General features: G+C 61.4%; 110 protein-coding genes, 5 pseudogenes and 1 riboswitch (1 of these 116 cut by a window edge). Of the genes and pseudogenes, 59 read left to right on the forward strand and 56 right to left on the reverse strand.

What is annotated here, in order from left to right:
* A protein-coding gene (locus tag ACZ9BX_RS05815) for a pseudouridine-5'-phosphate glycosidase (protein WP_476216349.1) crosses the window boundary here: on the forward strand, positions 1 to 92 show its 3' portion. Its footprint begins 835 nt before the window's first position; the window shows 92 of its 927 coding nt (coding positions 836–927); its start codon lies beyond the left edge, outside the window; its stop codon occupies positions 90 to 92.
* 28 nt (positions 93 to 120) lie between these two features.
* Here the strand turns inward: ACZ9BX_RS05815 and cckA are convergent, their stop codons facing one another.
* The gene (cckA, locus tag ACZ9BX_RS05820) at positions 121 to 2,730 is read right to left on the reverse strand and encodes a cell cycle histidine kinase CckA (protein WP_476216351.1); all 2,610 of its coding nucleotides are present in this window, start codon (positions 2,728 to 2,730) and stop codon (positions 121 to 123) included.
* 268 nt (positions 2,731 to 2,998) lie between these two features.
* On the opposite strand from cckA, the gene ACZ9BX_RS05825 reads away from it, so the two are divergent.
* On the forward strand, positions 2,999 to 4,027 hold the full coding sequence (locus ACZ9BX_RS05825; RefSeq protein ID WP_476216353.1) for a flagellar biosynthetic protein FliO: 1,029 nt from the start codon (positions 2,999 to 3,001) through the stop codon (positions 4,025 to 4,027).
* A 60-nt stretch (positions 4,028 to 4,087) separates the two neighbouring features.
* Here ACZ9BX_RS05825 and dksA read toward each other — a convergent pair whose 3' ends face one another.
* Positions 4,088 to 4,507 carry an RNA polymerase-binding protein DksA gene (gene dksA / locus ACZ9BX_RS05830; protein WP_027511805.1) on the reverse strand — a complete coding sequence of 140 codons (420 nt, stop codon included), beginning with the start codon at positions 4,505 to 4,507 and terminating at the stop codon, positions 4,088 to 4,090.
* A 275-nt stretch (positions 4,508 to 4,782) separates the two neighbouring features.
* On the opposite strand from dksA, the gene ACZ9BX_RS05835 reads away from it, so the two are divergent.
* From ACZ9BX_RS05835 to ACZ9BX_RS05850, 4 genes are all read left to right on the forward strand, one after another.
* A complete protein-coding gene (locus ACZ9BX_RS05835) occupies positions 4,783 to 5,277 on the forward strand; it encodes a SixA phosphatase family protein (protein ID WP_087003789.1) in 495 nt (164 codons plus the stop codon).
* Between the two features lie 75 nt (positions 5,278 to 5,352).
* A complete protein-coding gene (locus ACZ9BX_RS05840) occupies positions 5,353 to 6,828 on the forward strand; it encodes a YcjX family GTP-binding protein (RefSeq protein ID WP_476216356.1) in 1,476 nt (491 codons plus the stop codon).
* Complete coding sequence (locus tag ACZ9BX_RS05845) at positions 6,825 to 7,907, forward strand: YcjF family protein (protein WP_476216358.1); 1,083 nt, start codon at positions 6,825 to 6,827, stop codon at positions 7,905 to 7,907. The genes ACZ9BX_RS05840 and ACZ9BX_RS05845 overlap by 4 nt, the downstream gene beginning before the upstream one ends.
* 214 nt (positions 7,908 to 8,121) lie before the next feature.
* Positions 8,122 to 8,673 carry a hypothetical protein gene (locus tag ACZ9BX_RS05850; RefSeq protein WP_027511809.1) on the forward strand — a complete coding sequence of 184 codons (552 nt, stop codon included), beginning with the start codon at positions 8,122 to 8,124 and terminating at the stop codon, positions 8,671 to 8,673.
* A gap of 56 nt (positions 8,674 to 8,729) precedes the next feature.
* Here ACZ9BX_RS05850 and folK read toward each other — a convergent pair whose 3' ends face one another.
* From folK to folP, 3 genes are read right to left on the reverse strand one after another with little or no spacing between them, the layout of a single operon-like run.
* Positions 8,730 to 9,257, reverse strand: a complete 528-nt coding sequence (gene folK / locus ACZ9BX_RS05855; RefSeq protein WP_476216361.1) for a 2-amino-4-hydroxy-6-hydroxymethyldihydropteridine diphosphokinase — start codon at positions 9,255 to 9,257, stop codon at positions 8,730 to 8,732.
* Positions 9,238 to 9,609 (reverse strand): dihydroneopterin aldolase, encoded by a 372-nt coding sequence (gene folB / locus ACZ9BX_RS05860; RefSeq protein ID WP_476216362.1) that lies wholly within the window; start codon positions 9,607 to 9,609, stop codon positions 9,238 to 9,240. The genes folK and folB overlap by 20 nt, the downstream gene beginning before the upstream one ends.
* Positions 9,610 to 9,614: 5 nt before the next feature.
* Positions 9,615 to 10,475 (reverse strand): dihydropteroate synthase, encoded by an 861-nt coding sequence (folP, locus tag ACZ9BX_RS05865; RefSeq protein ID WP_476216363.1) that lies wholly within the window; start codon positions 10,473 to 10,475, stop codon positions 9,615 to 9,617.
* A gap of 104 nt (positions 10,476 to 10,579) precedes the next feature.
* Here folP and ACZ9BX_RS05870 point away from each other — a divergent pair, with 104 nt between their 5' ends.
* On the forward strand, positions 10,580 to 11,206 hold the full coding sequence (locus ACZ9BX_RS05870; protein ID WP_476216365.1) for a DUF922 domain-containing Zn-dependent protease: 627 nt from the start codon (positions 10,580 to 10,582) through the stop codon (positions 11,204 to 11,206).
* 283 nt (positions 11,207 to 11,489) lie between these two features.
* Here ACZ9BX_RS05870 and ACZ9BX_RS05875 read toward each other — a convergent pair whose 3' ends face one another.
* Both ACZ9BX_RS05875 and ACZ9BX_RS05880 read right to left on the reverse strand, forming a co-directional pair.
* A complete protein-coding gene (locus ACZ9BX_RS05875) occupies positions 11,490 to 11,810 on the reverse strand; it encodes a 2Fe-2S iron-sulfur cluster-binding protein (RefSeq protein WP_027511814.1) in 321 nt (106 codons plus the stop codon).
* Positions 11,811 to 12,011: 201 nt separating this feature from the next.
* Positions 12,012 to 12,380, reverse strand: coding sequence for an Hpt domain-containing protein (locus ACZ9BX_RS05880; RefSeq protein WP_476216367.1), 369 nt, complete (start codon positions 12,378 to 12,380; stop codon positions 12,012 to 12,014).
* 466 nt (positions 12,381 to 12,846) lie between these two features.
* Between ACZ9BX_RS05880 and ACZ9BX_RS05885 the strand changes: the two genes are divergently transcribed.
* The 3 genes from ACZ9BX_RS05885 to ACZ9BX_RS05895 all read left to right on the forward strand — a co-directional run bounded on the left by ACZ9BX_RS05885 (position 12,847) and on the right by ACZ9BX_RS05895 (position 21,566).
* Positions 12,847 to 19,152 (forward strand): apolipoprotein A-IV repeat region-like domain-containing protein, encoded by a 6,306-nt coding sequence (locus ACZ9BX_RS05885; RefSeq protein ID WP_476216369.1) that lies wholly within the window; start codon positions 12,847 to 12,849, stop codon positions 19,150 to 19,152.
* Positions 19,153 to 19,512: 360 nt separating this feature from the next.
* Positions 19,513 to 20,907 carry a selenium-binding family protein gene (locus tag ACZ9BX_RS05890; RefSeq protein WP_476216371.1) on the forward strand — a complete coding sequence of 465 codons (1,395 nt, stop codon included), beginning with the start codon at positions 19,513 to 19,515 and terminating at the stop codon, positions 20,905 to 20,907.
* Positions 20,908 to 20,936: 29 nt separating this feature from the next.
* A complete protein-coding gene (locus tag ACZ9BX_RS05895) occupies positions 20,937 to 21,566 on the forward strand; it encodes a hypothetical protein (RefSeq protein WP_476216373.1) in 630 nt (209 codons plus the stop codon).
* A gap of 61 nt (positions 21,567 to 21,627) precedes the next feature.
* Here ACZ9BX_RS05895 and ACZ9BX_RS05900 read toward each other — a convergent pair whose 3' ends face one another.
* From ACZ9BX_RS05900 to ACZ9BX_RS05915, 4 genes are read right to left on the reverse strand one after another with little or no spacing between them, the layout of a single operon-like run.
* On the reverse strand, positions 21,628 to 22,242 hold the full coding sequence (locus tag ACZ9BX_RS05900) for an ABC-type transport auxiliary lipoprotein family protein (RefSeq protein ID WP_476216375.1): 615 nt from the start codon (positions 22,240 to 22,242) through the stop codon (positions 21,628 to 21,630).
* A gap of 31 nt (positions 22,243 to 22,273) precedes the next feature.
* A complete protein-coding gene (locus ACZ9BX_RS05905; RefSeq protein WP_476216377.1) occupies positions 22,274 to 23,644 on the reverse strand; it encodes an MlaD family protein in 1,371 nt (456 codons plus the stop codon).
* A gap of 9 nt (positions 23,645 to 23,653) precedes the next feature.
* On the reverse strand, positions 23,654 to 24,502 hold the full coding sequence (locus ACZ9BX_RS05910) for an ABC transporter ATP-binding protein (protein WP_476216379.1): 849 nt from the start codon (positions 24,500 to 24,502) through the stop codon (positions 23,654 to 23,656).
* A gap of 9 nt (positions 24,503 to 24,511) precedes the next feature.
* A complete protein-coding gene (locus tag ACZ9BX_RS05915) occupies positions 24,512 to 25,678 on the reverse strand; it encodes an MlaE family lipid ABC transporter permease subunit (RefSeq protein ID WP_476219905.1) in 1,167 nt (388 codons plus the stop codon).
* Between the two features lie 100 nt (positions 25,679 to 25,778).
* On the opposite strand from ACZ9BX_RS05915, the gene dgcA reads away from it, so the two are divergent.
* Positions 25,779 to 26,762 (forward strand): N-acetyl-D-Glu racemase DgcA, encoded by a 984-nt coding sequence (dgcA, locus tag ACZ9BX_RS05920; protein ID WP_476216381.1) that lies wholly within the window; start codon positions 25,779 to 25,781, stop codon positions 26,760 to 26,762.
* Here dgcA and ACZ9BX_RS05925 read toward each other — a convergent pair.
* Positions 26,714 to 27,934 (reverse strand): MFS transporter, encoded by a 1,221-nt coding sequence (locus tag ACZ9BX_RS05925; RefSeq protein ID WP_476216382.1) that lies wholly within the window; start codon positions 27,932 to 27,934, stop codon positions 26,714 to 26,716. The two genes, dgcA and ACZ9BX_RS05925, sit on opposite strands and share 49 nt — an antisense overlap.
* Positions 27,935 to 28,170: 236 nt before the next feature.
* Between ACZ9BX_RS05925 and ACZ9BX_RS05930 the strand changes: the two genes are divergently transcribed.
* Complete coding sequence (locus ACZ9BX_RS05930; protein ID WP_476216383.1) at positions 28,171 to 28,677, forward strand: N-acetyltransferase family protein; 507 nt, start codon at positions 28,171 to 28,173, stop codon at positions 28,675 to 28,677.
* Between the two features lie 64 nt (positions 28,678 to 28,741).
* Here the strand turns inward: ACZ9BX_RS05930 and ACZ9BX_RS05935 are convergent, their stop codons facing one another.
* Positions 28,742 to 29,548 carry a UDP-2,3-diacylglucosamine diphosphatase gene (locus tag ACZ9BX_RS05935; RefSeq protein WP_132567016.1) on the reverse strand — a complete coding sequence of 269 codons (807 nt, stop codon included), beginning with the start codon at positions 29,546 to 29,548 and terminating at the stop codon, positions 28,742 to 28,744.
* 211 nt (positions 29,549 to 29,759) lie between these two features.
* Here ACZ9BX_RS05935 and ACZ9BX_RS05940 point away from each other — a divergent pair, with 211 nt between their 5' ends.
* Together ACZ9BX_RS05940 and ACZ9BX_RS05945 are read left to right on the forward strand one after the other, a co-directional pair.
* The gene (locus ACZ9BX_RS05940; RefSeq protein ID WP_476216385.1) at positions 29,760 to 32,072 is read left to right on the forward strand and encodes an NADP-dependent malic enzyme; all 2,313 of its coding nucleotides are present in this window, start codon (positions 29,760 to 29,762) and stop codon (positions 32,070 to 32,072) included.
* A 124-nt stretch (positions 32,073 to 32,196) separates the two neighbouring features.
* Positions 32,197 to 33,282 (forward strand): DUF2865 domain-containing protein, encoded by a 1,086-nt coding sequence (locus ACZ9BX_RS05945; protein ID WP_476216387.1) that lies wholly within the window; start codon positions 32,197 to 32,199, stop codon positions 33,280 to 33,282.
* Positions 33,283 to 33,289: 7 nt separating this feature from the next.
* On the opposite strand, the gene bluB is transcribed toward ACZ9BX_RS05945, so the two are convergent.
* The 4 genes from bluB to ACZ9BX_RS05965 form a co-directional block, all read right to left on the reverse strand.
* On the reverse strand, positions 33,290 to 33,976 hold the full coding sequence (gene bluB / locus ACZ9BX_RS05950) for a 5,6-dimethylbenzimidazole synthase (protein WP_476216389.1): 687 nt from the start codon (positions 33,974 to 33,976) through the stop codon (positions 33,290 to 33,292).
* A 77-nt stretch (positions 33,977 to 34,053) separates the two neighbouring features.
* A riboswitch (cobalamin riboswitch) is annotated at positions 34,054 to 34,237 on the reverse strand.
* A gap of 18 nt (positions 34,238 to 34,255) precedes the next feature.
* Positions 34,256 to 35,086, reverse strand: a complete 831-nt coding sequence (locus ACZ9BX_RS05955; RefSeq protein WP_476216391.1) for a TolB family protein — start codon at positions 35,084 to 35,086, stop codon at positions 34,256 to 34,258.
* Between the two features lie 21 nt (positions 35,087 to 35,107).
* Positions 35,108 to 36,787, reverse strand: coding sequence for an NAD+ synthase (locus ACZ9BX_RS05960; protein WP_476216393.1), 1,680 nt, complete (start codon positions 36,785 to 36,787; stop codon positions 35,108 to 35,110).
* Entirely contained in the window at positions 36,784 to 37,041 is a 258-nt protein-coding gene (locus tag ACZ9BX_RS05965; protein ID WP_476220083.1) for a hypothetical protein, read from the reverse strand. Before ACZ9BX_RS05965 ends, ACZ9BX_RS05960 begins: the two co-directional genes overlap by 4 nt.
* Between ACZ9BX_RS05965 and ACZ9BX_RS05970 the strand changes: the two genes are divergently transcribed.
* The gene (locus tag ACZ9BX_RS05970) at positions 36,962 to 38,893 is read left to right on the forward strand and encodes an LTA synthase family protein (protein ID WP_476216395.1); all 1,932 of its coding nucleotides are present in this window, start codon (positions 36,962 to 36,964) and stop codon (positions 38,891 to 38,893) included. The two genes, ACZ9BX_RS05965 and ACZ9BX_RS05970, sit on opposite strands and share 80 nt — an antisense overlap.
* Positions 38,894 to 38,966: 73 nt before the next feature.
* Positions 38,967 to 39,500, forward strand: coding sequence for a DUF1003 domain-containing protein (locus tag ACZ9BX_RS05975; protein WP_132567002.1), 534 nt, complete (start codon positions 38,967 to 38,969; stop codon positions 39,498 to 39,500).
* Here ACZ9BX_RS05975 and ACZ9BX_RS05980 read toward each other — a convergent pair.
* A complete protein-coding gene (locus ACZ9BX_RS05980) occupies positions 39,497 to 39,892 on the reverse strand; it encodes a GFA family protein (protein ID WP_476216398.1) in 396 nt (131 codons plus the stop codon). The genes ACZ9BX_RS05975 and ACZ9BX_RS05980 overlap by 4 nt on opposite strands.
* A gap of 107 nt (positions 39,893 to 39,999) precedes the next feature.
* Between ACZ9BX_RS05980 and ACZ9BX_RS05985 the strand changes: the two are divergent.
* Positions 40,000 to 40,482, forward strand: a pseudogene (locus tag ACZ9BX_RS05985) (hypothetical protein); the annotation flags it as partial.
* Between the two features lie 47 nt (positions 40,483 to 40,529).
* Here the strand turns inward: ACZ9BX_RS05985 and ACZ9BX_RS05990 are convergent.
* Positions 40,530 to 41,903, reverse strand: coding sequence for a class II 3-deoxy-7-phosphoheptulonate synthase (locus ACZ9BX_RS05990; protein ID WP_132566998.1), 1,374 nt, complete (start codon positions 41,901 to 41,903; stop codon positions 40,530 to 40,532).
* Between the two features lie 306 nt (positions 41,904 to 42,209).
* Between ACZ9BX_RS05990 and ACZ9BX_RS05995 the strand changes: the two genes are divergently transcribed.
* Positions 42,210 to 43,550 carry a TadE/TadG family type IV pilus assembly protein gene (locus ACZ9BX_RS05995; RefSeq protein WP_132566996.1) on the forward strand — a complete coding sequence of 447 codons (1,341 nt, stop codon included), beginning with the start codon at positions 42,210 to 42,212 and terminating at the stop codon, positions 43,548 to 43,550.
* A 9-nt stretch (positions 43,551 to 43,559) separates the two neighbouring features.
* Here ACZ9BX_RS05995 and gor read toward each other — a convergent pair whose 3' ends face one another.
* From gor to rpiA, 3 genes and pseudogenes are all read right to left on the reverse strand, one after another.
* Positions 43,560 to 44,945, reverse strand: coding sequence for a glutathione-disulfide reductase (gor, locus tag ACZ9BX_RS06000; RefSeq protein WP_476216401.1), 1,386 nt, complete (start codon positions 44,943 to 44,945; stop codon positions 43,560 to 43,562).
* 112 nt (positions 44,946 to 45,057) lie between these two features.
* A pseudogene (locus ACZ9BX_RS06005) lies at positions 45,058 to 45,637 on the reverse strand (DUF2059 domain-containing protein).
* A gap of 17 nt (positions 45,638 to 45,654) precedes the next feature.
* Entirely contained in the window at positions 45,655 to 46,353 is a 699-nt protein-coding gene (gene rpiA / locus ACZ9BX_RS06010; protein ID WP_027511840.1) for a ribose-5-phosphate isomerase RpiA, read from the reverse strand.
* Positions 46,354 to 46,496: 143 nt separating this feature from the next.
* On the opposite strand from rpiA, the gene ACZ9BX_RS06015 reads away from it, so the two are divergent.
* On the forward strand, positions 46,497 to 47,255 hold the full coding sequence (locus ACZ9BX_RS06015; protein WP_476216403.1) for an HAD family hydrolase: 759 nt from the start codon (positions 46,497 to 46,499) through the stop codon (positions 47,253 to 47,255).
* A gap of 159 nt (positions 47,256 to 47,414) precedes the next feature.
* Here ACZ9BX_RS06015 and ACZ9BX_RS06020 read toward each other — a convergent pair whose 3' ends face one another.
* A complete protein-coding gene (locus ACZ9BX_RS06020; protein ID WP_476216405.1) occupies positions 47,415 to 47,903 on the reverse strand; it encodes a RidA family protein in 489 nt (162 codons plus the stop codon).
* A 187-nt stretch (positions 47,904 to 48,090) separates the two neighbouring features.
* On the opposite strand from ACZ9BX_RS06020, the gene ACZ9BX_RS06025 reads away from it, so the two are divergent.
* Positions 48,091 to 48,789, forward strand: coding sequence for a TetR/AcrR family transcriptional regulator (locus tag ACZ9BX_RS06025; protein ID WP_476216407.1), 699 nt, complete (start codon positions 48,091 to 48,093; stop codon positions 48,787 to 48,789).
* Positions 48,790 to 49,046: 257 nt separating this feature from the next.
* Here the strand turns inward: ACZ9BX_RS06025 and ACZ9BX_RS06030 are convergent, their stop codons facing one another.
* Positions 49,047 to 50,909, reverse strand: coding sequence for a L,D-transpeptidase family protein (locus tag ACZ9BX_RS06030; RefSeq protein WP_476216409.1), 1,863 nt, complete (start codon positions 50,907 to 50,909; stop codon positions 49,047 to 49,049).
* Between the two features lie 412 nt (positions 50,910 to 51,321).
* On the opposite strand from ACZ9BX_RS06030, the gene fumC reads away from it, so the two are divergent.
* The 3 genes from fumC (at position 51,322) to ACZ9BX_RS06045 (ending at position 56,159) form a co-directional block, all read left to right on the forward strand.
* Positions 51,322 to 52,713: a class II fumarate hydratase gene (fumC, locus tag ACZ9BX_RS06035; RefSeq protein WP_027511845.1), complete on the forward strand. Its 1,392-nt coding sequence runs from the start codon at positions 51,322 to 51,324 to the stop codon at positions 52,711 to 52,713.
* A 375-nt stretch (positions 52,714 to 53,088) separates the two neighbouring features.
* Positions 53,089 to 54,696, forward strand: a complete 1,608-nt coding sequence (locus ACZ9BX_RS06040) for a fumarate hydratase (RefSeq protein WP_476216412.1) — start codon at positions 53,089 to 53,091, stop codon at positions 54,694 to 54,696.
* Between the two features lie 395 nt (positions 54,697 to 55,091).
* Complete coding sequence (locus tag ACZ9BX_RS06045; protein WP_476216414.1) at positions 55,092 to 56,159, forward strand: GGDEF domain-containing protein; 1,068 nt, start codon at positions 55,092 to 55,094, stop codon at positions 56,157 to 56,159.
* Between the two features lie 24 nt (positions 56,160 to 56,183).
* On the opposite strand, the gene ACZ9BX_RS06050 is transcribed toward ACZ9BX_RS06045, so the two are convergent.
* Complete coding sequence (locus ACZ9BX_RS06050) at positions 56,184 to 56,795, reverse strand: pyridoxamine 5'-phosphate oxidase family protein (protein ID WP_476216416.1); 612 nt, start codon at positions 56,793 to 56,795, stop codon at positions 56,184 to 56,186.
* Positions 56,796 to 56,846: 51 nt separating this feature from the next.
* Positions 56,847 to 57,800 (reverse strand): alpha/beta hydrolase, encoded by a 954-nt coding sequence (locus ACZ9BX_RS06055; protein ID WP_476216418.1) that lies wholly within the window; start codon positions 57,798 to 57,800, stop codon positions 56,847 to 56,849.
* Positions 57,801 to 57,845: 45 nt separating this feature from the next.
* Between ACZ9BX_RS06055 and ACZ9BX_RS06060 the strand changes: the two genes are divergently transcribed.
* Positions 57,846 to 58,313 (forward strand): MarR family winged helix-turn-helix transcriptional regulator, encoded by a 468-nt coding sequence (locus tag ACZ9BX_RS06060; protein WP_476216420.1) that lies wholly within the window; start codon positions 57,846 to 57,848, stop codon positions 58,311 to 58,313.
* Between the two features lie 2 nt (positions 58,314 to 58,315).
* On the opposite strand, the gene ACZ9BX_RS06065 is transcribed toward ACZ9BX_RS06060, so the two are convergent.
* Together ACZ9BX_RS06065 and ACZ9BX_RS06070 are read right to left on the reverse strand one after the other, a co-directional pair.
* Positions 58,316 to 59,506 carry a low temperature requirement protein A gene (locus tag ACZ9BX_RS06065; RefSeq protein WP_476216422.1) on the reverse strand — a complete coding sequence of 397 codons (1,191 nt, stop codon included), beginning with the start codon at positions 59,504 to 59,506 and terminating at the stop codon, positions 58,316 to 58,318.
* Positions 59,507 to 59,531: 25 nt separating this feature from the next.
* Positions 59,532 to 59,906 (reverse strand): gamma-butyrobetaine hydroxylase family protein, encoded by a 375-nt coding sequence (locus ACZ9BX_RS06070; RefSeq protein ID WP_476216424.1) that lies wholly within the window; start codon positions 59,904 to 59,906, stop codon positions 59,532 to 59,534.
* A gap of 115 nt (positions 59,907 to 60,021) precedes the next feature.
* Between ACZ9BX_RS06070 and moaA the strand changes: the two genes are divergently transcribed.
* The gene (gene moaA / locus ACZ9BX_RS06075; RefSeq protein ID WP_476216426.1) at positions 60,022 to 61,086 is read left to right on the forward strand and encodes a GTP 3',8-cyclase MoaA; all 1,065 of its coding nucleotides are present in this window, start codon (positions 60,022 to 60,024) and stop codon (positions 61,084 to 61,086) included.
* A gap of 12 nt (positions 61,087 to 61,098) precedes the next feature.
* Here moaA and ACZ9BX_RS06080 read toward each other — a convergent pair whose 3' ends face one another.
* Together ACZ9BX_RS06080 and ACZ9BX_RS06085 are read right to left on the reverse strand one after the other, a co-directional pair.
* Positions 61,099 to 61,869, reverse strand: coding sequence for an SDR family oxidoreductase (locus ACZ9BX_RS06080; RefSeq protein ID WP_476216428.1), 771 nt, complete (start codon positions 61,867 to 61,869; stop codon positions 61,099 to 61,101).
* A 149-nt stretch (positions 61,870 to 62,018) separates the two neighbouring features.
* A pseudogene (locus tag ACZ9BX_RS06085) lies at positions 62,019 to 62,254 on the reverse strand (hypothetical protein); the annotation flags it as partial.
* Positions 62,255 to 62,634: 380 nt separating this feature from the next.
* On the opposite strand from ACZ9BX_RS06085, the gene ACZ9BX_RS06090 reads away from it, so the two are divergent.
* From ACZ9BX_RS06090 to mobB, 3 genes and pseudogenes are all read left to right on the forward strand, one after another.
* Positions 62,635 to 63,543, forward strand: coding sequence for a DMT family transporter (locus ACZ9BX_RS06090; protein WP_476216430.1), 909 nt, complete (start codon positions 62,635 to 62,637; stop codon positions 63,541 to 63,543).
* Between the two features lie 8 nt (positions 63,544 to 63,551).
* Positions 63,552 to 64,182: pseudogene (gene mobA / locus ACZ9BX_RS06095) on the forward strand (molybdenum cofactor guanylyltransferase MobA).
* On the forward strand, positions 64,179 to 64,733 hold the full coding sequence (gene mobB, locus ACZ9BX_RS06100) for a molybdopterin-guanine dinucleotide biosynthesis protein B (RefSeq protein WP_476216431.1): 555 nt from the start codon (positions 64,179 to 64,181) through the stop codon (positions 64,731 to 64,733). Before mobA ends, mobB begins: the two are co-directional and overlap by 4 nt.
* Positions 64,734 to 64,862: 129 nt before the next feature.
* Here mobB and ACZ9BX_RS06105 read toward each other — a convergent pair whose 3' ends face one another.
* Positions 64,863 to 67,043 (reverse strand): OmpA family protein, encoded by a 2,181-nt coding sequence (locus tag ACZ9BX_RS06105; protein ID WP_476216433.1) that lies wholly within the window; start codon positions 67,041 to 67,043, stop codon positions 64,863 to 64,865.
* A 329-nt stretch (positions 67,044 to 67,372) separates the two neighbouring features.
* Here ACZ9BX_RS06105 and ACZ9BX_RS06110 point away from each other — a divergent pair, with 329 nt between their 5' ends.
* The 4 genes from ACZ9BX_RS06110 (at position 67,373) to ACZ9BX_RS06125 (ending at position 70,303) form a co-directional block, all read left to right on the forward strand.
* On the forward strand, positions 67,373 to 68,146 hold the full coding sequence (locus tag ACZ9BX_RS06110; protein WP_132566449.1) for an ABC transporter substrate-binding protein: 774 nt from the start codon (positions 67,373 to 67,375) through the stop codon (positions 68,144 to 68,146).
* A gap of 113 nt (positions 68,147 to 68,259) precedes the next feature.
* A complete protein-coding gene (locus ACZ9BX_RS06115; protein WP_132566452.1) occupies positions 68,260 to 69,063 on the forward strand; it encodes an ABC transporter permease in 804 nt (267 codons plus the stop codon).
* Positions 69,060 to 69,890 (forward strand): ABC transporter permease, encoded by an 831-nt coding sequence (locus tag ACZ9BX_RS06120; protein WP_476216436.1) that lies wholly within the window; start codon positions 69,060 to 69,062, stop codon positions 69,888 to 69,890. Before ACZ9BX_RS06115 ends, ACZ9BX_RS06120 begins: the two co-directional genes overlap by 4 nt.
* A 146-nt stretch (positions 69,891 to 70,036) precedes the next feature.
* On the forward strand, positions 70,037 to 70,303 hold the full coding sequence (locus tag ACZ9BX_RS06125) for an usg protein (protein ID WP_027511864.1): 267 nt from the start codon (positions 70,037 to 70,039) through the stop codon (positions 70,301 to 70,303).
* 9 nt (positions 70,304 to 70,312) lie between these two features.
* On the opposite strand, the gene ACZ9BX_RS06130 is transcribed toward ACZ9BX_RS06125, so the two are convergent.
* Positions 70,313 to 71,038 (reverse strand): DUF2270 domain-containing protein, encoded by a 726-nt coding sequence (locus tag ACZ9BX_RS06130; RefSeq protein ID WP_476216439.1) that lies wholly within the window; start codon positions 71,036 to 71,038, stop codon positions 70,313 to 70,315.
* Positions 71,039 to 71,163: 125 nt separating this feature from the next.
* On the opposite strand from ACZ9BX_RS06130, the gene ACZ9BX_RS06135 reads away from it, so the two are divergent.
* From ACZ9BX_RS06135 to ACZ9BX_RS06150, 4 genes are all read left to right on the forward strand, one after another.
* Positions 71,164 to 71,979: a class I SAM-dependent methyltransferase gene (locus ACZ9BX_RS06135; RefSeq protein WP_476216441.1), complete on the forward strand. Its 816-nt coding sequence runs from the start codon at positions 71,164 to 71,166 to the stop codon at positions 71,977 to 71,979.
* A gap of 294 nt (positions 71,980 to 72,273) precedes the next feature.
* The gene (locus ACZ9BX_RS06140) at positions 72,274 to 72,966 is read left to right on the forward strand and encodes a glutathione S-transferase family protein (protein WP_132566461.1); all 693 of its coding nucleotides are present in this window, start codon (positions 72,274 to 72,276) and stop codon (positions 72,964 to 72,966) included.
* Positions 72,963 to 73,298 (forward strand): ArsR/SmtB family transcription factor, encoded by a 336-nt coding sequence (locus ACZ9BX_RS06145; protein WP_476216443.1) that lies wholly within the window; start codon positions 72,963 to 72,965, stop codon positions 73,296 to 73,298. The genes ACZ9BX_RS06140 and ACZ9BX_RS06145 overlap by 4 nt, the downstream gene beginning before the upstream one ends.
* Positions 73,295 to 73,771 (forward strand): SRPBCC family protein, encoded by a 477-nt coding sequence (locus ACZ9BX_RS06150; protein ID WP_476216444.1) that lies wholly within the window; start codon positions 73,295 to 73,297, stop codon positions 73,769 to 73,771. Before ACZ9BX_RS06145 ends, ACZ9BX_RS06150 begins: the two co-directional genes overlap by 4 nt.
* Here ACZ9BX_RS06150 and ACZ9BX_RS06155 read toward each other — a convergent pair.
* Genes ACZ9BX_RS06155 through ACZ9BX_RS06170 form a run of 4 tightly spaced genes read right to left on the reverse strand, consistent with a single transcriptional unit; the run spans position 73,768 to position 77,632 of the window.
* Entirely contained in the window at positions 73,768 to 74,586 is an 819-nt protein-coding gene (locus ACZ9BX_RS06155) for an ATP-binding cassette domain-containing protein (RefSeq protein WP_476216446.1), read from the reverse strand. The genes ACZ9BX_RS06150 and ACZ9BX_RS06155 overlap by 4 nt on opposite strands.
* Before the next feature lie 10 nt (positions 74,587 to 74,596).
* A complete protein-coding gene (locus ACZ9BX_RS06160) occupies positions 74,597 to 75,433 on the reverse strand; it encodes an ABC transporter permease subunit (RefSeq protein WP_476216448.1) in 837 nt (278 codons plus the stop codon).
* Positions 75,434 to 75,458: 25 nt separating this feature from the next.
* Positions 75,459 to 76,634, reverse strand: coding sequence for an FMNH2-dependent alkanesulfonate monooxygenase (ssuD, locus tag ACZ9BX_RS06165; RefSeq protein ID WP_132566476.1), 1,176 nt, complete (start codon positions 76,632 to 76,634; stop codon positions 75,459 to 75,461).
* A 32-nt stretch (positions 76,635 to 76,666) separates the two neighbouring features.
* Positions 76,667 to 77,632 (reverse strand): aliphatic sulfonate ABC transporter substrate-binding protein, encoded by a 966-nt coding sequence (locus ACZ9BX_RS06170; RefSeq protein WP_476216451.1) that lies wholly within the window; start codon positions 77,630 to 77,632, stop codon positions 76,667 to 76,669.
* A gap of 274 nt (positions 77,633 to 77,906) precedes the next feature.
* Here ACZ9BX_RS06170 and ACZ9BX_RS06175 point away from each other — a divergent pair, with 274 nt between their 5' ends.
* Together ACZ9BX_RS06175 and ACZ9BX_RS06180 are read left to right on the forward strand one after the other, a co-directional pair.
* Positions 77,907 to 78,776, forward strand: coding sequence for an NAD(P)-dependent oxidoreductase (locus tag ACZ9BX_RS06175; protein WP_476216453.1), 870 nt, complete (start codon positions 77,907 to 77,909; stop codon positions 78,774 to 78,776).
* The gene (locus ACZ9BX_RS06180) at positions 78,773 to 79,456 is read left to right on the forward strand and encodes a DNA alkylation repair protein (RefSeq protein ID WP_476216455.1); all 684 of its coding nucleotides are present in this window, start codon (positions 78,773 to 78,775) and stop codon (positions 79,454 to 79,456) included. The genes ACZ9BX_RS06175 and ACZ9BX_RS06180 overlap by 4 nt, the downstream gene beginning before the upstream one ends.
* Positions 79,457 to 79,641: 185 nt before the next feature.
* Here the strand turns inward: ACZ9BX_RS06180 and ACZ9BX_RS06185 are convergent, their stop codons facing one another.
* The 3 genes from ACZ9BX_RS06185 to ACZ9BX_RS06195 all read right to left on the reverse strand — a co-directional run bounded on the left by ACZ9BX_RS06185 (position 79,642) and on the right by ACZ9BX_RS06195 (position 81,379).
* A complete protein-coding gene (locus ACZ9BX_RS06185) occupies positions 79,642 to 80,130 on the reverse strand; it encodes an Lrp/AsnC family transcriptional regulator (protein ID WP_027511876.1) in 489 nt (162 codons plus the stop codon).
* Between the two features lie 68 nt (positions 80,131 to 80,198).
* A complete protein-coding gene (locus tag ACZ9BX_RS06190; RefSeq protein WP_476216457.1) occupies positions 80,199 to 80,816 on the reverse strand; it encodes a uracil-DNA glycosylase family protein in 618 nt (205 codons plus the stop codon).
* A gap of 8 nt (positions 80,817 to 80,824) precedes the next feature.
* Positions 80,825 to 81,379: a thermonuclease family protein gene (locus ACZ9BX_RS06195; protein ID WP_476216459.1), complete on the reverse strand. Its 555-nt coding sequence runs from the start codon at positions 81,377 to 81,379 to the stop codon at positions 80,825 to 80,827.
* Between the two features lie 105 nt (positions 81,380 to 81,484).
* Between ACZ9BX_RS06195 and ACZ9BX_RS06200 the strand changes: the two genes are divergently transcribed.
* Positions 81,485 to 83,020, forward strand: a complete 1,536-nt coding sequence (locus tag ACZ9BX_RS06200) for a sensor histidine kinase (protein WP_476216460.1) — start codon at positions 81,485 to 81,487, stop codon at positions 83,018 to 83,020.
* 212 nt (positions 83,021 to 83,232) lie between these two features.
* On the forward strand, positions 83,233 to 83,499 hold the full coding sequence (locus ACZ9BX_RS06205) for a hypothetical protein (RefSeq protein ID WP_476216462.1): 267 nt from the start codon (positions 83,233 to 83,235) through the stop codon (positions 83,497 to 83,499).
* A gap of 55 nt (positions 83,500 to 83,554) precedes the next feature.
* Here the strand turns inward: ACZ9BX_RS06205 and ACZ9BX_RS06210 are convergent, their stop codons facing one another.
* Together ACZ9BX_RS06210 and ACZ9BX_RS06215 are read right to left on the reverse strand one after the other, a co-directional pair.
* Positions 83,555 to 84,910, reverse strand: a complete 1,356-nt coding sequence (locus tag ACZ9BX_RS06210; RefSeq protein ID WP_476216463.1) for an ATP-binding protein — start codon at positions 84,908 to 84,910, stop codon at positions 83,555 to 83,557.
* Entirely contained in the window at positions 84,907 to 85,566 is a 660-nt protein-coding gene (locus ACZ9BX_RS06215; RefSeq protein ID WP_476216464.1) for a response regulator, read from the reverse strand. Before ACZ9BX_RS06215 ends, ACZ9BX_RS06210 begins: the two co-directional genes overlap by 4 nt.
* Positions 85,567 to 85,794: 228 nt before the next feature.
* Here ACZ9BX_RS06215 and ACZ9BX_RS06220 point away from each other — a divergent pair, with 228 nt between their 5' ends.
* Entirely contained in the window at positions 85,795 to 86,424 is a 630-nt protein-coding gene (locus tag ACZ9BX_RS06220; RefSeq protein WP_476216465.1) for a class I SAM-dependent methyltransferase, read from the forward strand.
* A gap of 246 nt (positions 86,425 to 86,670) precedes the next feature.
* Positions 86,671 to 87,396 carry a methyltransferase family protein gene (locus ACZ9BX_RS06225; protein ID WP_476216466.1) on the forward strand — a complete coding sequence of 242 codons (726 nt, stop codon included), beginning with the start codon at positions 86,671 to 86,673 and terminating at the stop codon, positions 87,394 to 87,396.
* Positions 87,397 to 87,473: 77 nt separating this feature from the next.
* On the opposite strand, the gene ACZ9BX_RS06230 is transcribed toward ACZ9BX_RS06225, so the two are convergent.
* The 3 genes from ACZ9BX_RS06230 to cobT all read right to left on the reverse strand — a co-directional run bounded on the left by ACZ9BX_RS06230 (position 87,474) and on the right by cobT (position 89,722).
* Positions 87,474 to 88,064: a cation efflux transmembrane domain-containing protein gene (locus tag ACZ9BX_RS06230; RefSeq protein ID WP_476216467.1), complete on the reverse strand. Its 591-nt coding sequence runs from the start codon at positions 88,062 to 88,064 to the stop codon at positions 87,474 to 87,476.
* A gap of 127 nt (positions 88,065 to 88,191) precedes the next feature.
* Entirely contained in the window at positions 88,192 to 88,584 is a 393-nt protein-coding gene (locus tag ACZ9BX_RS06235) for a diacylglycerol kinase (RefSeq protein ID WP_476216468.1), read from the reverse strand.
* A gap of 121 nt (positions 88,585 to 88,705) precedes the next feature.
* Entirely contained in the window at positions 88,706 to 89,722 is a 1,017-nt protein-coding gene (gene cobT, locus ACZ9BX_RS06240) for a nicotinate-nucleotide--dimethylbenzimidazole phosphoribosyltransferase (protein ID WP_476216469.1), read from the reverse strand.
* 159 nt (positions 89,723 to 89,881) lie between these two features.
* Between cobT and ACZ9BX_RS06245 the strand changes: the two genes are divergently transcribed.
* The 11 genes from ACZ9BX_RS06245 (at position 89,882) to ACZ9BX_RS06295 (ending at position 95,260) form a co-directional block, all read left to right on the forward strand.
* Complete coding sequence (locus ACZ9BX_RS06245) at positions 89,882 to 90,664, forward strand: adenosylcobinamide-GDP ribazoletransferase (RefSeq protein WP_476216470.1); 783 nt, start codon at positions 89,882 to 89,884, stop codon at positions 90,662 to 90,664.
* 18 nt (positions 90,665 to 90,682) lie between these two features.
* Entirely contained in the window at positions 90,683 to 90,892 is a 210-nt protein-coding gene (locus ACZ9BX_RS06250; RefSeq protein ID WP_132566521.1) for a DUF1289 domain-containing protein, read from the forward strand.
* Entirely contained in the window at positions 90,889 to 91,590 is a 702-nt protein-coding gene (locus ACZ9BX_RS06255; RefSeq protein WP_027511889.1) for a TIGR02281 family clan AA aspartic protease, read from the forward strand. The genes ACZ9BX_RS06250 and ACZ9BX_RS06255 overlap by 4 nt, the downstream gene beginning before the upstream one ends.
* A gap of 190 nt (positions 91,591 to 91,780) precedes the next feature.
* Entirely contained in the window at positions 91,781 to 92,104 is a 324-nt protein-coding gene (locus ACZ9BX_RS06260) for an ArsR/SmtB family transcription factor (protein WP_087001547.1), read from the forward strand.
* Positions 92,101 to 92,532 (forward strand): SRPBCC family protein, encoded by a 432-nt coding sequence (locus ACZ9BX_RS06265; RefSeq protein WP_027511891.1) that lies wholly within the window; start codon positions 92,101 to 92,103, stop codon positions 92,530 to 92,532. Before ACZ9BX_RS06260 ends, ACZ9BX_RS06265 begins: the two co-directional genes overlap by 4 nt.
* Positions 92,533 to 92,541: 9 nt before the next feature.
* Positions 92,542 to 92,988: an SRPBCC family protein gene (locus ACZ9BX_RS06270; protein ID WP_476216471.1), complete on the forward strand. Its 447-nt coding sequence runs from the start codon at positions 92,542 to 92,544 to the stop codon at positions 92,986 to 92,988.
* Entirely contained in the window at positions 92,985 to 93,212 is a 228-nt protein-coding gene (locus tag ACZ9BX_RS06275; RefSeq protein ID WP_476216473.1) for a hypothetical protein, read from the forward strand. Before ACZ9BX_RS06270 ends, ACZ9BX_RS06275 begins: the two co-directional genes overlap by 4 nt.
* Before the next feature lie 5 nt (positions 93,213 to 93,217).
* On the forward strand, positions 93,218 to 93,694 hold the full coding sequence (locus ACZ9BX_RS06280) for a DUF1801 domain-containing protein (RefSeq protein ID WP_476216475.1): 477 nt from the start codon (positions 93,218 to 93,220) through the stop codon (positions 93,692 to 93,694).
* A gap of 339 nt (positions 93,695 to 94,033) precedes the next feature.
* Positions 94,034 to 94,462, forward strand: coding sequence for a DUF1801 domain-containing protein (locus ACZ9BX_RS06285; RefSeq protein WP_476216477.1), 429 nt, complete (start codon positions 94,034 to 94,036; stop codon positions 94,460 to 94,462).
* Positions 94,463 to 94,561: 99 nt separating this feature from the next.
* The gene (locus ACZ9BX_RS06290; protein ID WP_037142889.1) at positions 94,562 to 94,771 is read left to right on the forward strand and encodes a hypothetical protein; all 210 of its coding nucleotides are present in this window, start codon (positions 94,562 to 94,564) and stop codon (positions 94,769 to 94,771) included.
* Positions 94,772 to 94,807: 36 nt separating this feature from the next.
* Complete coding sequence (locus ACZ9BX_RS06295; RefSeq protein WP_132566539.1) at positions 94,808 to 95,260, forward strand: hypothetical protein; 453 nt, start codon at positions 94,808 to 94,810, stop codon at positions 95,258 to 95,260.
* Positions 95,261 to 95,370: 110 nt separating this feature from the next.
* Here the strand turns inward: ACZ9BX_RS06295 and ACZ9BX_RS06300 are convergent, their stop codons facing one another.
* The 6 genes from ACZ9BX_RS06300 to ACZ9BX_RS06325 form a co-directional block, all read right to left on the reverse strand.
* Entirely contained in the window at positions 95,371 to 95,868 is a 498-nt protein-coding gene (locus tag ACZ9BX_RS06300; RefSeq protein WP_476216480.1) for an isochorismatase family protein, read from the reverse strand.
* Between the two features lie 4 nt (positions 95,869 to 95,872).
* Entirely contained in the window at positions 95,873 to 96,634 is a 762-nt protein-coding gene (locus ACZ9BX_RS06305; protein ID WP_476216481.1) for an ABC transporter permease, read from the reverse strand.
* Positions 96,631 to 97,557, reverse strand: a complete 927-nt coding sequence (locus ACZ9BX_RS06310; RefSeq protein ID WP_476216482.1) for an ABC transporter ATP-binding protein — start codon at positions 97,555 to 97,557, stop codon at positions 96,631 to 96,633. The genes ACZ9BX_RS06305 and ACZ9BX_RS06310 overlap by 4 nt, the downstream gene beginning before the upstream one ends.
* Before the next feature lie 104 nt (positions 97,558 to 97,661).
* Positions 97,662 to 98,483, reverse strand: a complete 822-nt coding sequence (locus ACZ9BX_RS06315; protein WP_476216484.1) for a sulfite exporter TauE/SafE family protein — start codon at positions 98,481 to 98,483, stop codon at positions 97,662 to 97,664.
* Between the two features lie 343 nt (positions 98,484 to 98,826).
* Entirely contained in the window at positions 98,827 to 99,177 is a 351-nt protein-coding gene (locus ACZ9BX_RS06320; RefSeq protein ID WP_476216485.1) for a VOC family protein, read from the reverse strand.
* Between the two features lie 111 nt (positions 99,178 to 99,288).
* The gene (locus ACZ9BX_RS06325) at positions 99,289 to 99,681 is read right to left on the reverse strand and encodes a VOC family protein (protein WP_476216487.1); all 393 of its coding nucleotides are present in this window, start codon (positions 99,679 to 99,681) and stop codon (positions 99,289 to 99,291) included.
* Positions 99,682 to 100,065: 384 nt separating this feature from the next.
* Between ACZ9BX_RS06325 and ACZ9BX_RS06330 the strand changes: the two genes are divergently transcribed.
* The 3 genes from ACZ9BX_RS06330 to ACZ9BX_RS06340 all read left to right on the forward strand — a co-directional run bounded on the left by ACZ9BX_RS06330 (position 100,066) and on the right by ACZ9BX_RS06340 (position 101,596).
* Positions 100,066 to 100,548, forward strand: coding sequence for a methyltransferase family protein (locus ACZ9BX_RS06330; protein ID WP_476216489.1), 483 nt, complete (start codon positions 100,066 to 100,068; stop codon positions 100,546 to 100,548).
* 134 nt (positions 100,549 to 100,682) lie between these two features.
* A complete protein-coding gene (locus tag ACZ9BX_RS06335) occupies positions 100,683 to 101,126 on the forward strand; it encodes an SRPBCC family protein (RefSeq protein WP_027511905.1) in 444 nt (147 codons plus the stop codon).
* Positions 101,127 to 101,335: 209 nt separating this feature from the next.
* The gene (locus ACZ9BX_RS06340) at positions 101,336 to 101,596 is read left to right on the forward strand and encodes a hypothetical protein (RefSeq protein ID WP_476216491.1); all 261 of its coding nucleotides are present in this window, start codon (positions 101,336 to 101,338) and stop codon (positions 101,594 to 101,596) included.
* Between the two features lie 117 nt (positions 101,597 to 101,713).
* Here the strand turns inward: ACZ9BX_RS06340 and ACZ9BX_RS06345 are convergent, their stop codons facing one another.
* Together ACZ9BX_RS06345 and ACZ9BX_RS06350 are read right to left on the reverse strand one after the other, a co-directional pair.
* Positions 101,714 to 102,988, reverse strand: coding sequence for an extensin-like domain-containing protein (locus ACZ9BX_RS06345; protein WP_476216493.1), 1,275 nt, complete (start codon positions 102,986 to 102,988; stop codon positions 101,714 to 101,716).
* 122 nt (positions 102,989 to 103,110) lie between these two features.
* Positions 103,111 to 104,925: a methyl-accepting chemotaxis protein gene (locus tag ACZ9BX_RS06350; protein ID WP_476216495.1), complete on the reverse strand. Its 1,815-nt coding sequence runs from the start codon at positions 104,923 to 104,925 to the stop codon at positions 103,111 to 103,113.
* Between the two features lie 294 nt (positions 104,926 to 105,219).
* Here ACZ9BX_RS06350 and ACZ9BX_RS06355 point away from each other — a divergent pair, with 294 nt between their 5' ends.
* Both ACZ9BX_RS06355 and ACZ9BX_RS06360 read left to right on the forward strand, forming a co-directional pair.
* Entirely contained in the window at positions 105,220 to 105,606 is a 387-nt protein-coding gene (locus ACZ9BX_RS06355) for an acyl-CoA thioesterase (protein WP_132566557.1), read from the forward strand.
* A gap of 4 nt (positions 105,607 to 105,610) precedes the next feature.
* On the forward strand, positions 105,611 to 106,198 hold the full coding sequence (locus ACZ9BX_RS06360) for a hypothetical protein (protein ID WP_476216498.1): 588 nt from the start codon (positions 105,611 to 105,613) through the stop codon (positions 106,196 to 106,198).
* A 315-nt stretch (positions 106,199 to 106,513) separates the two neighbouring features.
* Here the strand turns inward: ACZ9BX_RS06360 and ACZ9BX_RS06365 are convergent.
* A pseudogene (locus ACZ9BX_RS06365) lies at positions 106,514 to 106,621 on the reverse strand (DUF1330 domain-containing protein); the annotation flags it as partial.
* Positions 106,622 to 106,829: 208 nt separating this feature from the next.
* On the opposite strand from ACZ9BX_RS06365, the gene ACZ9BX_RS06370 reads away from it, so the two are divergent.
* Complete coding sequence (locus ACZ9BX_RS06370; RefSeq protein WP_476216500.1) at positions 106,830 to 107,303, forward strand: VOC family protein; 474 nt, start codon at positions 106,830 to 106,832, stop codon at positions 107,301 to 107,303.
* A gap of 169 nt (positions 107,304 to 107,472) precedes the next feature.
* On the opposite strand, the gene ACZ9BX_RS06375 is transcribed toward ACZ9BX_RS06370, so the two are convergent.
* The 3 genes from ACZ9BX_RS06375 to ACZ9BX_RS06385 form a co-directional block, all read right to left on the reverse strand.
* A complete protein-coding gene (locus tag ACZ9BX_RS06375; protein ID WP_476216502.1) occupies positions 107,473 to 108,645 on the reverse strand; it encodes a DUF1501 domain-containing protein in 1,173 nt (390 codons plus the stop codon).
* Positions 108,646 to 108,654: 9 nt separating this feature from the next.
* Positions 108,655 to 110,178 (reverse strand): DUF1800 domain-containing protein, encoded by a 1,524-nt coding sequence (locus tag ACZ9BX_RS06380; RefSeq protein WP_476216504.1) that lies wholly within the window; start codon positions 110,176 to 110,178, stop codon positions 108,655 to 108,657.
* A gap of 130 nt (positions 110,179 to 110,308) precedes the next feature.
* Positions 110,309 to 110,662 (reverse strand): DMT family protein, encoded by a 354-nt coding sequence (locus ACZ9BX_RS06385; protein WP_476216506.1) that lies wholly within the window; start codon positions 110,660 to 110,662, stop codon positions 110,309 to 110,311.
* Between the last annotated feature and the right edge of the window lie 55 nt (positions 110,663 to 110,717).

Consider the following 110,717-nt stretch of genomic DNA (forward strand, 5'->3'; position numbering starts at 1 on the left):
TGACGGACGGACGGAGCCTCCAGACGAATATCGCGCTCGTCGAGAACAACGCCCGCCTGGCGGCTGAAATTGCCGTGGCGCTCGACGATTGAAATCGGACGGGCGGCGGTTACCGCCTCCCTATTCGCCTTCCAGCGTTTCCTTGACGACGACGGCGAGCTGCTTCAGCGAGAAGGGCTTCGGCAGGAAGCCGAACTTGGCGTCCGGCGGCAGGTTGCGGGCGAAAGCGTCTTCAGCATAGCCGGAAACGAAGATGAACTTCATGTCCGGATATTTCTTGCGCAGCTCGCGCAGCAGCGACGGCCCGTCCATCTCCGGCATGACGACGTCCGAAACGACGATGTCCACCTTGCCGTCCAGTTCCTCCAGAATGTCGAGCGCCTCGACGCCCGAGCCGGCCTCGTGGACGGTGTAGCCGCGTGTTTCCAGCATGCGCTTGCCGCCGCGGCGCACCGCCTCCTCGTCTTCGACGAGCAGAATGACGGCGTTGCCCGTCAGGTCTTCCGGCTGTTCCGGCTGGCCTGCGGCCGACTTCTGTGCAGCCGCCCCGGCTTCGGCTGCCGCAATGGCGTCCGACTCGGCGGCGACGGCCGGATCGATGACATGGCGCGGCAGGAAGACCCGGAAAGTCGTTCCCTTGCCGACTTCGGATTCCGGCTGAATATAGCCGCCGGATTGCTTGACGATGCCGTAGACCATCGCCAGCCCGAGACCCGTCCCCTTGCCCACTTCCTTGGTTGTGAAGAAGGGTTCGAAGATCTTGTCCATGATGTCGGGCGCAATCCCGGTGCCGGTATCGGCCACCTCGATCAGCACCATGTCCTCATGCGGCATGTAGGAATAATTGAAACCGGCCACTTCCGCCGCCGTCACGTTGCGGGTGCGCAGCGTCAGCTTGCCACCCTCCGGCATCGCGTCGCGCGCATTGACGCAAAGATTGATCAGCACCTGCTCGAACTGCGACAGGTCCGTCTTCACGGGCCAGAGATCGCGGCCGTATTCGACATCGAGCTTGACATTGGTGCCGGACAGCAGCCGGTCGACAAGCATGCGCAGGTCGCCGACAACGTCGGTGAGGTTCAACACCGTCGGCCGCATCGTCTGCTTGCGCGAAAAGGCCAACAGCTGGCGCACGAGAACCGCGGCGCGGTTCGCATTGCGCTTGATTTCCATCAGGTCGGCAAAACTTGCATCCGACGGCCGCGCCTGCAGCAGCAGATGGTCGGACGACAAGAGGATCGCCGTTAGCACGTTGTTGAAGTCGTGCGCGATGCCGCCCGCAAGCGTGCCGACCGCATTCATTTTCTGCGTCTGCGCCATCTGTGCTTCCAGCGCCTTCTGCTCCGTCATCTCGACGGCATAGACGATCGCGGCCTCTTCCGGCGCCTCGTCGCTCTGGTCGATGACGGCGTTGACGTAGAAGCGGAAATGGCGCGCCTCGTCGCTCGGCATGCGCGAATCGATCGGCGGGATATCGCCCTGGCGGTCCTTCGCCGCCGCCAGGGCGTCCTTCAGCCTCTGCCGGTCGGTTTCCTGAAGGATGACTTCGAGCGCTGCGCCATTTTCGACGTCATCGCGCGAAACGATGCCGGAGAAGAGTTTCAGGAACGGGGCATTCGTGCGCAGGATTCGCCCGTCGCCGTCAACCGAGGCGATTGCCATCGGCGTGTTGTTGAAGAAGCGCGTAAAGCGCATCGCGGCGGCGGAAGCGGACTGCTCGTTCTCGGTGCCTGGCTGTCTTCTCAGCACGATCGTCCGGCTCTCGCCCGGCGCGCCGTCGCGCATGGAGGTCACGCTGTGGATGAGCTGCACCGGCAGGCTCTGCCCGTTCGCCTTCTTGAGGTCGAGGTCGAGCGTATCGGTTTTCTTGAGGCCGGGCTCGGCCTGAACCGACTGGATGAGCGCCAGCCCGCCGCCCGCCACGAGATCCCCGATCGTCATCGAGCCCGGCACGAACTTCGTGAGATCGAGCCCGAGCCATTCGGCGAGCGTTGCGTTCAGGTAGAAGATCTCGCCCTTGCGCCCTGCAGAGAAGAAACCTGCCGGCGCATGGTCGAGGTAATCGATCGCGTTCTGCAACTCCTTGAAGAAGCGCTCCTGGTCGTCGCGCTCGGCGCTGATGTCGCTGATCTGCCAGATATGCAGCGGCTTGCCGGCACCTTCCTCGGTTCGCAGCGTCCGCGCCTTGAGACGGTACCAGTGAGCGCCGGAATTGTTCGTTGCCGGGCCAAGAGCACGCAGCAGGCGGAATTCCTCCTGCCCCTCCCTGCCCTCGCGCAGCCCGTTCGACAGACGGTAAAGCGCTTCGTTCGATTCCCGGTGGCGCGAAAGCAGCGCTTCGAGCGTCTGCACCTCGGTCGGTTTGCGGGCGCCGGTCAGCTTTCCGTAGGCGGCGTTGGCATAGATGATCCGCCCTTTCTCGTCGGTGATCAGCGAACCGTCCGGGTGGCTGTTGAGAAACGACCGCGCAAGGCTATCCGATTGCCGCTGCGGCATGACCTCGATGAAGCCGATAACCGACGAAACGAGGAAGAAGATGCCGACCATGGCCAGCACGCCGAGGACGCCAAGAACCATCTCGTTTTCAAGCGAATCCTTGAAGTAGACGAAGGCGGCTGCGGCTGCGACAAGCACAAGCGCCAGAAGAATGATGCGAACAGCCGTTCCCGAACGTCCTCCGCGATCCACGATCGGGGCATTGTAGTCGTCAGCCTGACGTGGTGTCGTCATCTATTCCTCGCATGAGCCTGTTCAGCATTCGCTTATATTCTCAAGAGAAAGCAGGAATCAGGCGTTCGTTCCTTCTTAGCAAGTTGCTGCGTCCGCCAAAACAGTATGAAGAGCCAAGAATGCTTGAATTCACAACGAACGGCGCCACTTTCGACAACGAGAAACAGGTCCTTGTGTTCGGCCGTGACTGGACAAGCAGGCAGCCTATTGCCTAAGGAGCTGAAAAGCCGTCATGTTATGGCGAATGCCGCAACCGGAGTAGAAGACCATGTTCGACGAAGTAATGGGCGCCTATGGCAGCCGTTTCCTCCTCGCAGCGGGCGGCGTCGGCATCGCGCTGCTGCTCCTGATCGGCATCATGTGGATCCTCCGCAGCCGGGCGCCTTCGCCCTTCGTGCGCGGCGGCAAGAACCGGCAGCCACGTCTGCAGGTGCTGGATGCTGCAGCCGTCGATACGCGCCGCCGGCTGGTGCTCGTGCGCCGTGACGACGTCGAGCATCTTGTCATGATCGGCGGCCCGACTGACATCGTTATCGAAAGCCGCATCCTGCAGGATACCGACGACGGCTCGGAGCGCGCATTCATAGCCCCGCCCGCGCCCCAGCCTCAGCCTCAGCCTCAGCCTGAACCGGTCGTCGCGATGCCCCAAGAGCCGCGTGCCGAGCCTGCAAGGCCCGTCGCGGCCTTCGAGCGCGAACCGGAAGCTGCTGAACCCTACGCTCCGGCACCCGCGCCTGCCGTCGAGCCGCGTCTGCATCCCGCAGTGGCCGCTCCTGCCGCGGCGCCTGCTGAACCGGAGCCGGCAGCAACATCGACCGTGGCGGCAAACATCGCGCGGGAGCCTGCCAGCCCCACTGCTCCGCCACCGATCATTCCGAGGCCACCTGAGCGACCCGCCTCCCCGGTGATCGAGGCAGCCAGCGCCGCCGACATCCTCGACGCGGCCCGCCAGCGCGTTCTGCCGCAGCAGCGGGTGGAGCCGCAGGTCTCGACGCCGCCGGCGCAGAGCCTTCCGACCGTTGCCGAAGGCGTGCCGGTTGTTACCGGCGACGCAGCCGCAGCTCCGAAGGAATCGCCCAGCGATTTCGAACGCATTCTTCAGGAAGAGATGAACAATACGCTTGCTGCGCAGCGCATCGTTCCCACACCGAACGCGCCCACCCGCCCGGTTCCGCCGCAATCCGGCAGCCTGCCGCGCCGCGATCCGGAAATGGCGCCGATCACCGGCGCCGATGCCGACCTTCAAAAGGAAGTGGCCCGCATCTTCGGCGAAATGAGCGTCAATCGCGAAAAGTGAGCAAGAAAAAAGGCACCGCAAACCGCGGTGCCTTCGATATTCTGCAACGAGGCCGAAAGCCTATTCGTCGCGATATACTTTCTCGCGGCGCTCATGACGCTCCTGCGCTTCGATCGACAGCGTTGCGATCGGACGTGCGTCGAGGCGCTTGATGCCGATCGGCTCGCCGGTTTCCTCGCAGTAGCCGTAGGTACCGTCTTCGATACGCTGCAATGCTGCATCGATCTTGGAGATCAGCTTTCTCTGGCGGTCGCGGGCGCGAAGTTCGATCGCCCGGTCTGTTTCGGAAGAGGCCCGGTCCGCGAGGTCCGGGTGGTTGGCGCTTTCTTCTGCGAGATGATCGAGCGTCTCGCGCGCTTCTCTAAGGATATCGTTCCTCCAGGCTACGAGTTTGGCTCTGAAGTAAGCCCGCTGGCTTGCGTTCATGAATTCCTCGTCTTCCGAGGGAACGTAACTGCTAAGATCGATCTTCTCACTCAACGCGATTCTCCTGAAGAACATCTCATATGGCGGGGTGTATATCCCAAGCGCTATCGCGGATTCAAGCCAAATACGACAGGTAAACAGATTTTTAAATCTGTCATATTTTGAAGCTAACAATTTATTTTTGCATCACTATTAGGATTGTTGGTTTTTGCTTCCCGTTCAAGAAGGTGTGTTGGGCTTGCTGTTTTGCGCCGTCGCTGTGCCGATGCGGTTGACGCCGGTGATCCGCGGACGCTACTGAAAAGGCTCCTTCGCTCGTGGATTCTTCTATGGCCGCAACCTTGCCTCCACCCTCACGAATCTATCTGTTGCGGCACGCAGAAGCCGCCTGGGCGCAGCCCGGCGAACGGGATTTCGACCGGCCCCTGAACGATAGGGGCTATGACGACGCCGAGCTGGTGGCAGACCGCGCGGCTGACAAGGGCTACCGGCCGGATCTTTTGATCAGTTCCACGGCAAGGCGCTGCCGCGAGACCGCGGACGCCGTGCACCGCGCCATGGGCCTGTCGCTCGACATCCTCTACGTCGACGAACTCTACAACGCCACCCCCGATGTCTATCTCGAGATCATCAATACCCAAAACGTCGGCTCCGTCATGCTGGTCGGCCACAACCCGACGACCGAGCAGGCGCTCGAAGCGCTCATCGGTTACGATGCCCTGCTGCGTGCATTGCCGAATGGCTTTCCCACGGCCGGCCTTGCGGTCGTCGATTTCGACGACGCAGCCGCAGAGTGGAAGCTCACGGACTTTCTGCACGACTGACGTCTTTCGCGTCGCTTCTTTTTCGGGCAGCATCCGCATCCTATATGCTTGAGCACTGACAACCGGAAACCCGCCTTGCCGCCAAGCTTGACATCACTTACCGACGACGCGCGCATTGCGCTCGATAACCTCGCAGACCGCGCCTCGAGCCTTGTCAATCCGGCTATCCGCCTTGGCGTCACCGGGCTTTCCCGCTCCGGCAAGACCGTCTTCATCTCGTCACTTGTGCACAATCTGCTGCACGGCGGACGTCTGCCGCTTTTCGAGCCGGTTCAGTCCGGCCGGGTGTCGGCCGTGCGGCTGGAACAGCAGCCGGACGACGCCGTGCCGCGCTTCCAGTACGAGGACCATATCCGGGCGCTGGTGAAAGACCGTGTCTGGCCGGATTCGACCCGCGCCATATCCGAACTGCGCATCACGCTGGATTATCAGAGCGCCAGCGGCTGGAACCGGCTGTTCTCGCCCGGCCGCCTGTCGATCGATATCGTCGATTACCCCGGGGAGTGGCTCCTTGATCTGCCGCTGCTGACAAAGGACTATCGGACCTACAGCGAGGAGACGCTGGCGCTTGCCCGCAGCGGCATCCGCGCTGAACTCTCCCGCAGCTGGCTCGCACCGACCATAGCCACCGACGTCAAAGCCGCCGCCGATGAGATGCAGGCGCGCGATCTCGCGATGGCCTTCACCGATTACCTGAAAGCCTGCAAGGCCGACGAGCGCTCGCTGTCGACATTGCCGCCCGGCCGTTTCCTGCTTCCCGGCGACCTTGAAGGCTCGCCCGCGCTTACTTTTGCGCCGCTCGCCTTGCCTTCCGAAGGCAAACCGCCCAAGGGCTCGCTCTGGGCGATGATGGAGCGCCGCTACGAGGCCTACAAATCGGTCGTCGTCAAACCCTTCTTCCGCGAACATTTTGCCCGGCTCGACCGCCAGATCGTTCTCGTCGACGCGCTTCAGGCGATGAACCGCGGCCCGGAGGCGATCCAGGACCTGGAGCGGTCGCTGACGGATGTGCTAGCCTGCTTCCGTCCCGGCACGAACTCGCTGCTCTCGTCGCTCCTCGGCCGACGGATCGACCGCGTTCTCGTGGCAGCCACCAAAGCGGATCATCTGCACCATGAGAGCCACGATCGACTCGATGCGCTGACGCGCCGCCTCGTCGAGCGCGCCATCCAGCGGATCGGTATGGCGGGTGCCGGCATCGACGTCATGGCGCTTGCCTCGGTGCGCGCCACGCGGGAGGCGACCGTCAGGCGCGACGGCCACGACTTGCCGGTGATCGTCGGCACGCCGATCGATGGCGAGACGATCGCCGGCGAACGCTTCGACGGCATCAGGAAGACGGCGATCTTCCCCGGCGACCTTCCAGAAAACCCCGAAAGCCTGTTCGACGGCATTGAATCTGCAAGCCGCAATGTCCAATTGCCGGATGTGAATATCGTACGCTTCCGGCCGCCGCAGCTTGAGGAAACCGGCAGCGGCATCAAGCTTTCGGTGCCGCATATCCGGCTCGACCGGGCCATGCAGTTTCTGTTTGGAGACCGCCTCGCATGAGCAAACCCGCTTCTGGAGATTCGGATCGACCGCGCCGCACACCGGCGGCCTTTGCATACGACGACGATCCGCGCCCGATCGAGACGGACAGGAAGCAGGAACACCGCAGGCCCGCAAGCTTCGGTGGCGAAGTCGTCCTCACATCGGACGAAGACGACCCCTTCATTAACCCGGACAAGGATATCGCCCCTTTGCCGGTCGCCGTGCCGCGCAAACGGCGCACGTCCTTTGTCAAGATCGCGCTCACTGCCTTCGGCGTGCTGTTGTCGCTCGCGTTCGGCCTCTGGACCGACAGCCTGATCCGCGACCTCTTTTCCCGCGCCGACTGGCTGGGCTACACGGCGCTCGCGGCACTCGCGATCGGCATCCTTGCCGTTATCGCCATGGTCATCCGCGAAACAGCAGGCATGATGCGCCTGGCAGCGGTTCAGACGATCAAGGCCGAGGCGGAAGCGGCCATCCTGGAAACAAGGCCCGCCAAGGCACGCGCCCTGGTGAAGAATCTTTCAAACCTGCTTGCCGGAAAGCCCGAAACCGCCAAGGGCCGCGCCACTTTGAAAGCCGCCGAAGGCGACATCATCGACGCGCCGCATCTCGTGGCCCTTGCCGAACGCGAATTGCTGGCCCCGCTGGACCGCCAGGCGAGAGCGCTGATCGTCAATTCGTCGAAGCGTGTTTCGATCGTCACTGCCGTCAGCCCGCGCGCGATCGTCGATCTGCTCTACGTGCTTTTCGAAGCCTCGCGCCTGATCCGCGCCATGGCCGAGCTTTATGGCGGCAGGCCGGGCACGCTCGGCATGATCCGCCTGATGCGGGACGTTCTGGCGCATCTTGCCGTCACCGGCTCGATCGCCGTTGGCGACAGCCTTGTGCAACAGGTCCTGGGCCACGGCCTTGCTTCCAGGCTCTCGGCCAGGCTCGGCGAAGGCGTCATCAACGGCTTGATGACGGCTCGCATCGGCATAGCCGCGATGGATCTTTGCCGTCCGCTTGCCTTTCGCGCCTTGAAACGGCCGGGAATCGGCGACTTCATCGGCGATCTAGCGCCCTCCGTGGTGCCGCGCGCCAGTAGCAAATAAGCAGCAGATAACATTTTCGCGCTTCCTCGCCTTCCGTTACGGAAAGGGCCGAAAAAAGCAGAAAGTTCATGATTCTAGCGGCCTGAATTGACGGTGTTGAGCGCTCCGAAAGCCCGTGATTTTCACTGTGCTTCGCCGCCGGAAACCAACCGTTAACCATTATTCGGCAAAACTCCGGGTCAGTAACGGGTGGTGTTTGGGTCAGGAAAAATCCATGTCTTCGCGCAAGTTTCTCTTCGTCTGCGGCCTCGCCGCTGCGGCATTGTCTCCGGTGGCGGATGTTGCCCCTGTTGCGACTGCTGCAACACGCGACAAGGCCTTCTTCGAATCTGTCGCGGGCTCATGGAGAGGTCCGGGCGAGATCGTCGCCGGCAAATACAAAGGCACGAAATTCAGCTGCAATCTCATCGGTTCTGCCACGAGCGACGGCGGTGCCGGCATCAAGCTCGACGGCTCCTGCCGCGTCGGCGTCTTCAAGCAGCCGATGTCCGCCCTCATCACCCAGTCGAGCAGCGGCTATAAAGGCAAATTCCTCGATGGCGCCGCCGGCAAAGGTCTCGACGTCGTCTCGGGCACCGTCACACGGGACACCGTGGTCGTCGGCTTGAACCGCGCCAAGCTGAACGGCGCGATGATCGCCCGCGTCCGCGACGACAAGACGATGAACGTCACTGTCTCGGTCAAGGTGGAAGACCGCATGATCCCGGTGATCGGCCTGACGCTGACCCGTCAGATCGATGAAATGACGGTCGGCTCGGTCGAATAGCGACGGCAGGTAGAGATGGACACATCAAGCGGCGGGCTCTTCGCCGCTTTTTCATTTCACGCGCTGCGCCACCAATCGCGATTGACATCCGCGATTTCGATGCCCTGGGTATCCGCCTCGCAAAGCCAGTCTGCAACGGTCCGGCCCTTGACGATGAGGTCCGAGGCAAAATCTGCAAGCGGCATCAGAACGAAGCCCCGGTCGGTCATGCGCGGATGCGGCAGTTCCAGCCTCGGCGCTTCCTGTTCGACATCGTCGTATGTCAGCAGATCGATGTCGAGCGTTCGCGGTCCCCAGCGCTCGATGCGCTCACGCTTCATATTGCGCTCGATGCCGAGACAGACGTCGAGAAGCGCTTCCGGTTCGAGCAATGTGTCGAGTGCCGCGCATGCGTTGAAGAAGTAGGACTGGTCGGTCTTGCCCCAAGGCGGCGTGCGATAAAGCCGCGACACCGCAGTCACCCGGCAATCATCACGCCTGTCGAGTAGCCGCAGCGCCGCAGCCATCGACTTGACGGGATCGCCGAGATTGCCGCCGAGACCGAGTATCGCGGGCCTGAATCGGTCAGCCGGCAAAGTGTTCAATGCTCACCTGTACGAAATCGAGAACGCCGGGTACCGGCGCATTCGGCTTGCGCACCGTGATCTTGGCGCGCGTGATCTGATGAAATTTCTCGCAGAGGCCCTTGGCGATATCGAGCGCCAGCGCTTCGATCAAATAGCGGCGCTTGCCCGTGACGATCTCCTCGATCACCGTAAAGGCAATCCCGTAGTTCACGGTATCGTCGATCGAGTCGCTTTCGAGCGCGCCCGCCGCCACGACGTCGAGCTCGGCATCGACGAAGAACCGCTGGCCGAGGAACTCCTCCTCGTCGTGAACCCCGTGACGCGCAAAGAAGGCGCAATTCTGCAGCGTGATTGTATATTTCGTGCCCATCAGCCCTATCTCCGCTCGAAATCCAGACGCGCGGCCAGCATAGCATCCGCCATCGCCAGCGCATCCCTGTTGATTGCGACATTGTGCACCCGAAAAACCGCAGCCCCCTGCAGCCTGAGCAATGCACTGCTCGCCGCCGTCGCAACATCACGTTCAGCCGCATCCCGCCCCGTGACCGCCCCGACGAAGCGCTTGCGCGACGTGCCGGCCAGCAGCGGTAATCCGAAACGCTGCAATTCGGCAAACCTCGCCATTAGCTCCAGGTTCTCGTCGGCGTCCTTGGCAAAGCCGAAGCCCGGATCGAGCACGATCCGCTCGCGCATGACGCCTGCTTCCGCCGCGATCTCCAGGGAGCGAACCAAGAAATGATACTGGTCCGCTATCACGTCCGGAAGCTTTTCGCGGCCCCGGCCCGTATGCATGAGACAGAGCCCGGCGCCGGTGTCGGCCGAAACCTTGGCGATCGCCTCCTCCTCCTTCTGCAATCCGTAGACGTCGTTGACGATATGCGCACCGGCCCCGACGGCGAGCCGCGCCGTCTCCGCCCGGTAGGTATCGATCGAAATCAGCGCGTCGCTCCTGCCACGCAGCGCCTCGATCACTGGCAGTACGCGCGACTGCTCTTGCGCAGGGCTGACTTCGGCCGCTCCGGGACGTGTCGATTCCCCGCCGATGTCGATGATCGACGCCCCCTCGCTGACGGATTGAAGTGCGTGCTCCACGGCGGCATCGACGCTTGCGTAGCGTCCGCCATCCGAAAAGGAATCCGGCGTCACATTGATAATCGCCATGATTACGCCGCGCGGCCCGAGTTCTATCTCGCGGCCGTGCGCCACGCGCCAGAAACTGCTTTGAAGCTGTAGCATCGGGGGTTATCCCATTGATTATAAAAAAAGCCGACGCCCCTATATTGCGCTCGCGGTGGCTATGCCCCAAGCTCCGCCAAACTTCAACACGGGTAGCGTCAAGAATGCCTTCCGCATCGCGTTATATGCGTTTCGTCCTCGCTTTTTCCATGACTGTTGCCCTCTGCATTCCCGCCTCGGCTCAAGTCGTTGCGACCAAGAGTTACTCCTATTTCGACATCCGCGGAAAGAGCGCCGGCGAGCTCGACGAGGAGCTGAGCCGCCGCGGGCCGACGGCGAGCGGCTCGTCCGCGCGCCACCCCGGCGCGACGAAAATCCGCTTCGGCGGCGAGGCGACCTACCTGCAGAAGAACGGCCGCTGCCGCGTCACCAGCGCGAAAGTAACCGTTCACACGCAGATCATCCTGCCGCGCTGGCGAAACCGCAACGGCGCAAGCAAGCAACTGTCGATGATCTGGGATACGCTCTCGAGCGACATCAAGAGACATGAGGAGCGGCATGCGGAAATCGCCCGCACACAGGCGCGTGTCATGGAACGGAATATCCTCGCACTGCGGGCTCAGCGCACCTGCGAAGCAATGCAGGAGCTTGTCACGGAAGAATCGAACCGGGGAATAGAAGAACACGATAGGTTGCAGGCGCGTTTCGACCGCGTCGAGGCCGTCAACTTCCAGAACCGGATGATGCGCTTGCTCAACAAGCGAATCAGTTCATCCGGTGGCGAAAGATAGCCCAATTTCTGAAAAAAAACACGCAAGATCGTTAGCTGGGCAACGAAACTTGTGCGAAGCTTTCCTCCTCCCCAGCCTGTGAATGATGAAAATTAGCGATATGCGACTCAACCCGCACGCGCTAATATGAACACATTCGGAAGTTCAGGTGGGATTGACCTGATCTTCTGTCGCTGGGTTCTCCTGGCGCGTTCTAAGCCGCGGGCGGTCCTCCCTCGCCCGATGGTTATGCGCCCGCCTTGCCTCGCACGTCATCCGGCGCGCGAGGCTTTTTTTGCACGGATCAGGCCTGCCGCTCGGGCACATGTACGATGAGTCCGTCCAGCACCGCCTTCATTCTGATCTGACAGGAAAGCCGCGAAGTCGGGCGAACATCGAAGGCGAAGTCGAGCATGTCTTCCTCCATCGCTTCCGGCGGGCCGACACGCTCCGTCCATTCATCGTCGACATAGACGTGACAGGTCGCACATGCGCATGCGCCGCCGCACTCTGCTTCGATACCCGGCACCGAGTTGCGCACGGCATTCTCCATCACCGTCGACCCCTGGTCGACATCCAGATCGAAGCGCGTGCCGTCGAAGGCAACAATAGTCAGTTTGGGCATGATATTTTCCGGTAATCATAGAGGGGAGGATCAGAATTTGTCTTCCAACAAATCTGATGAGCAGTCAACATCGACCGCCTTCACGGTTTCATTCCATATTTAAAAGCGACAGGCTTTTCCGTTTGCGTCATACCGCTGGCCACAAAAAGACCCGCTGTTCCTGAATGGAGCAGCGGGTCGAGCGGCTTAAAATGCCCAGCTCTAGCGGCTGAGCTTGAGAATGAAATTCTCGGCCTCGACGACGGCGGCCCCGACGGCGGCCATATTCGCCGCATCGCTGCAATTGTTCTCGATCGCCTCTGCTGCTTCGGATACGCCGAAAGCCCCGACGGCGCTCGCCGCGCCCTTAAGCCGGTGGGCCGCGGCTTGGATTCTCTTTGCGTCGCCTGATGAAATTTCGTTCAGGCAGCCGCGTGCCTGGCGCGCGAAGATCTGCAGCACCTCGACTTCCAGCGCCTTGTCGCCCATTGTCTGCTTTGCCAGATGAACAAGGTCGATCGGACGAGCCTTCGAGGGGCATGGCCCCTTGGAATTATCCGGCGCCTCGAATGCAATACTGACTGCTGCCATGTGCCCAATACTCCCGTCTTTACCCCGCACTTGGATTCACACTGCGGTTGGAGAGTGGCGATCGCGTTAAATTCTGGCACATTGAGGGCGGAATTCTCGCGCTATGGTTAACAGCCGCTAAACGCCCTTAAATTGTTGGTTTTTCGACATCCGTCCGCGTTAAATTATGTTAACAACAGATTAATGGATGGTGATTAGCAAGGCTTCATTAATTGTCTCGGAAGCCCGGATGTGTCACTACGATACTAGTAGAGTAGGTTTATGGTACGCGCCTTTGCGGGCCAAGTGGATAGTGGTAATGTTTTGATACCGTCTGTTTGAAAAAGCGGCTATCTACTCTGAAATGACATACTTATCCGTCCGCCGGCTTGGATGGGAAGGTCAGAGGCAAGGGTTGAAAACCTGGACGCGGCGTTGTCTGGGAAAATGCGGCTGAACCGGCTGGGATGTAACGAGGCGTAACCGAATGGCGAACAACAAGTACAGCGAGTCGATCGAGGACAAGGCGTTCAAAGCATTAGACGAAGCTCTCCAGATCGACTTCAGCCAGCAGAAGGCGCCGTCTCGTGGCGCTAAAACGCCCGACGCCCCGGAGGCCAAAGTGTCCGACACGCCATCTGCACGCAGCAATCACCAGGATCAGGACGAGAGCCAGCGCCGTGGCGGCCGCAGCTCCAGAGCGGCCGAGCAGCAGACGCCCCGTTCCCCGGCCTTGGCCGCGGCGAACGACGCCAACCGCATGACGGCGGCCTCCATTCTGAAATCGCTGGACGGCGGCTCGACGCGTTCGGCCGTCCGTAACGCCACGCTCTTCTCGCTGCTGTGGATCGTCGGCGGCGCCGGCCTGATGGCCCTGCTTTATTCGCCACAGATTTGGCAGATCCGCTCCGTCGCCGATCTCGTGGCCCTCCCCGGCGTCATTGCCGGCATCATCGGCGTCATCGTGCCGGTCCTTCTGTTCTACGCGTTTGGGATCATGATCTCGCGTGCTCAGGACATGCGCAATGCCGCCCGCTCGATGGCGGAAGTGGCGCTGCGTCTCGCCGAGCCGGAAACGATCGCGTCCGAACGCATCATGACCGTCGGCCAAGCCGTTCGCCGCGAGGTCTCGGCCATGAACGAAGGTATCGAGCGAACGATCGCGCGCGCTTCCGAGCTCGAAACGCTGGTTCACTCCGAAGTCAACGCGCTTGAGCGCAGCTACGCCGATAACGAACTGCGCGTGCGCGGCCTGGTTCATGAGCTCGGTTCAGAGCGCGAAGCGATCGTCAATCATGCCGAGCGAATCCGCAGCTCGATCGTCGGCGTCCACGACCAGTTGAAGGAAGACCTCTCGCTTGCGACGGAAGAAATCGCCGTGCGCCTTGCAACGTCCGGCGAAGCCTTCGCATCGATGATCGACACCCGCGCCGCAACGCTGACGGAAAAGTCGGAAACCGCGATCCAGTCGCTCGGTTCGCTTCTTGCCGCCAAGACCGACTCGCTGCTGCAAACGCTGACCTCCTCCGGTTTTGCGCTGGCGCACGAATTCGACACGCGTCTGGAATCGCTCACCTCCAACCTCAACGATCGCGGCGAGCAACTGCTCAGCCAGTTCGAAACGCGCGCCTCCACGATGGACAGCAGCGCAGAGAAGCTGAATGCGGCGCTGAACGACCGCGCCCGCCAGTTAAACGAAATCCTGATCGCCCGCACGCGCGAAATCAACGAAAGCCTGACCGGCGGCGAACGCGAAATCACCGGCACGCTCGATGACGTGCTTTCCAAGCTCAATGCGTCGCTCGACGAGAAGAGCGCAAGCTTCCGTCAGAGCCTGCAGTCCAGCGCCGACGACGCCATCATGGACCTCGACCTGCGCTCCGGCTTCTTCGACGAGCGCCTGCAGGCAACCGTCGCCCAGATGTCGACCGCGTTCGACGAACGCGTGGCGGAATTCGCGAATGCCTTCGACAAGCGCGCCGGTTCGCTCGACACCAAGCTGATGGAAAGCCTCGCGCGCATCAACGAGACGCTGGCCGGCGGCTCGGAATCGATCGACGGCATCCTCAATTCCAGCATCGAGCGCCTTGGCGCCTCGATGACCGACCAGTCCTTCGCGCTGGCGACTGCGCTCAGCACCGGTCAGGAGGTTCTCGAAAGCTCTCTCGGCAGCAAGGTCGACGAAATCTCCAGCGCCCTTTCGGTCCGCACCAACGAGATCACCTCTGCGCTGCAGTCTGCGAGCGGCGAGATTTCTGAGGCGCTCGCTTCGGGCGTTTCCGAGCTGCATGGCAGCCTGTCGGGCCGCACGAGCGAGATCACCTCTGCCTTGCAGTCCGCAAGCGGCGAGATTTCTCAGGTGCTCGCTTCGGGCGTTTCCGAACTGCATGGTAGCCTTTCAGGCCGCACGAGCGAGCTCACCTTCGCACTGCAGAGCGCAAAGGATGAAATTTCTGAGACCCTGGCGTCCGGCACCACCGATCTGCGGGAGAACCTTTCGAGCCATACCGGTAAGCTGACCTCGGCGCTGAAAAATGCCAAGGGCGAGCTCTCCGAGGCTCTCACGTCCGGCACTTCCGAGCTGCAGGCGAATCTTTCGGGCCGTACCAGCGAATTGGCATCCGCCCTGCAGAACGCCACCGGTGAAATTTCGCTGGCGCTCGCAACCGGCACCTCCGAACTTCACAACAACCTGGCGGCGCGTTCGACGGAATTCCGCGAGACCCTGCTGTCGACCACGTCCGACCTCACCGCAGCCGTCTCCGCCGGCACCGAGCAGATCACCTCCGCCTTCGGCCGCGCCGACGAGCTCAACAACGTCATCTCCCAGCGCGCCGACGCGATCACGCAGGCCCTCGATTCCGCCCATGAACGCATCGACGACGTCATGGCGGAACGCAGTAGCGCGCTCGTCAGCGCGCTCTCCAGCAATCACGACCGCCTCGCCGACGCCCTAGACGAAAAGACGATGGCGCTCGCCATCTCGCTCGACGACAGCCAGAGTCGCTTCGACAGCGCGCTCGAGGCCCGCACCAACGCACTCCTCGACACCGTTGCGGGTGCTGAGGCCCGGGTTGCCGGCGCCTTCGCCGACAAGGCTGAGGCGATCCGCAGCGCTTACACCGACAACCAGGAACGGCTCGAACTATCGCTCGGCGAACACGCCGCAGCGCTCTCCTCGACGCTCTCCAGCAGCAACAATCGCCTCGAGACACTGACGGGCGAAGCAGCCGCACGCATGGAAGCGCTCACCAGCGAAGCAACCGCGCGCATCGACGGCGGCCTCGCCTCGGCCCATGACCGCATCCGCGCAACGCTGGACGACCGTGCGAACGCGATCAGCCTTTCGCTCAGCAACGCGCATGCGCAGCTCAGCGATACGCTGTCGGAGCAGGCGACGACCATCGGCGCGTCGGTCGCCGCAAGCGCCAGCATGCTCGAAATGTCGCTGGAAGATCACGAAGCCTCCATTCGCCAGACGATCGACAACAGCGCCAGGTCGCTCGAAGAGCGTCTGCGCGAGGGCGCCGGCCAGATCGCCGGCCGCTTCCAAGATGCAGCAAGCGAAATCTCGCGTTCGGCAGAAACCTTCTCCACGCACCTCGATCAGTCGATCGACGGCATGACCGGCCGGTTTGCCGAAACCGGTTCGCGCGTCGAAGCAGGCCTTGCTGCTCTCGAAAACCGGATCCGCGACGGCGTCGGTGGTGTCGCAACGCAGGTGGATGCCGCAGGCAGCCGCCTTGCGGAAACACTTAACGACAGCATTTCGCAACTGCGCGAACTCGGCGACGATGCCGCCCTGCGCGTTACGACCGTCCTGGAAAGCACAAGCGACACGCTTTCCAGCGCCATCGATGAGCGCACGGCAAGCCTTGCCTCCGCCATTGATGAGCGGGCGACAGCCCTCACCTCTGTGGTGGACGAGCGAGCGAGCGTGCTTGCCGCAGTCGTGGACGACCGTGCCGTAAATCTTGCAACGTCCATCGACGACCGCACAGCGAACCTTGCACAGGCGATGCACCGCGGCAGCGAACATATCGACGAACGCCTGTCCACCATGGACCGGGCGCTCACGCTTGGCCTCAATGCCGTCAACCAGACGATCGAAGGCAAGGCAGCCGGTCTCGCCTCGACGCTGCGCAGCGCCGTTGCCGATGCCGCCCAGGGCATGGATGCCGAAGCTGCGCGCACGGCCGAACTGATGGCCCGCACCGGCCAGCAGTTCACCGAAGGTCTCGACCAGAAGAGCAGCGAGTTCGCACGTGCCATGGACGAGCGCTCCGAACAGATCGTCGGCCGCGTGTCCGAGGCGCAGAACCGTCTTGCGAGCCAGGCCGCCGCCGTCGCCCAGACCTTCTCCGAAGCCGGCAATGCGATCGTTAACAAGGTCGCCGAGGCCGAAACGCTTGTCAGCGGCCAGGTCAATGCCATTTCGCAGGCCCTCTCCGAGGCCCAGTCCTCGCTGGAAAGCCGCGGCGACGCGATCCGCTCGACAATCGCCAGCGCCAGCGAAGGTATTGCCGCCACAATGTCGGATGTCGACAAGGCTCTCGAAGCCCGCGGCGACGCGATCCGCTCAGGCCTGACAGACCAGGCCCGTGAAATCGATGCGACCTTGACGGGTGTCGAAAAAACGCTCGAGGCCCGGGGTCACACAATCCGCTCGACAATCGCCAGCGCCAGCGAAGGCATTGCCGCCACAATGTCGGACGTCGACAAGGCTCTCGAAGCCCGCAGCAGCGCGATCCGCTCAGGCCTGACAGACCAGGCCCGTGAAATCGATGCGACCTTGACGGATGTCGAAAAAGCGCTCGAGGCCCGGGGTCACACAATCCGCTCGACGCTCGACGAACGCACCCGCGAGCTCAATTCCATGCTCGCCGGTCGTTCTTCCGAGCTGTCGCGGCTGATCGATGAAACCGCACGCCCGATGATCGAGCGCTATGCGGAAACCGGCAAGGAGGCTGCGGCCCGCATCGCCGCCGCCGCCGAGCAGAGTGCCGACCGCCTTCGCGCCGAAAACGCGGCGCTGGCCAATGCGATCGCGGCCCGCACAGAGAGCGCCGCCACCGCGGTCAATACGATCGAAACGAGCCTGCTTGGCAACGTCAACGCGCTGATCGAGCGCCTGTCCGAAAACAGCGCCTCGATGGCGACGATGATGAGCCGTGCGGCGGAAAATCTGACGGACGTCGATGGCCGCCTCGGCGAGACCACCTCGCGCTTCACCGACTCGGCCTCCAAGGCGGCGGAAATGGTGTCGGCGTCGACCCGCCTGCTCGAAGGCAAGGTCGATCGCCTCTCCGACATCTCCGGCCAGACGCTGGCGCAGGTCGGCGGCATCATCGGCCGCTTCGACGAGCACTCGAAGGTTCTGAGCCAGGCATCGAACCTGCTTGCGGCTGCACAGTCGAACCTCGTGTCGACGCTCGAGGAACGTGAAGACGCTCTTCAGAACCTCTCCGTCGGCCTCGTCCAGCGTTCCGAAGAGATCGAAACGACCATGCGCGCGCTTTCCAGCATGGTCGAGAACGCCTTCGAGCGCGCCGAACAGCGCTCCAACCAGGTCACCGGCAATCTGCGCCAGGGCGTACAGTCCTCCTTCGCCGATATCGGCCGCGTGCTCTCGGAGACCGAGAAGCGTACCGAGGAAGCCGCCGAGGCGATGCGCAACTCGATCGTCAAGGCCGGCGAAGAAGCGAATGCAACGATCGACGGCACCTTCGGCAATGCCGAACGCCGTGCGAACGATCTCTCGAACCGCCTTCGCGGCGGGCTGACGGCGTCGCTTTCGGATGTCGAGCGCATGCTCGGCGAGGCCGGCCGTGCGTCGGACGGCGCTGCCCAGCAGCTGCGGGAATCGCTTCGCGAAGCCGTCGAGGAAGCGGTCTCCCGCTTCTCCGGCGCTACCGACGAAATCCGCCGCTCGGCGGGCGATATCCGCAAGGAACTCGACATGACGCGCAGCGAATTGAAGCGCGGCGCATTCGACCTTCCGGAAGAAGCCAAGGAAAGTGCGGCCGCGATGCGCCGCGCCGTTGCCGAGCAAATCAAGGCGCTGCAGGACATTTCGCAGATCGTCGGCCGCTCCACGCAGCAGCTCGAAATCTCCGAGCCGGTTGCCCGCGCAGCCGCACATGCCCAGCCCGCGCCGCGCCCGGCACCTGCGGCGGCCCAGCAGCCTGCCCCGGCGCCCGCCCGCCCGCCCGTCGTTGAAGACGGCCTTGCGCTCCGCGGCACGATCGCTCCGCCGGCAGCCGCAGCCCCGCAGCGTCCCGTCCCCGCTCCAGCCACGCCTGCCCGCCAGGAAACCGGGGGCTGGATCAGCGACCTGCTGCGTGGTGCCTCGCGCGACGAAGCCGCCGAGGAAGCTCCCGCACGCGCGGCAGCCCCGAGCGCCCAGCCTGCGCCAGCACAGCGCAGCGCCGATAGCCGCAATCCGCGCCACGTCGTCGAATCGCTGAATTCGCTCTCGGTCGATATCGCCCGCGCGATCGATCACGACGCCTCGGTCGATCTGTGGCGCCGTTACCAGCGCGGTGAGCGCGACGTCTTCACCCGCCGCCTCTACACGCTGAAGGGCCAGCAGACCTTCGATGAGATCAAGCGCAAATACGACCGCGAACCGGAATTCCGCACCGCCGTCGACCGCTACATCGCCGATTTCGAGAAGCTGCTTGCCGACGTCGCCCGCTCTGACCGCGACCAGACGATTACGCAGTCCTACCTGACATCGGACACCGGCAAGGTCTACACGATGCTGGCCCACGCCGCAGGGCGTTTGAGCTAAGGGAAGCGAAGCTGAAGATCACTACACGAAGGGCCGCCCGCAAGCGGCCCTTTCACATGCATACTTGCGAAACCATGTAGGCAGCATTGCCCTAGAAGCCGCCCGGTGCATCCACTCCGCTGTTGATTGCCAACCGGATTGAGCCGCAGCGAAAAAGGGACTGCCCAAACCCACCTTTATCTGAGACAATTGCCTGGGGAGGATTGTCTCTGCGGCTCGCAGCCGTAGGGAACGATCTCGAATCTGTATCCCGTTGAAGCATCCACTATCCTGCCCCGTCCGCAGCGATGAGTCAGCTGTCGGCAAGCATATAGCGAACATCTCTCATTGTTCAGCAAACGCGAGCCAGGAGCACTTCATATGGTAACGTGGAAACCCGATCCAAGCTTTTATCCGTCCCCGCGAATGGCCATGAAGGCCGCGCCGGAGACGCTTGCCTACGTCGCCGCCTTCGATCCGGCGCGAGCGGTTCCCGACGAACTCGCGGTCGTCGATGTCGATCCCAAATCAGCCTCCTATGGTCAGATCGTCACATCCCTCGCAATGCCCAATGTCGGTGACGAGCTGCATCATTTCGGCTGGAACGCCTGCTCATCCTGCCTTTGCCCGAATGCGCCGCACCCACATGCGGAGCGCCGCTATCTGGTCGTACCCGGGTTGAAATCCTCGCGCATCCATATCATCGACACCAAGCCCGACGGCCGGAAACCATCGATCGTCAAGGTCATCGAACCGGGCGAAGTCGCCGACCGGGCCGGATACTCGAGGCCTCATACCGTTCACTGCGGACCGGAAGGGATCTATATCGCAGCACTTGGCAATGCGGAGGGCAAGGGACCGGGCGGCGTGTTCCTTATGGATCATGAGACATTCGAGGTGCGCGGCCAATGGGAAATGGATCGCGGGCCGCAGCAGCTTTCCTACGACGTCTGGTGGCATCTTGGCCACGACACGCTCGTCACCAGCGAGTGGGGCACGCCGGATACTTTTGAAAACGGACTGATCCCGGAAATCCTGCTCGGCGCGAAATACGGCCGCCGTCTGCACTTCTGGGACCTGCACAAGCGCAAGCACCTACAGACGATCGATTTCGGTGACAAGTATCAGCTCGTATTCGAACTCAGGCCCGCGCATGATCCGACCAAAGCCTATGGTTTTGTGAACTGCGTTCTCAGTCTTGAGGACCTCTCGTCCTCGATATGGGTCTGGCACCGCGACGGCGCGAAGTGGGCGGTGACAAAGGTGATTGACATTCCGGCGGAGCCCGCCGATCCGGACCTGTTGCCGCCGATGCTCAAGGGTTTCAATGCCGTGCCACCGCTTGTCACCGATATCGACCTTTCGATGGATGACAGATTTCTCTACGTGTCCTGCTGGGGAACTGGCGATCTGCATCAGTACGATGTCTCCGATCCATTCAAGCCGAAGCTGACAGGAAAGGTCCGGATCGGCGGCATCGTTTCGCGCGCTTCGCATCCGGGAGCGAAGAATGGCGCGCTGAATGGCGGCCCGCAGATGGTCGAGATCAGCCGTGACGGTCGCCGCATCTATTTCACCAACTCGCTCTATGGCGCGATCGACGAGCAGTTCTATCCCGACGGCATCTCCGGCTGGATGGTGAAGCTTGACGCGGAGCCGGACGGCGGCATTGCTTTCGACGAGAAATTCTTCGTCGAATGGCCAAAGTCGCATCGCCCGCATCAGGTCCGCCTGCAGGGTGGGGATTGCTCGTCGGATTCCTATTGCTATCCGTAAGGAGCGAAGGCCAGCCCGATGAGGCGCTCATGAATGAACTCTGGCCCTGGATGCTACTGGCGGGACTGGGAGCCTTCCATGGTCTCAACCCGGCGATGGGATGGTTGTTTGCCGTGGCGCTCGGCGTTCACCGGCAAAGTTCCGCCGCCGTGGTTCAGGCGGTGCCTGCTATCGCGCTGGGGCACGCAGTATCCATCGCACTGGTGGCGGGCACCCTGCTCGCGGCCGGTCTTTTCGTAAATCAAGATGCTTTGCGGACGGCGGCCGGAGGAGGCCTCATTGCATGGGCTATCTGGCATCATTTCTTCGGACACCAGCGCCGCGTTCGCATCGGCATGCGCACAGGGCTTGCCGGCCTGGCGTTCTGGTCGTTCCTGATGACAACAGCCCATGGAGCCGGACTCATGATCCTACCGGCCTTGATGCCCCTCTGTCTTACGGAGTCGCCATTACGTGAAGTCGATGGTGATGGGTCCGCGGCGATGGCGATCGCTGCCGTCGGCGTCCATACCCTTGCAATGTTGGCGGCCACAAGTCTCGTTGCCCTGGCAGTCTATCGTTGGGTCGGGCTCGGGATATTGCGCAGTGCCTGGATCAACACGGATCTCGTATGGACGCTGGTTCTGCTCGGCACCGGTGCCGTGCTGCTGATCGTCTAGCGAAGGCGGGATTGGTCCATCCCAAGTTCTTCGGGTTCGGCCGCAACCATTTCCTCCGCCGTCAAATCGACCGCAGCGTCCAATCGACGATCTCTGCCGTCACCGCAGAGAACGCGCGGTCGAGCGCCTTGACGTAGCCTACGTTCGAGCCGCTGCCTGCAGGAACGGCCGCACGGAAAACCTTCTGGGCGCGGACCGTGCCGTTGCGGTCGTTGAGGATATTCGCCGAGATTTCGACGACGGCCTGGCTGGTGGTGCTGTTGTCGATCTCGAAGGCGCGGATGTCGGTAACGACCTGATAGTCGATCGCAAGGCCCTGTCCCGGCTTGCCGACGCCGCCGAGCTTGCCGGAGTTCTCGTAGGCTTCGACTAGCTTCGATTGCACTATGCGCGGCAGGCTGTCGCTCCATTGCGAGCGCGACAGATACTGGATCTCGGAGGGCGAAACGCGGACGACGATCTGGCTGCTGTCGAGCGCCTTCAAGGCCGTCGGCGCCGGCACGAGGATCTGGCTGCGCTTGGCGGGCCGTCCGTCGACGGTGACGGTGGCGGAGAGATCAAAGGTATCGTTCTTGGCCGCCGTGCCGCAACCGGTCACTGCCAGCGCCATAAGCGGCAAAAGGAGCGTCGTTCTTACCAGCAATGAACGGCGCGCCAACACATGCGATACGGCCATATTTCGCTACCCTTGCTTTCAAATATCCATGTCAACGGCGCGTCCGGCCGTCATATTGCTTTACCGTATCGCCGCCAAAAATCAGCCGCTGCGGATTTTGGTCGAAATTGCTGATCGCACTGTTGAGATTCTGCATCGTATGGCGGGTATCGTCGACGAGCGTCTGCACGTCGCGCAAGCCGCCGCTCGAAAACCGCTGCAGGTTGTCCGCGATCGGACCGATGCGGGCGTTGAGATTGTCCGCCATCTTCTTGAAGGAATCGAGCGTTGCGCGCGCCTCCGTAAAGAGCGACTGCGAATTGTCCGTGCCGAACAGCGCGTCGAGCTTGATCAGGATGCCGTCGACGCGCGTCGAGGCCGAGTTCAGCTTGTTCGCCATCTGCGAGACGTCCTGGATCGTCTGGTCGATATCCTTCTGGCGCGCCGAGACGGTATTGGCGACGTCCCGTATGGAGGCGACCGCGACGCGTGCATCCTTCGTCGCCTGCGCGATATCGTCGACCGACCCCTTCACCTTGGCGGGATCGATCTGCGCCACCAGCGTATCGACGCGGTCGAGCGTGGTCTGCGCCTTCTTGCCGAAATCGTTGAAGGTCGTCGCCGTCTCGTTGAATCTCTGGATCGCACCCTTCAGGTCGCCGGACGCATTGGCGATATCGCGGCTCACCTTCTCGGCATTGCTGAGGATCGTATCGATCTTCTTCGCGTCGACGGCCTTTACCAGCGCTTCGACGGCCTCAAGCGTGGAATCGACTCGGCCGGAGACTTTGCGCACGATTTCGGAAAGCTGGCCGACGCTCTGCAGGAAGGAATCGATATTGCCGGAATTCTTCGCCAGCGCACCTGAGAAGGTCTCTGCATTCTGCAGCGTCTTGGTCAGCGGTCCGCGCGCGTCCTGGACGAATCCGTGAACCTCGCCCACCGCGTCATTCGCCCGGTCGAGAATCTTGTCGGCCGTCGCCAGAAGATTCGTCACGCTTGATTGATCCGCGACGATCACCGCGCGCTTGCCGGTCTCGACGGCCTTTTGCAGGATATTCTCTTCACCCACCTTGCCGCCCGAAAGCTCGATATAGGCCGCACCCGTCAGGCCCTGGATTTCAAGGATGGCCCTGGTGGAAGGATAGATCGGCGCGTCGACGCGCACCTCGGTGAAAGCCAGCGAATATTGCGGGTCGTCGGCATCGATCGAGAGCGACGTCACCGACCCCACCTGAATGCCATTGAAGCGCACCGGCGAGCCAACGCTGAGGCCGTTTGCCGAGCCCGGAATACGCACGACGAGTTCCGCCATGGGGCCGCTGCGTCCGTACTCGGCCATCCAGTAGACGAAGCCGAATGCGGCTGCGATCACCAGAACAGTGAAAAAGCCGACGATCGTGTAGTTCGCTTTGGTTTCCATCGTTTCCGGTCACTTCCCGCGGCTGTCGCCAGTGCTTTCGGCACGGCCGGCGGCTGTTTCTTCTTGCGGCACGATCGAGCGCGCACGCTTGCCCTTGAAATAGGCCTGAACCCAAGGATCATCATAGGCCAGCATGTCCTCGATCGTCCCCTCAACCATTACTCGCTTGTGTCCAAGCACGGCAATACGGTCGCAGACGGAAAACAGGCTGTCGAGGTCGTGGGTTACCATATAGACGGTCAGGCCGAGCGTGTCTCGCAGCCGGGCGATCAGTTCATCGAATTCTGCAGCACCGATCGGGTCGAGGCCCGAGGTCGGCTCGTCCAGGAATACCAGCTCCGGATCGAGCGCCAGGGCTCTCGCAAGGGCAGCGCGCTTGATCATACCGCCGGAAAGCTCGGAGGGATATTTGTCCGCCGCATCGGCAGCAAGACCCACGAGCCGGATCTTCAAGTGCGCCAGTTCGTCCATCAGCGATTTCGGCAGATCCAGATATTCACGCATCGGCACCTGGATGTTCTCCCTCACAGTCAGCGAGGAAAACAGCGCGCCCTGCTGGAAGAGCACGCCGAGCCGCATGTCGAGCGCGTTGCGCTGGCTCTCGTCCAGCTTGTCGAAATTCTGTCCCAGGATCTCGATCATGCCGGAGCGGCGCGGCAGAAGGCGCAAAATGGTTCGCATCAGCACGGATTTGCCGGTACCCGATGCGCCGACGAAACCCAGGATCTCGCCGCGGTAGATGTTCAGGTTGAGCTTGTCGAGCACGATCTTCGGGCCAAAGCCGACGGTCACGTCTCGTGCCGAAAGCACGATGTCCCGCTCATCCTTCCCGTTCGGCTCTGCTTGCTGCCCGTCCACGCTAAACCCTTAAAAATTGATGGCCGCATAGAACATGGCGAACAGCCCGTCCATGAGGATGACGACGAAAATCGACTTCACTACGGAAGCCGTCACGTGCTGGCCGAGCGATTCGGCGCTGCCTCCGACCTTAAGGCCTTCTACGGCCGCGACAATACCAATGACGAGCGCCATGAACGGCGCCTTGATCATGCCGGAGAGAACCGTCGACAGCGTAATCGCCTCGTGCAGGCGAGACAGGAAGGTCGCGAACGTGATGCCGGAATAGGCCCAGGCAACCGACGCGGCGCCGAACAGCGAGGCGAAGTTCGCAAGCACCGTCAGAAGCGGCAGCGCCACCGTCAGCGCCACAAGCCGCGGGAAGATCAGCACGCCCACCGGGTTCAGGCCCATGACCTTCAGCGCATCGACTTCCTCACGCATCTTCATCGAGCCGATTTCGGCGGTGATTGCGCTGCCGGAACGGCCGGCGATCATGATCGCTGTCAGAAGCACGCCGATTTCGCGCAGCTGCAGGATGCCGACGAGATCGACGACGAAGACTTCGGCGCCGAAATACCGAAGCTGGAAGGCGCCCTGTTGCGCGATGATGGCGCCGATCAGGAACGACATCAAAAGGATGATCGGAACGGCACGCACGCCCATATGGTCGATCTGGTTGACGATCGAGGCTGGAGAAACGCCGCTGCCGCGCCCGAACTTCATCTGCGCGCCACGCACGGCCGAGCCCAGGATATACATCGCGGCCGTGAGGTCGTTCCAGAGGTCCACGGTCACCCTGCCGACCGGCGCGAAGATGCGCTCGGCGAGACCGCTTTTCTTCGGAGCCTCGACGGCTTCCTCCTCCGGTTTCTGGGAGAATTCCTCTATCATTTCGTCGATATGCGGATTGGTGCCTTCGAAACGAACCGGCCGCCCGGCCGCCTCTTCCTGCAGCTTGAGCCGGCAAAGCAGCCAGACGCCGGCCGTGTCGATATCCGTGACGCCCGAGAGGTCCAGGGTCAGATCACCTTTACCACGGGCAATCTTCTCGATGTCGTGTAGGACGAGATGGATGTTGGCGCTGCGCCAATTGCCTTCGAGATGAACGCGGCGTCCCCCACCGTCGGCTTGGTCGTCCACGTGCAGTGAGGCGGCGTTGCGGGTGTCGGGCTTCAAAATGCTTGTGTCTTTCAAGGCTTGCGGCGACATTGCCGACTCGCGAACAAATCGCTCACGCCCGGCGCGTTAATATACCGAAGACACATAGAATTTCCATGCTCGCAGGATTGCAATTATGCCACGCTCGCTCGAAATCCAGATGAATTCCTTTCCCATTGCGGGCACGTTCACGATCTCGCGCGGCGCAAAGACCTCGGCGGACGTCATCACCTGCATTCTGGCGGAAAACGGCAAGCGAGGCTGGGGCGAATGCGTTCCCTACCGACGCTACGGCGAAACGATGGAAGGCGTCGCCGCACAGATCGAAGCCGCCCGGCCCCTGATCGAAGCGGGCATTTCCGGAGAAGACCTCCTCTCCGCCATGGTGCCGGGCGCAGCCAGGAACGCCGTCGATTGCGCGATATGGGATCTCGAAGCCAAGCGCGGCGGAAAAAGCGTTGCCGAACGCATCGGCCTTGCGTCGCCGAAGCCGCTCACGACGGCCTACACGATCTCGCTCGGCGAACCGGAGATTATGGCGGCGCAGGCGCGCGCACACTCCGCAAGAGCGCTGCTCAAGGTCAAGGTCGGCACCGGTGACGATGAGAGCCGCATGCGCGCCGTGCGCGAAGCCGCGCCTAACAGCATCATCATGCTTGATGCCAACGAGGGCTGGCCTGAGGACACGTTGGAACATCACTTGCGCATCGCCGCCGAGATGAAGATCGCGCTCGTCGAACAGCCGCTGCCCGCCGGCCGGGACGAAATGCTGGCCGAGATCGAGCGTCCAGTCCTGGTCTGCGCCGACGAGAGCGTCCACCATACTGGCGACCTAGCAAGCCTGCGCGACCGCTACGATGCGATCAACATCAAGCTCGACAAGACCGGCGGCCTGACGGAAGCGCTCGCGATGAAGCGCGAGGCGCAGCGCCTCGGCTTCCAGATCATGCTCGGCTGCATGGTCGGTACATCGCTTGCAATGGCGCCCGCCGTGCACTTAGCGCAGGACGCTGAATTCGTCGATCTCGACGGCCCGCTGCTTCTTGCCCGCGACCGGCAACCCGGCCTTCGCTATACCGATTCCCTTGTCTGGCCACCCGAACCCAGCCTTTGGGGCTGAAGGTAGTAGGCGACGAAGACCAGAGACATTCCCAGCGCTGCGACGAGTGCCATGACGTAGAAGCTCGCGAGGCCGAGCCAAGCATAGATGTAGCCGGAGGCGAGCGTCATCAGTCCCATGAACATGCCGTTATAGAAGAAATATGCGCCCTGAGCCGACGACTCCTGCGTCTCCTGCACCGTTGCCACGATGCGCCGCTGAACGCCGGTATGCACGAAGGCGAAGCTGCAGGAATGGAAACATTGCAGCACGAAGAAGCCGACGAAGCCCCAATGCACCGGGAACAGGATCCAGCGGCAAATGCAGACCGCGCAGCCGATGCGGATCAGCGTCCACGCACTGAAGCGGCGGTTCAGATGCTTCGAGACGAAGAACACAATCACCTCGGAGGCAACGGCAGCACTCCAGAGAATGCCGACCTCCGTTCCTGAAAAGCCAAGCTGATGCCAATAGATCGACGCGAAGACATAGAGAAGCGCGTGGCTCGACTGCTGGATCGCCACGCCCCACAGGAGCACCAGCAGATGTGGCTGCCGTAGCGAACTGCCGGTGGCCGCCGGTATGTCGACCGGCGTGCCGCGCCGGCGGGTCGGCCCAATCCGCGGACAATAGATCGCCATCAGCATCGTCATGACGAAGCCGAAAATCATGACCGGCAGCACCATCGAGCCGCCCCAATAGCCGATCATCTCGCCGCCGATCATGGTCGATGCAATGAAAGCGATAGAGCCCCAGACGCGCATGGAGCCGTAGTCGAGCCCCCAGCGGCGAACGCCGGAAATGACGATCGATTCGACGACCGGCAGATAGGGCGCGAAGGTCGCACCCTGCATGGCGAAGACGATCAGCACCGGCCAAAAGCTCGTCGTCCAGCAGAGCGCTACCGCCGTCAGCAAGGACAGCCCGCCGGACCAGAGCAGCACGTCGGCGCGCTCCTTCATGCGGTCAGCATACATGGCGACGATCGGCGCCACGAGAACGCGCACCACCATCGGCACTGCCAGGATGATGCCGATTTCATGATCGGTGAATTCGTGGACCGCTAGCCAGACGGGAAAGAAGGGAAGAACGACACCGTTGACAATCAGCGGAGCGCAATAGGACAGGGCGCTGAGCAGCCGGAAGCGCGGCGGCGCTCCCTCGCCTGTCGGGGCTTTCTGGGCGGGAATCATCGGTGGACCTGCAGGAAACTGGACGTTGCCTAGCACATCAACCCAAGGGCGACTATGGCCAGAAATAACCTTTCTGAAACGTTTTAAGAAAAAGCTTGTCCCCTTCGCTCACAACCCATCGTAATTAAAGCCACCCGCATTCCCCTTAAATTCTAGGTCGTAGATTTTTAGCCAGCGTCATAGAACCGTTACCGTTAGGTGGTTCGGTCGCGCTTCAAAAAGACAAAGGACATACTGTGCGCCCCTACAAGCTTCGCCGCCTCGACAGGAATGATGCGTCGTCTTTCAGAGAAATTCGCCTTGAGGCTCTCGCGAACCATCCAGAGGCATTTGGCGCGTCATGGGAAGAAGAGCAGAGCCTATCTGAGGCGCGCTTCGCCGGTAGGCTTGAGAACGGCCTTGTGATCGGTGGGTTATCCGATGACGGAATCCTTGCCGGAACTATCGGCGTGTCAAAGTCCAAAGCCATCAAGACGCAACATATTGGATCGGTTTGGGGGATGTATGTCCGCCAGGAGGCGCGGGGCACTGGTCTTTCGCGCTTGCTGCTGAGTGCTGCGATTGACGAAGTTGGCACGACGCTACGTTCGCTCCGGCTTAGCGTCGTGTCATCCAACGTTCCGGCTATCCGGCTTTACAAATCCATGGGCTTTGAAGAATGGGCCGTCGAAGTCGAAGCTTTAAAGGTGGGCGATACTTATTATGATGAAATACTCATGCGGCTGGAAGTAGGTCCGCGATGACAGACGCCACGAGTCTAACGCCCATCACCACAACTAAATTGCTTCCGTGTTCACAACAAGAAAATCAGGCAGCCTGCGGCTCGAGCTGGCCGTCGCGATGCTCGATCGCCAGCGGGATGGCTTGAGCGTCGGCTATGGTGCTCCAGGTGATGAGCTCGAACGTGCCGTCCTCATGCTCGGCGATCGCCGTACAGCTCTCCACCCAGTCGCCGGTGTTGATGTAGCGCACGCCGTCCATGTCCTCGATCACGGCATGGTGGATATGGCCGCAGATGACGCCGTCGGCGCCATGCTTGCGGGCTTCGTCGGCCACGACGCGCTGGAACTCGCCGATGAAATTGACCGCGTGCTTCACCTGCAGCTTCGCCCAGGCGGAGAAGGACCAGTAGGGCATGCCCATCCGGCGGCGGATCGCGGCCAGCACGACGTTGATCTTGATCGCCGTGTCGTAAGCCCAGTCCCCGAGATAGGCGAGCAGGCGGGCGTTGCGGACGACGACGTCGAACTCGTCGCCATGCAGCACGAGATACTTTTTGCCGTCCGCGCCGTCATGCATCATCCGCTCGGCGACTTCGATGCCGCCGAAATGCATGCCCGGAAAGTCTCGCAGGAACTCGTCGTGATTGCCGGGGATGTAGACGACCCGCGTGCCCTTGCGCGCCTTGCGCAGCAGCTTCTGCACCACGTCGTTGCAGACCTGCGGCCAGTACCAACTGCGCTTCAGCCGCCAGCCGTCGACGATATCGCCGACGAGGAAGATCGTATCGGCGTCGTGATAGCGGAGAAAGTCGAGGAGGAAGTCCGCCTTCGCCGCCTTCGAGCCGAGATGCACATCGGAAATGAAGAGAGTACGGAAGTGTCGGGTATCCATATTGTCTTTCACAAGCGCTCCGCCTGCGTCCCATCGTTTCTGGTCTTCCAAAATCAGACTCGTGTTTCAGGAAGATGACAGATGCGCGAATTGGCACATGCGCAGCGCTCACGAGTTTTCCGCTTCGATCCCGAAATTCTGACTGTCCCTGCCAGCCGATTGATGTATGGAGAAGTCTTCAAAAGATGTGAGTGCGGCAGCGGAGACGGCAATGGATCATCAGGAAAAATCCAACACGGAGAAGAACGAGACCGGCGGAAACCTCGACGAACAGGCGCTTTTCTTCCATCGTTACCCCCGCCCCGGCAAACTTGAAATTCAGGCGATCAAGCCGCTCGGCAACCAGCGCGACCTGGCACTCGCCTATTCGCCCGGCGTTGCGGCGCCCTGCCTTGCGATCCGCGACAATCCGGAAACGGCTGCCGATTACACCTCGCGCGCCAATCTTGTTGCCGTCATCTCCAACGGCACGGCCGTTCTCGGCCTCGGCAATATCGGCCCGCTCGCCTCCAAGCCCGTCATGGAAGGCAAGGCCGTCCTCTTCAAGAAGTTCGCCGGCATCGACGTCTTCGACATCGAAATCGATGCCTTGACCGTCGATCAGATGGTCTCCACCATTGCCTCGCTCGAGCCGACCTTCGGCGGCATCAATCTCGAGGACATCAAGGCGCCCGAATGCTTTGAGGTCGAGCGCCAGCTCCGCGAGAAGATGAAGATCCCGGTCTTCCACGACGACCAACACGGCACGGCCATCATCGTCGCAGCCGCGATCCTGAACGGACTGGAACTCGCCGGCAAGAAGATCAAGGACGTGAAGATCGTCGCCTCCGGCGCGGGTGCCGCTGCGCTCGCCTGCCTCAATCTGCTGGTCGAGCTCGGCGCCAAGCGCAAAAATATCTGGGTCCACGATATCGAAGGCCTCGTCTATGAAGGCCGCACCGAACTGATGGACGAATGGAAGGCTGTCTACGCACAGAAGAGCGAGATGCGCACGCTCGCCGACAATATCGGCGGCGCCGATGTCTTCCTCGGTCTTTCGGCCGCGGGTGTCCTGAAGCCCGACCTGCTATCACAGATGGCGGACAAGCCGCTCATCATGGCGCTCGCCAATCCGACCCCTGAAATCATGCCGGACCTGGCGCGCGCCGCCCGCCCGGACGCAATGATCTGCACCGGCCGTTCGGACTTCCCGAACCAGGTGAACAACGTCCTCTGCTTCCCCTACATCTTCCGTGGCGCGCTCGATTGCGGCGCCACGGCCATCAACGAAGAAATGAAGCTTGCTGCCGTCAAGGCCATCGCGGGGCTTGCCCGCGAGGAAGTTTCGGACGTCGCGGCCCGCGCCTATTCCGGCGAGACGCCCATCTTTGGTCCGAATTACCTCATTCCCTCACCCTTCGATCCGCGTCTCATCCTGCGCATCGCCCCGGCTGTCGCCAAAGCCGCCGCCGAGACGGGCGTGGCATCCCGGCCGATTGCGGATTTCGACGCCTATCTCGATCAGTTGAACCGCTTCGTCTGGCGCTCGGGCTTCGTCATGAAGCCGATCTTCACCAGCGCCAAGCTTTCCGAGAAGAAACGCGTCATCTTCGCGGAAGGAGAAGACGAGCGCGTCCTGCGCGCGGCTCAGGTTCTGCTGGAGGAAAAGACCGGCGAGCCGATTCTGATCGGCCGGCCCTCGGTTATCGAGGCACGTCTGAAGCGCTTCGGCATCCGCATTCGCCCGAATGTCGATTTCGCCGTGGTGAACCCTGAAGACGATCCGCGTTACCGTGACTATGTCGACGACTACTTCGCTCTCGTCGGCCGCGCCGGCATCAACCCGGAGGCCGCCCGCACGATCGTGCGCACCAACAACACTGTTATCGGCGCCTTGTCGGTGAAGCGCGGCGAGGCCGATGCCCTCATCTGCGGCGTGGAGGGCCGCTTCGATCGCCACCTGAAGGACGTCGGCCAAATCATTGGCAAGCGAAAGAGTGTCTGCACCTTCGCCGGTCTCAGCCTGCTGATCACCCAGAAAGGCCCCGTTTTCTTCGCCGATACCTTCGTCAACTACAACCCGACGCATGAGGAAATCGCCGAGATCGCCGTTCTCGCGGCCGAGGAGATCCGCCGCTTCGGCATCACGCCGAAGGCCGCGTTGATCTGCCATTCGAATTTCGGCTCCCGGAACTCCGAGAGCGCCCGCAAGATGCGCGATGCCCTGCAGCTCGTGCGCAAACGCGCCCCGGAGCTGGAGGTCGATGGCGAAATGCAAGCCGGCTCGGCGCTGTCGGAATTGCTGCGCAAACGTGCCATGCCGGATAGCTCGCTTACCGGCGAAGCCAACCTTTTACTCTTCCCGAACCTCGATGCCGCCAACATTTCGCTCGGCCTCGTCCGCACGATGATGGACGCGCTCCATGTCGGCCCAATTCTGCTGGGAACCGCACAACCTGCGCATATCCTGTCAACTTCGGTCACCTCGCGCGGCGTAGTCAACATGGCGGCGCTTGCCGTCGCCGAGGCTTCGCAGCCGGCGTAAGTTGCCGCAAAATGGGAAAATGCGCTAGAATTCCGTCGCCAGCTTGTTAACGGAAGCAGGCTAGAAAGGCATGATGCGGTAACTGTCACGCCGCACTGGCCTCACTTTGCTCCGGGATGATGCCGTGAACCGCCGAAACCTGACCCTTGCGATCTTGCTTGCCCTGGCTGCACCCGCTGCCGCGCAGACGAATGCGATCTGCGACGACCTGCGCGGCCGCGTCGCCGATCTGCCGCATGTCATCGGCAATGGTCCCGAAGTCCGCCAGTATGCAAGCGCCATTGCCGAGCAGAATCTCGAGCTGCGCAAAGTCCGCAATGATCTGCGCGGCTACGGCTGCTCCGTGGACAGCATGGTGGTGATCGGCGGCGAGAATGCGGATTATTGCAGCGAGTTGCAGCAGTCCGAAGCACGCATGGTCGGCAACATCCGATACCTGCAGGAGCGGCGTAACGAACTGCGCAACCAGGGTGGTGCCGATTATCGCGTGCGCCGCGAGCTGATGGCGGCACTCGAAGACAACGGCTGCAACGAGGAGTTCGACTATGCGCCGGACCCGCAGGCCTATGCGCCGGCCCCAAGCCCCGAAGAACAGGCGATGCGCAGCGATACTTTCATCCCGCTTGGGGATGGCGAACAGGGCGGCATGCAATATGGCGTGCCGCGCGGCGAGCTCATGTCGCATGTCAGCACGATGTGCGTGCGTACCTGCGACGGCGGCTTTTTCCCGATCACCACGAATGCAACATCGATCGATTTCAACCGCGACGCAGCGACGTGTTCGAAGATGTGCCCCGGTATCGAGACAGAGCTCTTCTATCAAGACATCTCGAATACCGAAGCCGCAAACATGATCTCGGCTTCGACCGGCGCGCCCTACAGCGCCATGCCGAATGCCTTTGCCTACAAGAACCGCGCCCCCGGCGAAAAGTCCTCCTGCGCCTGCAATCTCTCGGCCTATTACGAGAACATGCGCAAGAACCAAGCAATCAGCGAACCGCCGCCGAAGGGCTCAATCACCGATATCAAGACGAAGCCGCCATCGAGCGCCACCTCCACGTCTGCCCCACAGCCGCAGGTGCCGGACCGCCCCTATGACCCGGCGAACAGCAAAGTCCGCCAGGTCGGTCCGCAGTTCCTCGCCGGCGATCAGGGCGCGATCGATCTCAAGAAACCCGCAACGCCCGGGCCGCAGCCGCAGCAGAACTGACGCGGCGTTACTGGCTTCCCCATCGGTCTGAGAAGACCAGTTCTTCGAGCGGCAAGCGCTGGCGCCAGCCTTTCACCGCCAGTTCCGGCGCGGTGTAGAGCTGGTCGACATAGCCGACACAAAGCCAGGCGACGATCTCGATCCGCTCCGGAATGCCAAGCAGATCGCGGATATCCGCATCATGGAAGATGCTGACCCAGCCGACGCCGATGCCTTCGGCGCGAGCGGCAAGCCACAGGTTCTGCACGGCGCAGACGGTCGAATAGACATCCGTACGCGGATTGTGGGTGCGGCCGATGACCACCGGCCCTGCCCTGTCCGGATCGCAGGTGACGCAGATGCTGAGCGGCGCCTTGCGGATGCCTTCGAGCTTCAGGCTGCGGTAGACATCCCGCCGCTCCTCTTCAAACATCTCGGCCGCCTCCTGATTGGCGCGCGAAAAAGCCTGCCACGCGGCCTGGCGTACCTCCGGATCGCGGATCACGACGAAATTCCAGGGCTGCATGAAACCGACCGACGGTGCGGCATGCGCCGCCCCCAGCAGCCGCGACACCAGATTGTCAGGCAGAGGATCGGGCAGGAACTGGTCGCGCACGTCACGGCGCGTTTCTATGGCTCTGTAGACTGCGGCCCGGTCGTGTTCGGAAAACTCGCCGGCCGGTACAAGGGCATGGGCGAAAGGATCAGGTTGCATCGTTAAATCCCCAACAATGCTTGAGCACCCGCGCCGCAGCGCAAGGAGCGTCAAAAACCTCGCCGCCGTCCGCGCGGTTCGGTCTATCTTGCCAGGCCGGTCTTCTGACTTGGCGTCACCCGCTTGCCACGGCCTTCCCGGCAAAAGCCAGTGGCCATTGTTGCGGCAAACGTCAGCCTCACAGCGTTGGGCACGTTCCGGTCTTTCACCGGATTCCCGATTCTCCTGCTTGATGCAGGCACCTGACGGCAATCTCTATGTCCTGAATTGCCGCTGCGTTCAAGCTGCCGGGAAATATCGCACATAGGCGAATTCGTCACCATCCGGTGACCAGCAAGGGACATTGATCGTGCCCTGCCCGCCGAAGAGCTCGAACAGCGTCGTCAGGTTGCCGCCGTCCATATCCATCAGCCGCAGCCGCACATCGAGATCGCGCGGATGATCGAAGACGTTCGGATCATAAGAAAGGAGCAGCACCTTGTCGTTCTTTGGCGAAGGATGCGCAAACCAGCTGCCGTAATTGTCATGCGTCACCTGCTCAAGACCCGTCCCATTCGGATGGATGCGCCAGATCTGCATGAGCCCGGTGCGGCTGGAGTTGAAGTAGATCCATTTCCCGTCAGCCGAATAGTCCGGCCCGTCGTTGCGCCCCTCGCCATGCGTCAGCCGCTTCTCGGGGCCGCCATCGACGGAGATTGTATAGATATCGAATTCATCGTTGCGGATGCCACAATAGGCTAGCTCCTTCCCGTCCGGCGACCAGCCGTGCCAATAGGAAGGCAAATTCTCGGTAATCAGCCGCAGCGCCCCGCCGGCCGCCGGCAGGATATAGATCGCCGACTTGCCGAATTCCGTCTTGTCGGAAATGACGATTTGCGCCCCGTCCGGCGAAATGCCGTGATCGTTGTTGCATGCGGTCGCAAAGTCCGTATCGACCTGCTCAAGCCCGCCGATCCCATCCGGCCGCAGCCGGTAAAGCAACCCGTCACCGTTCAACAGCAGATATCCGCCGTCCGGCGCGAAGTTCGGCGCCTCGATCAGTTTCTCCGTCTGAAAGACAATCCGGCTTTCGCCGGTACGGATATTGTAAGTCTCGACCGAACTGCGCATGCATCCTCCCGGATTCTCTCGTTACCGGTCGCGGAACCGGTTGGTAATCGGATAGCGGCGATCGCGCCCGAAGTTCTTCTTGGTGATCTTCACGCCCGGAGCCGATTGGCGGCGCTTGTATTCGGCGAGATAGAGCAGATGCTCGACGCGATGGACGGTCGCCACGTCATGCCCGCGCGCGACGATCTCCTCGACCGCCATCTCCTTCTCGACGAGGCATTCGAGGATGTCGTCCAGCACCGGATAAGGCGGCAATGAATCCTGGTCCGTCTGGTCCGGACGAAGCTCGGCCGACGGCGCCTTGTCGATGATGTTGTGCGGGATCACAATGCCGGATGGCCCCAGCGCATCCGGCGGCACATGGCTGTTGCGCCAGCGCGCCAGCGCATAGACCTGCATCTTGTAGAGGTCCTTGATTGGATTGAAGCCGCCGTTCATGTCGCCGTAGAGCGTCGCATAGCCGACCGACATTTCCGACTTATTGCCGGTCGTGACGACCATGGAGCCGAACTTGTTGGAAATCGCCATCAAGATCGTGCCGCGCGCCCGACTCTGCAGGTTCTCTTCGGTAATGCCGCTGTCGGTTCCTTCGAACAGCTGCGAAAGCGCCGAGGTGAAGCCTTTCACCGGCTCCTCGATCGGCACGATATCGTAGCGGCATCCGAGCGCCTTGGCGCATTCGGCCGCATCCTTCAGTGAATCGGAAGATGTATATCGGTACGGCAGCATTACGGTTCGCACGCGTTCCTCGCCGAGCGCATCGACGGCGATTGCCGCGCAGATCGCCGAGTCGATGCCACCGGAGAGACCGAGGACGACATTCTTGAAGCCGCTCTTGTTCACATAGTCGCGGAAGCCAAGCACGCAGGCGCGATAGTCGGCCTCGTCGAGTTCGGGAATACGCGACATCGGGCCTTCGGTGCAGCGCCAGCCGTCTTCGCCGCGCTTCCAAGTCGTCACGGCCAGCGCCGTTTCGAACTGGCTCATCTGGAAGGCGAGCGTCCTGTCGCCATTGAAGGCGAAGCTGGCGCCATCGAAGACGAGCTCGTCCTGGCCGCCGAGCTGATTGGCGAAGATCAGCGGCAAGCCGGTTTCGATCACCTGCTTCAACGCCACCTGATGGCGCACGTCGACCTTACCGCGATAATAAGGCGAGCCATTCGGAACGAGCAGGATTTCGGCACCACTTTCGGCGAGCGTCTCGCAGACGCCGAGATCGTTCCAGATCTCCTCGCAGATCGGCACGCCAAGACGCACGCCGCGGAAATTCACCGGCCCCGGCATCGATCCTTCGGAAAAGACGCGCTTCTCGTCGAACTCGCCGTAGTTCGGCAGGTCGATCTTGTCGCGCAGCACCAGGATCTTGCCGCCGTCAAGAACCGCGACGGAATTATGCCGCCCCGTCTTTCCTTGCCGCGGGAAGCCGACAATGACCCCGGGGCCGCCGTCCGCGGTATCGGCGGCGAGGTCCTCGACCGCTTTGAGGCAGGCCCTCAGGAACGCCGGTTTCAGCACGAGGTCTTCCGGCGGATAGCCGGAAATGAAGAGCTCCGTCAGAAGCAGCAGATGCGCGCCCTGGCGGGCCGCATCCGTGCGTGCCTCGCGGGCTTTTGCAAGGTTTCCGGCGACATCGCCGACGGTCGGGTTCAACTGGGCAACGGCAATCCGGAGCGTATTCAAAGGAGCGTTTTCCTGTGTCATGTCATCCATTTAGCGCGTGCGGCCCGCCGCTTCAATCGCCCGCGCCATGAAAAGCCGCGGGGTCTGCCGGGCGAAAAATTCAAACCACAGGGAAAAGCCGAGAAACCGGGAGGGTTCATCCAGCGTTCATGACAGGCGTGTGAAACTTCAGTGAAATTTTTATGACATCGGAGCATGCCGTTGATCGCGTTGATAATGAAGTCCGCACCGGCCAGAAAAGCAGCACTACTTTCCGCCGGTTCCGGGTCGAGCATTCAGTCCCCGGCAGCGCGCGCGGCACTCGGCATTCTTTTTTTGTTTTCTCTCGCTTTACTCAGCGTTGTCGCCGTCGAGTGGATCGCGCGCGGGACGCTCGCCGATGTCGGCGAGTTTCTCACATCGACGGTTAGGCCCGGCATGACGACGGTCACCATGCTCACGATCGTGATGCTGACCCTCGATGCCGTATTTGGACGGCGCTACCAGACGGCGTTCATCCTGATACCGCTTTTTCTGATCCCGGCCTTTGTCTCCAATCAGAAGCAGCGCTTTCTCTCCGACCCCTTCTATCCGTCCGACGTGCTCTATACTCGTCAGATCATGGAACTGCTGCCGGTCATGGTGCGCGACAGGCCGTGGACGGCCGCGGCCCTCCTTGTCGGCATCGTACTTTTCGCCATAGGCATCGTTTTCGCCTGGCGTTATGCCTGGCGGAACTTCCCGAAGCTCTCCCGCCAGGCGCGTTTGCGCCACCTCTGCCTCGGGCTTCCAGTGATTGCGGCCTTCGCCTCGCTGATGGACTATTCGCAATATTCCTACATCCGCGACCGGCTGCAGGTGGTGCCGATGATGTGGGACCAGAAGGAGAACTACCGCAGCAACGGCTTCATACTGGCCTTCCTCTTCAATATTCCGATGGCCGATGTCGCGGCACCCGCTGGTCTCAACGCCGATGCGCTCGACGCGATCCCCTCGCGCAACTACGGCTATCTGACAGGCCCTGAGGAAAAGCCGGACATCATCATGCTGATGAGCGAGTCCTTTTGGGATCCGACACGGCTGAAGAACCTCTCCTTCAGCGCCGATCCCATGCCGAATGTCCGCGCCGCGCAGTCCGGCTACGTCTTCTCGCCGGAATTCGGCGGCATGACCGCCAATGTCGAATTTGAGGCACTGACCGGCTTCTCGAACGCCTTCCTGCCTTACGGCAGCATTCCTTACCAGCAATATGTCCGCAGCAACGTGCCTTCGCTTGCCACCTTCTTCCGCGGCGAAGGCTATACCGCCCGCGCCCTGCACCCCTTCAGCGGCTGGTTCTGGAACCGCAATCAGGTCTACAAGGATTTCGGTTTCGAAGAGTTCCGGACCGAAGAAACGATGCCGCCGATGGAAAAGCGCGGCATGTTCGCCTCCGACGATTCCCTGATGAAGGAGATCATGCGCGAGGGCGACGGTCTCGATAATCCGTTTTTTTTCTTCGCCGTCACCTTGCAGGGACATGGGCCCTACGAGCCCTACCGCTATGCCAGGAATACGATCGGCATCCGCGGCAACCTCCCGGAAGCCGACCGCGCGACGCTTGCGACCTATACGCAGGGCATAAAGGAGGCCGACGACAGCCTGAAGAAGCTGATGGACTGGGCCTCGAAGCGCGAGCGCGAAACGATCATCGTCCTTTGGGGCGACCATCTGCCTCCGCTCGGCAATGTCTATATGAGCACAGGCTACATGCCGGACCAGGTCGCAACCCGCAGGGCACCGCTCGACGTGATGAAGCGCGAGCACGAAACGCCGCTTGTCATCTGGTCGAACCAGAAAGGCGTGAAGCAGAACGTCGGCACGATCAGCCCGTCGCTGATCTCCTACAATCTCCTCAAGTTCGCCGGTTTCGAGCATCCCTTCTACACCGGCTTCCTCGGCCGCGTGCAGAAGAAATACGACATCATCGACCGCTACCAGCTGGCAACGCGCGACAACAAGGCGACGGCGGACTGGGCGCGCGACCGGAAAAAGCTCGATCCTCTTGTGCGCGACTACGGCTACCTGCAGCACGATATCATGTTCGGCAAGGCACGCACTCTGGAGCGATTCTTCCCGCAGCACGACCTGCTCGGCAAAGGGTCCTAAGACATTAACCCGCATTGCAATTGGCGTTGGCGCGGAATATTGGCTCCGAAGCGGTCACCTATCGGAGCCAATCATGCATAGTATCTCGAACTTCGTTCACCTGCATTTCGACAAGCCGGCCGAGGAACTTGGCGACATTGAAAAGCGCGTCCTCAGGAGGACGCACGAACGCAAGGTCATCTCGACTGATGTTAACGCCGCCTTTTCTGCGAAGGCATCTTTCGGGGAGCGCGTCGCTGACGGCATCGCAAGGGTTGGTGGCTCCTGGTCCTTCATCATCGCTTTCCTCGTTTTTCTTGTAGTTTGGGCGGCGGTTAACACGATCGTCCTCGCGACGGGCGCCTTCGACCCCTACCCCTTCGTCTTCCTGAACCTGATTCTCTCCATGCTCGCCGCCATCCAGGCGCCAATCATCATGATGTCGCAGAACCGGCAGGCAGAGCGCGACCGCTTCGAAGCAGCCAAGGATTATGAAGTGAATCTCAAGGCCGAACTCGAGGTTCTGTCGCTGCACCAGAAAATCGACATGCACGTCGTGACCGAGCTCGCTGCACTGCGCGAGGAGGTCGGTCGCCTGAACGCTTCGCTGGCAGCGAAAGGGGCTTAAACGCCCTTCGCGTATTGCGGTGCGCCGTCCTTGATCTCATAGAAATCGCCCTTGTCGGCGCAGTAGATGTGGTAGCCGAAGGAAAGCCCGCTCGGTTGATCGAAAGCGCCAGCCATGATGGACACTCCCGGCGATCCCTTTCGCTGCCAGGAGAGCGCCGAGCCGCAATTTGCACAGAAGCCGCGTTCGGCCGCCTCACTTGACCGGTACCACCGGACCGAATTCTCGCCTTCGATCGTCAGGCCGTCCAGGGAGACATCCGAAGACGCAAAATAGAATCCTGTCTGCCGCCGGCACTCCGAACAATGACAGCCGACCACCGGACCCGGCTTGCTCGTGCTTCGAAACCTCACCGCTCCGCAAGCGCAGCCGCCCGTATATTCCTTCGTCATGCGATCTCCGTCCTTAATTTACGGAGAAATTGGAGGCTGTCCGAGGCTGCGTCAAATCCAATTCGTTGAACCAGAGCGTCAGGAATTTTGATCCGGAAGGCTCATTCGCCAGCATCGGCGTGGATGTGGTGCCAGGCGTCGCCGAAATCGCTCTCGGCGACGTCGACCCCTCGGCAATGGCGAATTTCGGCAGCAAACCGCGCGTGACGCGAGCCGCCATCATCGATGCCACCCTGCTCAAGGTGAGCGCCATGGCGGAAGTCAACCTGACCAATACGTCGAAGACACGCCTGACCTTCCAGAGTTCTGATATCGCCGCCAAAACGGTCAAGAACGTCTCGACGCACGACAGCCTGACCTCGGCCGTGCAATCGCTTTTGAAGAACACCGACATTCAAATCCAATTGCTCTTCCTCACGCTCGGCAGCAACGCAGCCGTTTAGTCTGCGATCGCCGACACACGTTCCTGCGTAACCGCTCCGATCGATGAGCTGCTCTATAACACGCCGCACATGCTCGGCATCAAGATCGGCGAGGCGGACGTCCGCTTTACCGATGCCGGCTGCCAGCAGTCCGTGCTCGCCCAATGAAAAAGCCCGGCGCTTGGCCGGGCTCCCAATTCAGCGTTCCGCGAAGATCAGGCGTTGACGGCCATCCGCTTCTCGTCCCGGCCGCCCTTCATGCGTTCGGCGAGCAGGAAGGCAAGCTCGAGCGCCTGGTCGGCATTGAGGCGCGGATCACAATGCGTGTGATAGCGATCCTGCAGATCCTCGGCGGAAACGGCGCGGGCGCCGCCCGTGCATTCCGTCACGTCCTTGCCGGTCATCTCGATATGGATGCCCCCCGGATGTGTGCCTTCGGCGCGGTGGATCTGGAAGAAGCTTTCAACTTCCGACAGGATGCGCTCGAAGGGCCGCGTCTTGTAATTGTTGAGCGTGATCGTGTTGCCGTGCATCGGATCGCAGGACCAGACGACCTTGCGGCCTTCGCGCTCGACCGCACGGATCAGGCGCGGCAGATGGTCGGCAACCTTTTCGTGGCCGAAACGGCAGATCAGCGTCAGGCGGCCGGCTTCGTTTGCCGGGTTCAGGATGTCGATCAGGTTCATGAGATCGTCAGCCTGGAGCGACGGGCCGCATTTCAGGCCGATCGGGTTCTTGATGCCGCGGCAGTATTCGACATGCGCATGATCGGCCTGGCGCGTGCGGTCGCCGATCCAGATCATGTGGCCGGAGGTCGCGTACCAGTCGCCGGAGGTGGAGTCGACGCGCGTCAGCGCTTCTTCATAGCCAAGCAGCAGCGCCTCATGGCTGGTGAAGAAATCCGTCTCGCGCAGGCTCGGATGGTTCTCGGAGGTGATGCCGATCGCCTTCATGAAGTCCATCGTTTCGCTGATGCGGTCGGCAAGCTTGCGGTAGCGCTCGCCCTGCGGGCTGTCCTTGACGAAGCCGAGCATCCACTGGTGCACGTTCTCGAGATTGGCGTAACCACCCATCGCGAAGGCGCGCAAAAGGTTCAGCGTCGCAGCCGACTGACGGTAGGCCATGGCCTGGCGTTCCGGATTCGGAATACGCGCTTCCTCGGTGAACTCGATGCCGTTGACGATGTCGCCGCGGTAGCTCGCCAGCGAGACGCCGTTCTGCGTTTCGATGCCCGACGAGCGCGGCTTGGCGAACTGGCCGGCAATACGGCCGACCTTGACCACCGGCAGCTGCGCGCCGAACGTCAGCACGACGGCCATCTGCAGGAAGGCGCGGAAGAAGTCGCGGATCGTGTCTGCGCCATGCTCGGCGAAGCTCTCGGCGCAGTCCCCGCCCTGCAGCAGGAAACCGTTGCCTTCGGAGACATTCGCGAGATGTTTCTTCAGACGGCGGGCCTCACCCGCAAAGACGAGCGGCGGATAGGTGGCGAGCTGGGCTTCCGTTGCCGCCAAAGCGGCCTGATCCGGATAATCCGGGACCTGCTGGATCGGCTTTTGCCTCCAACTATTCGGGGTCCAAGTCTCTGCCATTCTACTCACCTTTGTCTCGCCGGGATCGCTGCCCGGCGCCTGTCGTCCACAATAACGGCGGCTTATAAACCTTTAGCATACGCTTGCCTAGCGCCGTTCGACACGTTCTGAACGGGTCGCGGAGCCTGCCGCGCTCATAAGGGAAGCCCTTGTCGCACCTTCAATCCCGCCCTCCGATTTACATTAAATATACCATGAAAATTTGGGGGTAATTTAGCAATTTGTGTCAAACCCGATTTTGAAACTGCCCGCCATGAAGCGCGCGCTTTGTCTTCGCCGATGATCGGCCCGATCCTGGGGAATGGTATGAAGAAGCTGGCGCGCCGCCTTGCGGCCGATCGTTCGGGAAATTTTGGAATCATGACCGCATTGCTAGCCGTGCCGCTCCTCGGCTCCGCCGGCATGGCGATCGACTTCGCCCACGCGCTCAGCCTCAGGACGCAGCTTTATGCGGCAGCGGACGCAGCGGCCGTGGGTGCCATTTCAGAGAAATCGCCGGCGGTGGCCAAAGCCATGACCATGCAGGGTGATGGGACCATCACTGTTGGTTCCGAAGACGCACGAAAGCTTTTCATGGGCCAGATGGCCGGCGAAGCGAGCGAGCTAGCAGTTGACGTCGAGGTCAACGTTACGAAGACCGGCACCGTTATTGAATCTCGCGTGGCCTTCAGTGCGGCCATGTCGACCACCTTCATGCAGCTTCTGGGCCGCGAAAGTGTCACCGTTGGGGGCGCGGCGACGGCGCGATACCAGACACCGTCCTACATGGACTTCTACATGCTGCTGGACAACACGCCCTCCATGGGCGTCGCGGCCACAATAGAGGCCATCGAGAATATGAAAAATGCCACACGGTTTGGCAATGCCAAAGGCAAGGACGTCAAGTGCGCCTTTGCATGTCATATCGTTTCCGAACAAGGTGTCGAAGATAAAAACAGCTACTACAATGTCGCACTGAACAACAACATCCCGATCCGCATTGATGTGGTTGCCCAAGCGACGAAGGCACTAATGGAAACGGCCGAACAAACCCAGACCGTCAAGGGCCAGTTCCGCATGGCCGCTTACACCTTCGGCAAGACAGCCCAAGATGCGCAGCTTTTCAAGGTTGCTGAACTAGACGAAAACCTTTCGACGATCGCGTCTGCGACTGAAAAGATCAAGCTAATGAGCATTCCCTATCAGAACTACAACGAAGATCAGCAGACCAGCTTCGACGATGCGCTGACCAAAATCGAAAAAGAGATCAAGGAAATTCCCGGCCAAGGCACGAGTAGTGCTGACCGCCAGAAGATCGTCTTCTTCGTCTCAGATGGTGTTGGTGACAGCTACAAGCCGCACGGCTGCACCAGCCCAAAGGGAGCCAGGAATGGCACCCGCTGCATCGAGCCGATCGATACGAAGTTCTGCGAAGACCTGAAGAAAAAGAATATCAAGATAGCCGTTCTCTATACGACCTATCTGCCCCTGGAGGACAATAACTTCTGGAAAGATTGGGTCAAACCCTTCGACGGCAGCATCGCCGCCCGAATGCAAGAATGTGCAAGCCCCGGCTTCTTTTTTAAGGTATCCCTGACACAGGGCATCGAAACAGCGATGAAGGCGCTCTTCGAGAAGATCGTCAGCACGCCACGCCTCACAAGCTGACGGCAGGCGCTAAACGCGCTTCCCATCCCGAATGCGATAGCTCGGCACATACATCGTGACGAGCTCTTCGGCCGCCGTCGGGTGCACGGCCATGGTGCGGTCGAAATCTTCCTTGGTGCATCCGGCTTTCAGCGTGATGCCGAGGATCTGCGCCATCTCGCCTGCGTCGTGTCCGAGGATATGGGCGCCGACGACTTTGCGGCTTTCGGCATCGACGATCAGCTTCATAAGCATCTTTTCAGCCCGGCCGGAAAGCGTCGCCTTGAGCGGCCGGAACTGCGCGCGATAGACTTCGAGCTCCCTGTAGCGTTTTGCCGCCTCCTCTTCCGAAAGGCCGACCGTGCCGATCTCGGGTTGGGAAAAGACAGCCGTTGCGATCATCTCGTGATCCGGCTTCGTCGGATTGTTCTTGTATTCCGTCTCGATGAAGCACATCGCCTCGTGGATAGCGACCGGTGTCAGCTGTACCCTGTCGGTGACATCACCGAGCGCATAGATGTTTTCGGCGCTCGTCCGCGAATATTCGTCGACCACGATCGCACCGCGCTCGTTCGTCTTCACGCCGGCCGCCTCAAGCCCGAGGCCTTCGGTATTCGGATCGCGCCCGAGCGCCAGCAGCACGACGCCGGCATTCAGCATACCGTTGTTCAAGGTCTCGATGACAAGCCCGTCTGCGCCCTTCGACACCATTTCCAACGTGTCATGGCAGAGGATACGGATGCCCTTGGCGACCATCGCCTCATGCAGGCCGCGGCGCAGATCCTGGTCGAAGCGCGAGAGGATTTCCGCCCCGCGATAGACCAGCGTCGTCTCGACGCCCAGTCCATGGAAGATATTGGCGAATTCCACGGCGATATAGCCGCCGCCCGCAATCACGATCGCCTTCGGGAGCTCTTCGAGATGGAAGGCCTCGTTGGAGGAAATGCAAAGCTCGTGCCCTGGTAGCGCCGCATGCGGGTTCGGCCGGCCGCCGGTCGCAATCACGATCGTCTTCGCCGTCACAACCTTCCCGGTCTTCACCAGCCGGATCGTGTGCGCACCGACAAGTTCGGCGCGCGTCTCGAGAATTTCCGCATTGGCGCCGGAAAGCCCCTTCTTGTAGAGCCCCTCCAGCCGCGCGATTTCAACGTCCTTGGCGGCGATCAGCTTCTTCCAGTCGAAAGCGCTTTCTCCGACCGTCCAGCCGAACCCGGCAGCATCCTCGAAATGTTCGTGATACTGCGACGCATAGACGAACAGCTTCTTCGGCACGCAGCCGCGGATGACGCAGGTGCCGCCGTAGCGGTATTCCTCGGCGATCGCCACCTTCTTGCCGAGTGACGCGGCAACGCGCGCGCTTCTGACGCCCCCCGAGCCGCCGCCAATGACGAAGAGGTCGTAATCATAGGAAGACATGGACGGACGCTCCGGTAGGAATCGGCGGGAATGGTTCGATGGATATAGTATCTGTGCCTGCAAAAACAAAAGCCCGGACGATTGCCGGGCTCTTGCAATTATGTCGGCCGTATCAGGGCTTTGCAGCCGGAGCCGGCGTATTTGCAGGCGGCTGTTCGCCCGCGGGCGCGGGTTGCGGTGCCGGCTCGACCTTGATGACTTTGCTGAGCTCGGGTGCTGGCGTTCTTCTGGAGATCGCGGGCGATGCCCTGCGCCCAGATATCGGCCGCCCTATTCGTCTCGCGCGATGCGATGGGGCCGTCCGTCAGAAGCTTCTTGCCGACAGGCGAGCTGTAGAAGTCGGCGATGGCCTTCAGCTCTTCAAGCGTGAAAGCCTTCGCATAGTTCGTTGCCGCTTCCTTCTCGAGATCGGCGCGGCGCGGTGCAAGCGCAAGCGCCTGCGCGTCGACGGTGGCGCTGATCACGTCCTCGTAGTTCGGCGAATCCTGGATGAGGCCGGCCTTCAGGCGTTCGGCGAGGCCCGGCAAGATGTTGTCGAACTGCGCCGTTGCGCCGATCGCGGCCACGGCTGCGCGCGCGGCCTTCATCTGCTCGTCGGAAATTTCCTGCGCCTGCGCAGCCGAGCCGAAAGCGATGCCGGAGAGAATAACCGTCGCGGCGGCAAAACGGCCAAGACCTGCAAATTTCTTCATGAGTTTCAATGCTCCTGTTATCTGTTCGCCTGCAGCGTGCGCGCACCCGCTGGACCGGCGATGATCGCAAGTGACGCCATATTGAGAAAAAGCCCGTGCTCAACGACGCCGGGTATCGAATTCAGCTCGCCCGAAAGCGCCTCTGCATCAGGAATGCGGCCAAAAGATGCGTCGATGATGTAGTGGCCGCCGTCCGTCGTAAACTCGCCGTCACCGGATTGGCGCAGCGTCAGGCTGCCCGTAAGGCCGAGCTTCGCGGCCTTCCTTTCGATCGCGATCCGCGTGGAAACGAGGCCGAAGGGATTGACTTCGATCGGCAGCGGAAAGCGGCCGAGCGTCTCGACCAGCTTCGTTTCGTCGGCAATCACGATCACGCGGTCCGAAGCCGCCGCGACGATCTTTTCGCGCAGCAATGCCCCGCCGCCGCCCTTGACCAGGCGCAGCGCCGCATCGACTTCGTCGGCGCCGTCGACCGTTAGGTCGAGTTCGGGAAGTTCGTCGAGCGATTTCAGCGGCACGCCGAGCTCGACGCAAAGCCGCGCCGTGCGCTCCGACGTCGGAACTCCCTCGACCTTGAGGCCGCCCGCAACCTTCTCAGCAAGCAGGCGGACGAATTCCTCGGCCGTACTTCCCGTCCCGATCCCGAGGCGCATTCCGCTCTCGACATGGGCGAGTGCCGCCTCGGCAGCCTTGATCTTCATTTCGCGGGCGTCCATGCGCCGCCTTCTCCCATTGTTTCGTTGGATGTGCTGTTTACACGGCTCGTATGGCAAACGAAAGCCAAAATAATAGCAGGAAACCGAAATGCGAAAGCATCGCGCTGCGGCGTTGCGGCCATAGTCTTGGCGTTGCTTTTTCAATGCCCATCACCTACTGCGGGCAGACCGAATTTCATGAAGAGGCGATTTCCTTGACCCCTGCTCTTGTCGTATTCGATCTCGACGGCACGCTGCTCGATACCCATGCCGATCTCGTCGAAAGCCTGAATTTCACGATCGCCGCGCTCGATCTCGCGCCCGTGACCTATGCCGATCTGACCCACCTCGTCGGACACGGCGCCAAAGTGATGATCGAGCGCGCCTGCAAACTGCGCGGTCATCGGCTGTCTGAGACCGAACTGCCGCCGCTACTGGAACGCTTCATCGCCCATTATACCGACACGATGCCCGGTCATACGCAGCCCTATCCCGGCCTGGTTGCTGCAATGGATACCCTAAAAATCAAGGGGTATAAGCTCGCCGTCTGCACCAACAAGCTGGAATCGCTTGCGCTGACGCTTCTGCGAAAACTCCACCTCACCAGCTATTTCGACGCCATCACCGGCGGCGACACCTTCGCCGTCCGCAAGCCCGATGCGCAGCACCTGACAGGCACGATCGAACGCGCCGGCGGAACGCCGGCGCGCAGCATCATGATCGGCGACAGCCTCAACGACATCGCCGTCGCGAGAAACGCCAACGTCCCCTCGATCGCCGTCCCCTTCGGTTATTCCGACGTGCCGGTCGAAACGCTGGGGCCGGACCGGATCATCCTGCATTACGACGAACTGACGCCCGACCTCGTCGAAACGGTCATCCGCGACTATGCGCGGTCAAACGCGGCGGCTGTTTCTCGTTGAAGCTACCGACCACTCCAAAGTCACCGCCACCACCGCCGATCGTTAGAGGTAGCTTGGCGTCACGAGCGAACATTGTTGCATGTTTGCCCGACGACGTTCCCCTATGTACCCCATCGGAACCCGTTATCGCAGTTGGCAATCGCGCCTGATCCGACATCGCTAGTCCAGCACGACGACGGCTTCGACCTCGAAGAGCATGCCGTCGAGCGCCAGTCTGGGCACGGGGATCAATGTCTGTGCCGGCAGCGCCTCGCCGAACGTTTCCTTGACGTGCTTGGTCAGCACCCCGAGCTTGGATTGGTCATGATCTACCACCAAGACCGTGAGCTTGATGACCTGATTCGGTTTCGCACCGACCCCCTCAAGCGCGGTGCGCAGGTTCGCATATGCCTGTTCCACTTGGACCGCGAAATCGGGCGACAGCGTCCCGGTGCTGTCTTCTCCGCCTTGACCAGCGATGTAGGCAATCCGATTTCCGCCGGAAGCGATCACGGCGTGGCTGTAGCCGTTCGGGGCGGGATTATAGAGGCCTTTCGGATTGACGATGGTCAGCTTGAGATCATTCTCATTCGCGGTCGCCGCAGTTTGAACTCCCATGGTCATGATGATTAGCCCTCCGATAAGCAGATGCTTGATTGCGCGTGACATGATTTTCTCTTGGCTCTGCGGACTGCCCTCGCGGCCGGCAGGATTGAACTTTAACACATCGCCTATATGATTGACTCGTACGGCGTACGAATTCAATCGCATCGTACGCCGTACGAGTCAATCGGGCAGGATCGACATTCGCCGCATTGCCGGCTTAAATCGACGTTCTGATCAGCAGGGAAGACGGATGGCAGCCAAACATAGCGGCGCGCAGAGCAAACGGTCTCAACGGATAGGTGTGTCACTCCCGCCCGTGCAGGAGCCTGGCAGCGAACCGCCTCTGTCTCTGGAACGTATCGTGGCGACTGCGGTAGAACTGCTGGACGCCCAGGGAATCGACGGATTGAAGATGCGCCGGCTGGCCGATCACCTCGGCTCTGGCGTGATGAGCCTATATTGGCACGTCGACAACAAAGAGAAAGTCTTTGATCTGGCGCTCGACTCGGTTCTCGAATATCGCGGACCGCCGCAAATCGTTGAGTCTCCAGGCTGGCGCGGGGACGTCGTTCATATGCTCGAAGACTGGCGTGCCAGCATGCTGCGCCATCCTTGGTCGGCATCGCTGTTGCCGCGCCGGGCGCTCGGCCCGAACATCCTCAGTCGCCTGGAACTGCTGAGCAAGACCTTGTCCAGGGCCGGTGTAGCGGACGCAGATTTGAACGTCGCGATATGGTCGCTCTGGAACTATGTAATGGGTGCCACCATCACCCGGGCGAGCTTCGACCTCTCGGACGACGACAGGGCCGCCGCGCAGCAGCGCCTTACACGTCTCAGCGAACACTACCCGACAATCGAACGCTCTCGTCTGCTGTTGGATAACGATTGGGACGGCGCTTTCCGGAAAGGCCTCGACTTCCTGCTTGATGGCCTCGCTCCGAGGCAATGAATATTCGTCATTCCCTGGACGGGACGGTGCTGGTTTATCTCGACATCGCGCGCCCGAGCCGTGGGTATCGGGGTTACTGCCGCGACACGGGTCCCGTCACGCCTGACCCCAATACGCTACAATACAATGTCACAATGTCGCGTCGGGCGGCAATAAACCGCCGCTCGCGGCCATAACGCCGAACTTTCGAACCATCAAACCAAAAAGAAAAAGCGGCCTCAAAAAACCGCCCTCTCCTCATTCCGGAACGAAGCCGCTCAGATCTGAGCGTCGCGTGCCTTCGTCGTCGCCTCGAATGCCTTCTCGACATAGGCATCGCGGCCATAGACATCGTCGAAATACTCGACGGCGCCGTCCTTGTTCGGCCAGGCGGTGAAGTAGGACACGTAGACCGGCACCTTCTGCGGCACGGAGACGGCCTTGTTCTGGCCTGCGGCGATCTGCTTCGCCACATCAGCCACGCTCGTGTTGAGCACGGCGGCCGCCATCGCGCGCGGATCGGCAAGACGCACGCACCCGTGGCTCAGCGCCCGCATGTCGCGCTTGAAGAAGCTCTTCGACGGCGTGTCATGCATGTAGATCGCATGGCTGTTCGGGAACAAGATCTTCAGTTCGCCTAGCGCATTGTCGCCACTCGGCGGTTGGCGCACGGAGACATTGGACGTCGAGCCGTACCAGTCGACGCTGGAAGACGGAACCGCGTGGCCGTTGATCGCCACTTCATAGCCGAGGCGGTCGAGATAGTTCGGATCGGCGCGCAGCTTCGGCAGCATCTCGTTGATGATGATCGACTGCGGAACGCCCCAGAAGGGATTGAACTCGACGGTCTCGATCTCGTCCTGGAAGAAATAGGTCTGGTTGGACTTCTGGCCAACCACGACGCGCATCGACAACTGTTCCTTGTTGTCGTTGTGGTAATAGACCATGAAGGCCGGCTGGTTGATGAAGACGTAACGCGAGCCGAGATCTTCCGGCAGCCACCGCGCCTGCTCCATGGCGACGGTGAGCTTCTTAATCTTCGAAGTGTTGCTGTCGCCGCCGGTCATGATGCGAACGGTCGCCTGGCCGATCACGCCGTCTGGCTTCAGGTTATGTTCCTTCTGGAAATCCTCGACCAGCGAAACCAGCTCCGGTGAATAATCGAAACCACCGCTGTAAGCCGCCAATGTCGCCGCGTGCTCTGCCTTCAGTGCTTGTGAACCGTTCCTGCCGATCGCCTTGACGATATTGGCGACTTCCGGCGAACTGTCGCCCGGCCGCAGCAGCCGGTCGAGCGAGATGGTGATCGGTTCTTCGCCCGCCGTCTCGGCCTTGAGCTTGGCGAGTTCCGCCTTGAGCGCTGCGAATTGCGGGCCGTCCGGCGTGCGGCTGGTCAGATAGGCGCCGATATCGGGGCTCATGCGCGACAGCTTCAGAACCGGATCGAGGTTGACCTGCTTGCGCCTGAAATCGTGGTAGCCCGAAATCCTGTTCGGATCGATGCGCCCACGCACCGTGTCTTGGACATAAGCGAGCACCTTCGCGGAAAGCTGCAGCTCGAATTGGGCAAGCGCGCGGTCGCGGCCAGCCGGATCCGGATTGGCCGGATCGACAACCGGCAGGTCGACGGCGTAGTCAGCCGGATCGAGGCCGACCGAATCGACGCTAGCGAGGAAGGTCATCGCCGCCTTGGCGCGATCGTTGATCTCGGTGCCCGCCAACCAGACGAAGGGGTTCTTTGAGCCGCCGTAATAGGCTTCGAGCGTCTTTGCGACATTTACGTCCGCGCGAACCTTCGCTTCGGCGAGGAACCGGCGTTCGACGCCCGCCGGCGCCATGACCGTTTGACCGGATGCAGACGCGATCGCCCCCGTCACCGTCGGCTCGGTAAACTTGGCGATATCGACGAAGCGCATCGCATCCGGCTTGTAGGTGTAGTAGCGCGGACCGCTGACCTTCGGCAGCGGCATGGCCGGCATCTCGCCGAACTGGCCCGGATTGGCCGGATTGATGATCGGGGTCCGCTCGCGGTCGCCGCGAATCATGTCCATCAGCGTATAGGCGTGCGCCGGCGTGGCCATCGCCGCAAATCCGCAGGAAAGTGCCAGTGCGGAGACCGCACCCTTGAAAAACGATGTCATGCTTTTTCCAGTCCCAGTATCACGCTGTCCTTGGCATGGGCCAAGCCCAACCATTTCAAAATTCATATAGTCTGGCTTTCCCGGTCCATTGGCAGAAACCGGCTCCGAACGCCAGAAGCACCGGCACAACTTGTGAGACGCCGTCAAAGCGTGCCGCCGGCAAGCAGTTCACACAAAATTATGAAATTATTAGTTAATTTTTTACCGAATTTCGCGCGATCGCCACAGTGGTCAAACGCGCCCTCGAGGCATAAAGTTTCAAGCGTGTCCCAAAAACCACGAAGAACACCCCTAAAACATGAATAATGCTTTCATATTTCGTCTCCGTCCCGGTTTTCTTGGAAGGCGTTCGGACCTATAAGACCGGCCTAAAACGAACGCGCTCCGGCGCATGCGACAGGAAGGCATGGCTATGACCTCGACCCGTACCGAAACAGACACCTTTGGCCCGATCGACGTGGCGAGCGACCGATACTGGGGCGCCCAGGCGCAGCGTTCGCTTGGCAACTTCAAGATCGGTTGGGAAAAGCAGCCGCTGTCGATCGTGCGCGCCCTGGGCATCGTCAAGCAGGCGGCGGCGCGGGTGAACATGGAACTCGGTCAGCTCGATCGGGCAATCGGCAAAGCGATCGTCGACGCCGCTCAAGAAGTCATCGACGGCAAGCTCAACGACCATTTCCCGCTTGTCGTCTGGCAGACGGGTTCGGGCACTCAGTCGAATATGAATGCCAACGAAGTGATCTCCAACCGGGCGATCGAAATGCTCGGCGGCGTCATGGGCTCCAAGAAGCCGGTGCATCCGAACGATCACGTCAACATGAGCCAGTCTTCGAACGATACCTACCCGACGGCGATGCACATCGCCTGCGCCGAGCAAATCGACCGTCACTTGCTGCCGGCCCTCAGGCACCTGCATGCTGCCCTCGACATGAAGGTCGTCGAGTTCAACCACATCATCAAGATCGGCCGTACGCATACCCAGGATGCAACGCCGCTGACGCTCGGCCAGGAATTCTCCGGCTATGCAGCCCAGGTCGGTTCAGCCATCAAGCGCATCGAGATGACGCTTCCCGGCCTTTGCGAGCTGGCGCAGGGCGGCACCGCCGTCGGCACCGGGCTGAACGCGCCGGCCGGCTTTGCGGAAAAGGTGGCCGGAGAGATTGCGAAGATTACCGATATGCCGTTCGTCACCGCGCCAAACAAGTTCGAGGCGCTCGCCTCGCACGACAGCATGGTTTTCAGCCACGGCGCGATCAATGCCGCGGCAGCCGCCCTCTTCAAGATCGCCAACGACATCCGCCTGCTTGGTTCCGGTCCGCGCGCAGGCCTCGGCGAATTGTCGCTGCCGGAAAACGAACCCGGCTCGTCGATCATGCCCGGCAAGGTCAACCCGACGCAATGCGAGGCGCTAACGCAGGTCTGCGCCCACGTCTTCGGCAATCACGCCGCGCTCACCTTCGCCGGCAGCCAGGGCCATTTCGAGCTCAACGTCTACAACCCGATGATGGCCTACAACTTCCTGCAGTCCGTCCAGCTTCTCGGCGATGCCGCCATCTCCTTCACCGACAATTGCGTCGTCGGCATCGAAGCCCGCGAAGACAATATCAAGGCCGGGCTGGAACGCTCGCTCATGCTCGTCACCGCGCTTGCCCCGACGATCGGCTACGACAACGCCGCCAAGATCGCCAAGACGGCCCACAAGAACGGCACGACCTTGAAGGAAGAAGCGCTTGCAAGCGGGCTCGTCACCTCCGAACAGTACGACGAGATCGTCCGCCCCGAACAGATGATCGGCCCGAAGTAACGGACGCAATCGCTTCACGCTGCGAAATCGATACGGCAAGCCAGAGCGGCCGGACGTTTCCCCTGATATCGCCAACACGAAACACTCGACTACAAGATCGTCGAGAACCTGTCGACGAAGCTGACCGTCAACTACATCAGCCAGGACCACGATAACGGCGATGAAGATGAAGACGGCGTAAAGGGCTTCTTCCGCTTGCAGCGTTCGTTCTAATCGGATCTGACCAAATCGGATCGAGGCCCGTCCGGTCATGCCGGGCAGGCTTTTTGTCGCGCAGGCGCGGCCTCATGATCGCTGCCGATTGCATTTGCCGCTCGCCGGATTTAGATCGGTTCCAAACTGCGCGCCGCCCAATTCTCAAGAAAGGTCACTTCGATGGCTGACGATCTCTTCCCGCTCGGCAAGGACACCACCCCCTACCGCAAGATCAGCAGCGACCATGTCTCTGTCGATAGCTTCAAGGGCCAGGAGATATTGACCGTCGAGCCCGAAGGCATGCGCCTGCTCGCCGAAACCGCCTTTGCCGATATCAACCACCTGCTGCGGCCCGGTCATCTGAAGCAGCTCGCCGCGATCCTCGATGATCCGGAAGCAACCGACAACGACCGTTTTGTCGCCTACGACCTCCTGAAAAACGCCAATATCGCTGCCGGCGGCATCCTTCCCATGTGCCAGGACACAGGCACGGCGATCATCATGGGCAAGAAGGGCCGCCGGGTGTGGACCGAAGGCGGCGATTACGCAGCACTCGCAAAGGGCGTGATGGACGCTTACGAGAAGAAGAACCTGCGCTATTCACAGCTCGCCCCTCTCAAGATGTTTGAGGAGAAGAACACCAAAAACAACCTGCCCGCCCAGATCGACATCTACGAGGAAGGCACCGATTCCTATGACTTCCTCTTCGTCGCGAAGGGCGGTGGCTCCGCCAACAAGACCTTCCTCTATCAGGGAACGCCCTCGCTTCTGACGCATGACCGGATGATCGACTTCCTCAAGGAGAAGATCCTGACGCTGGGGACGGCAGCCTGTCCCCCCTATCATCTGGCGATCGTCATCGGCGGCACCTCGGCCGAGATGAACCTCAAGACCGTCAAGCTCGCCTCGACGCGCTACCTTGACGGCCTGCCGGCCGAAGGCTCCGAAAGCGGCCACGCCTTCCGCGATATCGAGATGGAAAAAGAAATCCACAAGCTCACGCAGCAGATGGGCGTCGGCGCCCAGTTCGGCGGCAAGTATTTCTGTCATGACGTGCGCGTCATCCGCCTGCCCCGCCACGGCGCATCGCTGCCGATCGGCCTCGGCGTCTCCTGTTCCGCCGACCGTCAGGCCAGGGGCAGGATCACCCGCGACGGCATTTTCGTCGAACAGCTGGAAACCGATCCGTCCAAGTACATGCCGGAGATCGACGAGACGAAGCTGTCGGAATCGATGGTCCGCATCGACCTCAACCAGCCGATGGCAAATATCCTCGCCGAACTCGGCAAGCATCCGGTGAAGACCCGCCTGTCGCTGACGGGAACGATCGTCGTCGCCCGCGACCTCGCCCATGCCAAAATCCGCGAACGCTTGGAAAAAGGCGAAGGCATGCCGGACTACATGAAAAATCACCCGGTCTACTATGCCGGCCCGGCAAAGACGCCCGCCGGCTACGCCTCGGGCTCCTTCGGCCCGACAACCGCCGGCCGCATGGACAGTTATGTCGACCAGTTCCAGTCCTTCGGCGGCTCGATGGTGATGCTTGCCAAGGGCAATCGTTCCCGCGTCGTGCGCGAAGCCTGCAAGGCGCATGGCGGCTTCTATCTCGGCTCGATCGGCGGTCCGGCCGCCCGCTTGGCGCAGGATTGCATCAGACAAGTCGACGTCCTGGAATATCCGGAACTCGGCATGGAAGCCGTCTGGAAGATCGAGGTCGTGGATTTCCCGGCTTTCATCGTCGTCGACGACAAGGGCAACGACTTCTTCCAGGAACTCAATCTCGGCTGAGCGGCTTGGCGGACTCGTGCTGGAATGCCCCTCACCCTAACCCTTCCCGTAAACGGGGCGAGGGAACTTGCTCTGCGGCGCTTCAGAGAGAACCTGAAACGGCGCATCGTTTACAAAAGAGACGCTTTCGACGCCGAGTGTCAACAAATCGAAGACACAAAAAGTGAACATTCGTCATAAATTCCCGCAAAATTTGTGGGTGTCTTCAGCGGCAGAACGCGTAAATTGTGAAGAAGATTCAGATTCGCATTGATTTTCAACTCTCTAGTATTTCCTTGCCATACAACCACAATATTCACATCTAATCTTTGGTATATATCCCTTTAATCCTTTCCCAACGAATTTAAGCTAATCAATAGATGAGTGCTTCGAAATCTCATTGAGGAGTGATCCGAATGACTGCGGCTGCAGCGCCAAAGGCGCAGATTCCCGACGTGGCAGGTCAGATCACCTATGCCATGCGCTCGATGGGGGTCGCGCCCATCCCGCGCAACTACGAGCTCTTCTATGAGGCTTATATCGGCTCCAACCCCGCCCTGACGCGCGATCTCGCCGCGCTTGGCAACCAGGCGACCCAGGAAGAACTCGACGCGCTCGGCGCGCAGCACTTCACCCATTCGCCGGCCCGCGTCTTTGACGATGCCCACATGCGCATCGCCGCCGAGCTCGAAGGGCTCCTGCGCGTGCTGCGCCAGGAGCAGACCTCGCTCGAAAGCTACAACAAGCTGCTTGGCGAAACCTGCAAGCGCATCAATTCCAAGAGCGCGGCCAGCGTCGAACTTATCGAAAACGCCATCACGCTTCTGACCGAGGCGACTGGCGATACGATGGCGCATGGCGAAAGGACCGTCGAGAACGTCGCCCAGCGCTCGCAGGAGATGGACCGGGTCCGCAAGGAGCTCGATGAATACAAGCGCATCGCCAATACCGACTCGCTGACGCGCCTTTCCAACCGCCGCGCCTTCGACGATCGCCTTGCCGCCATCTTCGACAATCCGGCACTGAAGCCGATCACCGCGCTGGTGCTTGCCGACATCGACAATTTCAAGAAGATCAACGACACCTACGGTCATCCGGTCGGTGACAAGATCCTCGCGACCGTCGCCTCCGTTATCCGCGCCAATGTCCGCCGCGATATCTTCGTCGCCCGAACCGGCGGTGAGGAATTCGCGCTGATTGTCGACGGCAATACGCCGGAGGAAGTCATGAGCATGGCGGAGCGAATCCGCCGCACGCTCGAGGCGACCCCATTCAAGAATTCGCGCACCCGCGTGAACTACGGCCCCGTGACTGTCTCCATGGGTGTGTGCATGGCATCGAATGCCGACGATCCGGGCGAGCTTTACTACAAGACCGACGTCGCCCTCTACGGCGCGAAGAATGCCGGGCGCAACTGCTGCATCCTCTACCAGGATGGTATGCAGAAAGACTTCACCAAGAGCTGGCTGATCTACAAGTCGTAAGCGTCGCCATTCGGTGACGCAGCCTCACCACATCGTCTTTGCCGCACGTCCAGCCCATTCCCGGTCGTAGGTCTCGTGATCGAAATCCTCGGTCGCCGCCTTGAGCATGAGCCCGGGCGTCGGCAGCGCCGCCGGATCGACGAAATTCTCCGGGTTCCAAAGCTGCGCGCGCATCAGGGCCCGGGCACACTGGAAATAAACCTCGTCGATGGTGATCACCACCACGGTGCGTGGATGCTTGCCGTCCATCTCGAAGCTTTCGAGCAGCGCCTCATCGTTCGACACAACGCCGCGGCCGTTGATGCGCATCGTCGTGTTCGAACCCGGCACCAGAAACATCAGGGCAAGACGCGGATCGCGCACGATGTTCGTAAGCGAATCGACGCGATTGTTGCCGCGCCAGTCGGGCAGATGCAGCGTCTTTTCGTCGATCACCCGCACCACGCCGCCAATGTCGCCGCGCGGCGAGCAGTCGAGCCCTTCCGGCCCGACAGTCGCCAGCGCCATGAAGGGCGACGCTTCGATCATCTGGCGGTAGATCGGCGTCAGCACCTTGGTCACCTTGGCAACGGACGCCTGCGTCAGGCCTCCCGCATAGATCTCGTCGAGCTCCTCAACCGTCCCGATGATTTTCATGATCGTCCTGCCGCGTTGTCAACGACCGCCCACTAGCCGCCCAAGATGACGCTACAATGACGCCCGCTTGCCCGGAAGCTCAAAAAGCGGAATGATCTCAGCATCTTTTTTGATGGAATCGTTCGCAAGGAAACGCTGGACCTCCGAAAGCACCGGTTCAGCGCTGACAATCCGCCGGTGGCCGAATCCGTTGGCCCAGAAGAGCCGCACGCTCCCGCCCGAGGCGGCGTAGCGCCGCGCGTGGTGCGCGCTGACCTCCTTGTCGTCTTCCGCGTGGATCACCAGCATCGGCCGCGCCATTGTTGCAGCCGCCTTCCCCGCGTCGAAATCCTCCAGTTTCCGGCCTGTCAGCTGATACACCTTATCCTCGAGCGCCGCCTGTGCTGCCCTTCCGAGCCCGACCATTCTGCCGAAGCCGGTAAACAGCCATTTCATCTCGCTCGGCGAGCCGATCGTGACGATCTTTCCGGCCGAAAACGCATCGACCTCCGGCAGCATGCCGGCTGCCGCGACCATCAGCGCCGCGCCGCCGAAGGAATGGCCGACAGCCGCGTCGAAGGCCCCAAACCGCGCCTCGGCTGCGGCAATCGTCTTGACGGCGAGCCCCATATGCAGGAAGCGTCCGCCTGCCCGTCCGTGGCCCGGAAAATCGACGCCGATCACCTCGGCGCCGCTTGCGGCGAGCGCGGCGATCAGATCGGTCATGTATTCCATGCTCGATCCCCAGCCATGCGTCACAAGGTAACGCTGCCGCCTTCCGACGGCGCCGCCATTGATCCGGTAGGCATGCGCCCGCCGCCCTCCCGCGAGGCGAAGCTCGATCCGTTCCGCCGATTGCAGGAAAGCCCGGCCAGCTGAATGTGCCGCCCTTGCCTTTGCACCTTTTGGCTTCGCGGACGGCGTCAGGCAGAACAGCCGGAATGCCGCCTTGCCCGCAAGACGCGGCGAAACCGACTGCAGCAGCGAAAATCCGAGGCGGGTGACCTTCAGTGCAAAGTTTGGCATAGTGGGAATCCAACAATGTTCAACACTGAACAATAAAGTACAACGATGAACAAAAATCAATCCCTTCCCTGGGATCATCCGCGTTTTCGAAGCTGGGTCGCCGTCGCCCGTGCCTGCCAGCTGATGCAGCAGTCCCTCGGCCGCTCGCTGGCAGAGCTCGACATCAAGACCCCGCATCTCGACATCATGATCAATCTCTACCGTTTCGAAGGCATCTCGCAGCAGGAACTCGCCCGCAAGCTCCTCGTCGGTCGATCGAACATGAGCATGCTGCTGCCGCAGATGGAAAAACGCGGCCTGATCGAGCGCCGCGGCGACGACAAGGACAAGCGCGTGCTACGGCTCTACCTGACATCCGAAGGCCGTAGCGTCACAGAACGCGCCATGGTCATCCAGACCGACCTGATCGAGCGGGTGCTTTCCCCCGAACCGATCGAACAGTGCATGGCCATGGCAAGCGCGATGGAACGCATCATCGGTGTGCTGCAGCAGGATCTGCGCGACGAGGATTGATCTCAGTGCAGCGTGCGCCCGGCCGTCTTCCCGGCAAGCGACCTGTATTCCCAGGTGGCAACGACGATCAGCGCCAGTGTCGCCAGGATGCCCATCACATAGACCTCGACAAGAGGCGCCAGGAACGCAAGCAGGACCAGAATCACGAGGCCGGCGATATGCGAAAGCGGCGGCGTTCCGGTCGTCGCGCCCTTGAACCACAGATTGCCCGCAAGGAAGAGTCCCGAGCCTCCGAGGATCGCGGCCATAACGCCGAGATCGCCGGTCTGATGCGGATGCGAGAACATGAATTCGACAGCCACCGCATGCACGATGATGCCGGCGAGAATCGGAATATGCGCATAGGTGAAGGCCTGCCGCGCAAGGCTGCCCGGCGTATCGTCATGTTCGATCCGGTGCGCGGCCCGCTGATGCCCGAACCGGAAATAGAGCCACCACATCGCGACGGTTCCAACAAAGCCCGTGACGAAAACGACGGTCGTTAGACCGGAAAACGGCAGCTCCGAAAAGGTGCGGCCGGAAACGAGGATCGCTTCGCCGAGGCAGATGATGATGAACAGCGCGCAGCGCTCCGCCATATGGGCGCCCGAGACATCCCAGTCGGCCGCCATCGACTTGCCGAGCCCCGGCACGAAGAAGCCAGAAGCCGGCCCCGCATATTCGATGAGGAGGGCGATCACCCATGCGACGAGCCGCGCCTCATGCTCCAGAAAGCCGCCGATGATCCAGAACACGCCGGACACCGCAAGCCACGCTGTGATGCGCATGAAATTCAGATGGTTCGAGCGGCCGGCATCCTTCATCGCGTAAAGCGTAAAGAGCGACCGCCCGACCTGCATCAGCACGTAGGCAGCGGCAAAAAGCAGTCCCTTGTCCCCGAAAGCCTCGGGAATCGAAGCCGAGAGCACCAACCCGAGCAGCATGAGAACCACGAGCATGCCACGCACCGGCATCTTCTCCGGGTCGAGCCAGTTCGTCACCCAAGCGGTAAATATCCAGACCCACCAGACGGCAAAGGTCATCAGCGCGGCTTCGGCCGCTCCAAGCAGCGTGTAATGCGCCGCGAGCGCATGCGAGAGCTGGGAAATGGAGAAGACGAAAACCAGATCGAAGAACAGTTCGAGAAAGCTGACCTTGCTACTGCCCGCGCTCCCCTTCGCACGAAGCCAGTTTCTGCCCGTCGTCCCCGCCATCTATACCCCCTTGGCTGTTGATCGCTCAGCGCGGCTTTTCCGCGACGTCGCGGCTCATGCCCTTGTCGCCGAGTTCTTTCTCGTATTCCGCAAAAAGCTCCTCCCCCCGCTCGCCGAGTTCGCGCAGGTAGGTCCAGGTGTAGATACCCGTATCGTGCATGTCGTCGAAGCCGATGCGCACCGCATAATTGCCAGTTGGCATCATCGAGATGATTGCGACATTACGCTTGCCGGGAACCGTCAACCTCTGCCCCGGCCCATGGCCCTGCACTTCTGCTGAAGGCGAAAGCACGCGCAGCATTTCTGCGGAAAGATCGAAGCTCCGGCCGTCGTTGAAGGTCACGGTCAGACGCTGCCGGTCCTTCGACACGCGCAGTTCAGTCGGCCAGATATCACTCATCGCTTCCTCCGTTTGTCACAGAGCAGTAGGCAATCGGGCATTTCGAGGCAAGCTCAATTTACCGTGCGTTCCCGCCCTTTCCCTTGACGGTGCAGCCACATCTGTCCACATTACCATGACGACGGAGGTATTTGTGAACAGCAACGTTGGAGCGATAGCAAGCGCATCGCCGCTGGTGGCGGATGGAGCCCCGATGATCGACCCCTTTGGGCGGGCGGTCACGTATCTGCGCGTCTCCGTCACCGATCGCTGCGATTTCCGCTGTACCTATTGCATGGCGGAAAACATGACCTTTCTGCCGAAAAAGGATCTTCTGACGCTGGAAGAGCTGAACCGGCTCTGTTCCGCCTTCATCGCCAAGGGAGTGCGCAAGATCAGGCTGACCGGCGGCGAGCCGCTAGTGCGCAAGAACATCATGTTTCTCGTCCGCGAGCTCGGGAAACGAATCGGCTCCGGCCTTGAGGAGCTGACGCTGACGACCAACGGCTCACAGCTCGCCCGCCATGCCGAGGAGTTGTACGATTGCGGCGTGCGCCGCATCAACGTCTCGCTCGATACGCTCGATCCCGACAAGTTCCGCAAGATCACCCGCTGGGGCGATTTCGCTAAGGTCATGGAAGGCATCGACGCGGCGCAGAAGGCCGGCCTGAAGATCAAGCTCAACGCCGTCGCGCTCAAGGATTTCAACGCCGCCGAGATACCGGACATGCTGCGCTTCGCGCATGGCCGCGGCATGGACCTCACCGTCATCGAAACCATGCCGATGGGCGAGATCGACGAGGATCGCACAGACCAGTATCTGCCGCTCTCCGAGCTACGTGCCGATCTCGAACGTCAGTTCACGCTGACCGATATCGACTATAAGACCGGCGGTCCGGCACGCTATGTCGAAGTCACCGAGACCGGCGGCCGCCTCGGCTTCATCACGCCGATGACGCATAATTTCTGCGAAAGCTGCAACCGCGTCCGCCTGACCTGCACCGGCACGCTTTACATGTGCCTCGGCCAGAACGATGCCGCCGACCTCCGCTCCGCACTGCGCGCCACGGAAGACGACGGCTTGGTCTACGCCGCGATCGACGAAGCCATCACCCGCAAGCCGAAGGGCCACGACTTCATCATCGACCGCACCCACAACCGCCCCGCCGTCGCAAGGCATATGAGCGTCACCGGCGGGTGACGCCCGCGTTTATCATGTCCGATTGATCGAAACGCCGCCGTCGGCGAGCATTGTCGAACCGGTGACGAAGCTCGCCATCTCCGAACCCAGGAACAGCGCCACCTTGGCGATCTCTTCCGGCTGCGCCACGCGTTTCAGCGCGTGCAGCCCATTGATGAAGGCAACCGTTTCGGGCGCAGCACCCGGGAAGTTGATCGGATTGGCCTGCGTATCGACGCCACCTGGAAGCAGCGCGTTCACGCGAATGTTCTTCGGTCCCAGTTCCGCCGCCAGCACCTGCACGAGCCCCATTAGCCCTGCCTTGCTCGCCGCGTAAGCGCCCATGCCGGGCATGCCCGCTGTATGGCCGACGAAGGTCGAGGTGAAGATGATCGACCCGCCCCCGCGTGCGATCATCGCCGGCGCCTGGTGCTTGGCGGCAAGGAAGCCGCTCGTCAGGTTGAGGTCGACGGTATCGCGCCAATCGCCGAGCGAGATATCCGGCAGGAAACCATATGCGCCCGTGCCGCCTGCGTTGTTGAAGGCGATATCGAGCCCGCCGAAGCGCCGTGTCGCCGTCTCCACCAGGGATCGATGCAGTTCCTCGTCGCGAATGTCTCCCGCAACGGCAACAGCCTCTCCGCCGTCAGCTTCGATCTCCTCGACGAGCATTCTCAATTCCACCTCACGGCGCGCTGTGACGACGAGTTTCGCGTCCTCAGCGGCAAAGAGTTTGGCCGCGGCGCGACCAATTCCGGCGCTGGCGCCGGTGACGATTGCGATCTTTCCATTCAGATTATTCATGCCGGACTCCATTCATTGCTGAAGATCAAGTTCGACATCCAGATCGCAAAACCGCGCCGCTGCAGCCACCCGTTTCCTGCGCTGCCTGAAGTAAACAAAAACGCGCGGCCGGATAGCCGCGGGTTCCAATTCTGCCGGTGGCGATCTTATCAGGCCGCCCGGCCCTGCCTCCAACGAGAGACCACCTCGCCCTCCGGCCCGCGGGTGCGGAACCGCTCGATCTTTTCGGAAAGCATGTCGACGCGCTGACGCAGGCCGTGGATTTCGGCATTGTTCTCCTCGACCATCGCCGCGTTCTGCTGCGTGATGAGTTCGACGTCGTGCACCGCGCGGCTTACCTCCTGATGCCGGTCGATAGTTCGCTGGTCGCCGCCGAAATCTCAGCGGGACGACGAACAGAAGGACTTTCGTGACAATACGGCGGCCTTGCAAAAGACGGTCGATGAAATGCATTGGAATATGCCTCAACGAACGAGGATTAAAAAGCACCGCATTCATTCCGCGTGGCAAAGCCTATGTTCCGCCTCATCGGAACGGACAAGGCTTCCGGAATTGACATTGATGAAGGCTTAATACGCCACCGCAACAAAGAGGATTTGCCTTGGAAAACCGGGACTTGATCAACGTCGCGGCCACCACACCCGGGATCGATTCCGCTTATTGTGCACTGCGCAATCGATTTATTTCGGGTGTGACTTTCATTCGATTCCCTTGATGAGCGATCCCCTCTAAAAGGACGGGCATAAAAACCAGGAATCTCTTTTCATGCCGCGGTCTCGCAATACCCAGGGCGCAATCTTCATGAGCATGGCCATGGCCGGCTTCTCCTCAAGCGACGCCCTCTCCAAGTCGGTCATCGGCCATATGAACGCCGGCGAAATCATCTTTATCCGCGGCGTCTTCACCAGCATTCTCGTCTATCTAATCGCCCGCCATCTGGGCGCGCTCCGCTCCTGGCGCATCGTGCTGAAACCGGTCATCATCCTGCGCATCGTTTGCGAAGTGATCGCTGCGATCACCTATATCACGGCGCTCGGATTGATGCCGATCGCCAATGCCTCGGCCATCCTACAGTCCCTGCCGCTTGTCGTGACCTTCGGGGCAGCGCTCTTCTTCCGCGAGCCCGTCGGCTGGCGGCGCTGGTCGGCGATTCTTGTCGGCCTCGTCGGCGTCCTCATCATAATCCGTCCCGGTCCCGAAGGCTTCACTCCAGCCGCCCTTCTCTGCGTCGCCAGCGTTCTGGTGACGGCGGGGCGCGACCTCGCAACCCGCTCCATCGATCCCGAAATCCCCTCGCTAATGGTGACCGTCGTTACTGCCATGTCGGTCGCCTTCTTCGGCGCGCTCCTGATGCCGGCGCTCGGCGGCTGGCAGCCCGTCAGCCTCACCTCGCTTCTGCACCTGCTGCTTGCTTCGGTCCTGGTGCTGATCGGCTATCAATCCGTCATCCTCGCAATGCGCACCGGCGAGATCTCCTTCGTCGCGCCCTTCCGCTATACGAGCCTGATCTTCTCAGCGCTTCTTGGCGTCTTCTTCTTCGCCGAAGTGCCGGATTTCTGGACGCTCTGTGGCGCCGCGGTTGTCATCGCGTCCGGCCTCTATACCTTCTATCGCGAGGCCAAACGCCGCGTGCCGCCAATGGCGCAGGAATCCGAACCCAGAAGCCCAGTCTGAGAACCGCCATGGCCGATTTTTCCTTGCAGAACACCAAAATCCCCGGCGTCATCCTTGCCGGCGGCCGTTCGTCGCGCATGGGCCAGGACAAGGCCTCCGTCATGCTCGGCGGCCGCTCGCTGCTCGATCATGCCATCGCGCGGTTATCTCCGCAGGTCTCTATAATTGCGGTGAATGCCAACAGCGAGCCGCAATGCGGATTGACGTTCATACCGGATATCGTCCCCGGCAAAGCGGGACCGATGGCCGGCATCCATGCAGCCATGGCGCATGCCGCCGCACTTCCCGGCGTCAGCCACGTCGTGACAGTCTCGATCGACAGCCCGTTCTTCCCTGCAGAGCTCGTCGCGGATTTCGCAGCCGTAATCGATTCCCCGACAAAGATCGCAATCGCCGCCTCTGAAGGCCGCCCCCATCCCGTCTTCGGCCTCTGGCCGATTTCGCTCGTGGAGGAACTCGCCGGCTGGATCGCGACGGACGACAAGCGCCGCGTGCGCGACTTCCTCTTGCGGCATGACGTAGCGGAAGTTTCCTTCCCGTTGCATCCGACGCGCGCCAGCCTCCTCGATCCTTTCTTCAACATCAACACGCCGGACGACCTGGTGGAAGCCGAACCGCTGGCTACAGGTGCTGTCATGACCGGACCACGCATTTTCGGAATCGCCGGCTGGAAGAATTCGGGCAAGACCGCCCTTGCCGTCCGCCTCGTCGAGGAATTCACCCGTCGCGGCTATCGCATCTCGACGATCAAGCACGCCCACCACGATTTCGACATCGACAAGGTCGGCGCCGACAGCTACCGCCACCGCCAGGCGGGTGCGCATGAGGTAACGATCGTGTCCGGCACCCGCTACGCCATCATGCACGAGTTGCGCGGAGCACCCGAACCAAGCTTCGAGGAAATCCTTGCCCGCCTCGCGCCCTGCGACCTGGTGCTGATCGAAGGCTACAAGCGCGAACCGATCCCGAAGATCGAAGCGCGCCGCCAGGAAGCCGCCAGTCGCGATCCGCTGGCACCGGCCGACCCGCATATCTGCGCCATCGCCGCCGACCATCCCATCACGGACACCGACCTGCCGGTCTTCAATCTCGATGATACGACAGAGATCGCCAATTTCATCGCCGCCAGGATCGGTCTAGGAGAAGCCTCCCCTTCTCCCCAGCGGGGAGAAGATGTCCCTCAGGACTGATGAGGGGGTGAGCGAGGACAGGAGAGAACGGCCGGAGCGATAAGCGACGGGCGAGTTTGTCGCACCGTCCCCCTCACCCGGCCCTGCGAGCCACCTTCTCCCCACTGGGGAGAAGGTGAAACGCACGCCTTACTGGTTCGACGCGACGGGGCGCACCAGCGCCGTGACACGGCGGATGGTCACGCGGCGGTTTTCCTGTTCCGGACCGTCCGTATTGACCTTCAGATAGCGCTCGCCATAACCCTGCGTGGCGAGGTTTTCCGGTGCAATGCCATAGACATCCGTCAGCACGTTGGCGACTGATTCGGCACGCTGGTCCGAAAGGACGAGATTGCTCTGGTCGGAGCCGACGGCATCCGTATGGCCTTCGATCAGGAAGGTCTCGCTCTGATCCTTTTGAAGCACCTCGTTCATCGCATCCGCAACCTTGCGCAGGCTGCGGGCCTGGCTCATCGGGATCTCGGCGCTACCCGTCGCGAAAGTGATCGTATCGAGGTCGATGCGGCGCACCTTGTCGCGGATACGGGCCGAATACTTCACCTCGTTCAGCGAATAGACGCGCTCGACGGGTTCCACAGGCGGCTCGCTCAGGAACTCGTAATAATCGCGGTCCGGATCGCTGCTGGTATCGATGATGTAGTCGCGCACCGGAATAGCCAGCCGCATCGGCGGCAGGTCGGCGCCCGGATCCTCGAAGTAGCCGCGGTCCGGATCATCGTAGAGTTCCGGCGAATAGTAGAGAACATATTCGCGGCCGCCGCTATCGATGCGCGAGCGCTGAATGATGTCGCCATAGCGGTTGCGGATGGTCACGATGCGATAGCCTTCCGGGCGCTCGATCGTCTCGCGGTAGCGGTCTCGCGAAAGCTGTTCGTAGATCGGCTGTTCGCCGTCCCTGAGGAAGCGACGGTCGTCCTCGCTGCGCACCACGATGCGGTTGTTGAACTGCATGATGATGCGGTTGTCGTCACCCTCGTAGCGCTCGACGCGCGCACCTTCGGGGCTCATGAACTCCGGCCTGCGGTCGAGCCTGCGGCCCTCTTCGCTCGTCACCGCTTCAAACTTGACCGGAGGACGGCGCTGGCCTTCCGGCGCGAGTTGCGCATCGGCGTCGGATTTCGGCGCGGCGATGACCTGCTGCTCTGCGGCACGCTGGCGGTCGCGTTGACGCCGTCCGCCTTGGCCGGCAGTGCGGTCCGCATCCTTGTCGCTGTCGAGCACGGCGGCACCGTTCTCGACTGGCAGGACCACCGTCTCGTTGCTCTTGCTCGGATCCTCGGCGATCTGCTTGCGGCGTTCGAGTTCTTCCGGGGTCACCTTCTCAGGCGCAGGAATGGCTTGCTCCGTCGGTTGCGCACCACCGGCCGGCTGTTCGCCAGTCGGCGCTCCGGGCTGGACAGGCACCTGTTCGCCCTGCTGTTGCAGCGGCTGTTCGCCGCCTTCAGCGGGCTTCTGCGCCTCGCCCGGCTCTGCGGGTACCGGCGGTTTTTCAGGTGCTGGAGATTTGGCAGGCACGGGAGGCTTCTCAGGAGCAGCCTGGTCCTCGGCCGGCTTCTGTTCCGGCTGGGCAGTCGTGGCGGGTTTCCGGCCCGGCTTCACCGCAGGCTGCTCGCCTTCAGTCGCCTGCTGCTTGTCGCGCTTACGCGGACGCTGCTGCTCAGGTTGTGCCTCTTCCGTTTGCGGTTTCGGCTCTTCAGCCTGCTGCGCTTCGCCCTGCTGCGGCGCTACCGGCTCCTGCTGCTGTTCGGGAGCGGCCTGCTCCGGTGTGGCTTGCCGCTTCTTGCGCCGCGGCTGTTCTTCGCTCGGTTGAGCCTGCTCTGCTTCCGGCGCCTGCTGGGTTTCCGGCGCTGCCTGCCGCTGCTTGCGGCGCGGCGCCTCCGGGGCTACCTGCTCCTGCTGCGGTTCGGGAGCGGCCTGCTCCGGTGCGGCTTGACGCTTCTTCCGCCGCGGCTGCTCTTCGCTCGGCTGAGCCTGCTGCGCTTCCGGAGCCTGCTGCGGCTCGGGTGCTGCCTCGCGCCGCTTGCGGCGCGGCGCTTCCTGTTCGGCCTGCGGCGCCTCCCGCTGCGGTGCTGCCTCCGGCTGCTGCTCCTGGGCAGGCTGCTCTGCTGGCCGCTTGCGTCTCTTCTTCAGAAGCTCTTCTTCCGAAGGCGCAGCATCCTGCGCCACCTCGTAACTGCCGCTGATCACCTGCGGTGCGGGCCGCACGGCGCTTCCACCGGCCGCAGTCGCTGCATCGGCTGGCGACATGGCCAGCGACAGCGAAAGCAGCGGGAAAGCCGCGCTGGCAAACAATCTTGATTTCATACCCATTGGGTTTCCTCGTCTTCTTGTTAGAACCTTTTTGGAACGCCTGCTGAGGCCGTTCCGGCGATTCTTGGGCGGATTCGAAAGCGAAATCGCCCAAATCCGGATTTGTTCCTGTTGTTTTAGGAAGCCCGTCATTAACCCGGTATGAATGCTGCGGTTCGCTGCCGTTCATCTTTGCCACAGTTTGCGCCGCACCATTCCGCTGCGATTCCAGTTGCAATTTGCGGAAAAAAGGTTTGATTATCGCGCCAAGGCGGTGTCTATGCCCGCCGAATTCAGGCCGCTGGCGGATAAGAAGAAGACGCAGCGGCCAACCAACAGAGAGGATCATCATGCGTATCTCCACCCGTTTTCTCGCCGCAGCCTCGCTCGCCGCGATGTCCCTCTTCGCCGCTTCGGCAATGGCCGATGGCGAGAAGTACGTGATCGGCACCGACTCGACCTACCCGCCCTTCGAATTCGTTGACGCCAGTGGCGAGATCAAGGGCTTCGACATCGATATCGCCAAGGCGCTCTGCGCGGAAATGAAGGCTGAATGCTCCTTCGTCAGCAGCGACTGGGACGGCATCATCCCTGCGCTGCAGGCCAAGAAGTTCGATATGATCGTTTCGTCCATGTCGATCACGCCGGAACGTCTGAAGCTCGTCGACTTCAGCAACAAGTACTACAACACGCCGCCGGCCGTCGCCGTGCCGAAGGACTCGACGATCGCCGACGTCGCCGGCCTGAAAGGCAAGACGATCGGCGCGCAGACCTCGACGACGCACGCCAACTACTCCGAAAAGCACCTTGCCGACACGGAGCTCAAGCTTTATCCGACCGCCGACGAGTATAAGCTCGACCTTTCGAACGGCCGTATCGATGCCGCCATCGACGACGTCGTCGTTCTTTCCGAATGGGTCAAGTCGGAAGCCGGCGCCTGCTGCAAGATCCTGACGACGCTTCCCGTCGACAAGGAAATCAACGGCGAGGGTGCCGGTATCGCCGTGCGTCAGGGCGACCCGCTCAAGGACAAGCTGAACACCGCAATCGCAGCGATCCGCGCCAGCGGCAAGTACAAGGAAATCCAGGACAAGTACTTCGACTTCAACGTTTACGGCGAATAGGAAAACTTGTAACTGACCGGCAAAGACGGTGGCGGAAGGCTTGCTCTTCCGCCATTTTTGTTTGACAACCATGGAAAGATCAAAACGGCATAAGCCGTGAGGGGAAAGTTGGCATGGGCGGATTGTCTTCCGCGCTGGGCTCGTTCTGGGCCTGGATAGGATATATCTTCGATCCGCTGTGCGGACCTGCCGGCGTTTTCACCTGGTTCGGCCAATCGACCATCCTCGCCTGCGGCAATGCAGGCTGGGGCGACGAAATCGCGCTCGGCCTGAAGACCACCGTCAGCGTGGCGCTTTTGACGCTTCCCGTCGGTCTCGTCATCGGCTTCTTCGTTGCGCTCGGCCAGCAATCGGAAGAAAAGTCGGTGCGGCTCGCATCCGGCATCTACACCACGATCTTCCGCGGCCTGCCCGAGTTGCTGACGCTCTTCATCATCTATTACGGCATGCAGATCCTGATCCAGTCAGTGCTCTTCTCGTTCGGCTCTGAGCAGCGGGTCGAGATCAATGCCTTCATAGCCGGCATGATCGCGCTCTCGGTGGTCTTTTCCGCCTATTGCGCGGAAGTGCTGCTGTCGGCCTTCCGCGCCATTCCGAGGGGCCAGTACGAAGCCGGGTATGCGCTCGGCCTTCATCACGGCCGCACGCTCGGCCTGATCGTCCTGCCGCAGTTGATCCGAATTGCGCTTCCCGGTCTCACGAACCTGTGGATGATCCTGCTCAAGGACACGTCCTACGTCTCGATCATCGGCCTTGCCGACATCCTGCGCCAGACAGGCGTCGCCGTCCGTGTCACCAAGCAGGCCTTCTTCTTCTACATCATCGCCTGCGCCCTCTACCTTGCGGTGGCGGTCATCTCCTCGATCGGCCTCAGCTATATCGAACGCTGGGCGAAGCGCTCGGAGGTCCGCCGGTGAGCTATGCGGAAACCCTCATCCCGCCGCAGCCGGCGCCGAAGGAAATCGTGAAGCCGATAACCGGCACGCGCATTGTCGGCTCGCTCCTCGTCCTCCTGTGGGCGCTGCTTGCCGCGGGCCTGATCTACATGGTGATCGCCGGCTGGGACGTTGACAAGTTCACGCGCTACGGGCCGCGCTACCTGCATGGGCTCGGCACCACCATTCTGCTCGTCACGATCTCGGTTATCTTCGGTGCAGCGCTTTCGCTGCCGCTCGCCTTCGCGCGCATGTCGAGGAACAGGATCATCAGCACGCTTGCCTACTGCTACGTCTACGTGTTCCGCGGCACGCCGCTCCTTGCGCAGCTCTTCCTGATCTACTACGGCCTCGGTGGCTTCCGCGTGCAGCTCGAATCCGCCGGCCTCTGGTGGTTCTTCCGTGACGCCTGGTATTGCGGCCTCTTTTCGATGACGATCAATACCGCCGCCTATCAGGCCGAAATCCTGCGCGGCGCCATCGAAAGCGTGCCGCACGGCCAGCACGAGGCGGCGTCGGCACTCGGCATTCACAAGGCGGTTGCCTTCCGCAAGATCGTCCTGCCGCAGGCGCTCATCGTGGCGCTGCGCCCTTACGGCAATGAAATCATCCTGCTGATTAAGGGTTCGGCCGTCGTCGCCATCATCACCGTGCTCGATCTGATGGGCGAGACCCGCTATGCCTTCTCGCGCACCTTTGACTACCAGACCTATCTCTGGGCTGCGATCTTCTATCTATCGATGGTCGAGGCGCTCAGGCATTTCTGGAACTGGATTGAGCGTCGCCTGACACGGCACCTGAAGCGCTGATCGCTGGCAGCACTCATGCGAGAGCGCTGCCAAGTCTTTGAAACTAAAACTAAATATCCTTTTCTTCCGCATCCGTCAAGCTTGCGTTAACCGAGCGATGTTTCCATAGTGTTCAAGCGTCGAATGGAAACGAAAGCCAGGCCGAAATGAACAAGGACTTCGAAAAGCAGCTTCAGGGATACGGGCTGACCACCGCCCACATCCTCTACCGTCTGCCAGATCACCCGACGATCCTGCAGACCTACATCTGGCAAGAATACGATCTTGCTCCGGATTTTCCCGAAATGCGCGGCTTCCTGAAATTCTGGCAGGAAAAACTGGACGGCCCGCTGCATTCGGTGCGTTACGTCCACCGCAAGCTGATCTCGGCAACGGAATGGCGCGCCTTGAAGGGCGGTTTCATCCTGCATTGAGGCCGCCCGCTAAACATGTGCCTCGCCGCGGATGAACTCGCCTTGGTCGGGTTCCCGGCGCAACACGCCGTAAAGGATGGCGAGATAAAAGGCCGCCACAAGGGCGATCACCAAGAGCCCGGGAAGCGGCCCGAGCACGGCATTGTCGATCACATAGGTCCAGGACTGCGCATGCGTCAGCGTGCTGCCCTCGGCCTGCAGCTTCGGCGTCGTGATTTTCAGCGCCCATGCAAGCAGCATGATAAGATACATCCAGCTATAGTTCCGCTGTAACCGCCGCTGCACGGCCGCATGATAGGAGAGCAGGAATTTCGGCTTGCGCAGGCTGCTTGCGACCACTGGACCCCAATCACGCACGGAATTCGCGTCTGGTGACAGGATCTGCGCGAAATAGTTTTTTTCGACCTGCCGGACGCGGGCCCGGTAGATGTCGAAGAAACGGTAGCGCCTCGCCTCGATCAGCAAGAGCAGCGAGATCAGCATGATTCCGAAGAGAAGCACACCATGGTGCGCGGTCGGCGTCGACAGCGAGACAGAGAGCAAGGCCGCGACCACCGTGATCGCCCAGTTCGATGTCCGGTCGATGCGATCCCGCCAGCTCGTCATGCGCCCGAGTTCGCCGCGGTAGTAGTGACTGAGCGTATTGGTGATCTCCGGCTGACTCGCGGGAAGCGAAGGCCGCATGATCTCCGGGGGCGTATCGCCGTCCACCGTCTTTCCGAGCTCCGTATCCATGGTAATTCCTCCTTCTCTTATCGACGGACTGCTTGGCCCATATTCTGCTCCCGCACGGTCGCCATTGCAAAAGGCGGCAAGCCGCCTTAGAGGCTTGCCTGAACTCAAAAAGATGGTGACCGGCGATGGCAAAGAAGATCGACGAAGAAGCGCTTGCGGAAGCCTATAACCGTGCCCTTGCCCTCGAAAAGGCCGGCGACATCGACGCTGCCGTGACAGCCTACGAGGAAGTGCTGGCAATCGACCCTGAAGACCACGGCGGCGCGGCCGTCCGCATCGCCTCGATGGGCCGCGGCGACACGCCGGCCAAGGCGCCGGATGCCTATGTCGAGACCCTCTTCGACCAGCATGCCGAAGTCTTCGAAGATGTGCTTGTCGAGCAGCTCAGCTACCACGTCCCCCTGCTGGTGCGCCAGCGCCTGCAGGAGCTGAAGCTCGGCCCCTTCAAGCGCATGCTCGACCTCGGCTGCGGCACGGGGCTCACGGGCGGCACGCTACGCGATCTCTGCGACGACATTACCGGCATCGACATTTCCGAAAACATGGTCGAGATCGCCCATGAGAAGGACCTCTACGAAACCCTCTTCGTCGCCGAGGTCGAGGATTTCCTCGACGACAACGACGAGGACGCCTTCGACCTCATTACCGCCACCGACGTCCTGCCCTATCTTGGCGCCCTGGAACCGCTCTTCTTCGGCGCCGCCGAAAACCTGACGCCCGGCGGCCTTTTCGTCTTCTCCTCCGAAACGTTGCCCGAAACCGCCGCTAAAAGCCATCCCTATATGGTCGGCCCACACCAGCGTTTCCTGCACGCCGAATCCTACATCCGCGACCGCCTGACCGCCACCGGCTTCAACCTGGTAGAAATGACGGAAATCAATGTCCGCATGCAGGAAGGCCAGCCCAGCCCAGGGCATCTCGTGATCGCGCGGCTCGCCTAGCAGACCATTTTTAAGCGAAAACCGCTCAGTGATTGCACAACCAATGGCTTCATCTGATTCATAGACGAACAGCAGCTCGTCGAATTCAACGCTTGCCGCCGCTCAACTGTTCGATCCTGCTGCTTTCGGGTGGACAACCGTCCGATCACCGAGCCCGGTCAGCGTCAGAAACCGCCAGGCTCGCTGCCTCACCTCCTCAATAGTTAACCGACCGGCAAACCATCCCTTGCGCTCCGCCCCATCACCTGATACTTAGCCATTCAGTAAACTTTCCAATCGCTGAAAGCCCGTTCCATGTCGCTCGTTCTTTACGGACACCCCCTCGCCTCCTTCTGCCACAAGGTGTTGATCGCGCTTTACGAGAACGGCACGCCTTTCGAAAATCGCATCGTCGATCTGATGGATGAAACGTCGAGCGCCGATCTTTTCCGCTTCTGGCCTGTCGGCAAGATGCCGGTCCTGCGCGATGAGGCGCTGGACAGCACAATCCCCGAGACGAGCATCATCATCGAATATCTCGACCGGCATTACCCCGGCCCCATCCGCCTGCTGCCGGACGATATCGACCGGGCGCTTCGCGTCCGCCTCTGGGACCGCTTCTTCGATCTCTATGTGCAGGCGCCGCTGCAGAAGATCGTCACCGATACCCTTCGCCCGGAGGGCCGCAAGGATCCGCATGGAGTAGAAGAGGCGCGCGGCACGCTCGCGACGGCCTACGGTATGATCGAGCAGCAGCTCGGCGGCAACCAGTGGATCACGGGCGACAGCTTCACGATGGCCGATTGCGCCGCCGCACCCGCCCTCTTCTATGCCGAAACGCTCGTCCCCTTCGGCGACGACCAGCCGAAGCTCCGCGCCTATTACGAACGCCTGCTCGGTCAGCCGTCCTTTGCGCGGGTTCTGAAGGAGGCATTGCCCTACTTCAAGTTCTACCCCTATAGTCGCCAGCTCCCCGAGCGCATCCGCAACGAAATGCCCTCCGAATGATCATGGAACCTGCCGCCCTCGACCGGATGTTTCACGCTTTATCGGACCGCAGCCGCCGCGGCATGGTCGATCGCCTCGGCCGCGGCCCTGCTTCCGTCATGGAATTGGCAAGGCCTTTCTCCATGACGCTGCCGACGGTGATGAAGCATCTGACCGTACTGGAAGCGAGCGGCCTCGTGCATTCGGAAAAGAGTGGCCGCGTCCGCACCTATCGCCTGCAGCAGGAGGCGCTTGGCCATCTCGATCGCTGGATTTCCGAGCGGAAGGCAAGCTGGAACATGAGCTTTGACCGCCTCGACCACTTTCTCGCAGAGGAGGAACAGACGCCATGAGCAGCCACTCCGCCGTCCACTCGACGCTTGTCATCGAGCGCCATCTGCGCGCCTCGCCCGCCCGTGCCTTCCGCGCCTGGGCCGATCGGGAGTCCAAGCAGAAGTGGTTCGCCTGCCATGACGATTGGGTTTCGCTGGCATACAGCCTTGATTTCCGCCCCGGCGGCAAGGAACGAAACCACGTCGCAGATAGCGAAGGTCTGCTTCACGCCTATGACGCGCATTATCTCGACATCATTGAAAACGCCCGCATCATCTATGCCTACGAGATGAAGCTCGGTGAAAAACGCATCTCCGCCTCACTGGCGACCGTCACCTTCGAAGAAGGACCCGCCGGCACGAAGATGGTCTTCACCGAGCAGGTCGTCTTCCTCGACGGCTACGCCGATGACGGCCTGCGCCTGCAGGGCACCGAGATAGCGCTCGATCATTTCCAGGCCTTTGTCGAACGTGAGACAAGCCAGGTCCACTAACGCGCCGATTCCTTGCCGAGGATCGCCGCGAGCAGCTTGCCCTCTAGCTCGGCGAGTGCGGAATTGCCGTGCCGGCGCGGATGCGGATAAGGGATCGCCAGGTCGAGCGCGATCCGCCCCTCATCGAGCACGATCACCCGGTCGGCCAGATGCACCGCCTCGCTGACGTCATGCGTCACCAGGACGGCGGTAAAGCCGAGTTCGCGCCAAACGCGGTTGATAAGTTCCTGCATGCTGATGCGCGTCAGCGCATCCAGTGCCCCGAGCGGTTCGTCAAGCGCCAGCACGCCGGGCTTGCTCACCAGCGCCCGGGCAAGCGCCACACGCTGCCGCTGGCCGCCGGAAAGCCGTGACGGCCATTCGGATGCCTTTTCCGCAAGCTGGACTTCGGAGAGCACCGCGGCCGCTTCCGCCAGTGCCAACCGCCTCTCCACCTTGTCGCCGAGCCCGACGGCAACATTCTCCGCGACGCTGAGCCATGGCAGCAGCCGCGGCTCCTGGAAGACGATGCGCGCGTTCGGCTCGCCTGCACCGCCATCTGCGCTGTCGAAACGAATATCGCCCGCTGTCGGCTGATCGAGCCCCATCAGGATGCGCAGCAGCGTGCTCTTGCCGCAGCCGCTCTTGCCGATTACCGCGACGAACTGCCCCGCCGGGATATGTAGGTTGATGCCGCGCAGAACCCGGTTGCCGCCGAAGCTTTTCTCAAGGCCCGTCAGCGTGATCGAAGCGGCACCGGCTTGCGCGTCGGCTGCTTCCGTCTCGTATTCCGGCTCCCCGGCTCCCTGGAAGCGCTCATGCATGATGACGGTCATCGCGTCTCTCCTATTTCTGATAGACCGGGTTCCAGGTCAGCGCCTGCCGCTCCAGCGCCCGCGCCACGACGTCGGCGAGCTTGCCGAGCACGGCATAGATCACAAGCGCCAGCACGACGACATCCGTCATCATGAACTCGCGGGCATTGTTCGCCATATGGCCGATCCCAGAAGACGCGGCGATTGATTCCGAAACGATCAGCGTCAGCCACATAATGCCGAGCGCATAGCGCAACCCAACGAAGATTGAGGGCAGCGCGCCGGGAAAGATCACCTTGCGGAACAGCGTCCAGCCGCCCATGCCGTAGACCCTGCCCATCTCGATCAGGTCGCGGTCGACATTGCGCACGCCGTGATAGGTGTTGAGATAAACCGGGAAAAGCACGCCCAGCGAAGTGAGGAACAGCTTCGATTCTTCGCCGATCCCGAACCAGAGAATGACGAGCGGGATCATCGCCAGATGCGGGATGGTGCGCAGCATCTGAAGCGTCGTGTCCGTCAGTTGCTCGGAAATCTTCGAGACGCCGTTGGCGATCCCGAGCAGGAAGCCGATCGAACCGCCGACGATGAGGCCCGCGAAGGCCCGGCCGGCACTGACGAGAACGTCATGCGGCAGCTGCCCGGATAGCGTAGTCGACCAGAAGGCGACGGCCACATCCGCCGGCGACGGCATGACGCGCGAGGAGATCAGGCCCGCCGAAGACGCCGCCTGCCAGGCGAGAATGATCGCGAGCGGCACCAGGTAGGGCAGCAACGCTGCACGGCCTGGAAGCAGAAGGCCGAGTCGGGCCTTACGGCGCTCCCGCCCCGCGATCGTCTCCGTGAACGGCGTTTCGAAAACCGACATGCTTATCTCCTCGCTCGGTTTGACATCAGGAACCGGAAACGACCTTCAGGTTGCCGCCATGGCTGCCGCCGCCGAAGACCCGGTGGCGGCCGAAATCGCTCTTGAAGCCGTGGAGCTGCTCCTCGAGCCCGAGCCCGAGTTCGGGAAACAGAAGTTCGGCGACGCGATAGGCTTCTTCCAGATGCGGGTAGCCGGAGCCGATCACCGTCTCGATGCCGAGGTCCTGATATTCGCGAAGCCGCGCGGCCACCGTCTTCGGTGAACCCACTAGCGCCGTGCCTGCGCCGGCGCGCACCAGGCCGACACCCGCCCAGAGGTTCGGCGAGACCTCCAGCTTGTCCCGGTGACCGCCGTGGAGGGCGGCCATGCGCGCCTGGCCGACGGAATCGGACTCCTTGGCGAAACGCTGCTGCGCTTCCGCGATCGTCGCATCATCGAGCTTGGAGATCAGCCTGTCGGCCGCCGCCCATGCTTCCTCGTCGGTTTCGCGGACGATGAAATGCAGGCGGATCCCGAAGCTCACTTCGCGGCCCTTCTTGGCCGCAGCCGCGCGCACCTTCTCGATCTTTTCAGCCACCTGCGCCGGAGGCTCGCCCCAGGTCAGATACTTGTCGACGCGGCCGACCGAAAAATCGATCCCGGCATCCGACGACCCGCCGAAATAGAGCGGCGGTCGCGGGTTCTGGACGGACGGAAAGCCGAGCCTAGCCTCGGTCGCCTTGACGTACCTGCCATCGAAGCTCGCAACACCTTTCTCCAACAGCTCTTCCCAGATCGTGAAGAACTCGTCGGCATGCGCATAGCGCTCGTCATGCTCCAGATGGATGCCGTCGCCGGCAAGCTCGCTCGGGCTGCCGCCGACGACGATGTTGAGCAGCACGCGGCCGTTCGAGATGCGGTCGAGCGTCGTCGTCAACCGGGCGTAATAGGCCGGCGACGCCGTGCCGGGGCGGATCGCGACGAGGAACTTCAGCTTTTCGGTCTTGGCCGAAAGGGCTGCCGCCGTCACGAAGGATTCCTCGCAGGCAACGCCCGTTGGCAGCAGCACGCCGGAATAGCCGAGCCGGTCGGCGGCCTGCGCGATCTGGGTCATGTAGCCAATGTCCGGCGCGCGGGTCAGTTCGCTGGAGCCGAGATAGGCTCCGTCGCCGGAAGTCGGAATGAACCACAGGAAATCGATGGGCTTGGATGAGGCGCTCATTATGAAATCTCCATTGAAAATGAGAAACTGAATCAGCTCGCCTTCGGTCGCCAGACGATATCGCCCGTCGTCAGCTGCTTCGGTACGATACCGAGCTTGTAGAATTCGTCCGCAAGCGCCTGCTGGTAGGCCGCCGCATCATCGGTGATGGTCGTCACCGCGCCGAGATCGGCACCAGGCCGCGAAAGAGTCACCCTCGTCACCTCGGCCGGCACGCCGGTGATTTCGGAGAGCTCCTTGACCGTATCGTCGAGCTTGCCCTGCGCCGACTTGCCGACCTTGCCGAGTTCGTCGATCACGTCGACGATCACCTGGTCGTTGGCATCGGTAAATTCCTGGTTGGCGAGGAAATAGCTATAGGAAGTAACGATGCCCTCGGCCGTCGTCAGGATGCGGGTGTCCGGATCGACCTCGGCGATCGCAAGATAGGGATCCCAGATCGACCAGGCATCGATACTGCCGTTCTTGAAGGCAGGGGCCGCGTCCGGCGGCGCAAGATCCAGCGGCTGGACATCATCGATCGTCAGCCCTGCCTTGCGTAAGGCCTTTACCGTTACGTTATGTGCGCTTGATCCGCGCTTGAAGGCAACCTTCTTGCCCTTCAGGTCTTCGAGCGTCTTGATCGGAGAGTCCTTGTGTACGAGGATCGCCGAGCCCGCCGGGCTCCCGCGATAGGTTCCGACGTAATAGAGCTGGCCACCTGCCGCCTGCGCAAAGAGTGGCGGCACGTCCCCCGTCGCACCGAAGTCGAGCGCACCGGCACCGAGCGCCTCGAGCAACGGCGGACCGGAGGTGAATTCCGACCAGCTGACCGTGATGCTGCGATCGGCAAGCCGGCTCTCCAGCGCCCCGCGCCGCTTGGCAAGTGCGAGCACGCCGTTCTTCTGCCAGCCGATCCGGAACTCGGTGGTGGCGGCGCGTGCTGGTTTGATGGCAGGCAGAACGGCTGCCGCTGCCGCAGCACCGAAAAGTCCGAGCGTCTGGCGTCGAGAAATCATGGCAATCCCCTTTCCTTCGCGGCAGCTTCCCTGAATCTGCCGGTCGTTGCGATGACTTGATAATGAGAATGTCTATAAATTTTATCGACATTTATATTTGTCAGTTTTGCCGCTACCGAAATTTTCCTGACCGGAATGTTCCCCTTCGGCGAAATTTTATTCCAAAGCGCGCTGCGGAGGATTTTCGCAGCCGAACCGGACCGGCTTCAGTTCGGCTTTCCTGCCGCGGCACTTTCGGCTAATCATGCCGAAATTCAGGAGAAGGATCTGGCATATGGCAAAAGTCGCGTTCATCGGTCTCGGCGTCATGGGCTTCCCCATGGCAGGTCACTTGAAGACGAAGGGCGGCCACGACGTCACGGTCTATAACCGCACGGCATCCAAGGCTGCGGCCTGGGTGTCGAAATTTGGCGGCAAATCCGCACCGACGCCCGCGGAAGCGGCGGCGAATGCCGATTTCGTCTTCACCTGCGTCGGCAATGACGACGACCTGCGTTCGGTCACCATCGGCAAAGGCGGCGTTCTGGAAGGCATGAAGAAAGGCGCCGTGCTGATCGACAACACCACGGCGAGTGCCGAAGTCGCCCGCGAGCTTAATGAAGCCGCCAAGGCAAAGGGCTGCGACTTCATCGACGCCCCGGTTTCCGGCGGCCAGGCGGGTGCGGAAAACGGCGTGCTTACCGTCATGTGCGGCGGCGACGAAGCCGTCTTCCAAAAGACAAGGCCCGTCATCGACGCCTATGCCCGCATGGTCGGCCTCATGGGTCCGGCAGGTTCGGGGCAGCTCACCAAGATGATCAACCAGATCTGCATCGCCGGCATCGTCCAGGGCCTCGCGGAAGGCATCCATTTCGGCAAACGCGCCGGCCTCGACATCGAAAAGGTCATCGACGTCATCTCGAAGGGGGCCGCGGGTTCCTGGCAGATGGAAAACCGCCACAAGACAATGAACCAGGGCAAATACGACTTCGGTTTCGCCGTCGACTGGATGCGCAAGGATCTCGACATCGTGCTCACCGAAGCGCGCGCCAACGGCGCAAAACTGCCGCTGACCGCCCTTGTCGACCAGTTCTACGGCGACGTCCAAGCGATCGGCGGGAGCCGCTGGGATACGTCCTCGCTTCTGGCGCGATTGGAAAAATGATCGGTCCCTCCGCAAGCGCAGCCGAACTGATCGCGCACCTTGAGACGCTGCGCTCGGAGGAGAACGTCGCCGGCATGGCCCGTTTCGGCATCGTCACCGAAACGGCGCTCGGCATCTCCAATCCCGATCTCCAGAAAATCGCCCGCAGCGTAAAGAAGAACCACGCACGGGCACTCGAACTCTGGGCCAGCGATATCCGCGAGGCGCGCATGCTGGCCCTCTACACCGCCGAGCCGACGAAGCTCACGCCTGCGGAAGCCCGCCGCTGGGCGGAGGATTTCAACTCCTGGGAAATCGTCGATTGCGCCGCAGACCTCTTCGTCGAGGCGAGGCTCGACGACCTGATTCCGCAATTTGCCGCCGACGACCGCGAGTTCGTCCGCCGCACCGCCTTCGCCATGATCGCCGGCGCCGCCGTACACCGCAAGCAGGACCCGGACGAAACCCTCCTCGCCTGGCTCCCCCTGATCGAGGCGCATTCCGCCGACCCGCGCAACTTCGTCCGCAAGGCCGTGAACTGGGCACTCCGCAACATCGGCAAGCGCAGCCGGGCCTGCCACACCCCGGCACTCGCGCTGGCCGAACGCCTTGCCGCAAGCCCCGGCAAGACCGCCCGCTGGATCGGCAAGGACGCCATCAGGGAATTGACGAACGGGAAAGTCATGGGGCGGCTGAAGTAGGAGTTCGGGCCTCGTCCGGGCATGAGCAGCAGGCAGGGTTCCTGTCTCGCGTTACCGATCCTCCAACGTTGCTGTTTTGAGCCGTCATCGCCCCCATCTCCTCATTCCTGTGACGGGGGCAGGAATGAGGGCGATGGGGATTCGGCAGCGCAAATAGCGAACGTCGCTTGTGCTGCTACCTCGACTCAATCATCGCTGGACTTCGCATTGTCGAGCATCATGTAGTCGAGCGGCAGTTGCGTCGAATACTTGATCTGCTCCATCGCGAAAGCAGAGGAGACGTCGCGGATTTCGATCTTGGCGATCAGCCGCTTGTAGAAGGCGTCATAGGCGGCGATATCCGGCACGACCACGCGCAGCAGGTAATCGACGTCGCCGCTCATGCGGTAGAATTCGACCACTTCCGGAAAGTCGGAGACGACTTCTGAAAAGCGCCTCAACCACTCGATCGAATGCGTCGCCGTGCGGATCGAGACGAAAACCGTGACTTTGGTGTTGACCTTCTCGGGGTCGAGAATGGCGACGCGGCGCTTGATCACGCCGTCCTCTTCCATCTTCTGGATACGGCGCCAGCAGGGCGTTGTCGAAAGCCCCACCTTCTTGGCGAGATCGGCCACGGCCAAAGTCGAATCTTCTTGCAAAAGGCGCAGTATCTTGCGGTCGAGACGGTCCATATGCGAAAGCCCTGTTCGAATTATTTTCTCTATATAACGCGATTCCGGCGCGCGAAAAGAATTTTGTTTCAGGATATGAGCAATTTTACCCTATTGCGCAGTACAGGAAGCAGTTCCTCTTCGAACCAGGGATTGCGCTTCAGCCAGCCGCTGTTGCGCCAGCTCGGATGTGGCAGCGGCAACACCGCCGGGCTTAGGTTTGAAAACAGCGTCTCGCGCCACGCCTTCACAGTTTCGGTCATGTTCGGCTGGCGCAAGCCGCCCATGTGCCATGCCTGCGCATATTGCCCGACGGTCAGCACCAGCTCGATCTGCGGCATCCGGTCGATCACCTTCTGGCGCCACAGCGGCGCGCATTCCCGCCGCGGCGGCAGGTCGCTGCCCTTGGCGCCGTAGCCCGGAAAGCAGAAGCCCATCGGTACGATCGCGAACCGGTCCGGGTCGTAGAAAGTCTCGCGATCCACATGCAGCCAGCCGCGCAGACGGTCGCCGGAGGCATCGTTGAAGGGAATGCCACTTTCATGCACCCTGAGCCCCGGCGCCTGGCCCGCAATCAGGATGCGCGCAACAGACGACATCACGACGATCGGGCGCGGCTCGTGCGGCAGCGGATCGTCGGCCCGCAGCGGCGTATCACGGCAGACGCGACAGCGCGCGATTTCGCCATGCAGATCCGCAAGGATCATGCTGCCCGTCACTCCCATCCCGTCACCTGCCCGATGAGGCGCCTCACATCCTCGAAGCCAGAGCGCTCGCGCTCATGGTCGCGCACGTCGCGCGGCCGCTCGAATGTCCCCGCCCAGAGACCTGCCTTTTCCACGCGCGCCCGCTCCTCTTCCCGCTCGTAGTTCCCATAGGAGACTGCCATGCCTTTGGCGACCATCTCTGCATTGAGATCGATGCCGCCGCTCCGGCAGACGACAAGCAGCCGGTCATACTGGTCCCGTTCGCTGCCGCCGCATCGAGTATCGCTTCCGGCCACCAGCCGCTGCAACGTCTCTCTTGCCTCCCAGCCGCAGGCCCAGCGTGTTCCGCCGCGCTCACAGCTCTGGTTGAGTTCCGGCGCATCGATGCCCCTCAGCCGCATGCGCTCGGCTCGGATCGTCAGGCTATCACCGTCTGCCGCATGAAACTGCCCGGCGTGCACGGTATCGGGTGCGTCGTTGAGCTTTGCGGCGATCAGCCAGATCAGGGCGAGCATTGCGAAAGCGGTGACACCGTCGCGTATCGTTCTGAAACCACGCGCCACGCTTTCGCCTCCTTGAAAAACAAACCCTTGGCAAAAATGGCAAACAACTTCTTAAGAATTGCGGGTTACGGTGGAACCATCCGCGGATCAAGCATCATTGTGCACATGAGTACCGGCGTTAGCACATCGACCGATAAGATTATCGTCGACAAATCCCGCAGTCACCGCAACAAGCCTGTCTCCCGGGCTGTGCGGCGGACGCGCGAGCGTCTGCAATCCGGCCATTCCTCCGCCGCCGCCTTCGATCGGGACGCGCTCAGGATGTATATGAGCGCCTTCCTTCAGGGCGCGTCGATCATGCCGCTCTTCGTCATCACCATTGCCGCGCTCGGCATCTATTTCACCGGCAATACGCAGACCTTCCTCTGGGCCGTGCTGACGCTGACGGCCTACGCGGCAAACATCTATCTCGTGCGCCGCGCCCGCAAGAAAGAGATATCTCCGGAAGCGGCGCGCAAATGGCGCCGTGTCCTGCTTTTCGGCCAGTTGATGATCGGCAGTTGCTGGGCCGTCTTCGCGCTCCAGGAGTGCGACGCCTGCGACCCTTCCGGCTTCATCCTCTATAAGGGCGCAACGCTGCTGATCGCCCTTTCCGTCACCGCCATGTCGAATTTCATGCTGACGCCCGCCGTGCTCGTTGCCTTCGCACCCTCCGTCGTGGCGCTCGCCGCAAAGGCCGGCATCTCGCGCGACCTGCTCGAGCTGAGCCTCGCAGCCATTTTCACGACGACCGTCATCTTCTTCAACTACATCAGCGACCGGCTCTTCCAGCAAAACCTCAAGATCCTCTCCTTCCAGTCGGAAAAGGATGACCTGATCGCCGAGCTCGAAGTCGCCAAGTCCATGTCAGACGAAGCGCGCCGGCGCGCGGAAGAGGCAAACCTTGCCAAGTCGCGCTTCCTCGCCTCCATGTCGCATGAATTGCGCACGCCGCTGAACGCCATCCTCGGCTTTTCCGAGGTAATGTCGGCCGAGGTCATGGGCCCGCTGAACAACCCGACCTACAAGGAATACACGAACGACATCCACCGCTCCGGCCAGCACCTCTTGAACCTCATCAACGAGATCCTGGACCTTTCGCGCATCGAGGCTGGGAAATACGAACTCATCGAAGAAGCGATCTCGCTCCTCGATATCGCGGAAGATTGCATTGGCATGGTGCAGCTGCGCGCCAGGGGCAAGAACATTTCCATCACCCAGCAGTTCGAACCGGAGCTGCCGTCTGTCTGGGCCGACGAGAAGTCATTGCGGCAGGTGGTGCTGAACCTGCTGTCGAACGCCGTGAAGTTCACGCCGCAAAGCGGCGAAATCCACGTCAAGGTCGGCTGGACGGCAGGCGGCGGCCAGTACATCTCGATCAAGGACAACGGCCCTGGCATCCCCGAGGATGAAATCCCCGTCGTGCTCTCCGCCTTCGGCCAGGGCTCGATCGCCATCAAGAGCGCCGAACAGGGCACCGGCCTCGGCCTGCCGATCGTCCAGGCGATCCTTGCCAAGCACGACGGCCAGTTCGTCCTGAAATCCAAGCTGCGCGAAGGCACCGAAGTGATTGCCATCCTGCCCGCCAAACGCGTGCTGCAGAGCCTGCCCGCCGTCGAGGAAGCGCAGGCAGTGTCCCGCAAGCGGAAGAGCTTTGCTTGAATCGGCTGGTCGAGGGTTTGCTTGCGCCGTGCTGGCATGCGACCGGATCTGTCGCTTGAGGGAATGAGAAACGCAATGATCCGCATGTTGCAGGACGACGAGCACGCGCAATGGCGTTCGCTGTGGGCACAATATCTCGACTTCGACGGTAGCACACTGGATGCAAGGTCCATGATCGCACCTGGACCCGCCTCCTGGATGAAGCCGAACCGGTGCACGGCGCGCTGGCCTTTGCTGGCGGTGAGGCTGTGGGTTTCGCGCACTATATCTTCCACCGCTCGACCTGGAGCCTCAGCGATTCCTGCTATCTGCAGGATCTCTTCCTCGCGCCGGTGGTGCGCGGCAAAGAACCGGAGGATTTCGCGATCGGCGGAGTGACACCCCCCTCTGTTTACTTCAGCGACGTTGCCCGCCAGTCGACTGTGAATGGCTGCAGCCGTGATTCCTCGACAAGATCTATCTTTGAATTCGACCGGTAGGGCGGTTGAGCATCGTCTCTAGGATCGGACGAACATTCGCCTGGGAAAACCGCTATTAGGCATACTGGTTCTGGTCACGGTCTGGGATCGTTAAACGGGCTTCGAACCCGGAGCTAGCTTCGAGCGGAGGGGAAAATAGCTCCAGTTCCCCTCCCATCTGCACGGCAATGCTCTCGACAATGGCCAGGCCGACACCGGAGCCGGCGGTATTGGTCTTTCCACGGCGGAAGCGCTTCTTGATGCCCTGCAGTTCCGTCTCCGACAAGGGAGCCCCGCCGTTCACGATCCGGACGATGCCGTTTCGCTCCAGGCTGATCGTCACCGGAACGGCTGAATCCCCGTGAATAAGCGCATTTTCGATGAGATTGCGCATCACGATGCCAAATCCATCGACGTCGGCGTTGCGAACGAGTGTGGCGCCGGGCGCCACTTGATAGCGCAAGCGATCGGCGCTTTGGCTGTCCCGCCGAAAATCGTCGACGATCAGGTCGAGCACCTTGCGAAGATCGGCCGACTTGTCGCTCCCGCCGATCCCGGCCTCGGCGCGCGAAAGCTGCAGTAATTTCTCGGCCAGCCGGCCGAGCCCGACGAGTGAGGCCTCGATCTGGCGAGCGCGCCGGCGCGCGGCTCCATCCTCGAGCTCGATGATCAACCGCTGGGTCTGGGCGAGTGCCCCGGCTATCGGCGTCCGCAGTTCATGCGCACTGTTAGCGGTGAATTCCCGTTCGGCGTCGAGCGCGGATCCGAGCCTTTCGAGCAGCAGATTTATCGAGCGCGCGATCGGCAGCAGCTCCCTTGGCAGCTGGCCCGCATCGACGGGCGCTATGTTGCCGCCGTCCTTGGTCGCAATCTCCTGCCTCAGCGTATCGATCGGTCGCATCGTCCGCCGGACGATCAGCCAGACGGCCAGCACGCAGGCCGGAGCCAGGACCAGGAGCGGAACGAGCAGGATAAGGGCACTTTCGCGCACGGCCTCGCGGCGCTCGTCCAATCGGTCGGCAACTTGCAGAAAGGAAAGGCCATCGCCGGCTCTCGCGGTATAGATCCGGTATCTGTCCGTGTCGTGGAAACCGTTCGCGAGCGGGGCATCGAACGGTTCGGCGGAGGCGTCCGCCGAGCGCAGCACCAAGCCACCTTCGGCATCGCGCAGCTGATAGGTCAGATATTCCCGCGAACGACGAGGGACCGGCCTTTCGGTGTCTTCGGGATCGGCACCGTCAACATGGCGGAAATCGTCGACGATGAGTGCGGAAAGCCTTTGCGCCGTTTCCTGCAGCGCGCTGTCGAAGATCTCGTCGAACTCATGGCGCATGACCTGGATGCTGAGCACGACGGCGATGAGCCAGAAGATGATGACAACGCCGGTGATACCAAGGATCAGCGGGCGGATGAGGCTCGGTTCGCGCTTCATCTGTCTTCCAGACTATAGCCGAGGCCGCGCTGCGTCCTGATCCGGTCCTTGCCGAGCTTCTTGCGCAGGCGGCTGACGTAGACCTCGACTGTATTGCTTTCGATTTCCTGCCCAAAGGCGTAGAGAGCGTCTTCGATCCGGTCTTTTGCGACAACCGCTCCGGGCCGGGTCGCCAGAATGTCGAGGATCGCCCACTCCCGGCTCGTCAGCATGACCTTCTCGCCGGAAACGGCAAGCTCACGGTTCGGCCGGTCGATCTCGATGTTGGCGAAACGAAGCACCAGATGCGGCGTGTCGCGATAGCGGCGCGACACCGCCATGATGCGGGCTTCCAGTTCATCAAGGTTGAAGGGCTTTACCAGATAGTCGTCGGCGCCGCCGTTGAGCCCCTCGATCCGGTCGGAGATCTGGTCCCGGGCGGTGAGAATGATCACCGGCGTCGTATCCTCGAGCCGGCGCATATATTTCAGAAAGTCGATGCCGCTGCCATCCGGCAATTGTAGGTCGAGAAGGATCAGGCCGTATTCGACGGCCTCCCTGACCGCAGCGGCATCGGCGATCGTCCGTACCCAGTCGACCGCGTGCGAAGACGCGGCGACGTGGTCGCGCACCGCCTCGCCGATCGTGCCGTCATCCTCGACCAGAAGAATACGCAAACCATGCTCCCTTCGCCCTGAACGCGCCACCATAGACTAATGCCGCGATTCCGGAATTCGGAAATTTCGCTGCTTTTCAGGTTGCTGTCAGCTTCGGATGCATTGTCGCGCGAGCGGGGTGAAGCGTGTTGGCGGCACAGGCGTCTGTCGCGTCCTGACCGGAAACCACCTGACCGGGAACCACCTCCCACCCTCGCGAAACCATGATGCCAGCCAGGGAGCCGTTGAATGGCCAAGCGTGCCGTGAGCCTGTTTCAGACCGACCAAATCCTGCAGTCCGAGAAAAGGGACGAGGTCTTCAGTGAGCACGACCAGCCCGTCGGAGATTTTGCCTTCAATGCCAAGGTCGCCGACGTGTTCGACGACATGGTCAGCCGCTCCGTGCCGCATTACGAAGAAATGCAGCGCATGGTGTGCGAGCTGGCCCAGGATTTTGCCAGGCCCAACACCAATCTCTACGACATCGGCTGCTCGACCGCGACCACATTGCTGACGCTCGATCCCATCCTGGATCCGAGGGTGAAGTTCATCGGCATCGACAACGCGCCGGACATGCTGGAAAAAGCCAGCCAGAAGGTCGCGTGCAAGAGCGGCGCAGCGGCCGATCGATCTCGTTACCGCCGATCTTCACGAGGGGCTTTACATGGAGAACGCCAGCGTCGTCACAATGCTGCTGACCCTGCAATTCATCCGTCCGCTTTACCGGGAACGGGTGATGAAGATGATCTATTCAGGTTTGAACGAGCAAGGCTGCCTGCTGCTGATCGAGAAACTGACCAGCGAGGATACGACCTTCAATCGTCTGTTCATCCAGCATTACTACGATTTCAAGCGGCGGAATGGTTATTCGGATATTGAAATCGCCAAAAAACGTGAGGCGCTGGAAAACGTACTAATCCCCTATCGCCTCGAAGAGAACGTCTTGCTTCTGAAGGAAACAGGCTTCCGGCATGTCGAGGTTTTCTTCCGTTGGTACAATTTCTGCGGGATCGTTGCGGTCAAGTAAGAGCGGAAGAGCAAGGCACCTACATGAAATCGTCGATGATCCGCATCGGGAACTTTCTGTTCCGATACCGAAACCAGGCTTTTCCGATCATAATTCTCTTGCTGTTCCTCGTTGCGCCGCCGCCGAGTGGGATATTGGGCAGCACGACGCTGGCGCGCGTCAAGGACGTCGTCGCCGTGCTCGTCGCGCTTTCCGGTTTGGCGCTCCGTGCCACCGTCATTGGTTATGCCTATATTCAACGCGGCGGCCTGAACAAGAAAGTCTACGCCAAAAACCTCGTGACCGAGGGTATGTTCGGAATCTGCCGCAACCCCTTGTATGTCGGCAATCTGCTCATCTACGCGGCCGTTTTCCTGATGCACGGCGATCCGCAGGTGGTCACAACCGGCATCGCGTCGTTCCTGTTCATGTACCAGTGCATCATCTATGCGGAGGAAGATTACCTCGAGGGCAAGTTCGGCGAAGGATACCGGGTCTATTGCACCGATGTGCCGCGCTGGATACCTCGCTTCCGCAAATTCGCCGAAGCCACCGAAGGGATGGCATTCAACCTGAAGCGGGTGATCGGCAAGGATTATTCGACCATTTCGGCCACCCTGATCGCGTTGCTGTCGGTGGAGATCTATGAACACCTCGCAGTCCCGGAACCGACCGCGTACTGGTCATACCTGTTGCTGCTCGCCACTTTGATTGCGCTTACCGGTCTGATGGCCGGCGTAATCAGAATCTCAAGAAACGCGGCAACTTCCGCGAAAGTAAAGCGGTTTGAAGATAGACAACGAAGCAGGCATCCGGCTTTGCGAATGATTCGCAGACATGTTTAACCGACGAGGTGCGGCATCGTGAGCGTGTTAAAGCGCCGCGGTAGGCGCAATGAGCTCTTCATCCGACATGACAGGTTCTAAACTGCAGCCTTGTGTTCTTCGTGGGCGGCTCTCCAAATCGCACGCCCGGCCTCGACATTCATAACGGCTATGGCAAGGCCGACGATCACGTCAGGCCAGACAGATTGCCAAACGTAGGCGGTGACGAGGCCGGTCAGAAAGATCGCCACATTGGCGACGGCATCGGCGCGGGCGAAAAGAAGGGCAGCCCGGGCGAGGCTGACGCTGTGGAACCGTCCTAGCAGGAAAGCACAACTCCAGTTAACGATCAGAGCGACCGCCCCCGTCAGCCAGAGCGTAGATGGCTCCGGCGGAATGGGATTATTGAATTTGCTCCAAAGTGCCCAGAGCAGCGCCAGAGCGGGCAGGACCAGAATTCCGGCAAGCCCCATCCCCACTCGCGCCCGCGCCCTCATCGGCCATCCGAGCGCGAACGCAATCAGGACACTGACAGTAGCGCCCTTTAGGAAATCAACGCTGTCGGCAAAAAGTGAAATTGAACCAATGGAGAGGGCGACGGCGAACTCTACCCCGAAAAAAACGAAATTGAGCAGCGCCACGATCAAAACGTTACTGCGAAGGCGTGGATCAGAAAGACCGCTTTCCATCCGACACTAGCTATTGGGCGAAGCTGACAGCAACCTGAATGGTCCAGAGCATTAGTAACAACCGAAGAACACTTCTGGAGGAGCGGGCGAGCGCGACAATCGTCGTCTTCTTGATACGGCCGCCGTTCTAAGCGAAAACGATCACAATCAGGTGCGTGCCGATCGCGAAGAGGAGATAGAGCCCGCATGCGGCAATCGCGCAGAGGACGGCAAACGAGCCGAGATCCTTCGCATGCTTGCCGACCATCGAGATTTCCGGCGAGATGCGGTCGATCACCTCTTCGATTGCCGTGTTCAGCGCCTCGACAGCGAAGAGCACCAGAAAAAGCAGGACGGCGATCATCATTTCCCACAGCGACGCCCCGACGGCGGCAAGCAGGATCAGCGAAACGGCGGCGAACAGCAGCTCCTGCCGGAAGGCCGATTCCCTGATCAGGCGCTGGAAGCCCGCCCAGGAATAGGCGGCGGCAGCGAAGAAATGGCTCATACCCGTCAGTTTGCCTATGGCAGGTTTGGTCAAGGTGCGCCCTCGTCTTGCAGTCGGCGGCGGCCGCAGCCACCGCCCATCGGTCAAAATGCGAATACCGGTTCCAGGCTTCCGCCGCAAGCATCCGTCACCCGCCTGATAAAAGCTGTAGCACTCAGTGCTTGTTGGTGACGCCCGCCTGCGAGAAGGTCGCCATTCCGGAATGGCAGGCTGCCGCGGCCTTCACGATGCCAGCGGCAAGGGCTGCACCCGTACCCTCGCCGAGCCGCATGCCGAGCGCCAGAAGCGGCGTCTTGCCGAGCATCTCGATCGCCCTGAGATGCCCCGGTTCGCTGGAGACATGGCCGATCAGGCAGTGATCGAGCGCCGACGGATTGGCCGCATGCAGGATGGCGCCCGCCGCCGTCGCCACATAGCCGTCGATTAGCACCGGTATCTTCTCGACGCGCGCCGCAAGGATGGCGCCGGCCATCGCCGCGATCTCGCGGCCGCCGAGGCGGCGCATGATTTCCAGCGGATCGTTCAGATGGTCGCGGTGCAGCTCGACGGCGCGCTCGACGGCCGCAACCTTGCGCTCCAGCATCTCGCCCTCGGAGCCGGTTCCCGGCCCCACCCAGTCGCGTGCCGAACCGCCGTAAAGCGCGTAGTTGATCGCAGCCGCGATCGTCGTGTTGCCGATTCCCATCTCGCCGATGCAGAGCAGATCCGTGCCGCCCGCAATCGCCTCCATGCCGAAGGCCATGGTCGCCGCGCAATCGCGCTCGGAAAGTGCTGCCTCTTCGGTGATATCGCCGGTCGGATAGTCGAGCGCCAGGTCGAAGACCTTGAGACCGAGATCGTATGCGACGCAGATCTGGTTGATCGCAGCACCCCCGGCGGCGAAATTCTCCACCATCTGCTGCGTTACCGCCGGCGGAAAGGGCGTGATGCCCTGTCTCGCCACGCCGTGATTGCCGGCGAAGATCGCAACCAGCGGCCGGTTGACGGAGGGCGCCCTGCCCGTCCAGGCCGCCAGCCAGAAGGCGATCTCCTCGAGCCTGCCTAGCGCGCCCGGAGGCTTCGTCAGCTGCGCGTCGCGCTCGCGCGCGGCCACCAGCGCCCGGGTATCCGGTCCCGGCAGATCGCGCAGCAGCGCACGGAAATCGTCGAACGGCAGGCCTGAAACGCTCATGAATGCGGCTTCCTTGTATTCTGTGTTTTTGTCCCGAAGGTCCGGGCCTGCTTGTCTTTTGCGGGCAAATCGGCTTCTTTCGTCGCAACTCTATTAAAGGCAGCGGCCAGGCGTCACAACTCCAAAAGCGCCGCACCTTTCCGGCATGACATGGGGGACATGATCATCAAGGCCTATGCGCTCGACACTGCCCGCGCCGTCGCTTTCCTGAGCCGGCTTCCCGTGCCGCAATGGGTCTTTTCCGGAGACGACGGTAAGCTCAGCCGCACCGTGCGCGCCTTCCCGCTCGCCGGGATTGTCATCGGGGTCATCCCGGCCCTCGCCTTCCTCATCTTGCTTGCGCTGCGCGCCGACCGGCTGATGGCAGCCCTCGTCGCCCTTGCCGTCCAGTCTCTCATTGCCGGCGCACTGCACGAAGACGGGCTCTCCGATACCGCCGACGGCATCGGCGGCGGACGCGACCGCGATCATGCGCTGGCGATCATGAAGGACAGCCGCATCGGCAGCTATGGCGCAATCGCCCTGATCTTCTCGATAGCACTTCGCGCCGCGGCCCTTGCCGCCATCGCCCGCGAGGTCGCCCCGCTTGCCGCCGCCCTCGCGATCCCAGCAGCCGCCTGCCTCAGCCGCGCCGCCCTCGTCTGGCACTGGCACCGTCTGCCGTCCGCAAAGACGGACGGCATCGCCGCCGCCTCGGGCCAGCCGGGCGAAAGCGCCATGCATGTCGCGCTCGTATCCGCCTGCCTTTTCTCGGCCCTTCTCGTCTGGCCAGCGCTCGGCCTGTTGGCGCTCGTCTGCAGCCTGCTTGCAACCGGCATTGCGGTCATCGCCTTCACCCTCTATATCCGCCGCAAGCTTGCCGGCCATACCGGCGACACGCTCGGCGCCGCCCAGCAGATTTCCGAAATCGCTGCCTTCTGCGCCCTTGCCACCGCCTTGTGAAATCACGATATTCTGCTCATGCAAACGCCCTGCATCCACCTATGCGCGATCGACACAGCAACCGGCTTTTGCAGGGGCTGCGGCCGCACGCTTGCCGAGATCGGCGACTGGATGTCCTATTCGGATGAGGAAAGGCAGCGCATCATGACTGTCCTTGCCGCGCGCCTCTTTGCCGAACCGGCGACCCGGCTTCGCGAGACGTCCGCAATGCCGGAGCAGCGTTCATGAACCGGCTCGGGCTCTTCCTTCTGATCCTCGGAATCGGGCTTGCCGTCCTCGTCTACAACCACGACAGCGACCGCGTGCTCGGCATGAACATCGACGATTTCGGCCGCATGGTCTATCTCCTGCCGATCGTGCTGATGCTGTCGGCCGGCATCTGGGCAAGCCGACGCAGCGCCGGCGAAACGATGCGCAACCTGATGATCTGGCTGGTCATCATCCTGGCGCTCGCAACCGTCTATCTCTACCGTCAGGACCTCCTCGGCGTCGGCAACCGCCTGCTTGCCGGCCTCGTGCCCGGCCGTGCCGTTGTCGTCACCACCAGCGAAGGCGGCAGCGAGATCATCCTGCACAAGCTGCTGAACGGCCATTTCGAGGCCGACGTCTCCGTCAACGGCCAGACGATCCCGATGCTCGTCGATACCGGCGCCAGCATGGTGGCCTTGTCGCAGGCCGACGCCGAGCGCATCGGCATCATCCCCGAAAATCTCACTTACTCGATGACCGTCATGACCGCGAACGGCCGCGCCCGCGCCGCGCCGGTGACGCTCGACCGCGTCGCCATCGGCCCCATCGTGCGCACCGGCGTCGCCGCCAGCGTCGCCGAAGACGGCGCGCTCGACCAGAGCCTGCTCGGCATGAGCTTCCTCCAAACGCTGGGTTCCCTGCAGATGCAGACGGACGAGCTCAGGATGCGCGACTAGCAGCAGGCGCGTCACCACAGCGCCACAGCTCTGCATACGCGATGACGTTAATTCGCGATACATAGCCGATGGGATATGCTCGTTTGGAGTCCACTGCTCGCAATCTCTGTGCATATCGACGCACCTTCTTGACTCACTCATACCTCACGGGATATACGTTAATTCATAGCCAACGGGGTATAGATCCCATATGTCGAACGCGCCAGATATGCTCTTCCGAACGCTCGCCGATCCGACCCGGCGGGCTCTCTTCGAACGGCTGTGCCGCGAAGGAGAAAAGACGGTCGGGGCTCTGACGGCCCAGGCCGGGGTCTCGCAGCCGGTCGTTTCAAAGCATCTTGGGGTCCTGAAGCAGGCCGGGCTGGTGCGCGACCGCCACGAAGGCCGCCACACGCACTATAGCGCGCAGCTCGGCGCCTTGGCCCCGCTGATCGACTGGACAAGCCAGATGGCCGGCTTCTGGCAGAGCCGGTTCGACGACCTCGAAGACTTGCTCAAAAGGATGGACCAATGAACAAACCCGCGACCGAAACGCTTTCCGTCGTTGTCGAACGGGAGATCCCTTATCCACCAGACAGGATCTGGCGCGCGCTCACGCAACCACACCTGATCGAGGAGTGGCTCATGAAGAACGACTTCAAGCCTGACATAGGCCACCGTTTCAATCTTCGCGGAGACTGGGGCGGCGTGCTGGACTGCGAGGTCCTCGCCGTCGAGCCGAACAAAACTCTGTCCTACACCTGGAACTTCGCGCACGACGATGCTGCCTACAATCTGCAAAGCGTGGTGACCTTCACGCTGACACCAACAAGCGCAGGCACCCACCTGCGTATGGAGCAGTCGGGCTTCCGGCCGGATCAGAAGCAGGCCTACGGCGGCGCAAAGGCAGGCTGGAAGCAGTTCTTTGCGAAACTGGAAGAGGTCCTAGAGCGGACGGAGTGAGGTGATGCCATGACCGAGACCAAAAGCATCGTCGTTGAGCGCAGAATGCAGCATCCTCCGGAGAGGATCTGGCGCGCGCTCACGCAAACCGAGCTCATCGCCGAATGGCTGATGCAAAACGACTTCGAGCCGACCGTCGGTCATCGCTTCCAGTTTCGTGCAAAGCCCATGCCGGGCTGGTCGGGCATCACCAACTGCGAAGTGCTGGAAGTGGATGTGCCCAAGCGGCTCGTTTATCGCTGGGGCGACGGAACGGAATCGGACAGTGGCCTGAGCACTGTGGTGACCTGGACTCTGACGCCGGCGGACAACGACACGCTGGTGCGGATGGAGCAGTCGGGATTCCGTCCGCAGGACGAAGCAGGCTACAAGGGCATGGGCAGCGGCTGGCCGCGCATTCTCGAACGGCTGGAGCAGATCATGGAACGTGAAGTTCCGCCAAGGAGGCCCCATTGAATTGGAGTAATTGGATTCGGCAGTTCCACCGCTGGCTGTCCATCGTCTTCACAGTGACAGTCATCGCAAATTTCGTCGCGATGGGATTGGGGGAACCTCCCGGTTGGATCGTCTATTCGCCGTTGCCGCCGCTGTTTTTGCTTTTGTTCACCGGTCTCTACATGTTCGTTCTGCCCTATATCACCCAGTGGCGCGGCGAACGGCGCATCGGCGGAGAGGCGTGAACGCAATGAACGGCAAGACACCCAGGCAACCAGCGAAGGCGGCGAAGGAGGCGAAGGAGGCCGCGGCCAAACCGGCCTTCACAGAGCCGGTACTTCTTTCAGGCGGCAACCCCCAAATCCCGAAGGGCTACGGCGACGCCCCCGTGCAGGCCTACATCGCGGCCATGCCGGGCTGGAAAAGCGACCTCGGACGCCGCCTCGACGCGCTCATCGAGCGCACCGTCCCCGGCGTGCGCAAGGCGGTCAAATGGAACTCGCCCTTCTATGGAGTTGAGGACGATGTCTGGTTCCTCAGCTTTCATTGCTTCACGAAATACGTGAAAGTAACCTTCTTCCGCGGCGTGTCGCTGCAACCCGCACCGAAGGGAAAGTCAAAGTACGAGGCTGTGCGCTATCTCGACATCCATGAGGGCGAACTCGACGAAGCGCAGTTCGCCGATTGGGTGAAGCAGGCCAGCCAATTGCCCGGAGAACGGATGTGAGCGGGTAGTCGCGAGGTGCCCCAAAGATGAGAGTCGACCTATGAACGACGACGTTGGCGAACACCGAGTTCCAACGGCGCATCCGTGCCGCTATTTGTCAATCGGCAGAAACAGGTGTTCGATAGATCAATAGACATTGGGTATTTGAAGCAAGTTCAAGCGCATGTCGCCGAACTGGCTTGCGGCGTCATAGACACCGTGACGCACATGGGATGGCAGCTTCCGGGTGCGGGCCGGGTAAGCCGATCACGGAGCGACGCTAGACGAGTCTGCCACCAATTTACTAGCTTCGGCGGCACCTCATGTAGCAATTTGACAAGGAAGAAAGCGACAAACACCATGAAGAACAGCGCCTCGAAGGAAGCCGAAGCCTCTCCCTCTCAGTTGATCGATGCAAAGATCGCGGCGCTGGGCGACTGGCGGGGCGAAACGCTTGCACGGATCCGAACCCTCATCAAGGAAGCCGACCCGGACGTGGTCGAGGAGGTGAAATGGAGAAAGCCCTCGAACATATTGGGGGTTCCCGTGTGGGAACACGCCGGCATGCTCTGCACCGGCGAGACCTACAAGGACAAAGTGAAGCTGACCTTCGCCAAGGGCGCCTCGCTGGAGGACCCTTCAGGCCTCTTCAACTCCAGCCTCGAAGGCAACATGAGGCGCGCGATCGATTTCCACGAGGGCGGCGAGATCGATGACACGGCGTTGAAGGCGCTCATTCGCGCCGCCGTGGCGCTGAACACGTCTCAGAAGAGACCAAAGAGCGCTTGAAGAGCAGCGCATAGCGTCAAGGTCCGGCTCTATATTCTTCAACCCATGGAACCTTGCGTCCCGCATTTGGGTTGAATGGATTGAAAGGAGGCGCTGGTCATGGACAATCCCTCAAAGCAACTTGCGGAAGAATATATCCGCCTGGGCGGCCATCGCCGCGCTGTCATCGACGATAACATCGTATCCACCCGCTGCTGGGAAAAGGATACGCCCGAGGCCGCGCAATTCTGGACAGACCGCATCGATACGCTGGATGCTGCCCGCCGCAGACAGGTCGTGTCCTTTCTGCCGACAATCAACAGGATCTGATTGCAGGCCGGCAATTTCTCGGAAAGGAGGCCGATCATGTCGAACAGCGCCAGGACCGGCGGCACGGAGGCATTTAACGGCATCAGCCGCACCCGGTTCGGCAAATCGGTCGAAAGCCGGGCCCAGATTGACGATGCCGCCAGGCAAGCCTCTTTCACACCGGATGACGGCGAAGCCCTCAATGTCTACCGCCTCGTGCCCGTCGCGGCCGCCGACGACCTGAACTGGCAGAATTCGCCCTCGCAAGGCGAAGTCGTGGTCGCGGCGCGCACGGCCGGTGATGCCCGCATCGTTGCCGCAAGCCGCGAACTCGATTTCATGGAGATCGATTCCGCACCTGCCGATGACGTCACCACGATCAACGCCAGCGCCTTCCGCAACGACAAGCTCTATACCGTCATCGAGATCGAGCATGGCAGGCGCGACCTGCGGCGCGGCGTCCTCGAAGGCGACATCGCCGTCAACAACATCCGCCCGACGCAAGGCTGAGCTTCAGGGAATGGCATTGCCATCAGTCAATCATGTCCGGAATCGGCTGTATCAGCCGGGCTTCCTCCTGAAGTGCACATCGGCAACGGACGCCACGATAACGGCCCTCGTCACCCAATGACCATTCTCGCCGGGACGCCTTCCGAGCCGACCGGCCCGGGCGGTACATCATAGGTCGCATGTCCGTCATGCGGCAGGATGACATCATAACCGCGAGCCATGGCGACTCTCGCCGTCGCCGCCACGCACATTTCCGAGAGCAGGCCGCATATTGCTATCCGCCTCACCCGGAGCGCTTCTAGGCGCTCTTCCAAGTCTGTTCCATCAAAGCCATCGTCCCTGCTCTTCTGGATGACGAACTCGCTGTCGGCTACGGGAAAATAAAGCTCCCATCCCGTCTGGAATGGCTCGTCGGGTGCACCCGGCGAACCGTTATTCTGGAGGAAGACAACGGGTGCATCGGCTGCCCGTGCCTTCGCAATCAATGAAGAAAGAGCCGTCTCAAGCGCGCGATGATCCGGGACTGCATCCGCTCCAGTCATGAACGCCTTTTGGGCGTCGATAACCAGCAAAAGTTCCGCGAAACCCGGCTCCGCCGCTGCCTGCATCACATCAGTTCCGTAGCCGGTATCCCGTCTTGAAAATCCAGCCGAGCGTCACGAGGCAGATCGCCAGGAACATGGTGATCATCCCGAGGCTGAGCAGAGGGTTGACGTCGGCAATACCGTAGAAGCTCCAGCGGAAGCCACTCACCAGATAGAGCACTGGATTGAAATGGCTGACAGCCTGCCAGAAGGGCGGCAGCATGTTGATCGAGTAGAAGCTACCGCCGAGGAAGGTGAGCGGCGGCACCACGAGCATCGGGATCAGGTTCAGCTGCTCGAAGTTGCCCGCCCATATGCCGATCATGAAGCCGAACAGGCTGAAGGTGACCGCCGTCAGCAGGAAGAACAGGATCATCATGAACGGATGCTCGATCCTGATATCCACGAAGGCATTGGCCGTCAAAAGGATGATGAGCCCGATCAGCAGTCCCTTGGTCGCCGCAGCCCCGACATAGCCGAGCAGAATCTCCGTCATCGCGACCGGCGCCGACAGCACCTCGTAGATCGTGCCGGTGAATTTCGGAAAGTAGATGCCGAAGGAGCCGTTGCCGATGCACTGGCCGAGCAGCGTCAGCATGATGAGCCCCGGCGTGATGAAGGCGCCGTAGGAAACGCCTTCGACCTCCTGGATGCGCGAGCCGATCGCAGCACCAAAGACGATGAAATAGAGCGAGGTAGAGATTACTGGCGAGAAGACGCTCTGCAGCAGTGTGCGGCGCGTGCGCGCCATTTCGAAGAAATAGATCGACTTGATGGCTTCGAAGTTCATCTTGCGCCTCCCACGAGCGCCACGAAGATATCCTCGAGCGAGCTCTGCCGCGTCGAAAGATCCTTGAAGTGGATGTTCTGCGCCGCAAGCCGGGTGAGCAGCGCGGCGATGCTCTCTTGCTCCTTCTGCGCATCGAAATCGTATATCAGCCGGTTGCCGTCCGGCTCCAGCGACAAGCCATTGCCGGCGAAACAGTCGGGCAGCCTGTCCAGCGGCTCGGCAAGCTCGAGGATCAACTGCTTGCGGCCGAGCTTCGTCATCAGCGCCGTCTTGTCTTCGACCAGCAGCAGCTCGCCGCCGTTGATGACGCCGACGCGGTCGGCGATCTCTTCGGCCTCTTCGATGTAATGCGTCGTCAGGATGATGGTGGTGCCGGACTCCCGCAGCCTCTCGACGACGCGCCACATATCCTTGCGCAGCGTCACGTCGACGCCCGCCGTCGGCTCGTCGAGGAAGAGGATCTCCGGCTCATGGCTCAGCGCCTTGGCGATCAGCACGCGCCGCTTCATGCCGCCGGAAAGCTCGCGCAGCATATTGTCCTTCCTGTTCCACAGCGAAAGGTCGCGCAGCACTTTTTCGATATGCGCCGGGTTCGGCTTCTTGCCATGCAGCCCGCGCGAGAAGCTCACCGTGTTCCAGACAGTCTCGAACTGGTCGGTCGTCAGTTCCTGCGGCACCAGCCCGATCATCGTCCGCGTCGCCCGGAAGTCCTTGACGACGTCGTGCCCGGCGACGAGCACCTCGCCGCCCGTCGGATTGACGATGCCGCAAACGATCGAGATCATCGTGGTCTTGCCTGCGCCGTTAGGCCCGAGCAGCGCCAGGATCTCGCCCTTCTCGACATCGAGATCGATGCCCTTCAGCGCCACGAATCCATTGGCGTAGCTTTTTGTGAGATTTCGGATGGAAATGATGGGTGCCATTGCGGATTTCTTGAGTATTTCCTCGTTTTTCGTCCGCTATATAACCCCTTTGTTACACTTTGACATCCTGTCAGCGCTGAACAGACTATTCAGCGAAAGCATCTTTATGCGTAGATGCTGATGAGAAACCGCGCGCCTGTGACGATCAGGAAGATGCCGAAGCCGATCTCCAATTGACGCTTGCTCATCCGGTGGGCGAGCCGCGCGCCGATCTGCGCGATATACATCGTCAGCGGAATGATGAGCACCACCGCGATCCAGTTGATGAAAACAGTCGAAAACGGCGGCAGACCCAATACACCCCGGCCGGCCCAGACATAGCCGAACAGTCCGGGCAGCGAGATCAGCACGCCGACGCCCGCAGACGTCGCCACCGCCTGGTGCATCGGTCGCGAACAGAGCGTCATGAAGGTATTGTTGAGAACACCGCCGCCGATGCCCATCAGGCCGGAAAGAATGCCGATGCCCGTCCCGACCAGGAATTTCTGCGGGTTGCCCGGCAGATCGACGCCGAGCCGCCAGCTCGCGCGGTTAAACATCATGCGGACGGCGACGAGCAGTGCGATCGCCGCAAAGATGAACCGCAATGTCACGCTTGACGCTCCCGAGGCAATCACCGCCGCGATGATCGCGCCGAGCGGCACGGCGATGACCCAGCCGTTCAGGAGCTTCTGGTCGACCGCACCGTGGCCGCGATGCGCCAAATAGGACCTCAGCGACGTCGGAACGATGATCGCAAGCGAAGTGCCGACCGACAGGTGCATGCGCACCTCTTCCGGCACATCGAGCCAGCCGAACACCTGATAGAAGACCGGAACGAGGATCGCGCCGCCGCCGATGCCGAAGAGACCGGCAAGCAGACCCGCGACCGCACCTGCAGCCGCCAGCATCAGTGCAAAAACGAAAAGCTCCGAAACAGCCGGCATTGCGACCTACCCACTCCCAAGCAGGCCGGAACATGGGAAAGAAAATCAGCCGCAGGTTTTAATTGTCATCAAGCGGTGATCTTCTTCGCAGATAAGCAGTATCGAGGCAAGCAACGGTCTCCGCGCCGCCGCCCATCCCTTTGCGGAACCGCTTCAAGGGCGCTCGTTACGCCCATTTTTCCGCTGCCTCGGCGTATAGTAAGCAGTTATTGCCAGTCACGAAAATCCTTGAATTCCGGCCTCGCGCTTCCCCTGCCCGGCCGGCCCAGATTCAGCCGGCTCCTGAGCCGGCTTTCTTTTTTCCGGCCGGAAAGCATCGGATTCCTGCAGGACCGCGGCAAAATTACGCGTGTTGCAGGATATTCACCAACCGGCCGAAGGGATCACGCACATAGAAGCGACGCACACCCCACGGCTCGTTCGCCGGACCATATTCCACCGCGATACCCTCGCGGATGACCCGCTGATAGACCTCGTCGAAATCATCAACTTCGATGGAGAGGTCGGGCACCGGCGTTCCGGAGCCGCCTTCGGTCGCAAAGCTGACCTGCGGCCTCGCGCTCGCATCCGCCGCATAAGTTGCGATCCAACCATGATCCATGACAACGTCCATGCCAAGGATGCCCCGGTAGAAAGCCTTGGCGGCTGCGATATCGGAAACGGCGATGTTCGCGACGATGCGTTTGACGGTCATGGTCGTCTTCCTCGGCAGGAGGGCAGCATAGCCTGTGCATGATGTCCAGTCGGCAACATCTGGGCAGCTTCTGGCTCGAAGCTGCCGGTGCCGGCGCGTTTCGCTCCACGTTCACGGATTCCAGCCGCCACTGCCATAGGGACGCGTGATGATTTCGAGCAGGTGACCGTTCGGGTCTTCGAAATAGAGACCGCGTCCACCGTCGTGGTCGTTGATCTCGCTTGGCTTCCTCTGGCCGGGATCAGCCCAGTAGCCCAGGTTCCGCTCGCGAATTCGGTTGAAAATCGCGTCGAACTCGGCGTCGCCCACGAGGAAGGCGTAGTGTTGGCGTCCGATCTCCCCTTCGGCATGCATATAGTCGAGATTGGCGTCGTTGTCGGTCGTGACCATGTAGAACGGTCCCCAGCGCCGCGGCGCTGGCAATCCCAGCATCTCAGCCAGGAAATCTGCCGAAGCCTTACTGTCTCTGGCCGACAGGATCGTGTGATTGAAGTTGATGGCCATCTTAGTCTCACAGGAACGAGGCGGAGCTCAACGCTGCGTTTCGCCCGACTAATACGCTCAGCGGCCTCTTTGTTCCGTACCTCGGGCACACTTTCATCCAAGGCGGAACTTGCACGATCAGGATGCAGGGGTTCGAACCAGGGCGGAGAACGGAAGTTTTCAGGTGGCCGCTGAACCGGAGAACGTGCACCTAAATCAAAATCCGCTTCGCTTTGCATAGGAGAAGGGTCGGCCGACTTCGATCCTTCGGTGTCCGCGCCGCTCGACCTTCAAATCTCTTTCAAAGCGACGTAAACTGCCACCCGTGGCGTGCTCTGGCAGTCACAAAAAACGCGCTCTCCGTGCGTTAGAATTCCGATGCGGAGAGCAGATCGGACGGGCGGTATGAACGAGGCGACCGGGAATTTTCGCGACAGTTCAGGCGCGGCGGTGCGGCCGCCGATCGCGTGGGCGCTCGCTGTAATTGCCGGGCTCGTGCTCAACTGGCTCTATCCGCTGCCGTTCCTGCCGGCAGCCATGCCGGCCGGCGCGCTCGGCGGCATCGTGTTCCTCGCCGGCCTGGCGCTACTGATCTGGGCGGCGACGACCTTCCGTCGCGCGGGAACGCAGATCCAGACCACCCAGCCGACGGCGACGATTGTCGACGAGGGACCCTACCGCTTCACGCGCAACCCGATCTATATCGGCATGTTCCTCGGCCTCATCGGCGTCGCCATCGCCATCGACAGTCTGTGGCTCATCGTCTTGTTGGTGCCATTCTATCTCGTCATCCGCTACGGCGTGGTCGCCCGCGAGGAGGCCTATCTCGAACGGAAATTCGGCGACGTCTATTTGGCCTACAAGGCCCGCGTCAGGCGGTGGCTATAGCGAAACGACGAGGGCGCAAGGTTGCGAGGTCTGAGTAATTTTACCTCAGTAACGGATCGATCCGGTGTCGGATTGGCAAAGCCTCGTTCGTCCTTAGGATCGTCAATTCCGTCAATTCAAAAAGGATCACGACCATGCCGAACACCATACGCCTGCATCGCGTCCTGGCAACCAGCCCTGAGAAGGTCTATCGCGCGTTCATCGAGGCGGACGCGCTCGCCAAGTGGCTTCCCCCTAACGGCTATACCTGCACGGTGCATCACTTTGAGCCGACAGCCGGCGGCAAATTCAAAATGTCCTTCCGCAACTTCACAACGGGCAAAAGCGAAGCGTTCGGCGGCGAATATGTCGAGCTCGTCCCCGGCGAACTCGTGCGCTACACGGACAAGTTCGACAACCCCAACCTGCCCGGCGAAATGGACGTCACTGTGACCTTGAAGAAAGTGCTGGTCGGAACCGAGGTCGACATAACGCAGGCAGGCGTTCCGGACGTCATTCCGCCCGAGGCTTGCTATCTCGGCTGGCAGGAGTCGCTGCGAAACCTGGCAAGGCTTATCGAGCCCGAGATCAACGAGTAGCGCCCAGACTGTCGGAGCCGGATCGCGTTGACGATTTTCGCGATCCGGTCTGAGGACGCCGCCCGAGTCCGCATTGCCAATGCGAACGGTCCCGTTGGCTCTTGACATCAATGCCATCCGCTGCCCGCCGGCCAAACGGCTTGGTCCAATTTCCCCGACGTGCATCGGTTGCGGCACGCTAACGTCAGTTCACAACCATCGCGATAAAAGTGGCCGATAACGAAAATCGCAAAGATCCGGCAACCTGGCGCATCGTGTCGGCTGCGCTGCTCGACTTCTTTACCGCATTTTTCGTGGTTGGATATATCGTGGGCTGGCTAACCGGTTCCAACACTCCAGAGGGCGGCAGGTGTCAACTCAACGGTTGGGCAGCGCTTGTGGCTTTTGCATTGATCGTTGCATATTTTATCGTCTTCGACAGATTTCTGAATGGTACAATTTGGAAGCGTATTCTTAGCGCCAAACGGTAAGTGAACGGCCTTGATTCCCCTTCGCGTCGGGGATGAGGCATTGGGACTACCCTTAGCGAGAACGCGGCACTGTCACCGTGGCTCGATTTGGCCTGAAGCAACCATCTACTCCCGCCGCTAATTACAATAAACCCTACCGCCCTTGCGCGGTCTCAGGTCGAAATGGAAGTGGTTCCAGTGCTCCGGATTGCTCCCCGGTCCGAGGACGGTGTTGAAATACTGGCAGCTGTCGGTGCGCACGGCCTTGAGCAACCTCCCTTCGCGGAGGGAGAAGAGCCCTTTCCGACGCACGTCGATCTGGTGGCCGTTCTTCAGCACGAACTTGCCGACGTCGATCGCGTTGCCGCGCGCGTGTTCGGACATCGGATTGTAGCGCTGGCGGCTGTTGTTCATGCGCCGGCAGGAATAGCCGCCGAGCGGCTGGATCGTCTTGACGCCCGACCAGTAGCGGAAGCGTGCGGACGGCGCGAGTTCGTTCTTCACCCATTTCGCAAAGGCAAGCGTCACCTGGCAGTTCAGCGTCACCGCCGGCGTCACGCCGATATTGCCAGAAAGCCCCTGCAGCGAGACCGGATAGGGCACCTGGCAGGCCGGGCCGTCGTTGATCGCCGGCTTGTTGGTGAAGGTCACGCCCATGCGCTTCAGCTCGCGGCGGCAGGAAAGCTCGGAGGCCGGCATCACGTTCGGGTCCGGGGCAACCGGCCGGCTCATCATCGGGTCGTTCGGCCTGAGCATCGCCACCTCCTGGCTCTCGTCCTCTTCCGGAACGCGCGACGGCTCGATCACCGAACTGCCGTCGTTCCAGACCGGAGCGCGGCTCACTTCCGCCTGCGCGGTGGGCTGCGGTACCGCCGCCCGATTCAGCTGCGTCGGGTTGTCGGTACCGATCCCGTCGATAACCGGCTCGGTGGAATTCCCTTCGGCGATCTGCATCTGCTGCTCCTGCGCCAGCCCGACGACCGGTTGCGCACGAAGCTCCGCATCCATATTGACGCCGCCGGACGGCACTGCAAGCTGTTGGGTACCGCCCCAGTTCTGCGGCTGCCCCGGCCCTTGTCCTAGCGCCTCGTCGCTGTCGATCATCGGCAGCTTCTTCGGCATCGGCTGGTTTGCCACGCGCGCCGGCTGCCCGGTGCCCGCAAGGTTCGGCTTATCGAGATAGTCGGCCGATCCTCCGGCGTTCGAGACCGGCGTGCCGGATGGATAGGACGCCTGCACGTCGGCGGTCGCCATGCGCATCGCGCCCTGCCCCGGCATCGGCGAGATCGAACTCACCTTCGTGCCCCGATCGACGCTTGCCGGCGGTATCATGCCGTCGCTGATGGAACAGGTCGCAAGGCTGGCGGATATCAGAACCTGCAGCGCGACGCGCCGGAAAAGGGAGGTAGACACAATACTCTCCATCGCTCCCGCAGCCCTGCTTGCATTGAAGAATTTGAATCGAATTTAGCTAAAAACGGTGAATGAAAGCTTACGCCTGAAGAGGAGCCGGAATGATCCGGCTCCATCGCTGATCAAGCTGCACGCCGTGCGTAGTGCTGCGGTGCGCGCGAGCCGAGGCGGAATTTAGAAAGCAGCGTGCGAAGCTGGCTGCTCTCTTCGGCAAGCGTCTGGCTCGCCGCCGTCGTCTCCTCCACCATGGCGGCGTTCTGTTGGGTCATCTGGTCCATATGGTTGACCGAGGTATTGATCTCGTGGAGACCCGTTGCCTGCTCGCGCGCCGCCGTCGCGATCGAATTGACGTGGTCGTTGACTTTATTCACCAGCGTCTCGATCTCGACCAGAGCATCGCCCGTCGAGCGCACCAGCGCCACGCCGGATTCGACTTCCGCCGCCGAGTTGCTGATCAGCGTCTTGATCTCCTTCGCGGCATTGGCCGAGCGCTGGGCAAGTTCGCGGACCTCCTGGGCTACGACCGCGAAGCCCCGGCCGGCATCGCCTGCGCGTGCGGCTTCGACGCCCGCATTCAGTGCCAAGAGGTTCGTCTGGAAGGCGATCTCGTCGATCACGCCGATAATCTGGCTGATCCGGCTGGATGAGTCCTCGATCCGGCTCATCGCGGTGACGGCGTTCCGCACGATCTCGCCGGACTTTCCGGCGCTCGCCTTGGTCTCGGCGACCATCTCGCGGGCCTCCGTCGCCCGCTCGGATGCGGTCCTCACCGTTGCGGTGATCTCATCGAGCGCAGCAGCCGTCTCTTCGAGCGCGGCGGCCTGCTGCTCGGTGCGCTTCGAAAGGTTGTTGGTGGCTTCGCTGATACCCGAGGCGTTGTCGTGCACGACATTGCTCGATTCGGCGATCGCTTCGATCACGTCGTTGAGCGCGCCCACGGCGGCATTGAAGTCGGAGCGCAGCTTCGAATAATCCTCGCCGAGATCACCGATCGAAACCGTGAGGTCGCCGGCTGCAAGCTTCTCCAGCCCTGCCCCCAGCGTCTGCATCGCATGATTCTGACGCTCGGCTGCGGCGCGCAGGCTCTCCTCGTTGCCGCGGCGTTCGCTGTCGATCTCGTGCTGGCGCTCGTCTTCGCGGGTGCGCATCTTGCTCCGGTCGAGCATCGAGTCGCGGAGCACCAGCAGGGCCTTCGCCATGTGGCCGATCTCGTCGCGCCGGTCGCTGTCGGAAATTTCGACCGATACATTCTCGGCTGCGATCTCAGTCATCGCCGCGCCGATCCGCGCGACAGGTGCGGTAACGCTCTTGACGATCGCATAGGCAACAGAAACGATGATCGCGGCTCCGATGGCGCAAAGGATCGCCGCCCAGATTGCGTTCTGCCAGTAGAGCGCGGCAAGGTCGTCGGAATAGACGCCGGTGCCGACGATCCAGCCCCAGGGCTCGAAGCCTGCGACGTGCGAATATTTCAGAACCGGCTGCTCAGCACCGGGCTTCGGCCAGTAATAATCGACAAAACCGTCGCCGTGGGCCTTCACGACATTCACGAATTCCATGAAGAGGAATTTGCCGTTCGGGTCCTTGTTCTGCGAAAGGTCGGTACCGTTGAGCTCCGGCTTTATCGGGTGCATCACCATGACCGGGCGCATGTCGTTGATCCAGAAGTAGCCGCTGCCGCCGTAGCGCATGGCGGCGATCACGTCCTTCGCCGCCGCCTGCGCCGCATCGCGCGTCAGCGTGCCGGCCTGCTCCATCTTGTAGTATTTCTGCAGGATGTTGACCGCCGTCGCATCCATCTGCGCAAGACCGGATTTTCTTTCCATTTCCAGTTCGGAATAGGAATAGTTCAGAAAGAAAACCATCGTCGCTACAAAAATCGCCAGCGTCAGGCCGACGAGCGAGTAGAGACGCGTTGATATCTTGATATTGCGCATGAATTCCCCCGGCATTCTCATACAGAATCGATCTTCGAATGATGAGGGGCATCCATTACTGGACGGTGAACTAATATTAGAGCGAGATGACATAACGCGGCGGAAGGGTGGTTGCCGGTGGTCCGGCTCCCGTTACAACAAATTGAATTATCTTAGAATTTTATATTCAAGAGATTTATTTCAGCTCCTGCGGCGCCTGGCGCAAAAACCGCTGGCCGTTTGCATGTTCATTTCGCCTACGCTTTGCATTACCGTGCAGCGGAATCGAAACCGCAAACATCGCGAAGTGGCACCATGACCGACACCCCGAAGCCGAAAGGCGAATTGACGCTCCGCACGCTTGCCATGCCGGGCGACGCCAATCCCGCAGGCGATATCTTCGGCGGATGGGTCATGGCGCAGATGGACTTGGCAAGTGGCATCCGCGCCGCCGAACGCGCCAGGGGCCGCGTGGTCACCGCCGCCGTCAAGGAAATGGCCTTCCAGCTGCCGGTGAAGATCGGTGATACGCTCTCGGTCTTTACCGACATCGACCGCGTCGGCCGCACCTCGATCACGCTCTGCGTCGAGGCCTGGGCGCACCGCTCGCGCTACAACAAGATGGAAAAGGTCACGGCGGGCACATTCATCATGGTGGCGCTCGACGAAAACGGCGCGCCGAAGCCGGTCCCCGACGAGTGACACCATGCAGGCGGCGGCGACACCGGAGGTCTTCGTCTATATCCGCGCCGTGATGGCGATGATCATCGGCCTCAGCCTCACCCGCCTGCTCACGGGCCTCGCCGGCATCGTCCAGTCGCCCAAGAAACACCGCGTCTACCACGTCCACCTCGGCTGGGTCGCGTCGATGCTCCTCTTCATCATCCATTTCTGGTGGTGGGAATATCGCCTCGGCTCGCTGGTCGCCGTCACCTTCGGCGTCTACCTCTTCCTCATCAGCTTCTGCTGCCTGTTCTATTTCCTCTGCGTCCTGCTCTTCCCGACCTCGATCGAGGAATACGGTGACTACGAGGACTATTTCATCTCCCGCCGCGCATGGTTCTTCGGCATGCTGGCGCTCGCCTATGCCGTGGACCTCGGCGATACCTGGCTGAAGGGTGAGGCCTATGTCCAGGCGCTCGGCTGGGAATATCTTGTCCGCAACCTCGCCTTCATCGTCCTCTGCCTGATCGCCGCCTGGACGCGGAACCGCCGCTTCCACATCGCCTTCGTCAGCCTCGGCCTAATCTATCAGATCAGTTGGATCTTCCGGCTTTATGACGTGCTTGGGTGAGGTGTGCTTATGGCGCTTCGTCTCACCCGTAGATGAGAAGACTTCACTTTTGTGGCAGCGACTGGTTCCGTCCATCCCCATTCCTGTGCCTGTCACAGGTATCCGGCCACGTGCGGCCGCAGAGTTCGGTAGCACGTGCCACCAGTGACAGCTTTTCGGCCCGTAGCGGGCACACTCTCGCTGCACCGCTTCGACTGCGGCAGGTCAACAGCGCAGAAGGAAAGCAAGTCTCGCGAGTGCGCGGGTGTTCACCAAGGTGACTAATCAGCTACGTGCGTTGGCAAGGCGGAACGGTTTGGCGATGGCGCACTCGCTTTAGTTGTTCCGTGCTTGCAATCTCGCCATGTCAGGAAACTCCAGAAGGAAGAGCCTCGTTGGCGTCCAACTTCCCTCGAGGACCTCCTGGCCCCCACCGCGAGCCCGGTAGCGCCCACCTCCATCGAATACCCCCTGTGTACGCTGACCTTAGGCGGCTATCCTCCCTCGCCACCGCCGCTGATGAAATGGCCCCTTTCTCCCAAAGCCAACATTTCGATCATTTAGGGGCGTGAAACGGCTTATCCGGACTGGCGAACGACGGTGTGCCTCTTATGTCAGGGGAAATGGAAACGAAGAGCGAAAGGACCACGCAATGGCAAAGAACACGATCTGCCTATGGTACGACAAAGACGCCGAGGCTGCTGCCCGCTTCTACGCCGAGACTTTTCCCGACAGCACAGTGGGTGCCGTCATTCGTGCACCTGGACACTATCCATCTGGTCAGCAGGGAGACGTGTTGGTTGTTGAATTCACTGTTGCGGGTATTCCTTGCATCGGCCTGAACGGCGGTCCCGCGTTCAAACACAACGAAGCCTTCTCATTTCAGATCGCAACTGACGATCAGGAAGAGACCGACCGCTACTGGGACGCCATTGTCGGCAATGGCGGTCAGGAAAGTGACTGTGGCTGGTGCAAGGACAAGTGGGGTGTCTCCTGGCAGATCACACCGCGCGTGCTGACCGAAGCGCTCGCCGCAGGCGGCGATCAGGCAAAGCGTGCCTTCGATGCGATGATGACCATGAGGAAGATCGACGTCGGCGTGATCGAAGCGGCGCGGCGCGGCTGAGGTACCATCGCGTCGGGCGGATTTTTTGCCAGAATGTCCGCCCTCGGCGCTGGCGCCTTTGAAGATCCTTCGAGAGCCTTCAAACGGTTGCCTGGAGGACTATGAAGACGGCGAGCGTGGATGGGCGGCATGATGTTCGAGGCGCGGCTTCGCCTTCGCCCGACCTTCATCACACCTTCAAAAACTGTGAACCTTTGTCGAAGCTCAGCCCCGGGAAAATCTTCCCCGCCAGGTCCGTGGCCGTTACGTCGAACTGGCGGTAGAGCATCGCCGCGGCGATCTCGCGCACGTCGGCCGTCGGCATTAGGTCGCGGTCGTCGAGCAGTTGACTGTCGCCGAGCCCCGGCCATTTGCCGAGAATGCGTCCGCCATTGATCGCCCCGCCCGCCAACACCGCGCAGCCGCCCGTGCCGTGGTCGGTGCCGCCGGAGCCGTTCTGGCGCACGGTGCGGCCGAATTCCGTCATAGCCAGCACGACGGTCTTCGACCAGACCTCCGGACCAAGCGTCGCCTTCAGCACATTGATCGCCTGCGCCAGATCCTGCACCGGCCGCTTGAACTGCCCGGCTTGGCCCACATGCGTATCCCAGCCGGTGATCGAGAAGCTCGCGATCCGGTAGTCGCCCTTCAGCATGTTGCCAGCGAGCGTCGCAACGTCGGCGATCTTCTCGCCGCGCTTGCCGTCCGGCTCGGCGATCATCGCCGCATTGTTGGCGCGCGTCGCCTCTTCCATCGCCTTGGCGAAAGCCGGATCGCCGGCATAAAGCCGCATCAGGAACTGCATCTCGTCCTTCGCTGTCCCGAGATTGGAATCTGAGGCCCAGACGTCGACATTGTTCGGGCCGGAAAGGATCAGCTCCGTCGAGGTATTCACGTCGATCGCCTTGCGGGCATCCGAGCGCGGGATCACCGAAAGCGCCCGGTTCAGCCAGCCTGTCTTCTCGTCGGCCACATGCTCGCCGCCCGATTCTAAAATGTCCTGCCCGTCGAAATGGCTGCGCTGGTCGCGGTAGGGCGTCGAGACCGCATGCACGAAGGCAAGCTCCCTGCTCTTCCAGAGCGGCATCAGGTCGGCGGCGGTTGGATTGAGCCCGAAATGCCCGTCGAGGTCGAGAAGGCCCTTGTCCGGCGTCAGCGCCAGCGTCGGCCTGAGCGTCGCAAAGCCCGCGTCGCCATAGGGCTGTACGAGGTCGAGGCCGTCCATCGCACCGCGCAGCACGATGGTCACGAAGCGGTTGTCACCGGGCATGGCGGCGAAGGTGACGGGTGTGAAGATCGGTGCAGCAGCAAGGCAACAAGCGGAGGCAAGAAAGCCGCGGCGGGAAAGCGTAATCTTAGTCATGACCAGCTCCTATCGGCGGTTGAATTCGGGGGAAGCGAGAACCAGCGTCAGGCCGCTGATCTTGTTGGGCGCCTGCGAAACCACGCGGATCGTCTCGTCGCGCGCCGCATCGCCGAGCGTCGATTTCAAAAATTCGCGCGGATCCTCGTCCTTGCCGAACTGGGCGGAAGCGCGCCGCGCCCAGGCAAGCCGCTCGGCAAGCTGGCTCGCCGTGATCCAGGCGGAGAAATTCTCCTCGAAACCTGCCGGGCTTGGCGGCAGCCAGGTCGGCTGACCCATGCGGCGAAGAGCACCCTGGCCTAGCGCCCGCGCCGTCTGGAAAGCCTTGCGCCGCTTGGACTGGGCTTCGTTGGCAGGATCGGGCGCCATCGCACCCGCATCGCCGCCCATGGCATTGTCCTCACCCGCCATGTTCTTCGGCGGCGCCATCCCATCATCGTCGTCATCCTGGTTGGCTTTCATGAAATCGGCCGCGGCGCCGTTGCCGCCGCCGGCGTTCAGTGCCCTCAAGCCCGTCACGATGTAGTCGAACGGCTGGCGTGCCTTGGCGCCCTCGTCGCGCCATGCTGCCGGGTGGTCGAGCATCGCGCCATAAACGGCCATCAGGTCGCCGTCTGTCTTTTTCCAGATATCCGCCATCACCGTCACCATCTCCTCCGGCGGCTGGTCGGAAACGAAATGGACGGCCAGCTTACGGCTGATGTGCTCAGCCGTCTTCGGATGGACAGCGAGATCGTTGAGCAGCGCCAGATAGTCCTTCCGGGCTCGCCGCGCGCCGCCATAGCTGACGCCGAGAACCGTATGCCTGCCGGGCTCGGAAATGCCGGGACGGAAAACCGCGTCCATCTCCTCGCGATCGATCGTCAGCCCGGTCAGCACCATCGCCGCGGCGCGCACGTCGGCTTGCGTGTAGCCGCTACCGGCGCCCAGCGTATGCAGTTCCAGAAGTTCGCGGCCGAGATTCTCGTTCAGCCCCTTCTTCTGCTTCATGCCGCGGGCTGATTCCGGCCCCTGCGATTGCGCCTGATCGAGATAGATGAGCATCGCCGGATGCTCCGTCGCGGCGCGCAGCAGGTCGGCGAACGACCCGCCGATATTCGGCCGGATCGCCTCCGCCTCGTAAAGCGGCACGATCATCCGCATCGGCAGGCTTTTGTTCGCGCTCGTCGAGAAATGATTGGTCCAGAAGGTGGCAAGCCGCTCGTGGAATCCGTTCGGCGAAAGCACCGCCTGCATCAGCCGCGCATTGGCGTCGCGCTGGAACCCTTGCTGCACCTGATTCTGGATCGCCTTGCGCCTCTCCCGGCGCGTTTCATCGCCGCCGCTGCTCTGGCGGAGTTCCCGGAGTCGGTCCTGCAGATCTGCAATCTGCCGATGGCGTCCATCAATGCCGCCGCCAGGAAAGGACGGCGTGCTCCGCGCAGCGTCCTTCACCTGACCAAGTAGCTGGTCCTTGCTCTGCGGCGGCGCCTCGCCAGGCCGGAATCCATAGCCGAACCGGATCGCCGCCACCGTCTGGAAAGAGAGGCTCATGGCCGATCACCTCCTGATCACTGAATGGTGACAGCCTCCCAGCCAAATGCGTCGGCAATTCGGCAATTTCCCGAGATGGACTATTTGTAATCCGTTGGAAAGATTTTGTAATCTGTTGGAAAGGTTGCGTTCATGCGCGGAAGATGAACGAGGCGCCGACCGCGATCAGGGCAAAACCGATCGCGTGGTTCCAGGTCAGGTTCTCGCCGAGCCAGAAGATCGAAAAGCCAGAGAAGACCATCAGCGTGATCACCTCCTGCATCGTCTTCAACTGGGCCGTCGTATAGACCGCCGAGCCGATACGGTTCGCCGGCACCGCCAGACAGTATTCGAAGAAGGCAATGCCCCAGCTCGCGACGATGGCAAGGGCGATCGCACTGCCCTTGTGCTTCAGATGCCCGTACCAGGCGAAGGTCATGAAGATATTGGAGGCGAAAAGCATGACGACCGGCCAGATGGCGGCGGGGCTGAGGGAAAAATACATTGGCGAATCCGATGGAGAAAACTGGTGCCAGCATGTATCGGTAAACCCGCCGAGC

It is taken from the genome of Rhizobium sp. USDA 3886 (genome assembly GCF_056279785.1).

Coding starts and splice junctions, on each gene's coding strand:
- cckA (WP_476216351.1), bottom strand. CDS start 2,730: ATGACGACACCACGTCAGGCTGACGACTACAATGCCCCGATCGTGGAT.
- ACZ9BX_RS05825 (WP_476216353.1), top strand. CDS start 2,999: ATGTTCGACGAAGTAATGGGCGCCTATGGCAGCCGTTTCCTCCTCGCA.
- ACZ9BX_RS05835 (WP_087003789.1), top strand. CDS start 4,783: ATGGCCGCAACCTTGCCTCCACCCTCACGAATCTATCTGTTGCGGCAC.
- ACZ9BX_RS05845 (WP_476216358.1), top strand. CDS start 6,825: ATGAGCAAACCCGCTTCTGGAGATTCGGATCGACCGCGCCGCACACCG.
- ACZ9BX_RS05850 (WP_027511809.1), top strand. CDS start 8,122: ATGTCTTCGCGCAAGTTTCTCTTCGTCTGCGGCCTCGCCGCTGCGGCA.
- folB (WP_476216362.1), bottom strand. CDS start 9,609: ATGGGCACGAAATATACAATCACGCTGCAGAATTGCGCCTTCTTTGCG.
- folP (WP_476216363.1), bottom strand. CDS start 10,475: ATGCTACAGCTTCAAAGCAGTTTCTGGCGCGTGGCGCACGGCCGCGAG.
- ACZ9BX_RS05870 (WP_476216365.1), top strand. CDS start 10,580: ATGCCTTCCGCATCGCGTTATATGCGTTTCGTCCTCGCTTTTTCCATG.
- ACZ9BX_RS05875 (WP_027511814.1), bottom strand. CDS start 11,810: ATGCCCAAACTGACTATTGTTGCCTTCGACGGCACGCGCTTCGATCTG.
- ACZ9BX_RS05880 (WP_476216367.1), bottom strand. CDS start 12,380: ATGGCAGCAGTCAGTATTGCATTCGAGGCGCCGGATAATTCCAAGGGG.
- ACZ9BX_RS05885 (WP_476216369.1), top strand. CDS start 12,847: ATGGCGAACAACAAGTACAGCGAGTCGATCGAGGACAAGGCGTTCAAA.
- ACZ9BX_RS05890 (WP_476216371.1), top strand. CDS start 19,513: ATGGTAACGTGGAAACCCGATCCAAGCTTTTATCCGTCCCCGCGAATG.
- ACZ9BX_RS05895 (WP_476216373.1), top strand. CDS start 20,937: ATGAATGAACTCTGGCCCTGGATGCTACTGGCGGGACTGGGAGCCTTC.
- ACZ9BX_RS05900 (WP_476216375.1), bottom strand. CDS start 22,242: ATGGCCGTATCGCATGTGTTGGCGCGCCGTTCATTGCTGGTAAGAACG.
- ACZ9BX_RS05905 (WP_476216377.1), bottom strand. CDS start 23,644: ATGGAAACCAAAGCGAACTACACGATCGTCGGCTTTTTCACTGTTCTG.
- dgcA (WP_476216381.1), top strand. CDS start 25,779: ATGCCACGCTCGCTCGAAATCCAGATGAATTCCTTTCCCATTGCGGGC.
- ACZ9BX_RS05925 (WP_476216382.1), bottom strand. CDS start 27,934: ATGATTCCCGCCCAGAAAGCCCCGACAGGCGAGGGAGCGCCGCCGCGC.
- ACZ9BX_RS05935 (WP_132567016.1), bottom strand. CDS start 29,548: ATGGATACCCGACACTTCCGTACTCTCTTCATTTCCGATGTGCATCTC.
- ACZ9BX_RS05940 (WP_476216385.1), top strand. CDS start 29,760: ATGGATCATCAGGAAAAATCCAACACGGAGAAGAACGAGACCGGCGGA.
- bluB (WP_476216389.1), bottom strand. CDS start 33,976: ATGCAACCTGATCCTTTCGCCCATGCCCTTGTACCGGCCGGCGAGTTT.
- ACZ9BX_RS05955 (WP_476216391.1), bottom strand. CDS start 35,086: ATGCGCAGTTCGGTCGAGACTTACAATATCCGTACCGGCGAAAGCCGG.
- ACZ9BX_RS05960 (WP_476216393.1), bottom strand. CDS start 36,787: ATGACACAGGAAAACGCTCCTTTGAATACGCTCCGGATTGCCGTTGCC.
- ACZ9BX_RS05970 (WP_476216395.1), top strand. CDS start 36,962: ATGCCGTTGATCGCGTTGATAATGAAGTCCGCACCGGCCAGAAAAGCA.
- ACZ9BX_RS05965 (WP_476220083.1), bottom strand. CDS start 37,041: ATGCTCGACCCGGAACCGGCGGAAAGTAGTGCTGCTTTTCTGGCCGGT.
- ACZ9BX_RS05975 (WP_132567002.1), top strand. CDS start 38,967: ATGCATAGTATCTCGAACTTCGTTCACCTGCATTTCGACAAGCCGGCC.
- ACZ9BX_RS05980 (WP_476216398.1), bottom strand. CDS start 39,892: ATGACGAAGGAATATACGGGCGGCTGCGCTTGCGGAGCGGTGAGGTTT.
- ACZ9BX_RS05990 (WP_132566998.1), bottom strand. CDS start 41,903: ATGGCAGAGACTTGGACCCCGAATAGTTGGAGGCAAAAGCCGATCCAG.
- ACZ9BX_RS05995 (WP_132566996.1), top strand. CDS start 42,210: ATGAAGAAGCTGGCGCGCCGCCTTGCGGCCGATCGTTCGGGAAATTTT.
- gor (WP_476216401.1), bottom strand. CDS start 44,945: ATGTCTTCCTATGATTACGACCTCTTCGTCATTGGCGGCGGCTCGGGG.
- rpiA (WP_027511840.1), bottom strand. CDS start 46,353: ATGGACGCCCGCGAAATGAAGATCAAGGCTGCCGAGGCGGCACTCGCC.
- ACZ9BX_RS06015 (WP_476216403.1), top strand. CDS start 46,497: ATGCCCATCACCTACTGCGGGCAGACCGAATTTCATGAAGAGGCGATT.
- ACZ9BX_RS06020 (WP_476216405.1), bottom strand. CDS start 47,903: ATGTCACGCGCAATCAAGCATCTGCTTATCGGAGGGCTAATCATCATG.
- ACZ9BX_RS06025 (WP_476216407.1), top strand. CDS start 48,091: ATGGCAGCCAAACATAGCGGCGCGCAGAGCAAACGGTCTCAACGGATA.
- ACZ9BX_RS06030 (WP_476216409.1), bottom strand. CDS start 50,909: ATGACATCGTTTTTCAAGGGTGCGGTCTCCGCACTGGCACTTTCCTGC.
- fumC (WP_027511845.1), top strand. CDS start 51,322: ATGACCTCGACCCGTACCGAAACAGACACCTTTGGCCCGATCGACGTG.
- ACZ9BX_RS06040 (WP_476216412.1), top strand. CDS start 53,089: ATGGCTGACGATCTCTTCCCGCTCGGCAAGGACACCACCCCCTACCGC.
- ACZ9BX_RS06045 (WP_476216414.1), top strand. CDS start 55,092: ATGACTGCGGCTGCAGCGCCAAAGGCGCAGATTCCCGACGTGGCAGGT.
- ACZ9BX_RS06050 (WP_476216416.1), bottom strand. CDS start 56,795: ATGAAAATCATCGGGACGGTTGAGGAGCTCGACGAGATCTATGCGGGA.
- ACZ9BX_RS06055 (WP_476216418.1), bottom strand. CDS start 57,800: ATGCCAAACTTTGCACTGAAGGTCACCCGCCTCGGATTTTCGCTGCTG.
- ACZ9BX_RS06060 (WP_476216420.1), top strand. CDS start 57,846: ATGAACAAAAATCAATCCCTTCCCTGGGATCATCCGCGTTTTCGAAGC.
- ACZ9BX_RS06065 (WP_476216422.1), bottom strand. CDS start 59,506: ATGGCGGGGACGACGGGCAGAAACTGGCTTCGTGCGAAGGGGAGCGCG.
- ACZ9BX_RS06070 (WP_476216424.1), bottom strand. CDS start 59,906: ATGAGTGATATCTGGCCGACTGAACTGCGCGTGTCGAAGGACCGGCAG.
- moaA (WP_476216426.1), top strand. CDS start 60,022: ATGACGACGGAGGTATTTGTGAACAGCAACGTTGGAGCGATAGCAAGC.
- ACZ9BX_RS06080 (WP_476216428.1), bottom strand. CDS start 61,869: ATGAATAATCTGAATGGAAAGATCGCAATCGTCACCGGCGCCAGCGCC.
- ACZ9BX_RS06090 (WP_476216430.1), top strand. CDS start 62,635: ATGCCGCGGTCTCGCAATACCCAGGGCGCAATCTTCATGAGCATGGCC.
- mobB (WP_476216431.1), top strand. CDS start 64,179: ATGACCGGACCACGCATTTTCGGAATCGCCGGCTGGAAGAATTCGGGC.
- ACZ9BX_RS06105 (WP_476216433.1), bottom strand. CDS start 67,043: ATGGGTATGAAATCAAGATTGTTTGCCAGCGCGGCTTTCCCGCTGCTT.
- ACZ9BX_RS06110 (WP_132566449.1), top strand. CDS start 67,373: ATGCGTATCTCCACCCGTTTTCTCGCCGCAGCCTCGCTCGCCGCGATG.
- ACZ9BX_RS06115 (WP_132566452.1), top strand. CDS start 68,260: ATGGGCGGATTGTCTTCCGCGCTGGGCTCGTTCTGGGCCTGGATAGGA.
- ACZ9BX_RS06125 (WP_027511864.1), top strand. CDS start 70,037: ATGAACAAGGACTTCGAAAAGCAGCTTCAGGGATACGGGCTGACCACC.
- ACZ9BX_RS06130 (WP_476216439.1), bottom strand. CDS start 71,038: ATGGATACGGAGCTCGGAAAGACGGTGGACGGCGATACGCCCCCGGAG.
- ACZ9BX_RS06135 (WP_476216441.1), top strand. CDS start 71,164: ATGGCAAAGAAGATCGACGAAGAAGCGCTTGCGGAAGCCTATAACCGT.
- ACZ9BX_RS06140 (WP_132566461.1), top strand. CDS start 72,274: ATGTCGCTCGTTCTTTACGGACACCCCCTCGCCTCCTTCTGCCACAAG.
- ACZ9BX_RS06145 (WP_476216443.1), top strand. CDS start 72,963: ATGATCATGGAACCTGCCGCCCTCGACCGGATGTTTCACGCTTTATCG.
- ACZ9BX_RS06150 (WP_476216444.1), top strand. CDS start 73,295: ATGAGCAGCCACTCCGCCGTCCACTCGACGCTTGTCATCGAGCGCCAT.
- ACZ9BX_RS06155 (WP_476216446.1), bottom strand. CDS start 74,586: ATGACCGTCATCATGCATGAGCGCTTCCAGGGAGCCGGGGAGCCGGAA.
- ACZ9BX_RS06160 (WP_476216448.1), bottom strand. CDS start 75,433: ATGTCGGTTTTCGAAACGCCGTTCACGGAGACGATCGCGGGGCGGGAG.
- ssuD (WP_132566476.1), bottom strand. CDS start 76,634: ATGAGCGCCTCATCCAAGCCCATCGATTTCCTGTGGTTCATTCCGACT.
- ACZ9BX_RS06170 (WP_476216451.1), bottom strand. CDS start 77,632: ATGATTTCTCGACGCCAGACGCTCGGACTTTTCGGTGCTGCGGCAGCG.
- ACZ9BX_RS06175 (WP_476216453.1), top strand. CDS start 77,907: ATGGCAAAAGTCGCGTTCATCGGTCTCGGCGTCATGGGCTTCCCCATG.
- ACZ9BX_RS06180 (WP_476216455.1), top strand. CDS start 78,773: ATGATCGGTCCCTCCGCAAGCGCAGCCGAACTGATCGCGCACCTTGAG.
- ACZ9BX_RS06185 (WP_027511876.1), bottom strand. CDS start 80,130: ATGGACCGTCTCGACCGCAAGATACTGCGCCTTTTGCAAGAAGATTCG.
- ACZ9BX_RS06190 (WP_476216457.1), bottom strand. CDS start 80,816: ATGATCCTTGCGGATCTGCATGGCGAAATCGCGCGCTGTCGCGTCTGC.
- ACZ9BX_RS06200 (WP_476216460.1), top strand. CDS start 81,485: ATGAGTACCGGCGTTAGCACATCGACCGATAAGATTATCGTCGACAAA.
- ACZ9BX_RS06210 (WP_476216463.1), bottom strand. CDS start 84,910: ATGAAGCGCGAACCGAGCCTCATCCGCCCGCTGATCCTTGGTATCACC.
- ACZ9BX_RS06220 (WP_476216465.1), top strand. CDS start 85,795: ATGGCCAAGCGTGCCGTGAGCCTGTTTCAGACCGACCAAATCCTGCAG.
- ACZ9BX_RS06230 (WP_476216467.1), bottom strand. CDS start 88,064: ATGGAAAGCGGTCTTTCTGATCCACGCCTTCGCAGTAACGTTTTGATC.
- cobT (WP_476216469.1), bottom strand. CDS start 89,722: ATGAGCGTTTCAGGCCTGCCGTTCGACGATTTCCGTGCGCTGCTGCGC.
- ACZ9BX_RS06245 (WP_476216470.1), top strand. CDS start 89,882: ATGATCATCAAGGCCTATGCGCTCGACACTGCCCGCGCCGTCGCTTTC.
- ACZ9BX_RS06250 (WP_132566521.1), top strand. CDS start 90,683: ATGCAAACGCCCTGCATCCACCTATGCGCGATCGACACAGCAACCGGC.
- ACZ9BX_RS06255 (WP_027511889.1), top strand. CDS start 90,889: ATGAACCGGCTCGGGCTCTTCCTTCTGATCCTCGGAATCGGGCTTGCC.
- ACZ9BX_RS06260 (WP_087001547.1), top strand. CDS start 91,781: ATGTCGAACGCGCCAGATATGCTCTTCCGAACGCTCGCCGATCCGACC.
- ACZ9BX_RS06265 (WP_027511891.1), top strand. CDS start 92,101: ATGAACAAACCCGCGACCGAAACGCTTTCCGTCGTTGTCGAACGGGAG.
- ACZ9BX_RS06270 (WP_476216471.1), top strand. CDS start 92,542: ATGACCGAGACCAAAAGCATCGTCGTTGAGCGCAGAATGCAGCATCCT.
- ACZ9BX_RS06280 (WP_476216475.1), top strand. CDS start 93,218: ATGAACGGCAAGACACCCAGGCAACCAGCGAAGGCGGCGAAGGAGGCG.
- ACZ9BX_RS06285 (WP_476216477.1), top strand. CDS start 94,034: ATGAAGAACAGCGCCTCGAAGGAAGCCGAAGCCTCTCCCTCTCAGTTG.
- ACZ9BX_RS06290 (WP_037142889.1), top strand. CDS start 94,562: ATGGACAATCCCTCAAAGCAACTTGCGGAAGAATATATCCGCCTGGGC.
- ACZ9BX_RS06295 (WP_132566539.1), top strand. CDS start 94,808: ATGTCGAACAGCGCCAGGACCGGCGGCACGGAGGCATTTAACGGCATC.
- ACZ9BX_RS06300 (WP_476216480.1), bottom strand. CDS start 95,868: ATGCAGGCAGCGGCGGAGCCGGGTTTCGCGGAACTTTTGCTGGTTATC.
- ACZ9BX_RS06305 (WP_476216481.1), bottom strand. CDS start 96,634: ATGAACTTCGAAGCCATCAAGTCGATCTATTTCTTCGAAATGGCGCGC.
- ACZ9BX_RS06310 (WP_476216482.1), bottom strand. CDS start 97,557: ATGGCACCCATCATTTCCATCCGAAATCTCACAAAAAGCTACGCCAAT.
- ACZ9BX_RS06315 (WP_476216484.1), bottom strand. CDS start 98,483: ATGCCGGCTGTTTCGGAGCTTTTCGTTTTTGCACTGATGCTGGCGGCT.
- ACZ9BX_RS06320 (WP_476216485.1), bottom strand. CDS start 99,177: ATGACCGTCAAACGCATCGTCGCGAACATCGCCGTTTCCGATATCGCA.
- ACZ9BX_RS06325 (WP_476216487.1), bottom strand. CDS start 99,681: ATGGCCATCAACTTCAATCACACGATCCTGTCGGCCAGAGACAGTAAG.
- ACZ9BX_RS06330 (WP_476216489.1), top strand. CDS start 100,066: ATGAACGAGGCGACCGGGAATTTTCGCGACAGTTCAGGCGCGGCGGTG.
- ACZ9BX_RS06335 (WP_027511905.1), top strand. CDS start 100,683: ATGCCGAACACCATACGCCTGCATCGCGTCCTGGCAACCAGCCCTGAG.
- ACZ9BX_RS06350 (WP_476216495.1), bottom strand. CDS start 104,925: ATGCGCAATATCAAGATATCAACGCGTCTCTACTCGCTCGTCGGCCTG.
- ACZ9BX_RS06355 (WP_132566557.1), top strand. CDS start 105,220: ATGACCGACACCCCGAAGCCGAAAGGCGAATTGACGCTCCGCACGCTT.
- ACZ9BX_RS06360 (WP_476216498.1), top strand. CDS start 105,611: ATGCAGGCGGCGGCGACACCGGAGGTCTTCGTCTATATCCGCGCCGTG.
- ACZ9BX_RS06370 (WP_476216500.1), top strand. CDS start 106,830: ATGGCAAAGAACACGATCTGCCTATGGTACGACAAAGACGCCGAGGCT.
- ACZ9BX_RS06375 (WP_476216502.1), bottom strand. CDS start 108,645: ATGACTAAGATTACGCTTTCCCGCCGCGGCTTTCTTGCCTCCGCTTGT.
- ACZ9BX_RS06380 (WP_476216504.1), bottom strand. CDS start 110,178: ATGAGCCTCTCTTTCCAGACGGTGGCGGCGATCCGGTTCGGCTATGGA.
- ACZ9BX_RS06385 (WP_476216506.1), bottom strand. CDS start 110,662: ATGTATTTTTCCCTCAGCCCCGCCGCCATCTGGCCGGTCGTCATGCTT.